The organism is Streptomyces lunaelactis (assembly GCF_003054555.1).
Classification (GTDB): domain Bacteria; phylum Actinomycetota; class Actinomycetes; order Streptomycetales; family Streptomycetaceae; genus Streptomyces; species Streptomyces lunaelactis.
This window is the reverse complement of sequence record NZ_CP026304.1, coordinates 3,251,092-3,363,287: the sequence shown is the minus strand read 5'-3', so window position 1 is coordinate 3,363,287 and position 112,196 is coordinate 3,251,092. Positions and strand designations below refer to the sequence as shown.

Sequence of the window (112,196 nt, the reverse complement as noted above, 5' to 3'; positions counted from 1 at the left end):
GTGACTGCCGCTCTAGGGTGGCGGACCATGAGCCCCGCGCTCGAGGCTCCGCGACTCCGCGGAGTCCCCAGGGAGTAGACGGAACGTCACCACGACGAGGCAGTGGCGCTTTTCGCGTGACTCCGGAGGGTGCCGGATTGGCTTTCCCGCCGCTGGTGGGGGCAGGATGCGTATTCGGGCGCGAGGGTCTGACAGCAGACCCGGGTCCGGGGACAGTCCGAGGGCCCTGGCAGCATCGGCTTCGATCTCACGCCTGACAAGCAAGAAGAACACGGGAGTAACAACATGAACCGCAGTGAGCTGGTGGCCGCCCTGGCCGACCGCGCCGAGGTGACCCGCAAGGACGCCGACGCTGTGCTGGCCGCTCTCGCCGAGACGGTCGGCGAAGTCGTCGCCAAGGGCGACGAGAAGGTCACCATCCCCGGCTTCCTGACCTTCGAGCGCACCCACCGTGCCGCTCGCACCGCTCGTAACCCGCAGACCGGCGACCCGATCCAGATCCCGGCCGGTTACAGCGTGAAGGTCTCCGCGGGCTCCAAGCTCAAGGAAGCCGCCAAGGGCAAGTAAGGCCCCGAGGCACAGGAAAGGGCGGCCACCCAGCAGGGTGGCCGCCCTTTCCTGTGCCGTACGGCCCGTACAGGGCCCTTCTGGGCCCGAGCCGGGGGCCGGCGCCCCAGACCCCCGTACGGCCTTCGGCCGTGTCCTCAAACGCCGGACGGGCTTGATTTCCCCGGTTGTCAGACCAGCGTGCGGCCCGGCAGTTCCACCTTCGCGCCGAGCTTCTCGAGCTTGTCCATGAAGTTCTCGTAGCCCCGGTTGATCAGGTCGATGCCGTGCACCCGCGACGTCCCCTGCGCCGCCAGCGCCGCGATCAGGTACGAGAAGCCGCCGCGCAGGTCCGGAATGACCAGGTCCGCGCCCTGGAGCTTCGTCGGGCCCGACACGACCGCCGAGTGCAGGAAGTTGCGCTGGCCGAAGCGGCAGTCCGAGCCGCCCAGGCACTCGCGGTAGAGCTGAATGTGCGCACCCATCTGGTTGAGCGCGGAGGTGAATCCCAGCCGTGACTCGTACACCGTCTCGTGGACGATGGACAGGCCCGCCGCCTGGGTCAGGGCCACCACCAGGGGCTGCTGCCAGTCGGTCTGGAAGCCGGGGTGCACGTCCGTCTCCAGGGCGATCGCGTTGAGCGAGCCGCCCGGGTGCCAGAAGCGGATGCCCTCGTCGTCGATCTCGAAGGCGCCGCCGACCTTCCGGTACGTGTTGAGGAACGTCATCATCGAGCGCTGCTGGGCGCCGCGCACATAGATGTTGCCCTCGGTCGCCAGCGCCGCCGACGCCCAGGAGGCCGCCTCCAGGCGGTCCGGGAGCGCCCGGTGGGTGTAGCCGCCGAGCTTGTCGACACCGGTGATCCGGATGGTCCGGTCGGTGTCCATGGAGATGATCGCGCCCATCTTCTGCAGTACGCAGATGAGGTCCTCGATCTCCGGCTCCACCGCGGCGTTCGAGAGCTCGGTGACGCCCTCGGCCAGTACGGCCGTCAGCAGCACCTGCTCCGTCGAGCCGACCGACGGGTACGGCAGCCTGATCTTGCAGCCGCGCAGCCGCTGCGGGGCCTCCAGATACTGGCCGTCCTCCCGCTTCTCGATCGTCGCGCCGAACTGGCGCAGCACCTCGAAGTGGAAGTCGATCGGCCGGCCGCCTATGTCGCAGCCGCCGAGACCCGGAATGAAGGCGTGGCCGAGCCGGTGCAGCAGAGGGCCGCAGAAGAGGATCGGGATGCGCGAGGAGCCCGCGTGCGCGTCGATGTCCGCGACGTTCGCGCTCTCGACGTGCGAGGGGTCCAGTATCAGCTCACCCGGCTCGTCGCCGGGGCGGACCGTCACTCCGTGCAGCTGCAACAGTCCGCGCACGACGCGCACATCACGGATGTCGGGCACGTTGCGCAGCCGGCTCGGCCCGCTGCCGAGCAGGGCGGCCACCATGGCCTTGGGCACGAGGTTCTTCGCGCCGCGGACGCGGATCTCGCCCTCCAGCGGGGTTCCGCCGTGGACAAGCAGTACATCGTCTGTGCCGGTCATGAATCTCGCGTTCCGGAGTGGTCGGACGGGGGGCCAGTGAAAAGGGTAAGGGGCGTACACCCCTGTCCCGTAAGGCCAAGGACGGTTCTAGGACGTAATGGATTCGGCACAGCACGCTCAGTCGCGAAATCTTGCGGAGTGTTACGGTCCGGATTTCCGGCGCCGGGCGCCTGTGGCGCATCCTGAGCTGCGCTCGCTCACACTCTGCCGCGCGCTCCCCGCGGAGGGCGAAGATGCGAGATCATGTCTCGCATGACCGAGGTGTCCTCGCTCACAGGGCGGCTGCTCGTCGCCTCACCCGCCCTGGCGGACCCGAACTTCGACCGGGCGGTGGTTCTGCTGCTCGACCACGACGACGAGGGTTCGCTCGGCGTGGTCATCAACCGGCCGACGCCGGTGGTCGTCGGCGACATCCTGGAGTCCTGGGCGGCCCTCGCGGGCGAGCCGGGCGTGGTCTTCCATGGCGGCCCGGTCTCCCTCGACTCCGCGCTCGGCGTCGCCGTGATACCCGGCGACGAGGGGCCGCTGGGCTGGCGGCGGGTGTACGGCGCGATCGGCCTGGTCGATCTGGAGACGCCGCCGGAGCTGCTGAGTGCGGCGCTCGGGTCCTTGCGGATCTTCGCCGGGTACGCCGGGTGGGGTCCGGGGCAGCTGGAGGACGAACTGAACGACGGCGCCTGGTACGTCGTCGAGTCGGAGCCCGGGGACGTGTCGTCGCCGCGGCCGGAGAGCCTGTGGCGTGCGGTGCTGCGGCGGCAGCGAAGCGAACTGGCGATGTTCGCGACGTACCCCGACGACCCGTCGCTGAACTGAGAGGCGCGGCTTTTCAGTACCCTGGCAGTTATGAGCACTCTTGAGCCCGAGCGCGGGACAGGCACGGGGACCCTCGTAGAGCCGATGCCGCAGGTGTCGCACGGCGACGGCGACCACGAGCGCTTCGCCCATTACGTCCAGAAGGACAAGATCATGGCGAGTGCCCTCGACGGCACTCCTGTGGTGGCACTGTGCGGGAAGGTCTGGGTGCCGGGGCGCGACCCCAAGAAGTACCCGGTCTGCCCGATGTGCAAGGAGATCTACGAGTCCATGGGCCCTGGTGGCGACAAGGACAAGGGCGGCAAGGACAAGAAGTAACTCTCTGGTTCTGACCGCTGGGGACGGCCCCCGGGGTGCGCGTGTGCGCACCCCGGGGGCCGTCTGCGTCTCCGCTCCCGTTGCACGGGGTGCGGCTGCCGGTCACGGATTGGTTGAGACCTCTTGTCCGGTTGTTTGCGCGGCTCTAGCCTCCTGCGTGTTGTGCAGAACGAAACGTCCGTTGCGCATGCTGCAACGCCTATTCGTAGGGGAACCACGCATGAAGTTCATCGCCCGAATTGCCGCCCCGGCCGGGGCACTTGTGCTGGCGGGCCTCACCGCCACCGCCTGCGCCCCCCAGACCTCCGACAACAGCGCCAGGACGGACGACAAGAGCGGCACCCTGCGCGTCTGGCTGTTCCAGGAGGTCAACAACAAGCCCAAGGAGCAGGTCGTCGACGCGGCCGTCGCCGCGTTCCGCAAGGGGCACAAGGACGCGAAGGTCGAAATCGAGTACATACCGGTCGAGACCCGCGCCCAGAAGATCAAGGCCGCGTTCAACGACCCCAAGAGCGCACCGGATCTGATCGAGTACGGCAACACCGACACCGCCGGATACGTCAAGGACGGGGGACTCGCCGACGTCGGCGCGGAGTTCACCGCCTGGGACGAGGCGAAGGACACCGACCCGACGGCCAGGCAGTCGGTCACGGTCGGCGGCAAGATCTACGGCGCTCCGCTCTTCGTCGGCGTACGCGCGCTGTACTACCGCACGGATGTCTTCAAGGAGCTGGGGATCGCGGCCCCCAAGACCCAGGACGAGCTGATCGCCACCGCGAAGAAGATCCACAAGGCGAAGCCCGGTCTGTACGGGCTCGCGGTGGGCGGCGCGTACACCTACGGCGCGATGCCGTTCATCTGGGCGCAGGGCGGCGAACTCGCGGAGGAGCGCGGCGGCTCGTACAAGGCGGCCATCAACAGCCCGGCCGCGCAGAAGGGCATCACGGCGTACACCTCGCTGTTCGGCAACGACAACTGCCCGGCCGCCAAGTGCGCCTCGATGGGCGGCAACGCGACGGTCACCGCTTTCGCCTCGGGCAAGGCGGCGATGGCGATCGGCGGCGACTTCAGCCACCAGGCGGTGGAGGCGGGCGCCGTGAAGGGCAAGTACTCGGTCGTGCCGCTGCCGGGCAGGGAGGCGGGCTCGATCGCGCCGGCCTTCGCGGGCGGCAACAACATCGGCGTACTGAAGAGCAGTTCGCACCGCACGCTGGCGGTGGACCTGATGAAGCAGTTCGCGGGAAAGGAGACCCAGCGCAAGCTGTTCGACGCGATGGGCTTCCTGCCGACGTACACGGATGTGCGGTCGGAGGTCGCGAAGAAGGAGCCGTTCGTCGATCCGTTCGTACGGACGCTGGGCGCGGGCGCGAAGTTCGTGCCGGCCTCGCCGGGCTGGGGCCAGATCGACGCGTCGCTGGTGCTGCCGACGATGTTCCAGGAGATCGTCAGCGGCAAGAAGGACGTGGCGGCGGCGTCGGATGACGCGGCCAGGAAGATGGACGCGGCGTTCGCTGCCGCGGGCTGAGCGCGATGACGAACGGTACGAACGCGGGGCGGGACGCGTCTGACGCCCACGGCGTCGGTGACGGGGCGGGCGGGTCCCCGGGGGACCCGATTGCCTCCACCGAGGCGTCCGCGCCCGCAGCGGCTGCGCCCGCCAAGGTGCCGAACGCCCGCAAGGCGACCGGGGCTTCGCCCGGGGCACCCGCGGCAGCCGCTCGCGGCATCCGGCGCGGGCCGGGGCGCGGGGGCTGGACCCCGTGGCTCTACCTCGCGCCCGCGCTCGTCGTGCTCGGTGGGCTCCTCGTCTACCCCATCTACCAGCTCGGCCTGATCTCCTTCCTCGAATACACCCAGGCCCAGGTCAGCGGCGGCGAACCGACCACCTTCCAGGGACTCGGCAACTACCGGACCCTCTTCGCCGACAGCCAGTTCTGGCAGGTGCTGCTCGCCACCCTGGTCTTCGCCGCCGCCTGCGTCGTCACCACGCTCGCCGTGGGCTGCGGGCTCGCCGTCCTGCTCACGCGCGTACGGGCGCTGCCACGGCTCGCCCTGATGCTCGCCGCGCTCGGCGCATGGGCGACCCCGGCCATCACCGGCTCCACCGTCTGGGTCTTCCTCTTCGACCCCGACTACGGACCGGTCAACCGCCTCCTGGGCCTCGGCGACTTCTCCTGGACGTACGGGCGCTACAGCGCCTTCGCGCTCGTGCTCCTCGAAGTCGTCTGGTGCTCGTTCCCGTTCGTCATGGTGACCGTCTACGCGGGCATCAAGGCGATCCCGTCGGAAGTCCTGGAGGCGGCCTCGCTCGACGGCGCGTCCCAGTGGCGGATCTGGCGCTCCGTCACCGCCCCGATGCTGCGCCCGATTCTCGTCGTCGTCACCATTCAGTCGATCATCTGGGACTTCAAGGTCTTCACGCAGATCTATGTGATGACGAACGGCGGAGGCATCGCCGGACAGAATCTCGTGCTCAATGTGTACGCCTATCAGAAGGCCTTCGCGTCCTCGCAGTACAGCCTGGGCTCGGCCATCGGCGTCGTGATGCTGCTGATTCTGCTCGCCGTCACCCTCGTATATCTGCGACTGCTGCGACGCCAGGGAGAAGAGCTGTGAGCCTGCCCCGGATCCACCGCATCCACCGCCCCTGGCGGCTCGCCGCCGAGGCATCCGCGCTCGTCATCGCGGTCGTCGTGGCCTTCCCGCTGTACTGGATGGTGCTCTCCGCCTTCAAGCCGGAGGGCGAGATCCAGTCCACCGAGGCGCACCCCTGGACGCTTTCCCCGTCCCTCGACTCCTTCCGGCGCGTCTTCGAACAGCAGGAATTCGGCCGCTATTTCCTCAACAGCCTGTTCGTCGCGGGCGTGGTCGTCATCGCCTCCGCGTTGATCGCCTTCCTGGCGGCGACCGCCGTGACCCGATTCCGCTTCACGTACCGCACCACCCTGCTGATCATGTTCCTGGTCGCGCAGATGGTGCCGATCGAGGCGCTGACGATCCCGCTGTTCTTCCTGATGCGGGACTTCGGCCAGCTGAACACCCTCGGCTCGCTGATCCTGCCGCACATCGCCTTCTCGTTGCCGTTCGCGATCTGGATGCTGCGGGGCTTTGTGAAGGCGGTCCCGGAGGCGCTGGAGGAGGCGGCGTACATCGACGGCGCGAGCCGCACGCGCTTCCTGTGGCAGATCCTCTTCCCGCTGGTGTTCCCGGGGCTTGTGGCGACGAGCGTCTTCTCGTTCATCTCGACGTGGAACGACTTCCTGTTCGCCAAGTCCTTCATCATCAGCGACACCTCGCAGTCGACGCTGCCGATGGCGCTGCTGGTCTTCTTCAAGCCGGACGAGAACGACTGGGGCGGGATCATGGCAGCATCCACCGTGATGACCGTGCCGGTGCTCGTCTTCTTCGTACTCGTACAGCGGCGTCTGGTCTCCGGACTGGGCGGCGCGGTGAAGGACTGACGTCATGACCTCTACGGGGACTTCCATGGATCTGATCCCGGCGCCGCGCGCAGTCGACGGCCCGTCCCGCAGCGGCTTCCTGCCGGACCGCGGCACCACGCTGTACGCGGGCCCGGGCACCGAGAGCACGGAGCGCTGGCTGCGCTCCACGCTCGGCGCCGCACTCGGCCTGCCGCTGGCGCCGGGCGAGGAGCGGGCCGAGAACTCGCTCACGCTGCTGATCGACAACACCCTGGAGCCCGAGGCGTATCGGCTGGGCGTGGTCCGGAGCCGGGGCGTCGAGATCCGGGGCGGCAGCGGCGCGGGCGTCTTCTGGGGCGCGCAGACGCTGCGTCAGCTGCTCGGCGCGGAAGCCTTCCGCAGCGCACCGGTCAGCCCCGAGAGGACGCACGGCATTCCCCACCAGGTCATCGAGGACGCACCCCGCTTCCCCTGGCGCGGCCTCATGCTCGACGTCTCGCGGCACTTCCTGCCCAAGGGCGACGTCCTGCGCTACCTGGACCTCCTCGCCGCCCACAAGCTCAACGTCTTCCACTTCCACCTCACCGACGACCAGGGCTGGCGCATCGAGATCAAGCGCTACCCCAGGCTCACGGACATCGGTGCATGGCGGGCACGCACCAAATACGGCCACCGCGCCTCCGAGCTCTGGGACGAGCGGCCGCACGGCGGTTACTACACCCAGGACGACATCCGCGAGATCGTCGCGTACGCCGCCGAGCGGCATATCACCGTCGTCCCCGAGATCGACATCCCGGGGCACTCGCAGGCCGCCATCGCCGCGTATCCGGAACTGGGCAATACCGATGTCGTCGACACGACAACCCTCTCCGTCTGGGACAACTGGGGCATCAACCCGAACGTACTCGCCCCCACTGACACCACCCTCCGCTTCTACGAGGGCGTCCTCGAGGAGCTCCTCGGCCTCTTCCCCTCGGCCTTCGTCCACATCGGCGGCGACGAGTGCCCGAAGGACCAGTGGAAGGCCTCCCCGGCCGCCCAGGCCCGTATCAAGGAACTCGGTCTCGCCGACGAGGACGAACTCCAGTCCTGGTTCATCCGCCACTTCGACACCTGGCTGTCCGGCCGCGGCCGCCGCCTCATCGGCTGGGACGAGATCCTTGAGGGCGGCCTCGCCCCCGGTGCCGCCGTCTCCTCCTGGCGTGGGTACGCCGGCGGCATCGCCGCCGCCGAGGCCGGACACGACGTCGTCATGTGCCCCGAGCAGCAGGTGTACTTGGACCACCGTCAGCACGGCGGCGCGGACGAACCGATGCCCATCGGCTACGTACGCACACTCGAGGACGTCTACCGCTTCGAGCCGGTGCCCCCGTCGCTGTCGCCGGAGGCCGCCGCGCACATCCTCGGCACCCAGGCCAACGTCTGGACCGAGGTGATGCAGGACCGGTCCCGCGTCGACTACCAGGTCTTCCCGCGGCTCGCCGCCTTCGCCGAAGTCGCCTGGTCCGCCCTGCCCGCCCCGGCCGAGCGCGACTTCGAGGACTTCGAGCGCCGAATGAACGCCCACTACGCGCGCCTTGACGCGCTCGGCGTCGGCTACCGGCCGCCCGGCGGCCCGTTGCCCTGGCAGAAGCGACCGGCCCCCGAAGGAATGACAGGAAGCATCGGACGCCCGATCGAGGGTGCGCCCCCAAACGTGTGAGCCGGTGGAAAGCCGTGTGCCTCCGGCCCGGGACCCTGGGACTGTGTAAGGCCTTATGGAAAAAGTCGTACAAGGATCCGCGAAGAGTGGCAATCCGCATGTGGCGGCGACGGTGTACGAAACCGGACCATCGTGACGAGCGGGTACGTCCGGGGCAGATGCTCCCTTCGCGGACCCTCTCGTCGGTCGGCCCGGAAGATGTGCCAGAGTTGCCACGTCCGGGCTGTGAGCACGTACGGTACCGCCAACACAGGCGGGACAGCCGGGACACCGGGAAGGGGCAGCTGGGTGACCACGCACGCACCGCAGGCGGCGCAGTCGGTGACGCTGCCGGCCTCGCTCGACGAGGCCGTGGCGGCACTCACCGCCATGCCCGCCGCCGTGCCCGTCGCCGGCGGTACGGACCTCATGGCCGCCGTCAACAAGGGCCAACTCCGCCCCGCGGGCCTCGTCGGCCTCGGCCGTATCAGCGAGATCCGCGGCTGGCGCTACCTGGACGGTCACGCGCTGCTCGGCGCCGGACTCACCCACGCCCGGATGGGACGGCCCGACTTCGCGGCCCTCATCCCCGCGCTGGCCGCCTCCGCGCGCGCAGCGGGCCCGCCCCAGATCCGTAACGCGGGCACGCTCGGCGGCAACATCGCCACCGCGGCCCCGACCGGCGACGCCCTGCCCGTACTGGCCGCCCTGGAGGCGGACCTGGTGATCGCGGGACCCGGCGGAGCCCGCCGCGAGATCCCCGTCTCCCACCTGCTGGCCGGCCGCGAGATGCTCGCCCCCGCCGAGCTCATCGGTTTCGTCCGCGTGCCCCTGCTGCACGCCCCCCAGGTCTTCCTGAAGGCGACCGGCCGGACCGGCCCCGGCCGCGCCACCGCGTCCGTCGCCGTCGTGCTCGACCCGGCTCGGCGCGGGGTGCGCTGCGCGGTGGGCGCGATAGCGCCGATGCCGCTGCGGCCGCTGGAGGCGGAGCGCTGGATCGCCTCGCTGATCGACTGGGACGGCGAGCGGGGGCTGGCGGCCGAGGCGCTGGCAGCCTTCGGCGAGTACGTCGCCGCGGCGTGCATCCCGGATCCGGCCCCGGCCGCGCAGGGCGAGGAGCCGCCCGCGCTGCCGCCCGCCGTACTGCATCTGCGGCGCACGGTCGCCGCGCTGGCCCGACGTGCACTGGGGAGGGCGCTGTCGTGAGCAATGAGGAGAACCCGCACGAGCTCCCGCCGGAGCACGGGGGCTGGCAGCCGATTCCCCAGGGCGGTGAGTACGACGCCGAGGCCACGGCCTTCCTGCAGCTGCCGCCCGAGGGCGCGCTGGACGCGGCACCGCTCGAGGCGCCCGGCCATGGCTACGTACCGCCGATGATCACGCCGCTGACGCCTGCCGCCGCGGATCCGGCGGCGACGGGCAGCTGGGCCATGCCCCATGCGGCCGTGCCGCAGGGGGAGGGGGCGCCGGGCGCGGTGCGATGGCCCGAGCCCGCGGAGACTTCCGACCCGCATGCCACAGGACAGTGGAACTTCGCCGCCGCCGAGCCGGTCGCGCAGCAGGCCGCCGAGCCGGTCCAGTCCGCCTCGGAGCTGACCGGCCGGTGGACGATCCCGGTGGCCGGCGGCGATCTGCCCGAGGAGTCGGGCGAGTTCACGACCTCGGCGCTGGCGGCCCAGTGGGGCGCCGCGACCGCGCAGACAACCCCGCGGTCGACGCTGCCGGGCGGGGCGCCCGCTCCATGGGCGCCGTCCCCCGACGCCCCGGCGACGCTCCCGGGCGGCGCGTCCGCGCCCTGGGCGACGGCACCGGAGCCCGCGGCCGTCGCGGAGGAGCCCGCGCCGGAGACGGCCGAGGGCGAGGCGGCCCCGGGCGACGTTCCCGAGGAAGAGGCCGCCGCCCCCACCTCCTCCACGGACAGCAATGAACACCCGCCCACCTCCTACGTCCTGCGGGTCAACGACACCGACCGCCCCGTCACCGACGCCTGGATCGGCGAATCCCTGCTCTACGTGCTGCGCGAGCGCCTCGGCCTCGCCGGCGCCAAGGACGGCTGCTCACAGGGCGAGTGCGGCGCGTGCAACGTCCAGGTCGACGGCCGTCTCGTCGCCTCCTGCCTGGTGCCGGCCGCGACCGCCGCGGGCTCCGAGGTCCGTACGGTCGAAGGCCTCGCCACCGACGGCGAACCCTCCGACGTCCAGCGCGCCCTGGCGGGCTGCGGAGCGGTCCAGTGCGGCTTCTGCATCCCCGGCATGGCCATGACCGTCCACGACCTCCTCGAGGGCAACCACGCCCCCACCGAGCTCGAGACCCGTCAGGCGCTGTGCGGCAACCTCTGCCGCTGCTCCGGCTACCGGGGCGTGCTCGACGCCGTACGCGAAGTGGTGGCCGAGCGCGGAGCGAGCGCCTCCGCCGCGGCGGAGGCGAGTGAGGAAGCCCGCATCCCGCACCAGGCGCCCCCCGGCGCAGGTAGTGTGCAGCACCACCCGCACGACGGAGGCATGGCGTGAGCAACGACGCGGCCACCACTGCCACACCCCGGACGGTCGACGGCCCCCAGCCGCAGCCCCCCGCCCACGGACTCGGCGCTTCCCTTCCGCCGGCCGACACCCGCGCCAAGACCGAGGGCACGTTCCCGTACGCCGCCGACCTGTGGGCCGAGGGCCTGCTGTGGGCGGCGATCCTGCGCTCCCCGCATCCGCACGCCCGTATCGGTTCGATCGACACATCGGCGGCCCTGGAGATGCCGGGCGTACGCGCGGTGGTCACCCATGAGGACATTCCGGGCGATTCGTCGTACGGAAGGCGTATCGCCGACCGTCCCGTCTTCGCCTCCGAACTCGTACGCCACCACGGCGAGGCGATCGCGGCGGTCGCGGCCGACCACCCCGACACGGCCCGCCTCGCGGCGGCGGCGATCGCCGTCGAGTACGAGGTGCTCGAACCGGTCACCGACCCCGAGAAGGCCTTCGCCGCCGACCCCCTCCACCCCGACGGCAACCTGATCCGTCACATCCCGCTGCGCTACGGCGACCCGGACGTGGCGGGCGAGGTCATCGTCGAGGGCCTCTACCGCATCGGCCGCCAGGACCCGGCCCCCATCGGCGCCGAGGCCGGCCTGGCCGTCCCGCGCCCGGACGGCGGCGTGGAGCTGTACGTCGCCTCCACCGACCCCCACACCGACCGCGATCTGGCGGCGGCGTGCTTCGGCCTGGAGCCGGACCGGGTCAAGGTCGTCGTCACCGGCGTCCCCGGCGCGACGGGCGACCGCGAGGACCCCGGCTTCCAGCTCCCGCTGGGCCTGCTGGCCCTGAAGACGGGCTGCCCGGTCAAGCTGACCGCGACCCGCGAGGAGTCCTTCCTCGGCCACGCCCACCGCCACCCGACACTCCTGCGCTACCGCCACCACGCGGACGCCGAGGGCCACCTGGTCAAGGTCGAGGCCCAGCTGCTGCTGGACGCGGGAGCGTACGCCGACGCGTCCTCGGAGTCGCTCGCGGCCGCGGTCGCCTTCGCCTGCGGCCCGTACGTGGTCCCGCACGCCTTCATCGAGGGCTGGGCGGTCCGTACGAACAACCCTCCCTCCGGCCATGTGCGCGGCGAGGGAGCGATGCAGGTGTGCGCGGCGTACGAGGCCCAAATGGACAAACTGGCCGTGAAGCTGGGCCTCGACCCCACCGAACTCCGCCTGCGCAACGCGCTGGCGACGGGCGACATCCTCCCCACGGGCCAGACGGTCACCTGCCCCGCACCCGTCGCGGAACTCCTGCGCGCGGTCCGGGACTTCCCGCTCCCTTCCCTCCCCAAGGACACCCCCGAGAACGACTGGCTGCTCCCCGGTGGCCCGGAGGGCGCGGGCGAGCCGGGAGCGATCCGCCGCGGCGTGGGCTACGCCCTGGGCATGGTCCACATGCTCGGCGCCGAAGGCGCCGACGAGGTCTCCACCGCGACGGTCAAGGTCCACGACGGAATCGCCACCGTCATCTGCGCGGCGGTGGAGACCGGCCAGGGCTTCACGACCCTCGCCCGCCAGATCGTCCAGGAGACGCTGGGCATCGAAGAGGTCCGCGTGGCCTCGGTCGACACGGACCAGCCCCCGGCGGGCCCGGCGGCCCACGGCCGCCACACCTGGGTCTCGGGCGGCGCGGTCGAACGCGCGGCGAAGATGGTGCGTACCCAGCTCCTGCAGCCTCTGGCCCACAAGTTCGGCATGTCCACGGAGCTGCTCCAGATCACCGACGGCAAGATCACGTCGTACGACGGGGTCCTCTCGACCACCGTCACGGAGGCGTTGGACGGCAAGGAACTCTGGGCCACGGCCCAGTGCCGCCCCCATCCGACCGAGCCCCTCGACGAGTCGGGCCAGGGCGATGCCTTCGTCGGCATGGCGTTCTGCGCGATCCGCGCGGTGGTGGACGTCGACATCGAACTCGGCTCGATCCGCGTGGTCGAAATGGCGGTGGCCCAGGACGTGGGCCGCGTCCTGAACCCGGCCCAGCTGGCCACCCGCATCGAGGCGGGCGTCACCCAGGGCGTCGGCACGGCCCTGACGGAGAACCTCCGCACGGCCCGCGGCCTGGTCCGCCACCCGGACCTGACGGGTTACGCACTCCCGACATCCTTGGACGCCCCGGACATTCGCATCGTGAAACTGGTGGAGGAACGGGACGTGGTGGCCCCCTTCGGAGCGAAGGCGGCAAGCGCGGCTCCGGTGGTGACGTCCCCGGCGGCGGTGGCCTCGGCGGTAAGGGCGGCAACGGGGCGGCCGATCAACCGCCTGCCGATCAGGCCGCAGGCGGCGGTCGCTCAGTAGACGGGCCCCGTGGGCCTGGGAACTCGGGAAACGGGGCCCGTGGGCCCGGCAGCTCCCGCCCGACGAAGCGGACGTGAGATCGACAATCCGTGTCGATCGCGCCGAGCCCGACATTCCGGATAGCTGTTGCCGGTGAGTGAATCCCCTCACTAGGTTTGACCGATGTGTGTCTGTCCGACGGCACGCACGGGGGGAGCCTTCATGGCGTGGGATGAGTGGGAGCAGCTCAAGAGTGCGGCGGCCGACCGGGAGTCGGCCGGGATGCAGCTGAACCAGGTGCCGGTGGACCCGGGCGGCGGTAGCCGCACCGGCCCGGGCCCGGGCGATCTGGTGATGAACCAGGACGACTTGGGGGCCGTCGGCCATCAGGCCTTCATCCTGCACGGCGACCTGAGCAAGGGCGCAGATCTCGCCGGCGCGGGGATGGACAAGCATGGCACGGGGTCCACGATGCAGGCGTCCAGCGAGCTCTCGACCCACAACTTCGCGCTCGGCTCGGCCCTGTCGACCACGCTGACCATGTGGGACAGCTCCCTGAAGACCCTGCTCCAGGCCTGTGCCCACATCTCGAACCATCTCGACTACACCAAGGCGTTGCACGCGAACGACGACGCCAAGATCGCGGCTTCGCTGAAGCACAGCGACGGCACTGCGGAGTCCTGGTCCAAGATCAACGAGTACTTCAAGTAGGCACGGGGGGAACAGCGGTGGGCAGCCTCGCTCTCACAGATGTCACCGAGGTCAATCTCGGCAAGCTGGGCACGGCTGTCGCGGACTGGAAGAAGACCGTCGACAACCTCAAGAAGCTGGCGCAGAAAGCCGAGGACGGCATGTACGCCAAGTCCGAGAGCGCGCGCTGGGAGGGTACGAACGCGACGGTTACCCGCGACTTCGTACGGAAGACGAAGAAGGAGTTCGCCGACGCGCACGCCCAGGCCAACAGCACATACCAGATCCTCGACGACGCCCACCAGGAGCTCGTCAAGATCCAGCAGAAGGTGAAGACCGCGATCGAGGTCGACGCGGCGACCATGGGCGTCCGGCTCGAGGACGCGGGCGGCGGGGCGGTCCGCTGGTTCTTCCCGCACATCCGGGGCGACAGCGACGAGCATACGCAGGCACAGCGAGACGCGGCACAGGCACTGGCCGACCGGGTTGCGGGCCTGATCGGGCACGCCATGGAGATCGACGCCTCGGTGGCGCGGGCGCTCGGGAAGACGCACGGGAACGATACGGGCAACTTCGGGCACAAGAACTACGAGTCGCTCGACGACGCGCAGGAAGAGCGCGCGAACGAGCTCGCGCAGAAGAGTCTGCGTATGTACAAGGAAGGCAAGGAGCTCTCGGAGGCCGAACTCAGGGAGCTCCAGACGCTCATCAAGTACAACGCCAAGGACCAGCCTTTCGCCGAGGCGCTGTACCGCGATCTCGGCCCTGAAGGAGCGCTCAGGTTCCAGGCTCAGCTCTCCCTCGACGGCACGGCCGACGGCGGTACGCAGCTCCAGCTCGCGCGAAGTATCCAGGACAGCATGGGAGTTGCCCTCGCTACCGCGCAGCCGAAGCTGGGCGACGAGTGGACCCAGGACCTGATGAAGCTCGGCCGGAGCAACCTCGACCTGCAGATGTCCGGAAACCTAATCGAACCCAAGGGCTACCAGGTCCTTGGCACGCTGCTCCGGCACGGCGAGTACAGCAAGGAGTTCCTGGACAAGGTCGGGAACGACATGATCGCGTACGAGCGGGAGATGGACGGGGGCGCCTGGTCGCGACCGGACGGCAGCTACACCGGGATGAAGGGCTTCGGTCTGAACGCGGACAAGGACGGGGGCGGGGGCTGGGACCCCCTCACCGGTCTGCTCGAGGCGTACGGCCACAACCCCGATGCCTCGACCGCCTTCCTCAGCGCGAATGTCGCCGGTCCCGGCGAGAGCATGACGAACCTCGATTACCTGATGGGCATGGGCTCCGACGGCAAGGGCGAGGGCGCCCGGACGTGGATCCCGGACGTGACCGCGCCGATCAACGCCGGCGAGGACAAGGTGTTCGGGAAGGACGCGCTCGGCCATGCGCTGGAGGCGGCGGTCACGGGAATGCCGTACGACCATGGTGACGTCGACAAACACCCGGAACACACCCCGGAGCGCCTGGAGATCATGGAGAAGGTGGTCAACTCCTTGGCGGGGGACCCCAAGCTCATGCACGACAGCATGGGGGACAGCATGGGGCGGATGGCGGGCGAGTACATGCCCGAGATAAACAACACGCTGCGGCAGAGCAACGAATTCGCAGAGTTGTACGGGAATCCGCACAACTTCAATGCTTTGTCGACGGTGGAGTTCCTGGATGTCGTCGGCAGAAACCCGGAGGGGTACGCCGAGGCGACCCTCGGGGCGGAGAACTATTCGGCGGGGCGTATGAACGAGCTGGTGAACCACTCGGACCAGTTCGCCGGCTCCGTGTCCGACAACCTGGGGCACGTCGCCTACGGAACGGGAACCATCGAGGGCATCCTGAGCGGTGCGCGGCACGATGAGATCGTCACCGGCGGGCAGTTGAGCGACCAGGACTACAACGATCAGCTGCAGAAGCGTGCCGACATGTTCAACTCGGTGTTCGGGTCGACGGTCGGGCTGGCCACCGAACGGGTTCCGATCGCCGGGGAAGTCATCAACGGTGTCACCGAGATGGTCGTCGGCGAGGTGGTCGAGAGCGCGCAGCGCAACACCTCCGCCGAGACGGCGCACACCGCCGGTGAAAGCTCGTTCAATGCCCGGCAGAACGCCCTCGACCAATCAAGTAATGGTCTGGCGGTAGCGGGGATTCCGGACGGCGCCGACCCCACGAACGTGCGTCGGATGGTGGACAACCAGACCGATGCAGGTATGGACCACGGCAAGGTACTTCACCGTGAGGCCAAGGACCACTACGAACGCAACCCTCCGGAGTAGCCGAGCATGTCGCCAAGAGGAATGTCCATGCGGGGGAAGGTCGTCTCCCTCGCCGCTGTGTTGGCCGTGGTGGCCGGAGGCCTCGGTGTGTGGCTTGCGGCGGGCGGCGGAAAGGCGGACTCGAAGCCGCTGAGCGCGCCGGCGAAGCCTTGCTGGGACGGTACGCCGAGTCGTGCGTCGTTGCAGAGGCTGCTCGGTCCGGGGACGAAACTGCTGCACGAGCAGACCGCATACCGAGCCGTCGAGGACCACTTCTCGAGCCATTGCGAGTACGAGGCCCTCGACGGCAAGGACCTGGGCACCGTCCTCAGTGTTGGTATCCGCTGGGAACAGGATCTACCCAAGGCCACCGACCCCCTGGGCGCCGATGCACGCCCCGGTGACAAGGCGACGGAGTTCGACGCCGGTGCGCGCGCGTACTACCTGCGGGCAACGAGCCGCGTGTACTTCGAGTGCCGACCCAACTATCCGGCAGGCACACCGGCGTACATGAAGCAGGACAAGTACGTGATGATCGATGTCCTGTCGCGGCCCATGGTCTCCGCCGGCCTGACCGCGAAGGAAGCCCGGAAGACCGGACTCGACATCGCTCTGCAGCTCGCGAACCGGGTCGCGGAACAGGCGGGTTGCACGAACGACACCAACCTTCCGACAGCAGCACCTGAAGTCGGCGAGGTGAACTGGCCCAACTTCAAGAGGAGTTGAGGTGCGAGGGTGTCGTGGCTGTGCTTCGGCGGCGGTGGTACTCGCGTTGGAAGATGGCCCAGGTGCTGTGTGACCCGCGCTGCCCGCCTTTCATCGGCGGCGTACCCGATACGGAGCAGGGCCTGCGCCCTGCCGGCTCAGAACACCGGCAGGGCGATCAGCGCGGCTCCGTCCATGACGAAGATGCGATTGCTGTCTCCCGTGATCCAGTGCAGGGCACGCCTGGTCAGGGGATACGTCCACACCTGCTTCTTGCTGTCCGCGTCAAAGGCCACCACCCCGCCGAGTCCGGTGTTGAGGTTGTCGACGCCCCACACGCTGCTGCCCTGGAGGACGACCGACACGCTGCCTGTCGTCACCCCGTGCCAAGCCTCGCTTCCGTCCTTGCCGTTGAGGCCCGAGATGTACGAACCCTGGGCGGCGTAGACAGTCGTCCCATGGACCGTTGAGGGACCCCAGGCGTTCACGTTGTCAAATGCGTCGGTACTGGTCTTCTTCCACAGCTCTTTGCCGTCGGCGATTCGGCGCGCGGTCCAGGTTCTGCCGTTGAGATACACCGTGCTTCCCGAGATCTTCGGAACAACCCTGAGGCCGTCGGCAGCGGACTGGGACGGGAGGTCCCACTTCTTGCGACCGTCGGCTGTGTCCACGGCGATGACATCGCCCGCCAATGTGGCTACCACCAGCACGCCTTGGGCCGCGGCGCCTCGTGGTCGCGCCTTTGGGCCGAGGTCGCCGGAGATCCGGGCCGTCCAGCGGACAGTGGCATCCGAGCGGCCGATGCTCCGCAGCCGGCCGCTCTTCGTGACGACATACACCGCTTCGTCGTCAGCCGCGAGGAGAGTGGTTGCCTCGGCTGCCGGGGCGGACCACTTGGGTTCACCGGTGGAGGCCACGAAGGTCACCAGCGATCCCTTGGTGTCGACGGCTGCGATCAGCGCGTCCGACAGCGAGCAGTACAGGGCTGCCGCATCGACGTCGGGCGCGGTCCAGCGGTGCTTTCCGTCCACGACACTGTGAGCGGCGAGGCCGCCTGCCCTGGCCCCGAAGACGACCACATCGCGTACCGGCAAGGGCGCGGGCGAGTCCTTGGCGAGAACCGGCATCGGCCCCCACAGGGGAGTGGGTGCCTCGCCGATGACGAAGTCACCCTTGTCCGCGGACAGAATGCGCGCATCAGGAGTCCTGACGGCAGGGGGAATGGCAAAGGGCCCCGGCTTCTGCCCTGTTTCCCGCTCTCGCAGCCACCATGCCGCTGAACCACCGCCGGCCGCGATCACGGCACCCCCGGTGGCTAGAGCGGTGATCAGGCGGCGCCGTGAGACTCGGCGAGGGTCCCCGTGCGCGGCCACCACCGTTGTCAGCTGGTGCACCGTGCGCTCGCGCTGCTTGATGTCGCCGGCCAGGGGGCCGTGGCGCCAGATGCGTTCCGCGCCTCTCGGCGGTGCGAAGGCCGCTGCGATCTGGCCGGGAGTGGGTCTGAGGGCGGGGTCCTTGGCGAGGCAGGGGGCGATGAGCTGTCGCAGGTGTTCGGGCAGGTGGCTCAGCCGGGGTTCGCCGTGGACGACTTCGTACTGCACGGCGGCGACATGGCCGCCGTCGTAGGCGCGCTGTCCGCTTGCCGCGTACGCCAGTAGTGCCCCCAGGGAGAACACGTCGGCGGGTGGACCGACGCGGTGGCCCATGACCTGCTCGGGGGCGCCGTAGCCGGGGGTGACGGGGACCTCGCCGGTGGTGGTGAGGGTGAGGCCGTGTTCCGGGCGGGCGATGCCGAAGTCGATGACGCGCGGGCCGTCCGACGTCAGGACGATGTTGGCGGGCTTGAGGTCACGGTGGACCAGCCCCGCCGTGTGGATGTCCGCCAGTGTGCGGGCGATCGCGGCGGCCAGGGCTCGTACGGTCGGGTCGTCGAAGGGCCCGTGGGCGTCGATGGCCTGGTCGAGCGTCGGTCCGGTGAGGAACTCGGTGGCGATCCACGGCCGTCCGCCCTCCGTGTGGGCGCCCAGGACGCGGGCAACACCCGTACTGGTGACGGCTTGGGCCATCTGCGCCTCACGGACGAAGCGCAGTGCGAGGTTCTGATCGTGGGCGAGTTCGGGTCTCAGAACCTTCACCGCTGCCGTGCGTCCGGAGTTGTCCTGGCCGAAGTACACCTTGCCCATACCGCCTTCGCCCAGCACACCCAGAAGGCGGTACGGGCCGAGCCGGAGCGGGTCACCGGTGCCGAGCGGATTCATGGGGAGGCTGCTTTCTCTGAAGTCACTGGAGGGGGTAGGCGGCGACGAACGCCTCGCCGACGGCGATGATCCGCCCGGCGGACGCGTGGGCGAAGAAGCGGTCTCCAGCGGCTTTGTAGGCCTGGGTGGCTGTGCCGGTGCGGATCTCGATCGCCCGGAGCTGGGCGGCGCTCCTGCTGTAGACGTACCGGGTACCGATCACGGGCGGGGTGGCGAGGTCTGCGCCGGCCCCTTTGCCGCCCTTCTCCGCCCACCGCAGTTTTCCGGTGGCGGCGTCGACGGCGACGACTCCGACGCCTTCCTCAACCGCGTACACCACGTTGTTCTTGACCATGGGCGGCCCGGTCCGGCCGGAACGGTCGTCGCCGGCATTCCATGCCTCGCCGCCGTCGCTCAGGCGCAGGGCACGCAGCGGTCCCGCACTGGGGAAGATGTACCGGTCGTCGACGGTCAGCCTGCCCTTGAGGGTGTCCGGCTCGGAGACGGCCAGCGGCTGGTCCCAGTGGAGCTTCCCGGTACGGGTGTCGCGGACCTGGATCCTGACCTTGCCGTCGTTGGTCTCCTGCATCAGCACGAGGCGGTTGCCGACAACCTGACCGGCCAGGAAGTGGAGCCGGGTCGACTTGTCGGGCCGTCGCGGCAGCGGCTGACGCCAGCGCTCCTTGCCCGCGCGGACGTCGACGGCAAGCAGGAACCATGACTGGTCACTGGTGAAGCCGGGATAGTCCTCCGAGCCCTTGCCCTGGCCGGCGGCGAGATAGAGGACACCATCAGCGACACACAGCAGTTGGTTCTCGTAGATGTCCTCGTTGAACTCCTTGAGCCGGGCAACGGGAGGTTCCAGATCTCCCGACGACGGGCCGGCAGCAGTGATGGCGAGGGGCTCGTTGTCACCCATGGGCGCCGTAGGAAAGTAGAGCTGCTTGCCGTCGGTGACGACCTCGTGGGTGCGGTTCTTGCCGAAGGGTTCCCACGTGACCTTGCCGCTCCGGGCATCGATGGCGCGCATGCTTCCCATACCGTCCGACACGGCCACCAGGTCACCCAGGATGAGGGGGGTGAGCGGCATGCCATGGAGGAGGACATCGGGGGAGAGCTGCACCTGCCACAACAGGTCCCACTTGGGCGCTGCTGAAGCGCTGGGCGTCTGACTCCCGTGCGTGGCCTTGCCGTTGCCCTCGCCACTGCCCTGTCGCCCGAGCCATGTCCAGGTTCCCGCCCCGGCGGCTGCCACGCCGAGTACGGACCCCCCGCCCACCGTCAGCAGTTTCCGGCGGGATATGGCGGGTGACACGGGGACCGTCGGCGGCTCTGGTGAGGTGTCCGCCGGTGGCGGCAGGCGGTAGGGGCGGACGCGCCAGACCTCGGCTGCTCGGCGGGCAATGTCGGTGAGCAGCGCTTGGGGGAGGTGGTGGGCGAAGCCCGTTGTGGAGGCGGACAGTTGGGCTGCGAGTTCCGTCGTGGTGGGACGGTCTGCCGGGGCCTTGCTGAGGCAGCGGGCGAGCAGTGCGGCCAGGGATGGGGAGGCGCCGGTGAGATCCGCGTCCGCGTAGCGCACGCGGTAGAGCAGGTCCGCCGGCTTGCCGGAGCCGAACGGGCCGTGGCCGGTGGCGGCGTAGGTGAGGACCCCGGCCAGGGCGAAGACGTCGCCCGCCGGGGTGTGTTCCTGGCCCGTCGCCTGCTCCGGTGACATGAAGGCCGGGGTGCCGGCGGCCGCGCCCGTGCGCGTCAGGCGGTCGTCGCCCATCGCTCGCGCGATGCCGAAGTCGATGACCTTGGGACCGTCCGCCGTGATCATGATGTTGGACGGTTTGAGGTCGCGGTGGACGACGTCGGAGTGGTGGAGCTGGCTCAGGGCGGCACACAGCAGGGCGCCCAGGGCACGTACCGCGGGCTCCGGGAGCGGTCCCGAGAGGGCGATCGCGTCGTCGAGGGGTGGGCCCAGGACGTACTGGGTTGCCAGCCACGGGGTTTGGGCGAGGGGGTCGGCGTCGAAGACCTGCGCGCCGTGGAGGGGGCCGATGACGCGGGCCGCGTCGACTTCGAGGCGGAAGCGGGTGCGGAAGGCGGGGTCGGTGGCGATGCGGGCGTGCATCGTCTTCAGCGCGACGGTGCGGCCAGGGGCCGAGCGGGCCAGGTAGACGGTGCCCATGCCGCCGCTGCCCAGGCGGGCGATGAGGCGGTAGACGCCCAGCTGGTGCGGGTCGTCGTGGGTGAGCGGGGAGAACATCAGCCGTCAGTCCCGGGAGGAAGGAGGGTGGGGAGTTCGGCGGCCAGGACCTGCGCCGACTGGCGGGCCAGCGCCGCGACCACCAGGGCGGGCAGGGGGAATGCGGCGGCGGTGTCCAGGACAGTGCCCTGAGGTGCTGTGCCGGGCGCGGACGACGTCAGGTCGCCGAGGACCTGGTGTGCCTGGGGACGCATGGCCGGGTCGCGGGCCAGGCAGGCGGTGATCAACTGCCGCAGGGAGGCGGGGAGTTCGTCGCGCTCGGGGACGGTGTGGCCGGTGCTCGCGTACGACAGGACCGCGCCCAGCGCGTAGACGTCGCCCAGCGGGCGGGGGCGGCCGCCCTGGGCCTGCTCCGGGGCCAGGCTGCCGGAGTCCAACCCCGCCAGACCGGCGCGCTGTTCACTGTCCGCCGCCGCGGAACGTACCGCCCCGAAACAGGTGAGCCGCGGGCCCTCGGCGCTCACCAGGACCGCGGCAGGGCACAGGCCCGCGTGCGTAACACCCTGGGCGTGGGCGGTGGCCAGCGTCTGCGCGAGGGCGGCGCCCAGAGAACGCACGACCGCCTCGGGCAACGGACCACCCTGAGCCTCGAGCACCGCGGGCAGCGGGAGTGCGGGAACGTACTGCGCCGCGTGCCAGGGGAAGCCCGCCGTGCCGCCGGCCTCCGTGACCGGCAGCAGCCCCGGTATCGACAGGCGACGGGCACCCTCCGCCTCCACCGCCCACCGCGCCGGATCGGCGCCGATCCGCGGGAGACAGGCGATGACCGTACGGTCGCCGTCGGCGCTGCGGGCGATGAGACGGCGTTCGGGAACCGTTGCAGCCGTGCCCTCCGCATCGAGCCGGGCCAGGGTGATGTAGGGCCCGATCTGCGGAGGGTCGTCCAGACGTAGGCGTTCCATGCGCAAATTTCCCCCGGTGTGTGCTGAGCGGCACGAGCCTACTCAAACGCCGGACCGGAGAAGGAGGGAGGTGGCCGAGGCCCGAGCGATGAGTTCCGGTGCCCGGACCGGTCTACCCCTCAGGACCGGCCGGACTGGCAGCCGCATGCGCGGCTCATCGCAGAGGAGAACCCCATGACGACAGCGCAGCCGCAGAAGATCACGACCTTCCTGTGGTTCGACAACCAGGCGGAAGAAGCCGCGCAGCACTACACGTCGATCTTCGGCGACTCCCGCGTGGTCAACGCAACCGCCATGTCCGTCACGTTCGAGCTCGCGGGGCAGCAGTTCATCGCGCTGAACGGCGGCCCGATGTTCACGTTCAACGAGGCCATCTCGCTCTTCGTGGACTGCACGTCCCAGGAAGAGGTCGACGAACTCTGGGCGAAGCTCAGCGACGGCGGGGAGGAAGGGTCGTGCGGCTGGCTGAAGGACAGGTTCGGGCTGTCGTGGCAGATCATCCCGAAGGTGCTGACCGATCTGCTGAGCGACCCCGACCCGGTCAAGTCCGAGCGGGTCATGAAGGCGATGCTCGGGATGAAGAAGATCGACGTCCAGGGACTGAAGGACGCCTACGAGCAGTGAGCGCGGCGCATCGAGGTTCTACGTGGACGGCCGTGACCGGAATCGGACCGGCGTAGCCCGCATTCGACTCACTGAGCCACGCCGCCTCCTCGTCTCGCATGGTGAGCAGCGGAGCCCCGTTGGCCGGCACAGGCGGAATCGGGACCAGGTCGCCGGCTACCCATCCCGGCGGGGGCAGCACTTCCGCAGTCGCACTTGCGGCCTCTTCTCAGGCAGAGAGACGAGGCCGCAAGTTTCTCGATGCGCAATCCGTCAGATCTACGGGTAGTAGATGTCTCCGTCGACCCAGTCACTGACGAGACCGTTATCCCCTACGATCCCCAGTTGCACCTTTACCCAGGCAGCTCCACCCGGGAAATTCGCAGGAGCAGTGAACTCAAATCCCTTGCTCGTTCCTGTTCCCCGTCCGCAAGCTGTGCGGGTCTCGTAGACGTCAGGTGCGGGGGTGGGGTCCGGGATGGTGAACGCTACCCTCACGCACCCTGTCGTGTTGGACTTCACCGTCCCGGTAATGAGTACAGACCGATTGTAGAATTCGATACTGCCGTTCGTGTAGCCGTGGGCAGCTGAGGACTCGCTGAAAGACTGCGGGGCCGCCGATGCTGTCCCTATGCCCAGCGCCGTGATAAATGCCGTGCATGCGGCTACCGTGCTCGCGCCTGCTGCCATCTTCTTCAAAGTCCACTCCTTTTTGATTTGCCTGCAAGTGCCCAACCTGATCTGCGCGAAAGCCCTTGTTGGCTTCACGGCAGTACTGGACGCTCACCTCTGTGCGCGAGTGCCTGCCCCCGCATCCCCTATTACCCGCAGAGGCCTGGAGGGTTCACGACGGGCATGCGGCCGTTGGTCCTGGGGTGGGAAGGGGCTGCCTCGCTGCTGGTCCACGGAGTTCCTGAGCGAGCCTCATGGGCCTCATAGGTTGGTCGTCCAGACCCAGACGGAAGACCACGAAGGGCGGTCCCACTCGGGACCGCCCTTTGTCTCCTGGCAGCTCAGCGCCATTGGCTACCGGAGGCCGTGACCGGAATCGAACCGGCGTAACTCGCTTTGCAGGCGAGCCCCTCAACCACTCGGGCACACGGCCGTGTGACTCCAATGACCCGACCGTAGGCGGGGCCGGGACCCCGCTCAAGGGTCCGGCCCGGGACGCAATGCGACTGCCATACGCCGTTCATGGTCGTACGACCAAGGGACCAGTCGCTGCCCGTCCAGCGACAGGGCTCATCCCGTTCCATGCCCCTTACTCTGGGGCGCATGACCGCCCTCGAACCACGTGACGCCGAGGTCACGCCGCCGACCGACGACCGAGACGATGACAGAGACAGTGACGTGGTGCCCGACGGACAGGGCGTCCTCGGCAAGGCGCATCGCGCGCTCAGCGTCGGCATCGTCTCCGTCGTCCTGCTGATCGCCTTCGAGGCGACGGCCGTCGGCACGGCGATGCCGGTCGCGGCGCGGGAGCTGCACGGCATTGAGCTGTACGCCTTCGCGTTCTCCGCGTACTTCACCACCAGCCTCTTCGCGATGGTGCTCTCCGGGCAGTGGGCCGATCGATACGGGCCGCTCCGGCCGCTCGCCACCGGGATAGCGGCCTTCGGCGCGGGTCTGCTGCTGTCCGGCACCGCGGGCACGATGTGGCTGTTCATCATCGGGCGGGCCGTGCAGGGGCTCGGCGGCGGGCTGGTGATCGTCGCGCTGTACGTGGTCGTCAGCCGTGCGTACCCGGAACGGCTGCGGCCGTCCATCATGGCCGCGTTCGCCGCGAGCTGGGTGATCCCCTCGGTCGTGGGGCCACTCGCGGCCGGGACGGTCACCGAACACCTCGGCTGGCGCTGGGTGTTCATCGGCATCCCGGCGCTCGTCGTCTTCCCGCTGGCGCTCGCGCTGCCGGCGATCCGGCGGATGGCGTCGGGTCCCGCCGATCCCGCCGCGCCGCCGCAGCCCTTCGACGGGCGCAGGATCCGGCTGGCCCTGGGCATCTCGCTGGGCGCCGGGCTGCTTCAGTACGCGGCCCAGGATCTGGGGTGGCTCTCGCTGCTCCCCGCCGCCGCGGGCGCGGCGCTGCTGGTGCCGACGGCGCTCGGGCTGCTGCCGCGGGGCACGTACCGGGCGGCGCGGGGGCTGCCGTCCGTCGTACTGCTGCGGGGGATCGCGGCCGGGTCCTTCATCGCGGCGGAGTCCTTCGTGCCGCTGATGCTCGTCACCCAGCGGGGGCTGTCCCCGACGATGGCCGGGCTGTCGCTGGCGGTCGGCGGGGCGACGTGGGCGCTGGGCTCGTACGTACAGTCCCGGCCGCGCCTGGAGGCGTACCGGGAAGGGCTCATGGTGACCGGGATGGTGATGGTCGCGGCGGCGATCGCGACCGCGCCGAGCGTGCTGATCCCGTCGGTGCCCGTGTGGATCGTCGGCGTCGCGTGGGGGGTTGGCTGCTTCGGCATGGGCATGGTCATCGCCTCGACGAGCGTGCTGCTGCTGAAGCTGTCGGCGCCGGGGGAGGCGGGCGCGAATTCGGCGGCGCTGCAGATCTCGGACGGGCTGTCGAACGTGCTGCTGCTGGCGGCGGGCGGTGCGGGGTTCGCCGCGCTGGGCGGGGGAGCGGTGGGGTGCGGTGCATGCGGCGGGTCGTCGGTGCGGCGGGTTCGCACCCGGGGCGTTCGCGGTGGTGTTCCTGCCGATGGCGGGGTGGCGCTGGTGGGGGCGTGGGTGGGGACGCGGCTACGGGCGGAGAGCGCGTCGTGATCGAGGTGGCCATGGGCAATCTCGAGGATGTGGGCCAGATCGCCCGGCGTTTGCGCGCCTTGCACGAAGCGGTGTGAGCTGAGTCGCACCCTGGGGGGAACCGGCGGTGTTCGAGCCGGGTCGCAACCGGGCCGCCGGTAGGGTGGCCCGGTTGTCATACCTGGACGAGCGTTGAACCGGAGACCGTGACTACTACCGCCCACTCCCACCACCTCTCGCCCGCGTTCCCCGGGCGTGCCCCCTGGGGTACCGCCGGCAAGTTGCGTGCCTGGCAGCAGGGCGCCATGGAGCGCTATCTCCAGGAGCAGCCGCGGGACTTCCTCGCCGTCGCCACACCCGGCGCCGGCAAGACCACCTTCGCGCTCACCCTCGCCTCCTGGCTGCTGCACCACCACGTCGTCCAGCAGGTGACCGTCGTCGCTCCCACCGAGCACCTCAAGAAGCAGTGGGCGGCCGCGGCGGCCCGCATAGGGATCAAGCTCGATCCGGAGTACAGCGCCGGACCGCTGAGCAAGGAGTACCACGGCGTCGCCGTGACGTACGCGGGTGTCGGCGTACGGCCCATGCTGCACCGCAACCGCTGCGAGCAGCGCAAGACCCTCGTCATCCTCGACGAGATCCACCACGCCGGTGACTCCAAGTCCTGGGGCGAGGCCTGCCTCGAGGCCTTCGACCCCGCCACCCGGCGGCTCGCGCTCACCGGTACGCCCTTCCGGTCCGACACCAACCCGATCCCCTTCGTCGCGTACGAAGAAGGCAATGACGGGATCCGCAGGTCCGCCGCCGACTACACCTACGGCTACGGCAATGCCCTCGGGGACGGCGTCGTCCGGCCCGTCATCTTCCTCAGCTACAGCGGCAACATGCGCTGGCGCACCAAGGCCGGCGACGAGATCGAGGCGCGCCTCGGCGAGCCGATGACCAAGGACGCCACCTCGCAGGCCTGGCGCACCGCCCTCGATCCGCGCGGCGACTGGATGCCGAATGTGCTGCGCGCCGCCGACCAGCGGCTGACGGAGGTGAGGAAGGGCATCCCGGACGCCGGCGGTCTGGTCATCGCCTCCGACCAGGACTCGGCCCGTGCGTACGCCAAGCTGATCCGCGAGATCACCGGAACCAAGGCGACGCTCGTGCTCTCCGACGAGGCCGCCGCCTCCAAGCGCATCGAGGAGTTCAGCGAGAACGAGGACCGCTGGATGGTCGCGGTCCGCATGGTGTCCGAGGGCGTCGACGTGCCGCGCCTGGCGGTGGGTGTGTACGCGACCACCATCTCGACGCCCCTCTTCTTCGCGCAGGCCGTCGGCCGTTTCGTACGGTCGCGCCGCCGCGGCGAGACCGCGTCCGTCTTCCTGCCGACCATCCCGAACCTCCTCGGCTTCGCGACCGAGATGGAGGTCGAGCGCGACCACGTGCTCGACAAGCCGAAGAAGGACGGGGAAGAGGACCCGTACGCCGAATCCGAGAAGGAGATGGCGGAGGCCGAGCGCGAGCAGGACGAGGACACCGGGGAGCAGGACATGCTCCCCTTCGAGGCCCTCGAATCCGACGCGGTGTTCGACCGGGTGCTGTACGACGGCGCCGAGTTCGGCATGCAGGCGCACCCGGGCAGCGAGGAGGAGCGGGACTACCTCGGCATCCCCGGGCTGCTCGAACCCGACCAGGTGCAGCTGCTGTTGCAGAAGCGGCAGGCGCGGCAGATCGCGCACAGCCGCAAGAGGCCGGACGAGGAAGCGGACCTGCTGGAGCTGCCGGCCGAGCGGCGGCCCGTCGTCTCCCACAAGGAGATGCTCGAACTGCGCAAGCAGCTGAACACGATGGTCGGCGCGTACGTCCACCAGAGCGGAAAGCCGCACGGGGTCATCCACACGGAGCTGCGGCGGGTGTGCGGGGGGCCGCCGAGCGCGGAGGCGACGGCCGGGCAGATCCGGGAGCGGATCAAGAAGGTTCAGGAGTGGGCCACGCGGATGCGCTGAGCCTGGCGGCGCGAGCCGTAGGCCGTAGGCGGTCTGCCGTAGGGACAATTCCTTGCGAATCCGTACGAAACGGGACCCGGGTGCGATCGTTGCGCTCGGGCTCCGGTCATTCCCGGAATGCAGGCCCAAATGTGGAGCAACCGGGCGCGTGGCCGGTGCAGGCGCCCGGATTGTGGACGAGGCCTTCCGCTGAGCGGACCAGTGTCGCTACTGTCCCCGCAATGTAAACGCCCCGTGGCAGCGCCGCCGCGGAGCGCAGCCGGTGTGCCATGGCCTGCCGGCGGCCTCTGGGTGTGTCGCCGATGGGACCGGTGTCGCAACTCCCGTCGGAGGACCGCCGTCACTCACCTCCGAAAGAGAGGGCGTCGTGACCGCGGAGACCTCCCAGACGCTCGACCGGGGACTGCGTGTCCTCAAACTGCTCGCCGACACCGACCACGGGCTGACCGTCACCGAGTTGTCCAACAAACTCGGCGTCAACCGCACCGTTGTCTACCGGCTGCTCGCCACGCTCGAGCAGCACGCCCTCGTCCGCCGTGACCTGGGCGGCCGCGCCCGGGTGGGGCTCGGCGTGCTGCGCCTGGGCCGCCAAGTGCACCCGCTGGTGCGGGAGGCCGCGATGCCGGCGCTGCGCTCGCTCGCGGAGGACATCGGGGCTACGGCCCATCTCACCCTCGTCGACGGGGCGGAGGCCCTCGCGGTCGCCGTCGTCGAGCCGACGTGGACGGACTATCACGTCGCCTACCGGGCCGGGTTCCGGCACCCGCTGGACCGGGGCGCGGCGGGCAAGGCGATCCTCGCCGCCCGCCAGAGCAGGCAGAACAAGCAGAACAAGCAGGGCAAGCAGGGCGGGCTCGACGAGCCCGGCTACACGCTCACCCACGGCGAACTGGAGGCGGGCGCGAGTGGCGCGGCCGCGGCGCTGGTCGGGGTGACCGGGATAGAGGGCAGCGTGGGCGTGGTGATGCTGGCGGACTCGGTGCCGGAGCGGGTGGGGCCGAGGGTGGTCGACGCGGCGCGCGAGGTGGCGGACGCGCTTCGCTGACGCGGGGCGCTTGAGGGGTGCGGGTCCCTTCCGGGTGCCCGCGGTCCGGGTGCCGGTGCGGTCTCTCCGGGTGAGCCCCGTGGCCGAGCGCGGGTCTGGGCCCCACCGACCCCGGCTCCGGGTGCCCCCTGGTCTGTCCCCGTACGTCAGATAGATTCGCACCGTGCTCTCCCGCCTCACGCGCCCCCGCGCCATTACCATCTGCGCCCTCCCCGTCGTCGCCCTCTTCGCCGTCGCCGGGTTCGCGCCGTTGCCGTACGCCGTCGCGCAGCCCGGCTCGACCGCGAACGTGCTGGGGGCCGACAAAGGCACTCCGGTCATCACCATCTCCGGTGCGCCCACCCGTACGCCCAAGGGTGAGCTGCGGATGACGACCATCGTGGCGACCGGGCCGTCCGCCGATGTCGACCTCGGCGATGTCCTCGACGCGTGGTTCAGGACGGACCGTGCGGTCCTGCCCCGCGACACCGTCTATCCGGCCGGCAAGTCCGACGAGGAGGTCGAGAAGCACAACCTCCAGGACATGGAGGAGTCGCAGGACGTCGCCACCCAGGCCGCTCTCGGCTTCCTCGACGAGGACCCGGCGAAGGTGAAGGTCAACCTCCGCCTCGCCGATATCGGCGGACCCAGCGCCGGGCTGTTCTTCGCGCTCGGCATCGTCGACAAGCTCGACGGCGACGGCGCGGGCGGCGATCTCACCGGCGGCCGCAACGTCGCCGGTACGGGCACGATCACCGCCGACGGCAAGGTCGGCGCGGTCGGCGGGGTGTCCCTGAAGACTCAGGCCGCCAAGCGCGACGGGGCGAGCGTGTTCCTCGTGCCCAAGGGCGAGTGCTCCGACGCGCAGGCCGAACTCCCCAAGGGGCTGCGGCTGATCCCCGTCACGACACTGAAGGACGCGGTGGATTCGCTTCGGGCGCTGGACAAGGGCGGGAAGGTTCCGGCCTGCTGACCTCCGTGGTCGGTTGCGTGGTGTTCATCTGCCGTCGTCAGTCCGGACTGCTCGATGAGGCAGCCGGCCGCGAGACCGCCGAGTACGGCGGCCGCGGCCCGCGTCCCCCTTCGCCCTCATGCGATGCGAGCGGCCCGCGCGGGCGGCTGCCGTATCAGGCGCAGGCCCAACTCGACGAGTTTCCAGCCCAGTTGTGTACGGAGGTCCTCGCGAGGCGGGCAGCTCCTGGCGGCTTCCTCCTGGAGCTCCGCGGCGCGGATCCCGTGCAGCAGCAGATGTACGTCGGCGTGCATGTCCGTCTGTCCCCTCAGTCGGTGGAGCGCGTCGGTCGGTTGAGCGCGTCAGTCGGTGGAGCGCGGGAAGGCGTGCAGATGCATACGGATCTGGGCGGTGTCCTCGGTCCTGGTATCCGGTGCCAAGTCCCGGTAGCTCTCGATGAGTTCGTGGATCTTCTCGTTGAGCTCGCCGGCCTGCGCGGGCGTCAGCCGCAGGGTCCAGTCGCTGAGGTCCGAGGTCCTGCGCCACTTCTCGGGCCACTCGCGTGCGGTGCCGAGCCAGGTGCCGACCTCCTGGGTGTGCATGGTCGCGACCTCGTGGATGAAGAGGTCCGCGGCCCCGCGCACCGCCGGGTCGGGGTCGCTGAACAGCGTGTCGCTGAAGCCCGTCCCCTCCACCGAGGACTTCCACCAGCGCTCGCGGCCCTTGCCCCGCTCGGGGTCGTCCTCGACGAAGCCGTGGGCGGCGAGCTGGCGCAGGTGGTAACTGGTGGCGCCGCTGGACTCGCCCAGCTTGTCCGCCAGTTGGGAGGCGGTGGCGGGCCCGTCGTGCCGCAGCGTGGTCAGCAGGCGCATCCGCAGCGGATGGGCGAGGCCGCGCAGGGAGCGTGGGTCGAGCGGGCGGTAGGTGTGCCGTTCGGATCCGGGGGAGGGCTCTGGCTCGGGCATGACGCAAAGATAGCCTTGCAAAGGAATAGTTGCAAGGGGTTCTTTGCAACTACTTCGCTGCAGCCACTTCTTTGGAGGCCCTAGCCCTACTCGATGAAGCCCTCCGCGGCCTGCTCCACCAGCGGAATGATCCGCAAGGGCACCGGGTTCTCCATGACGATCGCCGTGGAGGCCCGCACAATGCCATCAAAACCGACAACACGGTCGATCACCCGCTGGAGATCGGCGTTGGAACGGGCGACGAGACGGCAGAGCATGTCGCCGTGTCCGGTGGTGGTGTGCAGCTCCAGCACCTCGGGGACGCCTGCCAGATGGGCCCGTACGTCCGCCCCTTGTCCCTGCTTGATCTCCAGCGTGGCGAAGGCGGTCACGGGATAGCCGAGCGCCGCCGGGTCGACGTTCGGTCCGAAGCCGCGGATGACTCCATTGGACTGAAGCCGGTCCAGGCGCGCCTGGACAGTGCCGCGGGCCACACCGAGCCGGCGGGACGCCTCGAGCACCCCTATGCGCGGCTCGCGCGCCAGCAGCACGATGAGCCTGCCGTCCAGATGATCGATCGCCATTGTGTCTCCCGAATGGTCATCCTGTACAGATAGCCTCACCATCCTCCCTCTCCGCTGTGCAGATTGCCCAGTGGAATCGTGAACTATTGCGCATCTTGTGGATCGGCGGGAGCCTGCTCGTATGACTGAGACCATCGATCACAACCCGACCACCGCGCGAGAGGCCGACCCCTTCCCGGTCAAGGGAATGGACGCGGTCGTCTTCGCCGTCGGCAACGCCAAGCAGGCCGCGCACTACTACTCCACGGCCTTCGGCATGAAGCTGGTCGCCTACTCCGGACCGGAGAACGGCAACCGCGAGACCGCGAGTTACGTCATGGAGAACGGGGGCGCGCGCTTCGTCCTCACCTCCGTGATCAAGCAGGCCACCGACTGGGGCAGCTTCCTCGCCGAGCACGTCGCCGAGCACGGCGACGGCGTCGTCGACCTCGCCATCGAGGTGCCGGACGCGCGCGCCGCGTACGCCTACGCGGTGGAGCACGGCGCCCGCGGCATCACCGAGCCGTACGAGCTCAAGGACGAGCACGGCACGGTGGTGCTCGCCGCGATCGCCACGTACGGCAGGACCCGGCACACCCTGGTCGACCGCTCCGGCTACGACGGCCCGTACCTGCCGGGCTTCGTCGCCGCCGCCCCGATCGTCGAGCCGCCGGCCAAGCGCACCTTCCAGGCCATCGACCACTGCGTGGGCAATGTCGAGCTCGGGAAGATGAACGAGTGGGTGGCCTTCTACAACAAGGTCATGGGCTTCACGAACATGAAGGAGTTCGTGGGCGACGACATCGCGACCGAGTACAGCGCGCTGATGTCGAAGGTCGTCGCGGACGGCACGCTGAAGGTGAAGTTCCCGATCAACGAGCCGGCGATCGCGAAGAAGAAGTCGCAGATCGACGAGTACCTGGAGTTCTACGGCGGCGCGGGTGTCCAGCACATCGCGCTCGCCACGAACGACATCGTCGCGACGGTACGCGCCATGCGGGCGGCGGGAGTCGCGTTCCTGGACACCCCCGACTCGTACTACGACACGCTCGGCGAGTGGGCGGGCGAGACGCGGGTGCCCGTCGAGACGCTGCGCGAGCTGAAGATCCTGGTCGACCGTGACGAGGACGGCTATCTGCTGCAGATCTTCACCAAGCCGGTCCAGGACAGGCCGACGGTCTTCTTCGAGATGATCGAGCGGCACGGCTCGATGGGCTTCGGCAAGGGCAACTTCAAGGCGCTGTTCGAGGCGATCGAGCGCGAGCAGGAGAAGCGCGGCAATCTGTAATTGCGTCCTCAAGCCGGACGGGCTTGCTGTGCCCTCAAGTGCCGGGCGGGCCTGCTGTGCTGTGCCCTCAAGTGCCGGGCGGGCCAGGTAAGCCCGCCCGGCCGGGCGACCGCTTACGATCGGCGGCGTGTGCGCATACGTGATGGTCGCCGAGGACGACGAGAAGCAGGCCGAGCTGGTCCGCCGCTATCTGGAGCGGGAGGGCCACACCGTCACCGTCGTACGGGACGGAAGAGCGGCCATCGAGTCGGTCCGGCACCAGGCACCCGACCTGCTCGTCCTCGATGTGATGATGCCGCGGGCCGACGGACTGGACGTGCTGCGCGTGCTGCGGGCCGAGGCCCGGGAACTGCCGGTGCTGATGCTGACCGCCCGCAGTACGGAGGACGATCTGCTGCTGGGCCTGGATCTCGGCGCCGACGACTACATGACCAAGCCGTACAGCCCACGGGAGTTGATGGCCCGCGTGCGCACCCTGCTGCGTCGCACCAGACTGGGTCCGTCCGTCGAGCACGTCCTCGCGGTGGGCACGCTCGTCCTCGCCCCGGACCGGCACGAGGTGACCGTCGACGGCGGCCGCGTCGACTGCACGCCCGGCGAGTTCCGGATCCTCGCCGCGATGGCCGCCGAGCCCGACCGGGTCTTCACCCGGCAGCTGCTGCTGAAGGAACTCCACGACTTCGACCGCTACATCAGCAACCGCACCGTCGACGTGCACATCATGAACCTGCGCAAGAAGATCGAACCCGACCCGCGGCGGCCCGCCCGGCTGCTCACCGTCTTCGGCGTCGGCTACAAGCTGACCGATCCGGCGAAGAGTCCGTCGCGTGCGCCGTCGTAGGCAGGGGGCAGGCAAGCGGCTGCCGCTCCGCAAGAGCCTGCTCGGCCGGCTGCTGGCGGTGTCCGCACTGGTGGCCGTCTGCTCGGTCGCGGCCACCGCGTGGCTCGCCGTGCAGACCACCTCCGGCGCGATCAAGGAGGAGCAGGGGCAGAACCTCACCGACGACGCCAGGATCTACCAGACCCTGCTCGGATACGCGGCAACTCACCCCCGGTGGGAGGGAGTCGACAAGGCCGTACGCGAGCTGGCCGGGCAGACGGGCCGGCGGATCGCCCTGACCACCCAGCAGCGCGGGCCCATCGCCGACTCCGCCACCCAGGCCTCGGCGCCCGAACTGCCGTCCCTGGCCTCGGCGATCGTCGACCCGCTCGCCGCGGACAGCGCGCTCGCGCCCCCGAGTCGGCAGAGCGCGGATGCCACGGCGGACCGGATCGACCCGCGTGCCGTCGGCCCGTTCCGGCTGCCGGCGAAGGAACGCACCCGGCTGCGGCAGAGCGCGGTCCGGAGTGTGGACTGTCTGCGGGAGTACGGGATCAGCTCGGACATCGTCGTCGCCCCCAGCGGCCGTCCGCGCATCGAGGTCGTCGGCAACGACCCCGGCCGCATCGAGGGCACCCGGTGCTCCACCGACTCGCTCGACGAGCCCACCGCCACCGAGAAGAAGGCGCTGACCGCGCTCAGTAAGCTGGCCAACGCCTGCCTGAGCCGCCAGGGCCGCGACGCCGTGCAGCTGAATCTGGAGCTGTCCTGGACGAACACGCCTGCCCCGAGCGCCGCCCCGAGCACCCCGGGCGTGCGCGGCCCCAGTGACGACGACCGGGCCGTCGCGTCCTGCGTCGGCACCGCGCGCCGCGAACAGCTCAGCTCCTATGTCGCCTCGCCCGCACTGCTGTTCATCGGCGATCCCGACAGCGGGAGCGTTCCCGGCTTCGATCTCTCCCCGGCGAACACCGCCCGGATCGCGGGTGCCGCGGCCCTTGTCCTGGCGCTGACCGTCGGCGCGTCCGTACTCGCCGCCACCCGGCTCGTACGGCCGCTGCTCGCGCTCACCGGAGCGGCCCAGCGGATGAAGGACGGCGGGTACGCGGACCCCGCCCGGGTCCCGGTCACCGCGGACAACGAGATCGGGCGGCTGGCCGCCGCCTTCAACGACATGTCCGCGCACCGGGCCCGTCTGGAGGAGCAGCGCAAGGCGATGGTCAGCGACGTCGCCCATGAACTGCGCACCCCGCTCAGCAATATCCGCGGCTGGCTGGAGGCGGCGCAGGACGGCCTCGCCGACCCCGACCCCGCCTTCGTCTCCTCCCTGCTGGAAGAGGCGGTGCAGCTGCAGCACATCATCGACGACCTCCAGGACCTGGCGCAGGCGGACGCGGACGCGCTGCGGCTGCACCCCGAGCCGCTACGGATCGAGGAGCTGCTCGGCCAGGTCGCCGCGGCGCACCAGGCCCAGGCCGAAACGGCGGGCGTCACACTGACGGTGACCGGACCGGCCCCGGGCGCCGAGGTGCCCGAACTGAGCGCCGACCCGGTCCGGTTGCGGCAGGCGGTCGGCAATCTGGTGTCCAACGCGGTACGTCACACACCGCCCGGCGGCCGCGTGACCCTGCGCGCGTACGGCATCGATGCCGGGAGCGTCGGCATCGAGGTGGCCGACACGGGCAGCGGCATACCGGCCGAGGATCTTCCGCACGTCTTCGACCGCTTCTGGCGGGCCGAGAAGTCACGCAGCCGGCGCACGGGTGGCAGCGGTCTCGGTCTTGCGATCGTGCGCAAGCTGGCGGAGGCGCACGGGGGCACGGTGCACGTGGAGAGTACAGAGGGGCAGGGCTCGGTCTTCACGCTGCGACTGCCTCACGCTGCCGCGCTTCACGTGGCGGTTTCGGCCGGGGACCGGCCCTGATCCGATGACCACAGCGTTCTGACAGCTTCCTCACAACTTCACGCCAGCCTGTCGCCAAGTGCCAACAAGGCCGAGCTGGAATGGAGCCACCCCCATGTCCCACCGTCTGTCCCTGCGTGCCCTCGCCCTCGCCACCGTCGCGGCCGCCGCGGTGATCGTCCCGTCCGCGGCGGCCTTCGCCGACACCACGCCCCCGCCCTCGGCGCGGCCGACCGAGGACCCCGCGCCCTCGAAGGGCTCCGACACCGTCACCGCCCCGCAGGACCGAGGGCCTTCGGCGGCGCCGCGGGGCGGCGTGGCCGCGGGGGACAAGCCCGCCCCGGTACGCGGCTCCGCGCCGCGCGGTGGCGTCTCGGCGGGGGAGCGCCCAGCCGGTAGCGAGACCGGCAGCTCCACCACCGCCCTCGCCGGATCGGCCACCGCGCTCGCCCTGCTCGCGGGCGCGGGCACGATCGTGGTGCGCCGCCGCGCCAACCGCTGACCTCCTGTTCCTCCTTGGACGGCGTCGCTGCCCGGCGGCGCCGTCCCCGCACTGGAGACTCCATGTCCCGTACGCACCACCGGATACGGCGGACCGGCGCCCTCGGCCTGTTCCTCGTCCTGGCCGCCCTCGCCGGATGCTCGGCCGACGCCGTACCGACTCAACCGCGGGCCGCGCAGGCTCCGTCCACCGCACCGCCCCGCACCGTCGAGGTGAAGCCGGCGGACCCGGCGCATGTCGCCATCCCGTCGATCGGCGTGGCGAGTTCGCTGATGAAGCTCGGCCTCAACGGCGACGGCACGGTCGAAGTCCCGCCCGCAGACAAGGGCATGACCGCGGGCTGGTACACCGGCGGGACCGTCCCCGGCGAGCGCGGAGCGGCGGTGATCATCGGCCACAACGACACGCGCTTCGGCCGGGCGGTCTTCCACGACCTGAAGAAGATCGCCAAGGGCGCGGACATCGCGGTACGGACGGCACGGGGGTCGACGGCGCACTTCACGGTCACGGGCACGGAAACGGTCAGCAAGAACGCGTTCCCGACGGAGAAGGTCTACGGCAGGACGGACGAGCGCGCGCTGCGCCTCATCACCTGCGACGGTGGTTTCGACGCCGAGGGCCACCCGGTGGACAACCTCATCGTGTACGCGGTCCTGCGAGTTTAGGTTTGTGGCCCTGGCAGGTTGCCGGACCGGCAATCTCAAGCCCCGCCGGCGATTGAGGCGCGGGGGTCCGGGGGCGGAGCCCCTGCGGAAGGGGCGGGAGGGCACAGCCGCAGGCGCGCACCCGCACCCGCACCCCACCCGCACCCGCCTCAGTCCTGCCCCACCCCGACACCCCGGGGCCGTCGGCTGGCTGCTTCGCCGGGCTCACCGGGCTCGACTGGCTCGACGGCCCCGGCCCTCCTCCCGCTCCGCTCCGGCTTCTGTGGCGACTGCGTCTCGCCGGACGGCGTCGGCTGCGACACCCCGGCTCCTCCGCCGCCTCATCCCCACAACCGGCCCCGCCACCGCTCTCCATCCCCGTCACCTCTTTCGGCCCGCCCCCCTCCGGTTCCCCCAGCGCCGCCAGAGTCTCCCGCGCCACCCGAGCCAGCAGCGGTGAGAAGTACGGGTTGGTCCGCAGCGCCTCCTCGAGGTGCCGGCGGGCCGGGCCGTACTGCGCCAGGGACCGCTCGATCTCGCCCCGGTGGTACGCGAACAGCGCACTCCGCAGCCCCTGATCCGTCGCCCTCTTCGCGTACGGCAGCGCCTCCTTCGGCCTCCCCGCCCGGTACAGCGCCCAGCCCAGCGCGTCCGCGACGGACATGCTCCGGTGCTTCTTGTCCCACTCGCCCTTCAGCCGCCGCACCGCCGCCTCCGGGTCGCCGTGGTCCGCCTCGAAGAGGCCCAGCACCACCTGGCCGGAGCCATGGCCGGACCCACCAGCCCCGCCCCGCCGGCGCCCGCAACCGCTCGTACTGCGTCGCCGCATCCCCGTCCAGCCCCATCGACGCGTACAACTCACCTGCCTCCAGGGCGTATCCGGGCAGCGCCGCCTGCGTCAGCACCGCCTGGTAGTCGCGGAACGCCTCGTCCGTACGCCCCAGTGCCGCCAGCGCCCGCCCCCGCGCCGCCAGCGACGGATGGTGATCGGGCGCGAACCGCAGCGCCGCGTCGTAGTGGCCGGTCGCCTCCACCGGCTCGCCCCGCTCCCAGGCCAGCTCGCCCAGCCGGTACAGCGCGGCCGCCTTCTCCGCCGGGGCATCCGCCGTCGCGGCCGCGTTGTACGCCATCGCCGCCGCGTCCTCGCGCCAGCCCTTGTCCCGGAGGATCTGCGCCGCGCGCCCCATGGTCTGCGCGTCCTCGTGCAGCTCCTGGAGCTTGTCCATCGCCTTGCCCGCGGCCGCGTAGTCGCCGAGCCCGTTGCAGGCGTCGATCAGCGCCGGATACGCCGTCCACCGCTGCGGCCTCTGCTTCCGCGCGCTCTCGGCCGACGTACGGGCCGCCGCGTAGTCGCCCCGGGCGTTGGCCAGCGCCGCAAGACCCACCAGCGCGTCGACGTTCCCCTGCTCACCCGGAAACAGCTCCAGCGAGCGCCGCAGCGCGCTCTCCGCCCGCCGGTAGTACGCCGCGTCCGCCAGCCGCGTGCCCTGCTCCACATACGCCGACCCCAGCACCGCCCACGACTCCTCGTCGCGCGGGTGCGTACGCAGCCACATCTCCCGGTCGCCGATGAGCGCGGTCAGATCGGCGAGGGAGGCCGGGGCGCCCGCGCCCACCGCGGCCGCCGCCCGCGCCGCCGGTCCCGGGGCGGGCGGCGGGCTCTCGTCCCCCCAGCCGGGCGCGAGTGTGATCACCCCGGTCACCAGCGTCGCGCCGACCAGCGTGCTGATCGCGGCGTTCTTCACGAGTTCGCTCTTCATGGCGCTCACTGTGCGTCAGCAGACAGTCAATACGAAGAATGCGCCCGGCCCTGCGAAGCGGAAGGCGGACGGGTTCACACCGATGGCCCCTGGTGCGAGGCTGGGATCATGCTGCATCTCTCTGGGGGACAACCCCCGGACCCCCGGGATCTTCTCGACCGGCTGCGCGCCGGTCTGCCGTCCGAAGCGCTGATCACCGACCCGGACATCACGGCCTCGTACGGACGCGACATGGCCAGCTTCTGCGAAGCGGGCACCCCCGCCGTCGTCGTCCTGCCGCGCACCGTCGAACAGGTCCAGCACGTCATGCGCACGGCGACCGCGCTGCGCGTCCCCGTCGTCCCGCAGGGCGCCCGCACTGGTCTGTCCGGCGCCGCCAATGCCTCGGACGGCTGCATCGTGCTCTCCCTGACCAAGATGGACCGGATCCTGGAGATCAGCCCGGTCGACCGGATCGCGGTCGTCGAGCCGGGCGTCATCAACGCCGTGCTGTCCCGCGCGGTGAACGAGCACGGCCTGTACTACCCGCCGGACCCCTCCAGCTGGGAGACGTGCACCATCGGCGGGAACATCGGCACCGCCTCCGGCGGCCTGTGCTGCGTCAAGTACGGAGTGACCGCGGAGTACGTCCTCGGCCTCGACGTCGTCCTCGCCGACGGGCGCCTGATGAGCACCGGCCGCCGTACCGCCAAGGGCGTCGCCGGCTATGACCTCACCCGGCTCTTCGTGGGCTCCGAGGGCAGCCTCGGCATCGTTGTCAAGGCTGTGCTCGCGCTCAGGCCGCAGCCGCCGGCGCAGCTCGTCCTGGCCGCCGAGTTCGATTCCGCGGCCGCCGCCTGCGAGGCTGTCTGCGCGATCATGGAGCGCGGCCACACCCCTTCGCTCCTGGAGATCATGGACCGTACGACGGTGCGCGCCGTCAACGCCATGGCGAACATGGGGTTGCCCGACACCACCGAGGCACTGCTCCTGGCCGCCTTCGACACCCCCGACCCGGCAGCCGATCTGGCAGCCGTCGGCGCGCTGTGCAGCGAGGCCGGCGCCACCGAGGTCGTCCCCGCCGACACCGTCGCCGAGTCCGAACTCCTCCTCCAGGCAAGGAGGTTGTCGCTCACAGCGCTGGAGACCGTCAAGTCGGCCACGATGATCGACGATGTCTGCGTACCGCGCTCGAAGCTCGGCGCGATGATCGAGGGCACGGCCGCGATCGCCGAGAAGTACGGCCTCACCATCGGCGTCTGCGCGCACGCGGGCGACGGCAACACCCACCCCGTCGTCTGCTTCGACCACACCGACCCGGACGAGTCCCGCCGCGCCCGCGAGTCCTTCGACGAGATCATGGCCCTCGGCCTGGAGCTCGGCGGCACGATCACCGGCGAACACGGCGTCGGCGTGCTGAAGAAGGAGTGGCTGGCCCGGGAGCTCGGCCCGGTGGGCGTGGAGATGCAGCGCGGCATCAAACAGACGTTCGACCCGCTGGGTCTGCTCAACCCCGGCAAGCTCTTCTGACCGACGGCCGCGGTGGCCCGCCGGCGTCGAGGAGCCCGGCAGGATCCACAGGACAGGCCCCGGACCTTCGGCGTACGGCGAGGAGCCCCAGGTCTACGGCGAAAGCCCGATGCTTCGGACCCGGCTCCCCGCATAGCGTGAAAGGACAGGTCGATCCGTAACCGCCTCACGCTTCAGAGGAGGAGCCGTGCCCGCACGTCTTGACCACACCATCGTGCACAGCCGCGACCGCTTCGCCGGTGCCCGCTTTCTCGCCGAACTGATCGGGGAGCCGGACCCCAAGCCCTTCGGCCCTTTCGCGAGCCTGCCGCTGGCCGGCGGCGTCACCCTCGACTACCTCGATGTACGGGCCGGTATCACGCCCCAGCACCTGGCCTTCCTGGTCTCCGAGGACGAGTTCGACGAGATCTTCGGCCGGATCACCGAACGCGAACTCCCTTACTGGGCCGATCCGATGCACGACAAGCCGCAGCAGATCAACCACCACTTCGGAGGCCGCGGGGTGTACATAGACGACCCCGACGGGCACTCCATCGAATTCATCACCCATACCTACGTCACCGACTGACGCGCGTTCTCGCTCGCCGCCGTGTCCTGCGTGCCGATGACGGAGAGCAATTCCAGCTGGGCGGCGCCCTGGGTGCCGGGCGGGGCGGTGAACCACAGCAGGCGCTGGCGTCCGTCCTCGCTGAACAGGCTGTGGCAGTCCAGCCCGATGACGCCGAGTGCGCGGTGGACGAAGCGCAGGACGCAGTCAGGTTCGCCTGCCCGGGCGTCACCAGAGCTTGTCGATCTCCCCTGGATACAGCTCGACGCGGCTGTGGTGGAACGACGTCTGGGCCTGCCTGCCCTCCGCCGAGAAGAATGCGGCCATGGTGACCTTGTCGAAGCCGGGCTGGTCGCTGGGGAAGGGAGCCTGTGGTGTTCCCCCGATGAGTACAGCCCCACGAAGAAGGTGCCAGCCGGCGCTCTCATAGAACGCCAGAAGCGGGCGGTCGCAGGTGAAAATGCCCAGGTCCAGTCCCTGGGTGACCATCGTCTCCCGGGCCGCTGCCACCAGGCGCCGGCCGCACCCGCGACCACGAGCTTCCCGGCGCGTCACCACAGTGCTCAGCCCACCAGCGGCATAGCGCCGACCGGTGTGAACGATCTCCTTGGACAGGATGTCCAGCGCGGCCAGTACCGAACCCTCCTCCACCAGCAGCATCGACAACGGCCGCAGCACAGGATCGTGGGTGGGCGCATCGGCAGGGGTGACCGAGACACGCGCGGACGGCCACGCCTGCTCTTGGATCTCCCGCACCTGGATGCGCAACTCGGACGGAGTGGCTTCTTCGGGGAACGACAGGATCTGCACGCGCTGATTCTGTCCACGCTCCACGCGAGCGCAAGCGGTTTTCCTGGCGGCGGCGCGGATCGCCCTCGTGCGGCGTGTTTTCGACGCGGCGACGGCAGGAGAATGCGATGCAGGTGACCCGGGTGTACTGCCCGGCCGACCGGCGAGTCCGCCACGCTTCCGGCCACCTACGCCGGGGGCTCCTGGGCCCGGATGTTCGGGTACCGCACTGCGAGGGCCGCGATGTCGTCGTTGAGCCTTCCGCCGCTGTAGTGGAGCAGATCCCGGTGAAGCCGGTCGAGCAACTCGCGGGGCGGCTCCGGGCCCTGCCGCCGCATCCAGTCCGGCAGCGGGAAGAACTCACCGGTACGGTCCCGGGTCTCCGATACGCCGTCGGTGTAGAGCAGCAGCTGGTCGCCCGGGGCGAAGGCGACGGTGTCGACGCAGTAGTGGTCTCCGATGAGCGCTGCGAGGTTGAGAGGGGCTGATGGGGTGGTGGGCTCCAGGACGCGGATCTTTCCGCGGTGCGCGAGCAGCGGCGGGGGGTGCCCACAGTTGAGGAGTCTGACGTGGCCGCCGCCGTGCGGGATCTCGGCGATAAGAGCGGTGGCAAAGCTCTCCGGCAGGTCCTGGACGGGAAACGCAGTGCCGTGGCGGGTGATGCTGGTCTCCAGGCGATGGACGATGCCCCTGAGGTCGGGCTCTTCGTACGCGGCTTCCCTGAAGCAGCTGATCACCGCCGAGGCCACCCCCACTGCGGACAGGCCCTTGCCGCGTACGTCGCCGATGAGCAGCCGGACCCCGTACGGTGTGCCGGCCGCCTCATAGAAGTCGCCTCCGATCCGGGCCTGCTCCTGGGCCGCCAGATACAGCGACTCGATCTCGACGTCCTCGATGCGGCGCGGCAGGGGCCGCAGCAGCACCTCCTGGGCTGCGTCGGCGACGAGCCGGACGTGGAAGAGGGTCTCCTCGCGCTGGAGTCGGACATGGCTTGCGTATGCGGCCGCCAGGGTGACCGCGGCGATCGCGGCCACCGTGTATGGCGTCCCCAGGTCGGTGTAGACGAAGCTGAGGCCGATCATGACCATCAGGCAGAACGTCCCCAACAGGATCGTGGGGAGCACGGGCCACATCGCGGCGGCGAGGGCGGGTGCGGCGGGCAGGAGACGGCTGACGGCGATCTCCCTCGGTGTGGAGAACGCCAGGCCTGCGATGAGGATGGTAAGGATCACCGGTGACAACCGGGCAGCTTCCCACCGGCCGCTGTAGGGAGGACGACGGCGCCGCCGCCGCCCGAGTGTGATCACAAAATGCATAATATCGGGCGAAGCAGGCATCGGGCTCCGATGGAACCTGCACCTCATGCGCAGTGATCAGCCGCTTGAGCCGCGGATACGCGGTCCGCTCGGCCTAGCTGTCTCCGTCCCCTGACTCGTCCGAGGGCAACGGGTCGCGCAGCCACAGATCGTCGGCCGGGGTGGGCGTGAGCAGCTCGGCGAGGCCGTCGTCGATGCCGAGCTGCTCGGACTCAGAGCCCGGAGGGACCACCCGCAGCGTGCGCTCCAGCCAGGCGGAGACCACCGCGGCGGACGCCTCGATCAGCGCGTCGCCGTCGGGGGAGCTGAGTGCCATCAGGACCACGCTCCGGCCCTCGACCTTGGTGGGCCAGATCCGGACATCTCCGTGGCCGCACGGGCGGAAGACCCCTTCGACCAGCAGTTCGCGGGCGAAGGTCCACTTGACGGGGTTGTCGGAGCCGGTGTGAAAGGTGATGTGCACGGCGTACGGGTCGTCCGTGCGGTAGGTCAGCCGGGCCGGGACGGGGATGCTGCACTCGGGCGACAGCACCAGTTTGAGCTCGAGCTCGCGTTCCACCACGGTGTGCATGAGAGTGCTCTTCCTTCCTGTACGAGGCCTTGTGGGCGGGCCTTGCAGGGAGAGAGCGCGTTGTTCCGCGGCGATGACGCGACTTCCGGGAACAACTTTCTGTGATGGGCCGGTGACTGGAAAGTGGCCGTTACGGCAGGACCGGCCCGGTGGCGTACGAGGGTCTGATAGATGTGGTGCCTTGAAGTGAGGTCCTGTCCGGTCGATCAGGCCGGATCAGGCACCAGGGCACGCGAGCCCGGCAAGATCGGCTGGACAGGGCCTGAGGCCCTCGAGGAGATACGGGACCACGGTGATGAGCGCCCCCACCCCGGCAACCGGCGACGGCAGCCCCGCGCCCGGCTATTACCCGGATCCGTCCATTCCCGGATATGTCCGGTACTGGAACGGTGCATCCTGGGTGCCCGGTACGAGCCGTCCCGCGCCGCAGTCGGGCGAGGCGATGCCCACGGCGCCCGGCCCGGCGGCGCCGGCGACCACGACCACGCCCGCTCCGGTCGAGGAGACCGGTCCGGTCTTCTTCGACGAGGAGCAGATCGGCGACGAGCCGTCCCGCCCGGAGCCGGCCACCGCCTGGCAGGCCGACACCTCGCGCCAGAGGGGCTTCGGCGGCGAGCGAGACAACCGCGTCTCGTGGGGCGGCGGCCAGGATCCGCGTACGCCCGTCCAGGGCGGCGCCCCCGGGACGCCCGCGTCGGGCACCTCCGCATCGGGTGCGCCCGTCGATCCGCGCCGTCCGGCCGGGGCAAGCACGCCCGCCGACCCGACGGGTGGCGCCCTGCCGGGCGTCCGCTCGCTGGGCCCGGCGAACGCGGGCGAGCCTCCCGTGGACGGTACGGTCGCGATCCGCGCGCTGCGCCCCGGCGCGGGCAGGCACTCTGCCGGTGCGGGTGCCGGCAGCGCTGATCCCGCGTCTGATCCCGCGTCTGCGGCGCCCGCGGGCGAGATCCCCGCCCGCCGCAGGCCTCAGCCCCAGCCGCAACCGCCCGCCGAACCCACGGTCACCATCCGCGCGCAGCGCGCCCGCGGCGGCGCGCCCGCCGGGCAGGCCGAAGGCGCCATGGGGGTCCAGTCCCCGGCACCGGGCGCCCCCGCCGCGCCCGCACAGCCCCAGCCGCAGGTCCCCGCCCAGCCGCATCCCCAGCAGCAAGAGCCGCAGGCGCCCGCGCAGGCACAGGCGCCCGTCACCAACGGCCCCGGCGGCGGCTCCGCCTCCTGGGCGCAGCAGGTCCACCGGCTCGCCGGTTCGGGCGAGGCCGAGCCGGTCGTGCCCTGGAAGCCGCCGGTCAACGACCCGTTCCTGCAGGCCGCCCAGGCGCAGGCGGCGGCCCGTCCCGCATCGCTCGGCAAGCGGTTCGCCGCGCGGCTGATCGACACCGTGGTGCTCGGGGCGCTCGTCGGCGCCGTCGCCGTACCGGTCCTCTCCCGGGCGCGCGCCCACGTCGACGAGAAGATCGAGGCGGCGAAGCAGTCGGGTGAGACGGTCACCGTGTGGCTGGTCGACGGCACCACGGCCGGCCATCTCGGCATCATCCTCGGCGCGCTGCTGGTCCTGGGAGTGCTCTATGAGGCGCTGCCGACCGCCAAGTGGGGCCGTACGCTCGGTAAGAAGCTCTGCGGTATCTCGGTCTGGGGCATCGAGTCCCACGAGCCGCCGTCCTTCGGGGCGGCGCTGCGCCGCTGGCTGGTCTACTCGGTGCTCGGTATCCTCGCCATCGGCGTCCTCAATGTGCTCTGGTGCCTGTTCGACCGCCCGTGGCGGCAGTGCTGGCACGACAAGGCGGCGCACACCTTTGTGGCCGGCTGACACCTTGGTGACCGGCTGACAGATTTCCCGGAGGCCCGGGACGAGGGTTTCCCCCGAACGGCGCGCGAGCCGTTGCGGGGGCCCTCGGGGCGCGGTGCACTGCCCCCATGAGCAACGAACCGCCGCCGCCCGGCGAGCCGCCCGAGAACGACCCCTTCCGCAAGCAGCCGCCGGAGTCCACGCCGCCGTCGGACGGTCCTCAGCAGCCCCCGCAAGGCCCCCCGCAGGACGATCCGTACGGCTCCGGGCGGAGCGGCTCTCCCTACGGCTCGGGGCAGGGCGGCGGTTCGCCCTACGACGGCGGCGGTCAGCCCCCGCCGTACGACGCGGGCGGCTCCGGCGGCCCGTACGGCGGCGCGGACCCGCTCGCCGGGATGCCGCCGCTCGCGGACTTCGGCAAGCGGTTCCTGGCCCGCGTCATCGACGCGCTCATCATCTTTGTGCCGCTGATCCTGATCTCCCTGCTCGCCGGCGGCTGGGACGTCACGACGGACAACGGCGACGACTGGGACAGCTTCACCAACCAGGTGAACACCGGCAGGCAGTGGCTGTGGTCGCTGATCTCGCTCGTGGCGTACGTCGGCTACGACACCATCATGACCGCGCGGAACGGGCAGTCCGTCGGTAAGCGTCTGATGAAGATCCGGGTCGCGATGCTCAACGACGGGAGCGTGCCGGACAGCAGCTCCTCGCTGCTGCGCGCCGTGGTGCTCTGGGTGCCCGCGCTGGTCTGCTGCTTCTGTCTCTGGTGGATCGTCATCATCATCACGATCCTGGCGGACAAGCCGTACAAGCAGGGCCTGCACGACAAGGCGGGCAAGACCGTGGTGGTGTCAGCGGCGCAGTGAGTGCTCGCCGACCCTGGCCTCGGCCCCCACATGGGCGCGCGGCGTGGGCACCCGGGTGGTGAGACCGTCGGCGGATGCGGCGGCCGGAATACCGGCGGAGGCACGGTTCGTACGGACCGTGTGCGCCGCTTTCCTCGCTCCGCGCACGGTCCTGCTCATGGGCAGGGCGACCGCGACCAGCAGACCGAACGACATCGCGGCGACACCTATCGCGGCGACGGCGAAGCCGTTGGTGGTTCGGGTGAGGAGCAGCAGGGCGAGGGTCGAGCAGACGACGGTCGCCGAACCGTAGGCGAGCTGTGCGGCAGTCGGACGCGGCATGACGGTATCCGTCCTCGGGGCATCGGTCTGAGGGTGTCTCTCAACGCGGTCGCACTGTCAAAGGACTCTACGTCGGTGGATGCCCAGGAGGAACCGGTGGTAAGCGTGACCTTACCCACGGTGCCGGTGCATGGGGGGCGCACGGAGTCATTCGGGCTGCCAAGTGGCGGGTTCGATGCGCCCGTTGTCCGGTTTGTTCGTCGTCCGGATACCGGAACTGTCCTATCACATAGTGCAGTTGGTCCGTTCAAGTCAAGGACTGTCTTTTCTTCAGTAACTCCGGTCGAATGTCGTCACTTGTGACGCGCACACCGCGCGCGGACGACCCCACATCCGGTCCGCTGCGACGGGGTGCGGGGGAGGACATTCATCAAGTGACCAGTAAGCGACGGACGATCAGAGCGTCCGCGGTTCTCGTGGCTCTGGCCGCGAGCACCGCGTCGGCATCGGCGTTCACCAGCGCCCAGGCCGACAGTCCGAAGTCGTCGGATCCGGCGGCAGTGCAGCGCCATGACCCGGCGCCGCAGAAGGGGCATGTCGAGCACGACCTCGAAGGCCCCTTCAGCAAGGAGCAGGACGAACAGCGCCAGGCGGCGCTGGAGCAGGTCATAGCCGGGGACGCGACCGTGCAGCAGCGCGGCGCGTCCAAGGTCGTGAAGCTCGGCGACAAGAAGTACGTCGAGCTCGGCCGGGAGAAGACGGACAAGATCTTCACGATCCTGGTGGAGTTCGGCGACAAGGTCGACGACACCACCATGTTCGACCCCGACGGTCCGGAAGGCCCCGAGGCGCCCGTCAAGAAGTACGGCGGCACCCCGGGACCGCTGCACAACAAGATCGCCCAGCCCGACCGTAAGAACGACAACTCCACGGCCTGGCAGGCGGACTACAACCAGCAGCACTTCAAGGACCTGTACTTCGGCACCGGCAAGGACAAGACCGGTAAGCCGAAGGAGTCGCTGAAGACCTACTACGAGAAGACCTCATCGGGCCGTTACTCGGTCGACGGCGAGGTCTCCGACTGGGTCAAGGTCGACTACAACGAGGCCCGCTACGGCTCCAACTACTGCGGCGACAGCAACTGCGCCAACGTGTGGGACACGGTCAAGGACGGCGTCACCGCCTGGGCCGCCGACCAGAAGGCCAAGGGACGTACGGACGCGCAGATCAAGGCGGACCTGTCCAAGTACGACCTGTGGGACCGTTACGACTTCGACAACGACGGCAACTTCAACGAGTCGGACGGCTACGTCGACCACTTCCAGATCGTCCACGCGGGCGAGGACGAGTCGGCGGGCGGCGGTGCCGAGGGCACCAACGCCCTGTGGGCGCACCGCTGGTACGCGTACGGCACCGACGCCGGCAAGACCGGCCCGGCGAACAACAAGTCCGGCGGTACCCAGGTCGGCAACACCGGCATCTGGGTCGGCGACTACACCATGCAGCCCGAGAACGGCGGCCTCGGTGTCTTCGCCCACGAGTACGGCCACGACCTCGGTCTGCCCGACCACTACGACACCTCGGGCAAGGGCGAGAACTCGACCGGCTTCTGGACCCTGATGTCGGCCGGCTCCTGGCTCGGCACCGGCAAGGACTCCATCGGCGACCTGCCGGGCGACATGAACGCCTGGGACAAGCTGCAGCTGGGCTGGCTCAACTACACCAAGGCCAAGGCGGCGACGAAGTCCACCCACACGCTGGGTGTGTCGGCGTACAACACCAAGAAGCCGCAGGCGCTCGTCGTCGAGCTGCCGAAGAAGGCCGTCACCACGACTGTTGTGAAGCCCGCGGAGGGCTCCAAGCAGTGGTGGAGCGACATGGGTGACGACCTCAAGAACACCCTGTCCCGGCCGGTCGACCTGACCGGCAAGGCCAAGGCGTCCCTGGAGCTCTCGGGCTGGTGGGACATCGAGGAGAACTACGACTACCTCTACGCCGAGGTGTCGACGGACGGCGGCGCCAACTGGACGCCGGTGGACGGCACGGCCGACGGCAAGCCGATCACCCGCGACGCGGGCGACAAGCCGGCGCTGACGGGCGTCTCGGGCGCGTACAAGAAGCTGGCGTACTCGCTGGACGCGTACGCGGGCAAGAAGGTCGACGTCCGCTTCCGCTACCAGACGGACGGCGGCGCGGGCGGCAAGGGCTTCGCGGCGGACGGCCTGAGCGTGGTGGCGGACGGCACGGCGCTGTTCACCGACAACGCCGAGGGTGACGACGCGGGCTGGACCTCGAAGGGCTTCTCCCGCATCGGTGAGTCCTTCACCAAGGAGTACGAGCAGTACTACCTGGCCGAGAACCGTCAGTACGTGTCGTACGACAAGACCCTCAAGGCCGGTCCGTACAACTTCGGCTTCAAGGCGCCCAAGGACTCCTGGGTCGAGCACTACCCGTACCAGAACGGCCTGATGATCTGGCTCTGGGACACCTCCCAGAAGGACAACAACACCAGCGCCCACCCGGGCCAGGGTCTTGTCCTTCCGGTGGACGCTCACCCGAAGGCCCTGAAGTGGGCGGACGGCACGCTGATGCGGAACAAGATCCAGTCGTTCGACTCCACCTTCAGCCTGCGGCCGACCGATGGCTTCACGCTGCACAAGGCGGATGCCGGGTTCCGGATCAAGCCGCAGTCGGGCAACCCGGTCTTCGACGACCGCAAGGGTGTGTACTGGTTCGCGGAGAACCCGACCGCGGGTGTGAAGGTAACTGACACCAACACCAAGATCTCGATCGTGAAGGAGCCGCGAAGCGGCCAGACGATCACGGTCAAGGTCGGTCCGTCGACCAAGTAAGTGGCATTACTGCAGGTCAAAGCATGATCGGCCGTCGCCCTCTAGCGGGCGGCGGCCGATCGTGTTTAGGTGCGTCCTACGAGGTTCTTATTGACATGCCATCTCACGGGGGAGTGGTTCCGCATGCCCGGCGGAGGTTTCAGCAAGTTGCCGAACGGCAGCGTTGTGGTGGCGCTCAGCCTGCCCAGCCCCTACGGCGACGGCGGCACGGTGCGGTTCCTGGTCCACGCGGCGAACCGGGCGAGGGCGCTGACGAGGCTGCGGAATCTGGGCCTGCGGGCGGTGTATCTGCGGGGCAACGCGGAGCCGCCGACGCCGGACGAGATCACGGCGGTGCTGCACCATCCGGACGGCCTGCTGTGGCGTGCGACGCCGGAGGACCACCAGGAGCTCTGGCACCCGATACGGGCGCTGCTGAGCCCGGCACGCCCCCCGGGCGCGTCCTCGGTCGCCGGACGGGCCTGACTACACCACCGGCTTGCCGGTGAGCTCCACGCCCGCTCCGCGCAGCTCCTGCAGCGCCCTGTCCGTCGTATCCTCCGCGACCCCGGCCGTCAGTGCCAGCAGCACATTCGTCGTGAAGCCCTCCCGCACCGCGTCCAGCGCCGTCGCCCGCACGCAGTGGTCCGTCGCGATGCCGACCACGTCGACCTCCGTGACCTCCCGCGCCCGCAGCCACTGCGCCAGCGTCGTGCCGTTCTCGTCCGCGCCCTCGAAGCCGCTGTACGCGGCCGCGTACGCCCCCTTGTCGAAGACGGCGTCGATCGCGCCCGACGCGACCACCGGCGCGAAGTTCGGGTGGAAGCCCACCCCCTCCGTGCCGGCCACACAGTGGGGCGGCCAGCTGCGGACGTAGTCCGGGTGCTCCGAGAAGTGGTCGCCCGGCTCGATGTGGTGGTCGCGGGTGGCCACCACATGGCGGTAGACCGCCTGGGACTGGCCGATCAGGTCAGTGATCGCGGCAGCGACATCGGCACCCCCCGCCACCGCGAGGCTGCCGCCTTCGCAGAAGTCGTTCTGAACGTCCACGACGATCAAGGCGCGGTGCATGGCGGGTGTCCTTCGATGGGGGGAGATCGGCGGGCGCGGGCGACTGTACTGAGCCTAGAGACTCCGCCCCCCTTGCGGGAGGGGTCGAGGCCCTGTCCGGCCGATCCTGCCGGGCTCGATCGACCGGACAGGACCTGAGCCTCCGTTCACGCGTACTCCGTCGGCAGGACAGGCTCACCCTTGGACAGCTGCATCGCCGACATCGGCAGCCCCGCGAGTGCCGCGACGTGCCGCTCGCGTGCCGCGTCCAGGGGTTCACGGGCGACGATCTCGCCGCCCTTCACCAGCTCCACCTGCAGCTGCCGGTCCACCAGGTCGGACGGAACCGTGTCGAGCCCGATCACCTCGGCCTCGGCGACCCCGTACGCGTCCACCCGGCGCGCCGCCCACTTGCGCCCGCCCACCGAGGACTTCGCGCCCAGGGACTTCTTCGCCACCGGCAGCGGCGGGGCCTTCGGGTCGTCGGACTGTGCGCGCGCGACCAGCTTGTAGACCATCGAGCAGGTGGGGTGCCCGCTGCCGATGACGAGCTGCGTGCCCACCCCGTACGCGTCGACCGGAGCCGCCGCCAGCGAGGCGATCGCGTACTCGTCCAGATCGGAGGTCACCACGATCTTGGTGTTGACCGCGCCCAGCTCGTCCAGCTGCTGCCGCACCCGGTGCGCGACCAGCAGCAGGTCCCCGGAGTCGATGCGTACGGCCCCGAGCTCGGGGCCCGCGATCTCCACCGCGGTACGGACGGCCTCGGTCACGTCGTAGGTGTCGACGAGCAGCGTCGTACCCCGTCCGAGTGAGTCGACCTGCGCCTGGAAGGCGTCGCGCTCGCTGTCGTGGAGCAGGGTGAAGGCATGCGCGCTGGTGCCGACCGTCGGGATGGCGTAGCGGAACCCGGCCGCCAGGTCCGAGGTGGAGTTGAAGCCGCCGACGTACGCGGCGCGCGACGCCGCGACCGCGGAGAGCTCGTGCGTACGCCGCGCGCCCATCTCGATCAGCCTGCGCCCTCCCGCCGCCACGGACATCCGCGAGGCCGCCGCGGCGATCGCCGAGTCGTGGTTGAGGATCGACAGGATCACGGTCTCCAGCAGTACGCACTCGGCGAAGGTGCCCTCGACGCGCAGGATCGGCGAGCCGGGGAAGTACACCTCGCCCTCCGGGTAGCCCCAGATGTCGCCGCTGAAGCGGTAGGAGGCGAGCCACTCGAGCGTCGGCTCGTCGACGATCCGCTGTTCGCGCAGAAAGCCCAGCACGTCGGCGTCGAAGCGGAAGTTCTCGACGGCGTCCAGCACCCGTCCGGTGCCCGCCACGACGCCGTAGCGCCGCCCGTCGGGCAGCCGGCGGGTGAAGACCTCGAAGACGGAGCGGCGGTCGGCGGTGCCCGACTTCAGTGCCGCCTGGAGCATCGTGAGCTCGTACTGGTCGGTGAAGAGCGCTGTCGACGGCACATCCACCGGCAGCCCAAGGTCCGCAGCGTTCACGACGGTCAACCTCGCACATTCGTCTCTGGCCGCCGACCGGATCGGCCGGGGGTCCGGGGGTCGTCCCCCGGGAGATGCAGCATGGCAAGCAGGGTAGCGCACATCTCGTCAGAGTGACGAGATGTAAGCCCGTTTATGCGCTGCGCCCCCGTGGGTGGCAGCATGGGCCGGGTGAGTGTTGCTCCCACAGAGATCGAACGCCCCGAGTCGGCTGAGGAGACCTTCGCGGTACCCGAGCCGGATGTGCCTTGGGTGACGCTCGTCCACAACGATCCCGTCAATCTGATGAGCTACGTCACCTATGTCTTCCAGGCCTACTTCGGCTACTCCAAGGACAAGGCGCACAAGCTGATGCTCGACGTCCATCACAAGGGACGCGCGGTCGTCTCCAGCGGCAGCCGCGAGGAGATGGAGCGGGACGTGCAGGCCATGCACGGTTACGGGCTGTGGGCGACGCTCTCCCAGGACCGGTTCTGATGGCCGGTCACTTCGAGCCGGTACCCGGCGGCGGCGCGGCCGTCCCCCTCGACGAGGTCGAGATCGCGATCCTGCGCTCGCTCGCCGCACAGCTGCTCGAGCTCATCGGACCCGGTGACGAGCCGGTCGAGGGCGAGGACCCGCTGGCCGCGCTGTTCGCCGAGGGGCCCAGTGAGCCGCCCGCCGACCCGGCGCTCGCCCGGCTCTTCCCGGAGGCGTACGCCGGTCCCGACGCCGACGAGCAGGACGAGGAACTGCGGGCACTCTCCGCGGAGTTCAGGCGCTTCACCGAGACGGACCTGCGCTCCCGCAAGCGCGCGGACGCGATCGCGGTCGTCCGCAGCCTGGACTCGCTGACCGCGACCGGCGAGGGCGGCGCCGTACTCAAGCTCACCGCCGACGAGTCCCTGCACTGGCTCGGCGCACTCAACGACCTGCGCCTCACCATCGGCACCCGGCTCGAGGTCGGCGACGAGGACGAGAACGCCGAGCTCTACCGGCTGCCGGACTCCGACCCGCGCAAGCCGATGGTGATGGCGTATCTGTGGCTCGGCGCGCTGCAGGAGACGCTCGTCGACACCCTGATGTCCTGACGGCCGCCAACCCCTGGACGCCGTGCGTTGTTCGCTCAACGGACACTCAAATCCGGATAACGATCATGTCACCGCAGTCGACGACTTTGCGCTGCCGGGTGAGTTTTGTCCGCTTCTCCGTGTGGCGTGCGCCACAACTTTCCGAGTGGATCACTGTTGCAGCCGTGATAAATCTTCACGACCGCTCGGGGGACGCCACCCATGTCCCGAGGGCGCTTTGGCCGGCTGACCGCCGGTAGCACTCCATCCACATCCGGGGGGATCAGGACCTGGTCCGCAGTCGCGCGGCGTTGCCGCGGGCGCGGATCAGCATGGAGAAAGGGCGCATCACCATGACCTCACTGCAGGTCGACCAGCACGACGGCAATGAGGCCGCGGGGTCCGCGGCAGGCACGGACGAGGGCTACCAGCGCGGACTGGGCGCTCGTCAGATCCAGATGATCGCGATCGGCGGTGCCATCGGCACCGGCCTCTTCCTCGGCGCGGGCAAGGGCATCTCCAAGGCCGGCCCCAGCCTTATCCTGGCCTACGCCATCGCGGGCCTGGTCATCTTCTTCATCATGCGGGCCCTGGGCGAGCTGCTCATGTACCGCCCCGTCTCGGGTTCCTTCTCCGAGTACGCGCGTGAGCTCGTCGGTCCCTTCGCGGGCTTCGTCACCGGCTGGACGTACTGGCTCTTCTGGGTCGTCACCGGAATCACCGAAGTCACCGCGGCAGCCACGTACATGACGTACTGGTGGGACATCCCGCAATGGCTCTCCGCGCTGGTCTTCACGGTCATCCTGTACGGCGCGAACCTGATCTCCGTGAAGCTCTTCGGTGAGCTGGAGTTCTGGTTCTCGATGGTCAAGGTGACGGCCATCATCGGCATGATCCTCATCTGCGCCGGTGTGCTCACGATCGGCTTCTCCGACGCCGGTGACACGGCGTCCGTGACGCACCTGTGGGCAGACGGCGGCTTCTTCCCCAAGGGCATCGGCGGCACGCTGATGACCCTGCAGCTCGTGATGTTCGCCTTCCTCGCGGTCGAACTGGTCGGCGTCACGGCCGGCGAGTCCAAGGACCCGGAGAAGACGCTGCCCAAGGCCATCAACACCGTGCCGTGGCGTATCGCCGTCTTCTACGTCGGCGCGCTGATCATGATCCTGTCGGTGGTTCCCTGGACCCACTTCCAGCCGGGCGTCTCGCCGTTCGTCGCCGCCTTCGAGAAGATGGGCCTCGGCATCGGCGCCGCGATCGTGAACTTCGTCGTCCTCACGGCCGCGCTCTCGTCCTGCAACTCGGGTATGTACTCCACCGGCCGTATGCTGCGCGACCTGGCGCTCAACGGTCAGGGCCCGAAGGCCTTCACCAAGCTGACGAAGAACGGCCTGCCGCTGATCGGCACGTCCTTCTCCGCCGCGCTGATGCTGGTCGGCGTCTGGATCAACTACAAGGCTCCGGGCGAGGCGTTCAACTACGTCGTCTCCTTCGCGACCATCTCCGGCATGTGGGCCTGGATCATGATCCTGGTCTGCCAGATCAAGTTCCGGGCCAAGGCGGACCGCGGTGAGCTGCCGCAGTCCACCTTCAAGGCGCCCGGCGCCCCCTACACCAGCTGGTTCGCGCTGCTCTTCATCGTCATGGTCATCGTGATGATGGGCATCGACAAGGACGCGCGGGTCTCGCTGTACGTCGCGCCGCTGTGGGGCCTGCTCCTGGCCGTCTCCTACCTGGTGCTGAAGAAGCGCAACCCGCAGGGTGCGGCCTTCGTCAAGCGCTGAGCGTAAGGTCCACGTCCAGCATTCGGGCCGGTTCGTACCACTCCTCGGTACGGACCGGCCCTTCTGCTTATCCTGATCGGCATGCTGACCCTGACCCAGGCCCTGTTCGACCAGATCGTCGCGCACGCCCGCGCCGACCACCCCGACGAGGCCTGCGGCGTGGTCGCGGGCCCGGAGGGCAGCGGCCGCCCCGAGCGCTTCATCCCGATGCTGAACGCGGCCCGCTCGCCCACGTTCTACGAGTTCGACTCGGCGGATCTGTTCAAGCTCTACCGCGAGATGGACGACCGCGACGAAGAGCCGGTGATCATCTACCACTCGCACACCGCGACCGAGGCGTACCCCTCCCGTACGGACATCAGCTATGCGAATGAGCCGGGCGCCCACTACGTCCTGGTCTCCACCGCCGACACCGACGAGGCGGGCCCCTTCCAGTTCCGCTCGTTCCGCATCGTCGACGGCGAGATCACCGAGGAAGAGGTCAAGGTCGTCGAGGCATAGTCAACTGCTCGTCGCGAATCGACAGGCTTGCGTTACGCAACATCACTGGCGGTGATGCTGCGTCCGCGTCCAGCCACCTCGAGGTCCGGGGTGGCAGGGGCGCTCTCCGGCGGCGAACGCCAACGAGCCCTGGTGGCACGGGCGTTGGTCCAGAAGCCGACCCTTGTCGTCCTCGACGAACCATCTCGACATCCGCTACCAGCTCGAGATCCTCGGCCTGATCCGCGAGCTGGGGACGACGAATCTGCTCGCCCTGCACGACCTGAACCTCGCCGCGTACTACTGCGACCGGATCTACGTCCTGCGGGCCGGGCGGATCGTCGCCTCGGGCGCCCCGTGCGACGTCCTCACACCGGAGCTGCTCGCCGAGGTCTACGAGGTCAACGCCGAGGTCAGCACGCATCCGACGACCGGAGCGCCCTCGATCACCTACCTCCCGCGGACCGCATGCTGAGCACGGTACGTCCAGCATGCGAGATCACACTCCGGAACCCGGACGGGGAATCGATACGATGACCGCATGGTTCCCCATGACGTGAGCGACAAGACGCCGAGCACCGTGCTGCTCGTGGCGCGGCTGCACGTCGACCTGTGCCGCCTCGCAAGCGCGATGTGTACGGCGCGCGCCGCGTACTGACCCAGGCACCGGCCCCGGGCGCACCCACCGCACCACCCCCCGAGCGCGGGGGCCAGAGCCGCGCGCACACTGCCTTCCACTCCCCGATCAGGAGCCCACGTCATGGCCATCGAGGTCCGCATCCCGACCATCCTCCGCACCTACACCGACGGCGCCAAGGCCGTCGAGGGCAGCGGTGACACCGTTGCCGAGCTCTTCGCCGACCTCGAGACCCGTCACAACGGCATCCGGGAGCGCATCGTCGACGGCGACCAGCTGCGTCGCTTCGTGAACGTCTACCTCAACGACGAGGACGTCCGCTTCCTCGACGGCATCTCCACGAAGCTCGCCGACGGCGACAGCGTCACGATCCTCCCGGCCGTCGCAGGTGGAATGCGCTGATGCGTTACGACTCTCCGCTTGCGGCGGTGGGCAACACCCCGCTGGTCCGGCTCCCGCGGCTGTCGCCGTCTGACGACGTCCGGATCTGGGCGAAGCTCGAGGACCGCAACCCGACCGGCTCGATCAAGGACCGCCCGGCGCTCCACATGATCGAACAGGCGGAGAAGGACGGCCGCCTGACGCCGGGCTGCACGATCCTGGAACCGACGTCGGGCAACACCGGCATCTCGCTGGCCATGGCGGCGAAGCTCAAGGGCTACCGCATGGTGTGCGTGATGCCGGAGAACACCTCGCAGGAGCGGCGTCAGCTGCTGGCCATGTGGGGCGCGGAGATCATCCCGTCGCCGGCGGCGGGCGGCTCGAACACGGCCGTACGGGCCGCGAAGGAGCTGGCCGCCGAGAACCCTTCGTGGGTGATGCTCTACCAGTACGGCAACCCGGACAACGCGGGCGCGCACTACGCCACGACAGGCCCGGAGATCCTCGCGGACCTGCCCTCCGTCACCCACTTCGTGGCAGGCCTGGGCACGACGGGCACGCTGATGGGCGTCGGCCGCTACCTGCGCGAACACGTCCCGGGCATCCGCATCGTGGCCGCGGAGCCGCGCTACGACGACCTGGTCTACGGCCTCCGTAACCTGGACGAGGGCTTCGTCCCCGAGCTGTACGACGCCTCGGTCCTGACGTCCCGCTTCTCCGTGGGCTCGGCGGACGCGGTGACCCGTACCCGTGAACTGCTCCAGCAGGAGGGCATCTTCGCGGGCGTCTCCACGGGAGCGGCACTGCACGCGGCGATCGGCGTCGGCCAGAAGGCGGTCAAGGCGGGCGAACAGGCGGACATCGTGTTCGTGGTGGCGGACGGCGGCTGGAAGTACCTGTCGACGGGGGTCTACACGGCAGAAACGACAGAGGCGGCGATCGAAACGCTGCAGGGCCAGCTCTGGGCGTAGGCCTTGCGGCTCGGGCTCTCGGCCATCCGGGGGTAGCGGCGCACCGGGGCCCCGCAGGGCAGGCGGCTTCGCGCCGCGCCCCCCGGGAAGACCGGGCGTCCTCGCCGCGCGAGCTTGCCCGGCCGGGGGTGCGGACGCCTCCCCCGGCTCACGCCGCGAGGTGCCGGACCTGGTCCCACACCGTCGGGTCGAGCACTCCCACCCGGCGCCGGAACTCCCACAGCCCCACATCCCGCAGCTCATCCGTTTCCAGAAAGCTCGGCCTGCCCCGCGCATCGCCCACCGTGCCCGGCGGCAGGGAGATCACGCCCGGGCGCTCGTCGTGGTACTTGCTGGTGATCTTCGCGACCTGCACCGTCCCGCCCCGCACCGTCAACACCAGGCACGGCCTGTCCTTCGACCCGGGGCCGTCCTCGTACGGGACCTCCGCCCACCAGATCTCACCCGGCCGCGGCCGCCGCTCCGGCCCGCGCCGTGGGCCGGCCGGACGGCCCGGCGGCCTGACCGCCCACCCGGACGACGGCTGCCCGCCCCGCCGTCCATCACTGCGGTGACCAGCGCGATCACCACCACGGCGAGCACCGCGAGCCACCACGACGTGTCCATACCCCCAGACGCTACCGGCGCACACCCCGACGCGCCCCGGGCCCACCCCACGGGCGCGGCGCCGGCCCCACCCCACGGGCGCGGCGCCCCGAGTGCCTGCGGCTCGCCGGTGGAAACCACCCACCGGCAGCAACCGACAACGCCCCGGCCCAGCTCGACCGCATGACCGGGCACTGAGGAAACCACCCACCGGCCGCAACCGACAACGCCCCGGCCCAGCTCGACCGCATGACCGGGCACTGAGGAAACCACCCACCGGGCAGCAACCGACAACGCCCCGGCCCACCCCACCACAGGGCCCCGAGCCCCCGAACCGGTGACACCGCAGGTGAGTTCCCCCACAACGGACAGCCACCGAGGAGCGACCAGCCGTTTCGCGCCTTACGCTCAACAGACCGCACGACCCTCCCCCAGCCCTCCCCGTCAACGGAGGTTCAAGCTCCATGAAGCTCACCGTCGTCGGCTGCTCGGGGTCGTTTCCGTCCGCGGATTCGGCCTGCTCGAGCTACCTCGTAGAGGCCGACGGCTTCCGGCTGCTCCTCGACATGGGCAACGGTGCCCTCGGCGAGCTGCAGCGCCATGTCGGTCTCTACGACCTCGACGCCATCTTCCTCAGCCACCTCCACGCGGACCACTGCATCGACATGTGCGGGTACTTCGTCGCCCGCTACTACCGCCACGACGGCGGCCGCTGCGACGCCATCCCGGTCTACGGCCCCGAAGGCACCGAGCAGCGACTGACCACCGCCTACGCGGACACCCCCTCGCCCACCGCGATGCGCGAGGTCTTCGACTTCCACACGCTCAAGTCCGGCAGCTTCGACATCGGCCCGTTCTCCGTCCGTACGGAGCGGGTCTCCCACCCCGTCGAGGCGTACGGCATCCGTATCGAGCACGCGGGCAGGACGCTCACGTACTCCGGCGACTCCGGTGTCTCCGAGGCCCTGCACGAACTCGCCGACGGCACCGACCTGTTCCTGTGCGAGGCGTCCTTCACGCACGGCAAGGAGGACGTCCCGGACCTCCACCTCAACGGCCGCGAGGCCGGCGCCCACGCGCAGCGCGCGAACGTCGGGCGGCTTGTGCTGACCCATATCCCGCCGTGGACGGATCGCCAGCAGAACCTGGACGACGCCCGCGCGGTCTACGAAGGGCCGACCGGGATCGCCTTCCCGGGCGCGGTCTACGAGATCTAGGGTCTTAGGCCCTGGGGCCAGAGTCCAGGCACGCCGAAGCCCCTGCCCTTTCGTACGGAAAGGGCAGGGGCTTCGGTCTTGACCGGGTGAGGCCTGCGGGGCCTACTTCGCCTCGGCCTTCTGGAGCTCGGCGAGCTCCTCGTCGGACTCCCGGCCCGGCGTCGGAAGGTTGAACTTGGTGATCGCGAACCGGAAGACCACGTAGTAGACCGCCGCGAAACAGAGGCCGACCAGCGCCAGACCCCACGGGTTCGACGCGATGCCCAGGTTCAGGAAGAAGTCCACCGCACCGGCCGAGAAGCCGAAGCCGTCCTTCATTCCCAGCGCCCAGGTCAGGGCCATCGAGACACCGGTCAGCACCGCGTGGACCGCGTACAGCACCGGCGCGATGAACATGAACGTGAACTCGATCGGCTCGGTCACACCGGTGACGAACGAGGTGGCGGCGAGCGAGAACATCATGCCGCCGACGACCTTGCGGCGCTCCGGGCGGGCGCAGTGCACGATCGCGAGGCAGGCCGCCGGAAGGGCGAACATCATGATCGGGAAGAAGCCGGTCATGAACTGTCCGGCGCTCGGGTCGCCCTGGAGGAAGCGGGCGATGTCGCCGCTCTTGCCCTCGTAGGAACCGGCCTGGAACCACGGGAAGGAGTTGAGCAGGTGGTGCATGCCGATCGGGATCAGCGCGCGGTTGGCGATACCGAAGATGCCCGCGCCGACGGCGCCGGAACCGACGAGCCACTCACCGAAGTTGTGCAGAGCCGTGCCCAGGACCGGCCAGATCAGGCCGAAGATGATGCCGATGACCAGGCCCGCGAAGGCGGAGAGGATCGGGACGAGGCGGCGGCCGCCGAAGAAGCCCGCCCAGTCCGGCAGCTTGGTCCGGTAGAACCGCTGGTACAGCAGGGCGACGACTATGCCCATCACCACGCCGCCGAGGACACCGGCGTTGACCGGTGCCTCGTTCATGACGATCTTGCCGTCCACGACCGCGGCGACCTTCGGCAGGTTGCCGTCGGTGAACGTGGCCAGCACGTTCTTGAAGACCAGGTATCCGGCGACGGCCGCGAGCGCGGTCGAGCCGTCCGACTTCTTGGCGAAACCGATCGCGATACCGACGGCGAACAGCAGGGCCATGTTGGAGAGGATCGCGTCGCCGCCGGCCGCCATGTAACCGGCGAGCTTGGTGACGAAGGCCGGGAAGGACTCCCTGCCGAGCATGTCGGGCTGGCCGAAACGGACCAGGAGCGCGGCGGCGGGCAGCACCGCGACCGGCAGCATGAGGCTGCGGCCGATGCGCTGCATGACAGCCATCGCGCCGGCGCCCTTCTTCTTGTCCGCCGCGGGGGCGGCGCTTGCCGTGGACATCAACTTCCTCCAAGTGGGCAAGGCGCCGCCAGGGGCCAGTACACGGGGGAGGGCGGCGTCTCAAGGGGAACGCGGCGACTGCCGCGTGGTCTACACCACTCAGTGGTGTAGACCAGTTTTAGCACGGTGAGGGCGAGATAAGGAACCTCCGATTTCTGTGGCCTGGGCCATACTCCGAAATGCACGACATAAGGCCCCCGGACGACAGGTCCAGGGGCCTTATAAGTCATTACGGGAGGGCCGCAGGGGCCCGGAATCCCGCGGTTCTACTTGGTGATGTCCCGCTTCACCTCGGCTTCGACCTCCTCCGGTTCACGCCCCGGAGTCGGGATATCGAACTTCGTGATCGCGAACCGGAAGATCGCGTAATACATGACCGCGAAGCCGAGCCCGATCGGAATGATCAGCCAGGGCTTGGTCGCCAGGCCCCAGTTGATGACGTAGTCGATCAGGCCCGCCGAGAAGCTGAAGCCGTCATGGACGCCGAGCCCCCAGCTCACCGCCATCGACACACCCGTGAGCACCGCGTGAATCGCGAACAGCAGCGGGGCGACGAACAGGAACGAGTACTCGATCGGCTCGGTGATGCCGGTGACGAACGACGTCAGCGCCACCGAGAGCATCAGGCCCCCGACCTCCTTGCGGCGGTGTGGCTTGGCGCAGTGGGTGATGGCCAGCGCCGCGGCCGGGAGCGCGAACATCATGATCGGGAAGAAGCCCGTGGTGAACTGGCCCGCGTTCGGGTCGCCCGCCAGGAACATGGTGATGTCACCGTGCACGACGACGCCGTCCGGCTTGGTGTAGCTGCCGAACTGGAACCAGATGGGCACGTTCAGGAACTGGTGCAGACCGATGACCAGCAGGGCCCGGTTGGTGACACCGAAGATGCCCGCACCCCACGAGCCGAGGCCCACCAGCCAGTCGCTGAAGTTCTCCAGCGCGTCGCCGACCGGCGGCCAGACCCACAGGCACAGTGCGGCGAACGCGATGGCGACGAAGGACATGATGATCGGGACGAGCCGTCGGCCGTTGAAGAAGCCGAGCCAGTCCACCAGCTTGGTCCGGTGGTAGCGCTGCCAGAAGTAGGCGGTCAGCAGGCCGATGACGATGCCGCCGAAGACGCCCGGATTCTGGTACGTATTGGCCGCGACCGATCCGTCGGGCGCCTGGCAGCCCAGGGCCACCACGACTGCCCCGCCCACACAGTCCTCGGGGAACTGGCGCAGGACGTTGTAGTAGACCAGGAAGCCCACCACCGCCGCGAGCGCCGTGGAGCCGTCGGACTTCTTGGCCATGCCGATCGCGACGCCGACGCAGAACAGCATGGGCAGGCCGAGGTTGCCGTCCAGCAGCGCGCCGCCCGCGCCGGCCATCACCTTGGCGACGTTGTCCCAGCCGAGCCCCTCCGCGCCGAAGACATCGGGCTGGCCGAGCCGGTTGAGGATGCCGGCCGCCGGGAGGACGGCGATCGGCAACTGCAGGCTGCGGCCCATCTTCTGCAGTCCCTGGAACGCGCCCGCCCACCACTTCTGCTGCGGCGCGGCGGCGCTGTCGGAACTCATCGGCGTCCTCCCGGAACAGGCCTGGTTTGGCAGCTGCTTGCAGACTGGTGTAGACCAGTTGCCGTACGGCCCCGGCGCCCGGCCGCGAGACAGGGCTCTGGTGATCGTCATCATTCGGTACGAGGCGGTTACCCGCTCGCGAGGATGGGCCAACCGTGCGTTACCGTGACAAATCGGACCTACGGTGGGCCGAGGCAGCGCTCAGCGCTCTTGAGACGCAGGGAGAAAGACATGGCCAGCAAGGCTGAGAAGATCGTCGCCGGGCTCGGCGGAATCGAGAACATCGAAGAGATCGAGGGCTGCATCACCCGCCTCCGTACCGAAGTTGTGGACCCGAGCAAGGTCGACGAGGCTGCTCTCAAGGCCGCCGGCGCCCACGGTGTCGTGAAGATGGGCACCGCGATCCAGGTCGTCATCGGCACCGACGCCGACCCCATCGCCGCCGACATCGAAGACATGATGTGAACCTCTGAACCCCTGAGCCGCTGAGCTCGACCGCGAGGGGCCCGTTCCGCACCGGAACGGGCCCCTCGCCTGCGTGCGGCTAGGCTCATGCTCATGTCTCGAATCGACGGCCGCACGCCCGAACAGCTCCGCCCGGTCACCATCGAACGCGGATGGAGCAAGCACGCCGAGGGCTCCGTCCTCATCGCCTTCGGCGACACCAAGGTCTTCTGCACCGCCTCCGTCACCGAAGGCGTCCCGCGCTGGCGCAAGGGCAGCGGCGAAGGCTGGGTCACCGCCGAGTACTCGATGCTGCCCCGCTCCACCAACACCCGAGGCGACCGCGAATCCGTACGCGGCAAGATCGGCGGCCGCACCCACGAGATCAGCCGTCTCATCGGCCGCTCGCTCCGAGCCGTCATCGACTACAAGGCCCTCGGCGAGAACACCATCGTCCTCGACTGCGACGTCCTCCAGGCCGACGGCGGCACGCGTACCGCCGCGATCACCGGCGCGTACGTCGCCCTCGCCGACGCCGTCGGCTGGGCCCGGGGCAAGAAGCTCGTCAAGGCCGGCCGGCAGCCGCTCACCGGCACCGTCGCCGCCGTCAGCGTCGGCATCGTCGACGGCACCCCCCTCCTCGACCTCTGCTACGAGGAGGACGTACGCGCCGAGACCGACATGAACGTCGTCTGCACCGGCGACGGACGCTTCGTCGAAGTCCAGGGCACCGCCGAGGCCGAGCCCTTCGACCGCAAGGAGCTCAACGCGCTCCTGGACCTCGCGACCGGCGGCTGCGCCGACCTCGCCGCACTCCAGCGCGACGCTCTCGAGCGCTCGCTCCAAGGGTAAAGAAGCAACCAAGAACGCCCCGTCGGGCGTCGTTACACTCACGGGCGCGGGGGCCGAACCGCGCGCCCGTCCGTATCCCGGGAGGACCGTTCCATGTCTGCGCGCCGCCGCATAGCCCTCACGCTCGCCACCGCCGCTCTGGTCGTACCGATCACCGTCGGCTGCAGCGCCATCGACAAGGCCTTCGACTGCGTGGAGACCGCCGACGCGATCGCCACCAGCGTCGACAAGCTCCAGCAGGCGGTCTCGACCGCCGCCGACGACCCGACGCAGGCCCGCGAAGCGCTCGACGACATCGACAAGGAACTGAAGAGCCTCAGCGACAAGACCGACAACGCCGACCTGAGCAAGGCCGTCGACGACCTCAACGCCGGCGTCGACAACGTCCGCAAGTCGATCGAAGGCGGCGACAACACCCCGGACATCAAGCCCATCACCGACGCGGCGGGCGAAATCGGCAAGGTCTGCACGCCCGGATAATCGAGGGCATGACCCGTCTGATCCTCGCCACCCGCAACGCCGGGAAAGTCACCGAACTCAAGGCCATCCTCGCCGACGCGGGCCTGCCCCACGACCTCGTCGGCGCGGATGCCTACCCCGACATCCCCGACGTCAAGGAAACCGGCGTCACCTTCGCCGAGAACGCACTCCTCAAGGCCCACGCCCTCGCCCGGGCAACCGGCCTCCCGGCCGTCGCCGACGACTCCGGCCTCTGCGTCGACGTCCTCGGCGGCGCGCCCGGCATCTTCTCCGCACGCTGGGCAGGCACCCACGGCGACGACACCGCCAACCTGGAGCTGCTGCTCGCCCAGCTCCTCGACATCGACACCCCCCACCGGGGCGCCCACTTCGCCTGCGCGGCCGCACTCGCCCTCCCCGACGGCACGGAACGCGTCGTCGAAGGCCGCCTGCTGGGCACGCTGCGCCGCTCCCCGCACGGCACCGGCGGCTTCGGCTACGACCCGATCCTCCAGCCGGAGGGCGAGACGCGTACGTGCGCGGAGATGTCCCCGGCGGAGAAGAACGCGATCAGCCACCGGGGGAAGGCGTTCCGGGCGCTGGTCCCGGTGGTGCGGGAGCTGTTGGGCTGACCTACGCCGAAGGGCGCGGCACCGATGTGGTGCCGCGCCCCTCACAGGTGGGCCCGGTGGGACTTGAACCCACGACATACCGGATCTAAACCGGCATCCTCTTGCCAGCTGGGATACGGGCCCGCGCCGCTTACTCTACTGGGCGCCGGGTTGGGGCAGAGGAGTTGGAGGTTCACCCGCCGGTTGTCCCACCGGTCGCCGAGGAACGGCCCGCACCGCTTCGCGCGGTGCGGGCCGTCCCGAAACAGCGAGCCTCAGATGCTCAGGTCCTTGATGATCTTGGCGACATGGCCGGTCGCCTTCACGTTGTACATCGCATGCTCGACCTTGCCCTCCTCGTCCACCACGATCGTCGAGCGGATCACGCCCGTCACCGTCTTGCCGTACAGCTTCTTCTCGCCGAACGCGCCGTACGCCTCCAGCGTCTCCTTCGACGGGTCGCTGACCAGCGTCACCTTCAGGTGCTCCTTCTCGCGGAACTTCGCCAGCTTCTCCGGCTTGTCCGGCGAGACGCCGATGACGTCGTAGCCCGCTCCCGCCAGCAGGTCCAGGTTGTCCGTGAAATCGCAGGCCTGCTTGGTGCAGCCGGGCGTCAGGGCCGCCGGGTAGAAGTAGACGATCACCTTCCGGCCCTTGTGGGACGCGAGCGAGACCTCGTTGCCGTCCGCGTCGGGCAGGGTGAAGGCGGGGGCGGTGTCGCCGGGCTGGAGTCGCTCGCTCATGGTTCTCCTTGAGGGGACGTGAGGGTGTACGCCACCGAGCGTAATAGGGGTGCCGTGGGGTGCGGCGGCGGCCGAGCTGACAGACTGTCGGCGAAGGATTGCCGGAAACGACCACGGAGGCAGCGCGGTGTCGGATGCCAGGACCCCTGCGCAGATCGAGGCGGACATCGTCCGCCGGCGCGACCAGCTCGCCGAGATGCTCGACGAGATCGGGGTGCGGGTGCACCCGAAGACGGTCATCGGCGATGCCAGGGCGAAGTTCGTCTCGTCCGTGGATCACACCGCAGGGCGCGCCGTCGTTGCCGTGAACCGGACCGTGTCCGAAGTGAAGGCGCAGTTCGTCTCGGAGGACGGTGCGCCGCGCCTGGCGCGGCTGGTTCCGGTGGCGCTCGTGGCCGTGGGCCTGGTGGGGCTGCTCGCCTTCTCGGTGCGAAGGCGCCGTGGGTGACCCTCGGGCGTGCGGAGCGGTCCCGGGCAGGTAGGTTCGACGCGTGAGCGACAACACCCACGACGACAAGCTGCCCATCCGGATGCTGCACGACCGTGTGCTGGTGCGGACCGACATCCCTGAGGGTGAGCGGCGTTCCAGCGGCGGCATCGTCATTCCGGCGACCGCCGCGGTGGGCCGCCGGCTGGCCTGGGCCGGGGTGGTCGCGGTCGGGCAGAACGTACGGACGGTGGAGCCGGGGGACCGGGTGCTGTACGACCCCGAGGACCTTGCCGAGGTCGAGGTGCGCGGGGTGGCGTACGTACTGATGCGGGAGCGCGATCTGCACGCGGTCGCCGCGGACCGTTTCCAGGGCTCCGAGGACTCCACCGGGCTGTACTTGTAGGCGGTAGCGGCAGACGGTGCCGCAGGGCTGGTGAGAGGGCTGGTGGCGGATGTCACCAGCCTTTTCTGTGGCCCTTTGCGGCCCCTTTGCTATGTTCGGATGATCCCGACGAGACGCGTCGTACCGGGTACTGCAAAGACGACGCACCCCGCTGAAGTCCGCGTCTCGGAGGTGCCGTCATGGCCTGGGTTCTGCTTGTTGTCGCCGGTCTGCTCGAGGTCGGCTGGTCGATCGGGATGAAGTTCACCGACGGGTTCACCCGGCTGTGGCCGAGTGTGTTCACCGGGCTCGGGATCATCGCCAGCATGCTGTTGCTGTCGCACGCCGCCAGGACCCTGCCGATCGGTACGGCTTACGGCGTCTGGGTCGGCATCGGTGCGGCCGGTGCGGCGGTGGTCGGCATGCTGGTGCTCAATGAGCCCGCGACCGCAGCCCGGATCTTCTTCGTCGCGCTGCTGCTGGTCGCGGTGGTGGGGCTGAAGGCCACCTCGGGTCACTGAGGGGCACGACTGTCACTTCACTGGCGTCGGGGCGGGGTGCGGGTGGGTTTGCTGCCCGCGCCACCGTCCGCCGTGCCGCCGCCGGCGTCCGTGCCGCCGGTGGTTGATCCCCCGTCGGTCGTACCCCCGGTGTCCGTACCCCCGTCGGTGGTCCCGCCGTTCGTCTGGCCTCCGGTGTCGGTGCCGCCGTCCGTCTGACCGCCCGTGTCCGTGCCGCCGTCCGTCTGGCCGCCGGTCGGTCCCTGCGTCTGCCCCTGCGTCTGCCCCTGCGTGTCCGGCGGCTGTGACTGCGACGGCGACTCGGACGGCGCCTGCGACGGTGCTTCGAACGACTCGGACGGCTCCTCCGGCTCCACCGGAGGCGGCACGTCCTCAGCGCCCTCCTGCAGCTCCAGGTCGAACTCCTCGATGCCGGAGTCCTCGAGCGCGTCACCGGTGAACTGGCCCCAGATCTCCGCCGGCGCCCCGCCGCCGTTGATCCGTGGCAGCCCCAACGCCCCGTACAGCGGCTTCTGTACGCCCGTCACCGGGTCCTGGCCCATCACCGCGACCACCGTCGCCAGGTCCGGGGTATAGCCCGCGAACCAGGCGGCCTTGTCCTCCTCCGCGGTGCCGGTCTTGCCGGCCGCGGGGTGGCCCGCCGACCGGGCCGCGGTGCCGGTGCCGCCGTCGACCACGCTCTGCAGGATCGAGGTGGTCGTGTCGGCGGCCTCCCGGCTGACGGCCTGCTCGTTGGCCGCCTTGAGGATGCGTACGTCCTTGCCGTCCTTGCTGACCGACTCGACGAGCGTGTACGTGCCGTGCTTGCCGTGGTTGGCGAGGGTCGCGTACGCCTCCGTCATGTCGAGGACGCTGGCGGTGGCGGGGCCCAGCGCGATGGAGGGGGACGCGGTCAGGTCCGGGGTGCTCGCGGGGATTCCGAGGCCGATCGCGGTCTGCCTGACCCTGGCGGGTCCGACGTCCATGGCCATCTGCGCGTAGACCGCGTTGACGGACTTGTCGGTGGCGGTGCGGACGGCGATGGGGCCGTACGAGATGTCGTCCTCGTTCGCGGGGGAGTACGGCTTTCCGCTCCAGCCCTCGACCGTGCGCCTGTTGGTGCCGTCGTAGACGGTGTTGGGCGTGATGGTCCGGCCGTCCTGGGTGACGGAGTCGTTCTCGACGGCGGCGGTGAAGACGAACGGCTTGAAGGTGGAGCCGACTTGGTAGTCGCGGCGGGTCGCGTTGTTGACGTACTGCTTGGTGTAGTCGATGCCGCCGTACATGGCGACGACCTTGCCGTTGGCGGGGTTGATGGAGGCGCCGCCGACACGGACGTTGCGGTCGGCCTTGCGGTCCTCGTCCAGTTTGGACGTCACCTGGTCATTGACGGCCTCGGCGAAGGCGTCCTGCTTCTTGCGCTCCAGGGTGGTGGTGATCCGGTAGCCGCCGGTGGCCAGGGTGTTCTCGTCGATGATCCTGTTGCCGGTGAGGTAGTCCTCGACGGCCTGGACGATGTAGCCGCGCTGGCCCGACAGGCCGGTCGCGGGCTTCCCCGTCTGCGGTGCGGGGAACCTCATGGCCGCGCGGTCGGCGGGGCTGAGCCAGTTCTCCTTGACCATGCCGTCGAGTACGTAGTTCCAGCGGCCGAGCGCCGCGGCCTTGTTCTCCGGGTGCGTGGCGACGTCGTACGCGCTGGGGGCGTTGAGGAGCGAGGCGAGGTAGGCGCCCTCGGCGGTGTCGATGTCCTCGATGTCCTTGCCGTAGTACGCCTGGGCCGCGGCCTGGATGCCGTACGCGTTGCGCCCGAAGTAGCTGGTGTTGAGATAGCCCTCGAGGATGTCGCTCTTGCTCTCCTCGCGGCCGAGTTTGATCGCGATGAAGAACTCCTTGGTCTTGCGGGAGACGGTCTGCTCCTGGCCCAGGTAGTAGTTCTTGACGTACTGCTGGGTGATCGTGGAGCCGGACTGTCTGCCCTTGCCGGTCAGGGTGTTCCAGGCGGCGCGGACCATCGCCTGGGGGTCGACGGCGCGCTCGGAGTAGAACTCCCGGTCCTCGGCGGCGAGTACGGCGCGCTGCACTGTCAGCGGAATCTGTGCGAGCCGGACGTTCTCGCGGTTGACTTCGCCGTCGCGGGCGATCTGGCTGCCGTCCTTGTAGAGATAGACGTTGGACTGGGCGGTGGCGGCGGCGTTGGCGGGCGGGATGTCGACGAGCAGGTAGCCGGCGATGAAGCCGCCGATCAGCAGCAGCGCGACGAGCAGGAACGTACCGAGCACCATGCGCCAGGTGGGGATGGCGCGGCGCCAGCCGGTGCGCTGGGGGCGGGCCTTGCCGGCCTTCTTTTCCTGCTTCCCGGGCCCGGGTGCGGGCGGTCCGACGACGGTGGCGTCCCGGGGTGTCCAGCCCTGCTGCTGTGGCTCGTCGGTCATACCCACATACTGCCCTTTTGGGCCGGATATCCCTCGCAGCCCTCAGCCCGATAACCGCTCGCGGCGGCCGTCGGGGGTGGACTAGGGTCGTGCGCTTTGGTGCCTTCGGGCGGAGGGAGCCGACATGCGTCTGTACGTGGCCGTTGCGGCGGGTGGCTTCCGGCGCCATGCCACGTACCGGATGGCCACGGCGGCGGGGGTGTTCACGAACACCGTCTTCGGCTTCATCCTGGCGTACACCTATATGGCCCTCTGGGACCAGCGGCCCCACCTGGGCGGCTACGACATGGCCGAGGCGCTCGCCTATGTGTGGATCGGGCAGGCGCTGCTGGCCACCGCCGGGCTGATGGGCGGCGGCTTCGAGGAGGAGCTGATCGAGCGGATCAGGACGGGCGACATCGCGATTGATCTCTACCGGCCCGTCGACCTCCAACTGTGGTGGTTCTCGGCCAACTTGGGGCGGGCGGCGTTCCATCTGCTCGGGCGCGGCGTGGTGCCGATGGCGGTCGGCGCGCTCGTCTTCGACCTCGCGCTGCCGTCGAGTCTGCTCACCTGGCCGGCCTTCCTCCTGTCGGTGGCGCTGGGCGTGACCGTCAGTTTCGCGGTCTGGTACCTGGTGGCGCTGAGCGCGTTCTGGCTGATGGACGGGGCGGGTACGGCCCAGGTCGCGTGGCTCGCGGGGCTGTTCTTCTCCGGGATGCTGCTGCCGCTCACGGTCTTCCCCGGCGCGCTGGGCGAGGTCGCGCGGGCGCTGCCCTGGGCGTCGATGCTCCAGGTCCCGGCGGATGTCTTCCTGGAGAAGCGCACGGGGTGGGGGCTGGTGCAGGCGTACGCGTTCCAGTCCGGCTGGGCGGTGGCGCTGCTGGCCGCCGGGCGGGCGCTGCAGTCCGTCGCGACCCGCAGGGTGGTGGTGCAGGGTGGGTGAGTCCTGGCGGACGTACCGGATGATCGCGGCGATGTGGATCCGGTCGACGATGACGTACCGCTTCTCCTTCGCGATGAGCACCTTCAGCAACTTCACGGCGACGATCTTCGACTTCGTGGTCATCGTGCTGATGTTCAGTCAGGTGAACGGTCTGGGTGGCTTCTCCTTCGCCGAGGTGGCCTTCCTGTACGGCACCACCAGCACCTCCTTCGGGCTCGCGGACCTCGCGATGGGCCAGGTCAACCGGCTGGGGAAGCGGGTGCGGGACGGGACGCTCGACACGCTGCTGGTGCGGCCGGTGCCGGTGCTGGCGCAGTGTGCCGCGGACCGGTTCGCGCTGCGCCGCCTCGGGCGGATCACCCAGGGGCTGCTGATACTGATCTGGTCGCTGGTGATCCTCGATGTGGAATGGACCGCCGTGAAGGTGGCGCTGGTGCCGCTGATGGCGGTCTGCGGCGCGCTGATCTTCTCGGCGGTGATGGTGGCGGGGGCGTCGTTCCAGTTCTGGGCGCAGGACGCGTCGGAGGTGACCAACTCCTTTACGTACGGCGGCAATACGCTGCTGCAGTACCCGCCGACGATCTTCGCGCAGGACCTGGTGCGCGGGGTCGTCTACGTGGTGCCGCTGGCCTTCGTCAACTGGCTGCCCGCGCTGTATGTCCTGGGGCGCGACGCCCCCGCGGGCGTGCCCGGCTGGGTGGCGTTCCTGCCGCCGCTCGTCGCCGGGCTGTGCTGCGCGCTCGCCGCGCTCGCCTGGCGGGCGGGCCTTCGTTCGTACCGGAGCACAGGGAGCTGAGGCATGGACTTCATCGAGCTCGAGGGCGTCGAGAAGGTCTTCGACGTACGGCGGAAGGCGGGCCGGCTGCGCCGCGAGAAGCATCAGGTCCGGGCGGTCGACGGGATCAGCTTCAGCGTGCCGCGCGGAGAAATGGTCGGCTACATCGGCCCGAACGGCGCCGGGAAGTCGACCACCATCAAGATGCTGACGGGGATTCTGACCCCGAGCGGCGGACGGCTGCGGGTCGCGGGCATCGATCCGTCCCGGGAGCGTACGAGGCTGGCGCGGCGGATCGGGGTGGTCTTCGGGCAGCGCACGACGCTGTGGTGGGACCTGCCGCTGAAGGACTCGTACCGGCTGGTGCACCGGATGTACCGGATCCCCGACAAGCGGTTCCGCGAGAACCTGGACCGCTGTGTCGAACTGCTGGATCTGGCCGAGCTGTTGGACGTGCCGGTGCGGCAGCTCTCGCTCGGGCAGCGGATGCGCGGGGACATCGCGGCGGCGCTGCTCCACGATCCCGAGGTGCTGTATCTCGACGAGCCGACGATCGGGCTCGATGTGATCTCCAAGGCGAAGGTCCGGGACTTCCTGCGGGATCTGAACGCCGAGCGGGGCACGACGGTGCTGCTGACGACGCACGATCTGACCGATATCGAGCAGCTGTGCAAGCGTGTGATGGTCATCGACCACGGGCGGCTGATGTACGACGGGGCGCTGGCCGGACTGCACGAGGTGGGGGAGAGCGAGCGGACGCTGGTGGTCGACTTCGAGCGCGAACTGCCGCCGGTCGCACTGGACTCGGCACGGACGGTGAAGGTGGAGGGGCCGCGGCAGTGGCTGGCGTTCCCGGCGTCGGCGTCGGCGGCTCCGCTGGTGGCGGCGCTGGCGGCCCAGTACCCGCTGGTGGACCTGTCGGTCCGGGAGCCGGACATCGAAGCGGTGATCGCGAAGATGTACGCGGAGAGATCGGGCCTGTGAGGCGGGATTTGTCAGACACGGCCTAGGCTGCCGGGTATGACGAGCGAACTCCCTGAGATGCGTGCCTCCGACACCGAGCGTGAGCGAGTGGCCGAGCGGCTGCGTGACGCGGTGGCGGAGGGGCGGCTCGACATGGAGGAGTTCGAGCAGCGTCTGGACGCGGCCTACAAGGCCCGTACGCACGGCGAGTTGGAGCCGCTGGTCAGCGACCTTCCGGTGGGTGACCTGCCGGTGGCGGGCGCGTCGGCGCCGGTGGCGGCCACCGGGCCGGGCGGCTGGGCGAAGCGCGTCGGCGGTCCCGCGACCTCGAAGGGGGCGTTCGCCTTCTGGGGCGGGTTCGGCCGGAAGGGCACCTGGACGGTGGCCCGGAAGTTCACCACCTTCACCTTGATGGGCGGCGGCGAACTCGATCTGCGGGAGGCCCGTTTCGAGGACCGCGACACCGTGATCCGCTGCATCGCGATCATGGGCGGAGTCCATGTCGTCGTACCCCCCGAGCTGAACGTCGAGGTCAGGGGCATCGGCCTGATGGGCGGCTTCGGCCAGCAGGGCGAGAGTGTGGGGGAGCCGAACCCGGCGGCGCCGCGCGTGGTCGTCACAGGCTTCGCGATCATGGGCGGGGTGGGCGTGGAGCGCAAGCGCACCCGGGCGGAGAAGCAGCGGCTCAAGGCGGAGCGTGCGCAGCAGGCGGACAGGCTGACGAAGGGCGAGCGCAAGGAGCTCGGCTGAGCCCGGTAGTGTCCCGTCGGTCAAGTGTCTGTGTTCTGTGTTCCGGGTTCGACGGTACGACGGGGGCGGGATGTTGCCGCGGTGGGTCAAGGTCGGCGTGGTCGCCGCGGTCGTGCTGGCTGCCGTCGGCTATTGGGCGAAGCCGTACGCCGACGACTGGTGGCTGGCGCGCCAGGCGTGCGGCGGGGCGATGCCGGACGAGGCCGTCGACAAGCTGATACCGGGCGACCAGCACCTGGCCTCCGAATACGAGTACGTGAGCAAGGAGCTGGGCACCTACTCCTGCGCGCTCAGCTATGGCTCGCGGAAGGCCGGCCGCGGCGCCTGCTCGTGCGTACCTCGGCGGAGAGGGGCGTGATGAAGGCCCAACGCGACGCCTCCCTGCGGACCGCTGTGGCTCTGACCAACGAGGCCTCCAAGCAGCTCGGTTGCGGGGCCGAGCCGCTCAAGGCCCCGGCCCGTGCGCTGCCCGAGGAGCCGAAGCCGGTGAGCCTGTCCGCCGCCGCCGGCACCGCCTGCGGCTGGCTGGCCGGTGCGAAGCTGCCCAAGGGCACGAACTGGACGGTGGGCATCGCCGCCAACGACGCCGCGCCGTTGAGCCGTTGCGAGCTCCACCGCTACGGTGACGACGACGTGGCGATGTTCTTCAACGCCTCGTACGGGGACTGGAGCGAGGTCCCGTTCAAGGACGCCGCCGACGAGCGGGCGTCCTCGTCGACGGACGGCTCGGTGACCCTGCCCCTGCTGACCGCCGAGTGGGGCCGGGCCAAAGCCCGCTGCGACGCCGAGGCGGCCAACTTCGAGGCGGGTTCGCGCAATGAGGTGCCGGGCATCAAGGGGCCGCAACTGCGAGCGCTGCTCACGGCCTTCGCGCAGGACCAGGTGAAGCGGCACGGCTGCACGGACCTCGCCCTACCGGGCCGTGAACTCCCCGTACCCAAACGGTAGTTGAGGGCAGTCAGAGCGCTTCGAGCATCCCGTTGAGATACGACTCGTCGATCTCGACGCGCAGATCGGCGATCCGGCCCGCGGACACCTTGCGGTCCTTCCCCCACTGCTCCAGGACGGCGTACAGCTGGTGCCGGCCGTCCAGCTGGGCCTCCTGCTCCGCCTTGCCCTTCGCCGCGCGTCGCGTGATGTCGCCCATCGGAGGCGTACTGGTGACCGGCCCGGACGCGGCCGGGAACGTACCCCTGCTGTTCTCGTACACCGCCCGGTTGAAGGCGGCGGCATCGCGGATCGTGCCGCCCTGCGCGGCGTCGGCACGCCGCTGCACCAGTGAGCCGATGTTGCGCGCAGCCATGCCCAGATCGTGTTCGGCCCCGAGCTTGCCCGTGCTGTTCTTCTCGTCGCGCAGCGAGGGGACCGCGCCGTCGCGGTCCAGCCGCTCCAGGTAGTACGCGAAGTAGGCGCGGTAGGCGTCGTAAAGGACGGCGAAGGCCTCCGGATCGGCGGTGATCCTCCCGAGGACCCGCTCGAACGTCACGTCCGTGTCGTGAACATCGTCCTCGACGCTGAAGGCTGCCGTCGCGTCACGCGGATCCGGGAACTCCCCGGCCCACTCGCGGCTCTCCTCGAACGTACCGGCGGGCCGGGAGAACTTGCGCTTGTCGGGGATGCCGTACCAGGTGCGCTGTACGTCGATGATGTAGTCGGCGAGCAGGCGCGCGACGTACGGACTCATTCCGGCGGGCAGCGGCTCGCTGTCCTCGGAGAGCGCCGAGGCGGCAGCGTACGCGACGCGTGCCTGAGCCAGGGTGTGGGGCTTGCCCGCGCCGCCGGTCGCCCCGTTCAGGACGACCTTGCCGAGGATCGCGCCCTGCCCGTCGCAGGCGTGCAGATGCTCCTCGCTCAGCAGCTCGCTCATGACCTCGTACCGGGACAGATCGTCAGTGGGGTCGAGGGCTTTGGTGGCCGCCGCCGGATCGGCGGCGAGTGCCGCGGTCGCCGCCGGGACCTTCCAGCAGGGCTTCTCGTCGCCTTCACCCGTGAGTACCACCGCTGTTGTGGCCGCGGCCGCCACGATCACGACCGGCAGCCCGACGGCTATGACCCGACGCCGCCCGCCCCGCCTGAACCATTCGCGCATGCGCATCCGAGGAGGTTAGCGAGCGCCCGCCGTCACAGCCGCGCCGGGTCCACGGTCCTGCCCATCCGCGCGTAACCCGCGTCGCTGGGGTGGAGATGGTCCCCGGAGTCGTACATCGGCCGCAGCCGGGCGGGTGCGTACGGATCCCGCAGCGCCCGGTCGAAGTCGACGACCGCGTCGAAGATCCCGCCCGTACGGACGGCGGCGTTGACCTTGCCCCGCACGGCATCGAGGGCCGGGGTGCAGCGGTGGTGCCCGTCGCAGGGCAGCAGGGTCGTGCCGATCACGCGCAGTCCGCGCGCGTGTGCCCGGCGGGTGAGCTCGGTGAACCCGGCCGTGATCCGGTCGGCGCCGGTGCCCGGCTCCCGCAGCAGGTCGTTGATGCCGATCGCGACGATCACCGTCCTGACCCCGCTCTGCGCGAGCACATCGCGCTCGAAGCGGGCGAGCGTGCTGGGGCCCCGGCCGTCGGTGAGGAGACGGTTTCCGCTGATGCCCTGGTTGAGCACGCCGTAGCGTCCCCGCAGCCGGTCGGCGAGGACGTCCGGCCAGCGGCGGTTGGCGTCGGAGGTCGAGGTGACCCCGTCGGTGATCGAGTCGCCGATGGCGACGACCGCGCCGCGCGCGTCCCGGGTCAGCACATCGACGGCGGTGAGGTGGTGCCAGGCGCCGGTCCGCCGGGTGTACGCGTCCGGGCCGGGGTCCTGCGTACGGTCGCCGTCAGCGACGTACGAGGTCTGGCGCGCCTGCGGGTGGACGGTGACGAGCCCGCCGGGAGCGGCGGAGTGGACGGTGACCAGCACATCGCTGTCGTACGGGATCTCCAGCGCGACGGGATCACTGACGCGCTGCCCGCCGACCGCGACGGTGACGCCGCCCGCCCCGTGGAACGTCACCCGGCGCAGGGTGCCGGGAAGGGCCGCGGGGCCGTGGCCGGAGCGCAGGGCGATCGAGACCTGGTCGATGGTGAGGGGCCGGCTGCCGAGGAGGTTGGTGAGGGTGATCCGGGCGGCGGTGCCGCCGATGCTGGTGTGCACCACATTGCGTACGGAGCTGCCCGCGTGGTGTCCGCCGGCTCCGGACTCGGCTGTGGCCGCGGTTTTGGCCGGCGAGGCCTTCGCGGGGGCGGCGGACCAGGTGCCGACCCAGACCGCGGGCGCGGCGGTGGGCGTACGGGGCGGGGTGCCCGCCGCGGCACCGACTCCGAGGTATATCGCGCCGCATATGAGGGCAACGACGGCCGTGAGGGCAGCGAGTGTCGCGTACCCGCGGCGTTTGTTCATGAGCACATCATGCGACATGTCACGGGAACTCGATGTGCGTCCCGGGAGTACCTGAGATAGGGACAATGCGTACGGGGCGCGCGGACGGGTGGAGCGGATGGAACGTACAGAACGGGAACAGCTCGACGGCGGCGGGCCCGACAAGGACCCGGCGGCCGAGGACGGGCCGGGCAAGGACCGGGCAGCCGGGGCCCGCGCCCGCACGCCCCTCCCCTCCTTCGCGTACACCGACGCGGACGCGGAGAAGATGCGTGGCGTGCGCCGGATGAAGACGACGGCGACCGGCGCGCTCCTGCTGGTCGCCCTCATCTTCGTACTCGCCACCTGGGCGAAGAACTCGGGAGCGGGCCCCTGGGCCGGCTATGTCGCCGCCGCGGCGGAGGCGGGCATGGTGGGCGCCCTGGCCGACTGGTTCGCGGTCACCGCCCTCTTCCGCTACCCGCTCGGCCTGCCCATCCCGCACACCGCGATCATCCCGAACAAGAAGGACCAGCTCGGCACCACCCTCGGCTCCTTCGTCGGCGAGAACTTCCTCTCCGGCGACGTCGTACGCACCCGGCTGCACGCCCTCGGCATCGGCCGCCGCCTCGGCGCCTGGCTCGCGGAACCCGCCCACGCCGACCGGGTCACCGCCGAGCTCTCCACCGCCCTGCGCGGCGCGCTGGCCGTGCTGCGCGACTCCGACGTCCAGGCGGTCGTCGGCGAGGCGATCACGCGCCGCGCGGACAGCGCGGAGATCGCCCCGGGCGTCGGCAAGACCCTGGAGAAGGTCGTCGCCGACGGCGCCCACCACCGTGCCGTCGACCTGATCTGCGCCCGCGCCCACGACTGGCTCGTCCTGCACGCGGACTCGGTGCTGGACGCGGTCGAGGGCGGGGCGCCGGGCTGGACGCCGCGCTTCGTGGACAAGCGGGTCGGCGAACGCGTCTACAAGGAACTGCTGCGCTTCGTCACCGAGATGCGGGACATGCCCGAGCACCCGGCGCGCGGAGCGATCGACCGCTTCCTGACGGACTTCGCGGCCGACCTCCAGTCGGACACGGACACCCGGGACCGGGTGGAGCGTATGAAGTCGGAGCTGCTGTCCCGTTCCGAGGTGCAGGACGTGATCGCCTCGGCCTGGTCCTCCGTACGCGCCATGATCATCTCGGCGGCGGAGGACGACCGGAGCGAGCTGCGGCTGCGGGCCCGCGCCTCGCTGCTGTCGCTGGGCGCGCGGCTGGCGACGGACGGCCGGCTGCAGTCGAAGCTGGACGGCTGGGTGGAGGAGGCGGCGGTGTACGTGGTGACCACGTACCGCGCCGAGATCACCTCGCTGATCTCGGAGACGGTCGCGAGCTGGGACGCGGAGCACACATCGCGGAAGATCGAGGCGCACATCGGCCGCGATCTGCAGTTCATCCGGATCAACGGCACGGTGGTCGGCGCGCTGGCCGGCCTGCTGATCTACACGCTGGCGCACGCGCTGGGCGCGTGACCGCTTCCTGCCGTCGTACGGTCACGCGCCCAGCAACCAGGGGAGGTTGCCGTTGAATACGTGCGGCGGGACGGAAGTGTTCAGTGCGGCCGCGGATGACCGCCCACTATGCCCCTCCCGGCGCCGGCGCCGCCAGCACGGCGCGGGCGAGCGCGTCGACTCCGTCGTGGATGTGCTGCGGTGAGGTGCCGCTCGTGGCGAGGTGCTCGATGAGGTCGCTGCGTACGGCGGCCAGCAGGGCATGAGCGAGGTAGTCGGCGTCCCGCTCGCCGCGGACCTCGGCCAGCAGCGAGGCGAGCTGTGCGTGCCACAGCGCGTAGGCGTCGTTCAGGTACGGGCTGCCGCTGCCCGCGCTCTCCAGGGCGAGCATCAGTGGGCGGGTTTCGAGCTTCAGGCTCAGCAGTGCGTCGAGGAGGGCGAGGACGCGTTCGCCGGCCGGGGTGCCGGGGCCGAGCGGCGGGGGGCCCGCGACGACATCGGCCCTCAGCTGTTCGGTGCGCTGCTCGACGAGGGCCTTGACGAGTCCGACGCGGTCGCCGAAGCGGCGGAAGAGCGTGCCCTTGCCGACTCCGGCGGCCGCGGCGATGTCATCCATGGAGACGCGGTCGGGGTCGCCGCGCTCGGTGAACAGGCGTGCTGCGGCGGTCAGCACCGCCTCCCGGTTGCGGGCGGCGTCGGCTCGCTCCTTGCGTGCGGGCGGCATGGTTCCTCCTCGACCAGAAAATCGGACCGATGGTCCGCATATTGAATCCGGACCAACGGTCCGAATATTAGCGCGGGCCCTACCGACCGTAGGAGGAACACACCATGACGGACACCACGCCTTCCGGGTTCCGGCACGGACCGGAGCTCCTCCTGGCCAAGGACATTGAGGCACGGGCGGATCTGTGTGCCGCCGCCGCCGCGGCCGCGGCGTTCGCCACCGCCGGCCGGGTACGACCCCACACCCTGGGCCATGGGCGCATCGTCCTTCGCTGGGGGCTGCGCCGCAGCGTGGAGATCCCCCTCAGGGCTGTCCGGCGGGTCGAGGTTGCCGGTCGACACGACCACCGGCCGTCCTCGTCCGACCTCGTGGTGCCTGGACGGGAGGCGAGCGCCCTCGTGCTCCACTTGAAGGACTCGGTCCAAGTACCCGCCCGTATGGGGGCTTTGCGGCCTGTCACCACCATCGTGGTGCCGCTGTCCGACGCCGCGGCGGCCTGCCGGGTGTGGCCGACGGCCACCCCGCCCGCGAGGTCGTGACCGGCCTCGCCTCGGCCGTGACCAACTCACCGGCCGCCATTCCCGTTCCCCATGAGGCGCGTACGAGCCTGTGTGCCTCCGCGGGTAGGGTCGCCGACGAGCTCAGCGCGAGCTCAGTACTGAGGGGGGGTCCTCATGCGTATCCATGAAGGCCGCGGTACGGCCGTGGCCGCCGTGTTCCTGGCGGCGTTTCTTGTGTCCTGCTCCGCTTCCCCGGAGGCCGGGTCCGACCGGAAGCCCGCTGCGTCGGAGCAGCCAGCGAAGGTCGCGGACGCTGCGGACGGAGCGGAACCGGCCGCCGCGGAACCGGCCGCCGCGGAACCGGAGGCCCAGGAACCGCTGCCCACTCCCGTCGAGAAGGTCCGCGACGCGTTCGCCACCCTGCAGGCCACGTTGGGCGACACCTGCACCCCGGGGAACTGCGACTACTTCCTGGGCCGGGTGAACGACGAACTGACGGGCCTCGACGAGGCGATGAAGGCGGACCCGAAGGGCCCGGGCCACTTCAAGCAGCCGCTGGCGTGGATGAGCGCGCTCCAGGAGACGCTGGGCGACGACACGTCGACCGCGAACCTCGAGAAGCACCGGAGCGAGCTCATCGGCGTGCGCGACAAGATCAACACCTGGATGCAGGACCACCCGGACGACTACCGCTGACCGGACGACTACCGCCGACGCGAATACGCCGGCCGGGCGGCCCCGCTCGATCACTCGCAGCCGACGCCGTCCCCGTCGCGGTCGAGGTGCCGCCCGTAGCCGGGATCCCCGGCGTGAATGGGGGCGGCACCGGCGGCCCGTACGGCGGTGCAGTTCTCGTAGTACGTACTCCCGCCGCCGCCTCCGGTACTGCCCCCCGTGCTGCCGCCCGTGCTGCCTCCGGTGGAACCGCCGCTTCCGCCACCGTACGGCTCGCAGCCGACGCCGTCCCCGTCCCGGTCGAGATGCGGCCCGTACCCGGGATCCGTACGCCCGATCGGATCGGCGCCGACGGCCCGTACGGCGTCGCAGTTGGCGTACACGACCTTGGGCGGCGCGGGCTTCTTGGGCTTCACGGGGGTGGGCGTCGGCGTGGGCGCCGTCACGGTGATCCGTACGACGGCGGTTCCGCTCAGCGGCTCGGCCCCGGCTCCCGCCACATCCACTCGGTACGTGAACTCGTCGGTGCCCCCGTACCCGGCGGCGGACGTGTAGACGATGGTGGACCCGTCGACCTTCGCGGTGCCGTTCCCTGGCCGGGTCTCCACCGAGACCGTGAACTCACCGGCCTCCAGGGCGACTTCGACGTTGCCCGACGTGCCGTCCTTGAGCGTGACGGTGTCGTTGCCGAGCACCTTCACCACGACCGCCTTCGCGGCATCGGCGCTCGCCTCGTCGTCGACGAGCCCGAGCACCGGCTCGGGCGTGGCCTTCACCGGTGCGGCCGCCTTGGGCGCCGCGCTCGTCGTAGCCGCCTCGGACGTGCCGTCGTCGCTGGTCCCCCCGCACCCCACGAGCCCGACCGCCATCACTAACGCGCAGGCCGCCACCGCGCTGTTCGCGCGCGTACTACCTCTCCATGACATGTGCCCCCCAAAGATGGATGGTTCCGAACTGAGAAGCTGAGCATGGCATTCCGTTTGAGCTCACGGGGTGTGAATGTGGGGGAACATCGCGTGATTGTGATGAAAGTGTGCGTACTTTCCCTACGTCACTGCTGGGGCTGACGCTCTCGGGACGGCGAGGGCCTGTGCACCGACGCCCCTGTGGCTGCCCTGAGTTGGCGCACCGCCCTCGCTGGTGAGGGCCGCGACCCCGGACGTGATCGTGAACGCGGATTCCGGCGATCCCGGAATCCCGGTACAGGAACGGGACTTACTGCTCACCGATTCCGCAACACCGGTTAGCGGAACGGTTCGCCAGGGGCATGGCTTGCCCACGCGCACCTGCACCGACCCGATCGTCACGGCCCAGGACGGCCTCGCCACCTCAAGGCAGTTGGCCGCCCTCGGCCTGCCCACCTCGACCATCGCCGACCGCTGCACCCGCGGCGGCCCCTGGCAACGGTTACTCCCACGCGTGGTCCTGCTCCAGACGGGAGTCCCGAGCCCACGCCAGCGCTTACGCGCCGCGCTCCTGTACGCCGGCGAGGCCGCACTGCTCACGGGCACGGCGGCACTCGCGCTGTACGGGGTGCGGGCGGCGGCCCCGCTGACGCGGCTGGGCCCGGTGGACGTACTCGTACCGGGCACGCGCAACCCGCGCAGCCATGGCTACGTCCGCACCCATCGCACCCAAGTCCCTTGCCGCCGACTGCCGGTGGAGGGCCTGCCCTGCGCGCCGCTGACCCGAGCCACGGCTGACGCGATCCCGTATCTGACGGGCCAGGACGCGGTGACGGCGCTCCTCGCCGAGGTCGTCCAACGCGGCCGCTGCACCCTCGACGAGCTCACGACGGCGCTCCGCTCCACCCACCGCGCGAGCGACCCCCGGGTCGCGACGACGATCGATGCCCTGACGGCAGGAGTCCGCTCCGTCGCCGAGGCCCGCGCCCGCCGCATCCTTCGGGAGGCAGGCATCCCGGACCCCGTGTGGAACCGCGACCTGTACCTGCCGGACGGCACGTTCCTGGCCCGCCCCGACGCGTACTGGCCACACGCGGGAGTGGCCCTCGAAATCGACTCCCGCGAATGGCACTTGAGCCCGGGGGACTGGGAACGGACGATGACCCGCCGCAACCGGATGGCCCGGCATGGCGTGATCGTGCTCTCGGCGTCGCCGTCCCAACTCCGCGACAGCCCGGGAGACATCGCGACGGCGGTGCGCGGGGCGCTGGCGACGGGGGCGGCGAGGGTCGGGCCGGCGGTGCGCGTGGGCTCCCTTGGCTGAGCCGCGCCCGGCGCAGGGCTGCGACGAAGGCGGCCCAGGCAGCGTGTCCGCGAACCGGGGTAGCCCCGGTCTGTCCGCGACGGGGACCGCGGACAGCCGGGACTGGCGGGTTGCTCGATCGGTCACTCGATGGTGAGACGACCCGTGCGGAGGATGGCGTGATTGGCGAAGAGGGCGTCCAGGTGCAGCTCGCGGGTCAGGTCGGCAGTCCACTTGGCGTCGGGAAGATCGCGGTAGGTGGGTGCCTTGACGGCGCGGGCCCTGGTGCATTGGGTGAGGATCCATCGGGCCTGTGTCTGGCCCGGGGGCGGGTTGGTGAACATGCTCGCGGCCAGCCGCCACAGGTGGTCACCGGTCGAGCTGTCCGGGGCGACGACTGTGACGACGGCAATGTCTCCCAGGCCGCGGGAGTCGCTGGACTGTGTGGTGTACGCGACGGTCAGGCCCTCCAGGTGGAAGACCGTGAGGCGGCTGCGTGCGGAGAGCAGGGTGGCCACGGGAGGGTTTCCGTTCTGCGCTCGAGGGTGCGCGGCCCACTGGGGGGAGGCGGGCCACACGTGAGCATCGGGTCAGCAGCCGTCGCCGTCGCCGCAGCAAGACGGCGCGTTGCACTCCGCCGCGGTGCCCCACAGTTCGTGGTCGACGACGTAGCCCATCTCCTCGATCGCACGGACTGTGCGCTTGATGGCAACGCCGTCGCGTAGGCGTTGGCCCTTGAGCGGGTTGTGGTGCAGGAACGCGCCGAACCGGCGGTGGCAGAAGTCGGCGTACTCGTGGCTGTGCAGGATGAAGGCGTGCCAGCCGGGGTCGACTTTCCGCGACGGGGAGAGCGGCACGTCGGTGCGGTGCCCGGCCATGTCGATGAAGGCGAGGGCCTGGTCCATCACGCGCTCGGCCCGGGGTCGGTCCATGTCCTCCTCGAACTCGAGGAAGGTGACGAGCCGTTCGAAGAGCCCGGCGTCGACGAGTCGGCGACCCGTGGCCTGGTCTGTTGCGAGAGCGGTCATGCGGTACTCCTCGGGTGTGTGATGGGTTGCGGACAGCACGGGCCCGCGTACACCTCGATGTCGAGGACGTGGGCGCCGATCACGGGCGGTGCCGACGCTGCGTGCGCCGGTCGTCAGGGGCTGGTCGCACCAAACGCAGGCGCGGCCGGCGTACTGCTCCCAGGAGAGGTCTACGGCGGCGGGGAGCTCGCGCTCGGCGGATGTGGGGGCGGTCACTGGTCGGGCCTGCAACGGGGGCAGGTGCACGGCGGGAGCGCGAGCGAATCCGGGATGCGTTCGGGGTCGCCGTTCGGGACTGTCAGCCTTCGGATCTCCCGCCGTCGGCGTGAAGTCCCATGCAACCGGTACACCTTGATCGTCATCACGGGCGTCCCCCGTCGGGTCATCAGCAGCGAATGCTCTGAACGTAGGGAGACCGCGCGCGCACAAGCCAACAATGTGCACCAGTGTGCGTACATGCATCCGATGGTGAGATGTGGCTGTATCGCGCCCTTGACGGCCCGCACTCGGAGTTGGAGATTGGTGCACATCAGTGCACCAGCTACGCACCGGAGGCGGCCATGCCCTTAACGTTCATCGGAATCGACCCCGAGACGGGACAGAACGGTTCACCAACGGCGTGGGTGGACTCCGAAACACGGGACATCGTCGTGCAGAGCTACACCGCCGACGAGGAGACGCGCGCCGAGTGCGTACGAACCACGGCACTGGGACACGCGAAAGGCATCCCCGCCCACGAGACAGTGATCCGGATCCCCCTCCGGATGGTGCCGATGCTGAGGGAGGCGTGCGATGCCGCAGAGCGAGCCCAGCTTTAACGACCTCATGGAGGGTGCGCAGCACTCAGCCGTGCACCTGGAGATGCGTGACCTCTACGGCGTCGGAGACGAAGCTGACGACTTCGCCGAATGGAGGCGCACTGGGCTGCGGGATGCAGACCCGGAGTCGGCGTACTGGCGTCCCTGGGTCGATCTCATCTCCCGCGCAGTGGCCCGCGGAGTGACTGTTCGCCGGGCACGGGTCGTGGCCGAGCCCGTCACCGACTACATCCGGTACGAGCACGCCGGGACGACCGTTAACGTCCATGCCGGCGAGCAAGTTCGCTGGCTGTCAAGGCGGTACGCCTCAGACCTGCTCCTTCCTGGCAACGACCTGTGGATCTTCGACGGTACGACCGTGTTGTTCAATCACTTCACGGGCAACGGCGATTGGCAGGAGTCTGGGATGGAGCTGCGTACCGAGCCGGCCATTGCCAAGCAGTGCAGTGTCGCGTTCGATGCTGTCTGGCAGCGGGCCGTCCCGCACGAGCAGTACGAGATCCACTAACCGCACCGGACAGGCCAGCACATGCCCACCTCCCCTTCATCCTCGGCTCAGGCTGCTCGCGAGAATGTGGCGCGTCAGCTCCGAGAACTGAGGAAGGAAGCTGGGCTCACAGTGACCGAGCTGGCCGATCGATGCGGATGGCATCACGCGAAAACCTCACGGATCGAGAACGCGAAGACGCCGCCGTCACCCACGGACATTCGCCTGTGGTGCCGCACATGCGACGCGGTGAGCCAAGCCGCGGACCTGATTGCGGCATCACGTCATGCGGAGTCCATGTACACAGAGTGGCGGCGGCGGGTCCGCACGGGGCTCCGCCAACTCCAGGACAGCTATGTGCCCTTGTATAAATCGACACGACTGTTCCGCGTGTATTGCTCGACGCTGGTCCCGGGCCTGCTCCAGACGGAGGGGTACGCGCAGGCGCTGCTGAGCGCGAACGCCCGTTTCCACGACGTGCCGGACGATGCGGCAGAGGCTGCCACCGCACGCCTCGAACGATCCCAGGTCATCCATGAGCAAGGGCACCGGTTTGTCTTCCTCGTCGAAGAAGCCGCCCTGAACTATCAGTTGGGCGACGCCGACGCGATGGCCGCGCAGCTGGGCCATCTGCTGACCGCCGGGGCACTTCCGTCGGTGTCACTCGGCGTCATCCCTGCGTCCACGCCGGAGCGACGCCTGTGGGCGCAGGAGACGTTCAGCATGTACGACGACACCCTGGTCTCGGTGGAGCTCCTGTCGGCGCAGGTGAACGTCACACAGCCGAGCGAGATCGGCTTGTACCTGAAGGCGTTCGAGGAGCTGCGGACCATGGCTGTGTACGGACAAGCGGCACGGGCGCTGATAGTGACGGCTATCGATGCTCTGAACTGACCTCGGAGGCGCAAACAAGCACCTGCTACCCAAACCAGAAGCGCGCCCTCGGCCGCCCTGGGCCAACTCCGGGACAGCCTTGGGGAGATCACAGCAGCGCGAGCATGCCGTCAACCCGCCTGAAGCTCTTCCACAATCCACGCCGCCATCGGCGAATCCCCGCGCTCATGGTGCACATCCCGAAGGAGGAATGCGATGCCGTCGAACGTCCCGACTTTCGATGACCTACTGTCCAGCGCCAAGAGGTCGGCCGTTCACCTGGAGATGCGTGACATCTACTACAGCAATCCTCGCTTCGAGGCATGGCAGGAGGGCCACCGCGTCGACTGGAACGACCGCGACTCGTGGTGGCGCCCCTTCCACCAGAGCATCGCCGACGCCGTCGCCCGAGGGGTGACGGTCCGCCGAGCCCGCGTAATCTCCGAACCGGTGACCGAGTACATCCGCTGGGAGCACTACGTCACACACGCCAACGTGACCGCGGGCGAGCAGGTGCGCTGGGTGCCGCGGCGGCTCGCGTCGGATCTGCTGCTGCCGGGCAACGATTTCTGGGTGTTCGACGACACCACGGTGAGGATCCACCACTTCTCCGGCGGTGGCGACTTCATCCAGGATGAGTTCCTCGACGAACCGAGGCTTGTGGAGCTGTGCGCCTCCGGCTTTGAACGCGTGTGGGACCGAGCCATCCCACACGAGCAATTCGAGATCCACTAGGGCGAGCACGCCAGAACAGCCTTGCCTCCCACATCCCCGTCGTCCAGCGTGCAGGCCGTGCGCGAAGCGGTTGCCGCACCGCTGCGCGAGATCCGGCTGGACGCGGGGATTGGAAAAACGGGATCTCAACTGACCCCGCGCAGCGCAGGTGTGGCCGGCGTCCAATCGAAGGAAGGAGGGGGCGTCGGTGCCCCTAGCTGAGGCGTCCCTCGAGTAGGGCGCCCACGAATTCCCTCCAGGCGGCCGGTCGGAGCTCGATTCGCGCACCATGCGGAACCTTGGAGTCCCTGACGGCGACGTCCACCGCAGACGCGGCGACCTCGACGCACTCGGTGCCGCTTCCTCCGCTGTACGAAGACTTGATCCAGCGGACGTCTTCCTGATCCATCACAGCTCCTTGCAGACCCGATCCAGGAGCGCGGCTGACGCGTGGATGTCCAGCGCCTGCGCGCGCAGGTACTCGAATGCCAACTTATAGCGCTCCAGTTCCTGCGGCTTCTCCATGAATAGCCCGCCGCCGATGATGTCCACATATACGACGTCGAGTTCGGGGGCGGGTCCTCCGAGGATGACGAAGCTCCCCACCGCGGCGGCATGGGCACCGGCGGCGAACGGCAGGATCTGAACGGTCACTTGAGGCTCATCGGCCCGCGTCAGCAGGAGGCTCAGTTGGTCCCGCATCACGTCGCGCCCGCCGACCATGCGTCGGATAACGGCTTCGTCGATCACGGCCCAGATGTGCGGGGGCTCCTCTCGATCTAGAAGCTCCTGCCGCTTCATGCGGATGTCGACCATGTGCGCGATCTCTTGATCCGTGCATCGCATTTCGGATGCACGGTGCACTGCCTCTGCGTACGCGCGGGTCTGGAGCAGGCCAGGCACGTACATGCAGGCGTAGTGGTCCTCGCGTACGACCTCGTCTTCCAGAGTCAGCATGAGGTTCATCGACTCAGGGATCGGGTCAGCGAGCGATCGCCACCATCCTTGAATCTTGGCTCCCTTGGCCAATTCGACGAGTGTCTCGCGCTCCTGGTCCGACGCACCGTACTCCCGGCAAAGCGCGTCGACGGCAGGCCACTTGACGGCGCCTTCCTTCTTCTCGTAGCGGCTCAAGGTGGCTTTGGAGACGCCAACCAACGCCCCGGCTTCCTCCAGCGTGAGGCCCTTGCGCTCGCGCAGGCGGCGTAGATCGGCGCCAAGTTGGCGCCTGCGGGTGGTCGGTCCAACTGCCATGGTCAAGGCCCTTCGTGTCGTCTCCCGAGCGTGCATGCCTCAGCGCTGCGCGGACAAGACGGCGCACGCCAGGGGCGCACAGCCTTTCTCGCGCTCCCACAAGTAACCAATGAGAGTTCCATTTTGGAAGTTCCAATGTCACGCTTAAGGAGCAAGAGGCTACACAACGCAACGGCCGTGGTTCGCCGGAGGATGGGCAGAAATGAACGAGTACCGCTGTGACGTACCGCGCAAGGCCTGGGAGCTCCCCTTTCTGGCCGAGGCTCAAGAGATCGCCGGGCTACGGCGCGTGATGCGTCTCCACCTCAGCCGCTGGGGCCTGGCCAACTTGATTGATGCGGCTCAGCTCTGCGTGACCGAGCTGGTCGCCAACGTCGTCCGGCATGTTGGCCCGCAGACGCCCACGACGCTCGCAGTCTCGATGAACGGGACGAACCTCCGCATCGAAGTCCACGACCCTGACACGCAGGCGTTGCCCACACTCATGGCGGCGCGAAGTGACGATGAAGCCGGCCGTGGCGTGGCTCTTGTGGACGCTACTGCCGATCGGTGGGGCGTTGCGATGCGCGCCGACTCCAAGGTCACTTGGTGTGAACTGGCGACCGACCTGGAGTCCCCGAACGGGCACGCAGGCGGCGCTCGGAATGACGAAACTGAAGCGCTTCTGGCGCTCTATCAGATGTGCCGTTCTCCATACGTGTTGGGCAGTGGTCGGCGCGGGATGGCGATGATGGAGGAGGCGGCGATTGATCTGATCGCCGACCTCCTCCACTGGCTCAGCGCCCATGGGGGTGACGCTGACTGCGCGCTCGACGAGGCCCAGACGAGGTTCGAGGCATGCCTGTAAGGCCTGCCCGGTCTTGGGCTAGCTCGGGAGCTCGCGAGCCTCACGGGGCCAGACATCGATGGCGATCTTGGCGAGGTCCGCCTGGCGCTCCTCTATCCCCCGGATGCGCCAACGGCCCGCCGTGGAATCCCACAAACGGTCGATCCCAGTGTCCTGCGTGATCAGCAGCGAGGAAGCGCTGTACGCGTCAACCTTCTCAGGATGGGCCTTGTTTGACGCGGCTCGATTCTTCCGGCCGTGCAGCAGTGTCTGGTTGCCGAGCCTGTTGACCCAGGCTGGGTGGTCTTCGAGGCGGAGTTCCGCCTCGGGCGACTGGGGGTAGATGTGCTCGACGTGCACGGCGCTCGAGCTCGCCACGACGACATCGTCCACGCCTGCTTCGCGCCTTAGATGCTGCTCGATCTTAGTGAGCAGGTACCTGGCCTGAGTGCTCTTGGGTATGGGGGCTTGCTCGAAGTCAGACTGGAACGCCTCGTCGTCAGGTGTCCAGTCGATGATCTGCTGGACCGCCGCTGTCAGGTGCCCGCCGTTGTTCACCTGCTTGGCGAGGTCAAACAGCTTCTCCTCTAGGAGTGTGGACTCGCGGCGGCCAACGACCGTCCAGCGCACGTAGTAGCTGATTAGCGCACGCGTCACCGTGGCCATCTCGCTGTAGTCGGACCTTTCCGAAACGGCAAGTAGCAAGGGATAAGAGGCATCGGCGCCGAGGGCCTTAATCTCGTCCAGTAGATTGTCGAGAGTCTCTAGGCCCGTGCCCGAAGTGATCAACTCAAGATAGCGACCCGAGGCGTTTTGAAGCTCGGCTGCGAAGGTCCGTACTTCGTATCGTGGGGTCACCAACTCAAAACGTTGTGTCAGGTCGGCTCTGATGGTGGTGTAGAGGCTATGTGATCTGACGTCGCCGTGCCGGGCGACCCAGAAATGTCGTAGGAACTTCTCTATGTCCTCGCGTCGCTCGAAGCCGTCGAGCAGCGATCGCCATGCAGTGTTCACCCGATTCTTTTCGTCGTCATCTCTGCTCTTTTCCATAAGGAAATTCCGAACGAGGTCGACTGTAGACAGGTCCTTTCCGCGAGAATTGATGGTTTCGAATACCTCATTAGCGTCGCTGGAGGTAGGCGTCTGCACTTCGACGAATACCAAGCCCTTTACCAGGCAGTCTTTGAGTTCGTCAAGCCAGTCTAGGCGGTCGTCCTCCATTGGGATTCCGTCGAGCGCTGAAGCTATGTGTGAGTGGAAGAGTGCACTTGCGTCCTGTATGAGTTTATGTGAAGGGCGGGAAGGCTTTTCTGTGTTTGCAACTTTCCCCGTGGTCTCATTCCAGTCCTGAATGAAATCCCGGAAGAAGTCGCGATCGAACAGGGAGAGGGTCAAGAAGTGCTGTGGGCGGGAGTGGCGTCCATCCTTTCGGGCGATGTAGTCGCGTTGGATGTTGTTCGCCATCACCCGGGCTTCGGTGGATGCCATTTTGCCGAGGATGTCTCGAATGGCGGCGATGAGTATCGTGGAAGTGGTGAGGCGCTGCTGTCCATCCAGGAGTGAACGACTCGTCACCTTGTCGTCCGTGATGGTTACGATGGGGCCGATGAAGTATTCGGCCGATGCCTCGCTTCCGGTACGGCGAGCCTTCATGAACTTCTGGATGTCGGACCAGTACGTGTCTACCTCTCTCTTCCCCCATGCGTACTGCCGCTGGCTGTCATTGGGCACTTCTACGGGCGGATTGTTGGCTCCGATGAGTTGCCCAAGAGTCTGGCGGGCAGCGTGCTTGATGATCGCCATAGATTCCCCTCCCCGAGTTTTGGTAGACGATAGCGCCCGGTGTGCGTGCTCGAGCGAAACGGTTCAGTTGGTAGGCCGAGGCCATTGAGCGAATCGTCGCAAATCGCACCTTTCGTACTTGATCATCTGGTACTTGGAGGTAACCAGTCATCTCGTTGTCCCATGCGTGGCACCTGTGGGACTCAGGCGATTCGGCTGATAGTTTTGTCACTTGCTGGATGGGTTAGTGACACGGTGGAAAATGGGGAGGGGTTTTGGGGACGAGCCCGCATAGCCTGCACGGAATTCTTGTGAAGGTGTGCGAATCGGGGGCGCCGACGTTCCGCGAGGGATGGTCTGTGGCCCTCGATGCGGAGTGGGATTCAGGCGAGTTTGCTCGTCGGCATGCCGAGGTTTCCTCTCTGCTGTCAGAGACAATTGAGCAGATACAGGCACTGCCAGAGCGTTCCAGGGTTAGATTTTCGCGATACTATTCGCAATGGTGGTCAGCCATCGTGCAGCCGAACGCCGGTTGGGTGGACCCGGCACGTCCTGCGCGGGCGCTGATCAATCAAGAGATGCTCGACCATCTTGAGTCAGCGGCGGACCTAGTAGCGGAGGTTTTGTTCGGTACCAGTTCGGCTCCTCGAGGCGATAACCTTGAAGCGCTGAGTGAGAGTTGTAATTCGTGGCTTGCGATACTCGCTGAAACGCCAGATTCTGAGTTGCCTGCAGAGCTCAAGGGCCAGATAGTTCATCAGATCCATCACCTCGTCTGGCTCATAAGTAACGTAGAGCTCTTCGGCGTTGCTCGAGTGTCACGCGAGACGAGTAGCGTGATCGGCTCACTGGCTCAGGCTTCGACTGCCTTGGCCGGCGGTGACGCTGAGACAGGAGGGAAATGGAAGCGGGCACTTCTGGGATTTGTGGCGGCATCGGTCGTATTCACGACAGGCGCAACCCAACTGCAGACCGCGATCGAGGCAGGTTCGGGGGCAGTGAAAGGGATCACTCAGGTAGTGGACGCGGTCACGAACTCCGTGGAGTGATCCTGTATTTGGTCAAGCTCGACCCTTGAGGGTTCTGTACCTGACAACGGGACAGGGGAGCTAGCCTGCAGCAATTGCGGAGTAGGTCCACACATCGGCCGGGATCTCGTGCCGCAGCTCCCAGATGATGCCCATGGGCTTGCTGCCCTTGTGTTCCACGTACTCGGCGGGGCCCAGTAGCATCCACGGCTGAGGTCCGCCGATGTCCGTCTTCTTGAAACGGCGGACGAAGAGGAGGACGTGGGAGCCCTTTTCCTTGTGGGACTGATAGCGGACGCCGGTGGGGGAGGTCTCGGAGGTCTGGTTCTGGGACTCCCAGTGAAAGAGAACCTCGTTCATGGTGTAGTCCTTGTACCGGGTCTGCGGGGAGAAGTCCTTCTCGTCCTTCTCAAGCGTGATCAGCAGCGCATCGGTCTGGATGCTCTCGCACCACTTCACGCCTTCCCGGAAGTGGCCGGGCATGAAGCCACCGATGAACGACTGGCCCAGAGCCGGGAGGATCTCCTCGCGGCTGTACGAGGCGTGCACCGTGAGCGGGAGGCTGGCGAGGTCTTCAAGCAGGGGCACCGGGACGTGGTCTGCGTGGTCTAGGACGTGGGCTAGGACCTGGCGGAGCTCGTCGCGGAAGGCATGCTGCGGGCGGAGTGTGTCCAGGGCTTCTTGGTAGGTGGCGAAGCCCCCGAGGGGCCAGAGGGAGAAGTAGAGCATCCGCGTATACGCCTGTTCGCGCTCATCGAGGTCGTCGTAGGCCGGGGCCTCGTCCTCGAGGAATTTGGTGTACGCCGCTACCCGCTGTGGGTCGTCTACGTGGAGGAACGCCGAGACGCGCTTGAGAAGAGCCTCCTCGCCTTCCGGGGCACGGGAGTTGAGTAGTTTCGCGCGCCGGAGAAGGCCCGTCCAAGAGTTGCCGTTGCCCCGGTAGATCTCCTTAGGTGAGCGTCCGCTCTCCTTGAGGTAGGACGAGAGCCGTGGCTCGCCGTACTGGCCAACCTCACGGGCGAGCTGCGTGACATTGACGCTGATCTGACTGCGGATGTTGTCGATGATCAGCTCTTTGGCCTTGGACTCAAGGACGATCTGGCAGCCAGAAGGCAGCCGGGGGAAGTCTTGCTCAATGTTGGCGAGCAGACGGTTGCGCGTCAGATTTGTCAGAGATCGGAACTGCTCCTCGAAGCGGAACTCCTTGCGGTGCTGCCCGATGAAGTCCAGGACCGTGAGCACCGCCTTGCCCTCGCTCCTTCGCAGCCCGCGCCCCAGTTGCTGAAGAAAGACGGTGGCGCTGGACGTTGGGCGTAGGAGGAGCAGCGTGTCGACGTCTGGGATGTCCAGACCTTCATTGAAGAGGTCGACCGAGAAGATGACCTGCAACTCGCCGGCCTTTAGAGCATTGAGCGCCGTCTTGCGTTCCTCACGAGGCGTCTCACCCGACAGGGCGACAGCGTTGAGTCCGGCACGGCGGAAGAAGTCGGCCATGAAGTGAGCGTGCGCGACGGACACGCAGAACCCAAGAGCACGCATGGAGCCAGGGTCGGTAACCTTGTCCATGACCGCTTGCACGACAAGGCGAGCGCGGGCGTCGTTCCCTGTGAAGAGGTTGCTGAGCGCCGAGGCATCGTAAGAGCCGCGCTTCCAAGTGATCGCGGTCAAATCGGTGTTGTCGGTGACCCCGAAGTAGTGGAATGGGCTCAAGAGATCATTCTCAAGCGCCTCCCACAAGCGCATTTCAGCTGCGATTCGCCCGTCGAAGAACTCGTCCTGGACGTTGCGACCATCCATGCGTTCCGGCGTGGCTGTGAGACCGAGCAGCTCAACGGGAGCGAAGTGGTCGATGATCCGTCGGTAGGTGGGTGACACACCATGGTGGAACTCATCGATGACGACAACGTCGAAGTGGTCTGGAGCGAAGCGCTCCAGTGAGCGAGCGTTGAGGGACTGGACGCTGGCGAAGACGTGCGTCCACTCCTCGAGGACGACGCTGCTGTGCAACTCCTCGCCGAAATTGGCATCGACCAGCACGTCTTGGTACGTGCGAAGGGACTGCCGAAGGATCTCCTGGCGGTGAGCGACGAACAGCAGCCGCAGGTCCCGCCCGTACTTCTGTCGCAGGTGCTTGTAGTCGAGAGCGGCCATGACGGTCTTGCCAGTGCCCGTTGCGGCGACCAACAAGTTGCGGTGCCGATCGTGGATCGTGCGCTCAACCTCGAGCCGCTCCAGCATGTCGCGCTGGTGAGCGTACGGGCGAACCTCCAGCCCAGACAGGGTGATGTGACGTCCCTCGGGGGCGCTGGTACCGCCGCCCGCCAAATGAAGTGCTTCATCGAGCCGGGCGGAGTCTTGCGCCGGGTCGTAAAGCTCGAATGCAGACTCGCTCCAGTAGGAGTCGAAGGTCGCTTCAAACTTGCGCAACACATCGGGAGTGGCGATGGAGGAGAGGCGGACGTTCCACTCCAGGCCATCGAGGAGTGCGGCCTTTGACAGGTTCGAGCTCCCGACATACGCGGTGTCGTAGCCGCTGTTGCGCCGGAAAAGCCAAGCCTTCGCGTGGAGGCGTGTTGACCGCAGTTCGTAGTTGACCTTGACCTCGGCGTTGAACCTCTGGACCAGCCTGTCCAGCGCTCGTCGCTCGGTAGCACCGATGTACGTGGTCGTGATGACGCGAATGGGAACGCCTCGCGCGTGTGCCGATTCGAGGGACTGCTCGATGACGCGAAGCCCATGCCACTTCACGAAGGCACAGAGCAGGTCTACACGGTCCGCGGTCGCTAGCTCAGCACGCAATTCAAAGCCGAGGCTCGGATCCTCTGGGGAGTTGGTGATGAGCGCAGTCTCGGACAGGGGCGTCGCGGGTCGGATCGCGTACACGCCCTTCGCTTCCTGCTCTGCGATGGCGAGCAACTGACGTGGGCCGTCAGCGACCAGGTCCACCCACTCCCGCGCCCCCTCGATCGTGTTCATCGATTCCAGGATGTGGTTGGCCGCGTGAACCCGCTCCGCCGCAGGCAGCCTCTCCAGCACCCGTCTCATGGTTTCCGCGACGTGCCGTGCGATGACATGGGGCGACGACTCCGGTCCCACCTCGTCGTCGATGGCGTGCCAGCCGCTACCTGCACTGAGAATCTTGAGCTGGTTCTCAAGCCGCAAGGTGATCAGCTGCTCGTACAGCCCGGCGACCGGCTCATTGGCATCGACGGAACCCGTCATCGCGTTTCCCTCCCCGTTCAGACCCTCCTAGAGATATCAGGTGTCACTGACAGCAGCGTCAGATCTGCTCCGTACCGTGGCAGTCCCGGTACGCCGCCCCCGACCCGCACCAGCACCCCGCCCCCTTCGCCGGTGGCCATGCCGCCGCCCGGCCCCTTGCCGCCAGGACCGTCGCGTACTGCGGCAGCAGGTCCGCGTTCGAGGGGGCCGACTGTTCCGAGGCCGCGAAAGCCTCGTACGACGGGACCGTTGCCGTCACGATGCCCAGGTTCTCCGTGCCCGTCGACGACAGGTCCCGTAGCGAGGCCTCGATGTCCGTCAGGTGTGCCCTGTGCGTGGGGTATTCGGATTCCAACTCGGGGTACGCCGCGAGCAGTTCGTTCAGCTCGGGCTTCGGCCAGTGGAGGACCGCCACCGGGAACGGGCGGGAGAGCGCCGAGCGGTACGAGCCCAGTTCGGATCGCAGGAGGGCGATTTCCGCCTGGAGTTCGGCCGGGTTTTCCGAGCCGAGGGCCCACAGGCGCTTCGGGTCGTGGAGTTCGTCCAGGGAGATGTCCGCCGTGTGGGCCGTGTGGACCGTGTCGGCCAGTCCGTCCCACTCGTCGTGCGGCAGGCCCAGCAGGCGGCGTACGCGGTGGCGGCCCGTGAGGAGGGACTGGGTGGCGTACGGGACCTCGTCCTCTCCAGCGGGGAGGAGCAGGGTGACCGCCGTCGTGAACGAGTCGTGGGACGCCTCGAGCTCGTCGTGCGACTCCAGCGTCTCCGCGATGATCTCCCAGGGTGCGGCGTCGGCCGGGGCCGATGCGCGGATGCCGGCGATCAGGGCGCGGGCCTCCGCCTCGTGGCCGTACTCCCAGAGGTTGGCCGCCTGGAGAGCCTTGATCAGAAAGGGGTGCTCGGGGTCGGCCGCGAGCAGGCGGTCGTAGAGGGTGGAGGCACGCTCGCGGTCGCCCGCCAGCTCCAGGTGGGCCGCGGCCTGGAGGAGCAGTGGCTCATGGTCCTCGGGGTACTGCGCGGCGGTACGCAGCAGGCGCTCGGCTTCGGTGGTGTGATCGGCAGGCGTGTCGGGGCGCATGGTGGACACCGTACTGCTGTACGGGGGTTCAGAGGGATGAGCCGATTCTCACGAGTACCGCCGTGAGCGATCCCAGCCAGAGTGCCGTGCCCAGAGCCAGCGCGAAGAGCGCGTTCGAGCGGGCGGCCGGGGAGTCGAGCTGGGCGTGCTGCGGGTTGCCCGGGGTGTAGAGGACGCGGACCTGCGAGCCCTCGGGAAGCCGGTGCGGGGCGCCGGAGTTGTCGATCAGCGGGTGCTCGACCTCCGTGCCCTCGTCGGTCGTCCAGCGCACGACCGGATGCGCCGTGGAGTACGACGCCTCACGCGTGGCTATGTGGCTCGTCACCGTGCCCAGGGCGCTGCGGCCGGTGCTGCGTACGAGCTCCGCCAGGATGTAGTTCGTGCCTTGTACGGCGCAGATCGTCACGCCTGCGAGGAACGGTACGAGGGTCAGCAGCCAGAAGGGACTCATGGGGCGCCATCGTAGGAGGTCATGGGTCTGGTGAGTTGATGTGGGAGCCCCTATCGTGCCGCCGTGCGGGAGCGGCAGCGGGACCGGCGGCAGGAGCGGATACGGGTCGTGGCGCAGGGGCGCGCCGCGCGGCGGCGGGTGTCGCTCGCCCGTGGGCTGTGGACCGGTGCCGAGGTCACCGTCACCCTCGGCGTCGTCGTACTCCTCCTCGTCGTCCATCAGCTCTGGTGGACCAACCGGCAGGCCCGCGAAGGCGCGGGGCGTCAGGTGCAGGCCCTGGAGCGGGACTGGGGGCGGGGCCCACAGGGTCAGGCGCCCTCCCTTGCGCCGCCGCCACAGGAACCGGACGAGGCCGTGCAGGGCGAGACGGGCGGGACCGGCGAGACGCCGGACCGTGGGGAGGCCGAACGCCCCGGCCGCGCCACCGCCCCCCGCTGGGACCAGGCGTACGCCATCCTCCGCATCCCCCGGCTCGGCGTCGTCGCCCCCGTCGCCCAGGGGATCGGGAAGAGGGGAGTCCTCGACAAGGGGTATATCGGGCACTATCCGCAGACCGCCCAGCCCGGCCAGGCCGGGAACTTCGCCGTCGCCGGGCACCGCAATACCCACGGCGAGCCCTTCCGGTACATCAACCGGCTCAGGAGCGGGGACGAGGTACGGGTCGAGACGCGGGAGGCGGTCTACCTGTACGTCGTGGACAAGGGGCTGGCGCAGACCGCGCCCCGGGACACCGGAGTCATCGCGAACGTGCCGCGCAGCACCGTGAAACCCTCCGCCGGGTACAGCGAGCCCGGGTACTACCTCACCCTCACCACCTGCACCCCCGAGTACAGCTCCACGTACCGGCTTGTCGTGTGGGGGAAGCTGAAGTCCATGCGGCCGCGCTGAGGGTCCGCCCCGAGGCCGATGGTGCGTGGACGCCGATCGTGTATAACGGCTAAGGGTCTACAGGTTCGAATTCGGCGTGTGTGTGGGACACGTGCGTGAGGGAGGGGGAGCATGAACGGGCATCGTCCGACGCGGCTGCTCCGGCCCGCCGCGCTGCTGATCCTCCTCCTCGTCGAAGTCCTGCTGATCGACGGCGGCAGCCTCTCCGCCGCCGTCGCGCTCGCCGCGACCGCCACCGCTGCCGCCGGTTCCGCGCTCGTCGCCTGCGCCGTCATCAGCGCGCGCTGCGCCCCCGCCGTGCCGCGCACCCGGGTCCGCACCGCCATCCGCGACCGCGAGCAGCGCACCGCGTTCCTGCCGCAGCGCGATCCCGACGCGAAGGGCCGGACCCGGCCCCGAGCCCCCGGCCGTGCCCTCCTGACGGCCGCGTAGGGGCACCCTTTCGTTGAACCCCCTCGCGGGTCGTCATGCCGTCATGTCCTCATCCCGGCACGACGAGACCCTCGGAGGGCTCACCCATGTCCGTTTTCGCCAGCCTGGTCGCACACCTCGCCGACCTGCTCCAGCCGCTGTTCCACGCTTCCGCGACTGCCGCCGCGATCATCCTCTTCACCGCGCTCGTACGGCTCGCCGTCCATCCGCTCTCCCGGGCGGCCGCCCGTGGTCAGAAGGCCAAGGCCAGGCTCTCGCCGCAGATCGCCGAGCTGCGGAAGAAGCACGGCAAGAACCCGGACCGTATGCAGAAGGCGCTCATGGAGCTGCACGCGAAGGAGAAGGTCTCGCCGCTCTCGGGGTGCCTGCCGAGCCTGCTGCAGCTGCCGGCGTTCTTCCTGATGTACCACCTGTTCTCCAGCGGGCGGATCGGCGGCGAGCCGAACGAGCTGCTCAGCCACACGCTCTTCGCCGCGCCGCTCGGCGACCGCTGGAGCGACGCGCTCGCGCACGGCGGGGTCTTCGGCGGTGCGGGGCTCGTGTACATCGCGCTCTTCGCGATCGTCGCCGCGGTGGCGACCTTCAACTACCGGCGTACGAAGCTGCAGATGGCGGCCGCGCCGCTGCCGGATCAGGCGCCGGGCATGGGCGCGATGGCCGCGATGACCAAGGTCATGCCGCTGCTCTCCTTCGCCACGCTGCTCACCGTGGCGTGGGTGCCGCTGGCCGCCGCGCTCTACATCGTCACCAGCACCACCTGGACGGCCGTCGAGCGTGCCTTCCTCTACCGGGACATGCCGACGGCGGGCGCGCTTGCTACTGCCGCGTAAGAGTCCAGGTTGTGAACGGGGTCTTGCGGGGTGGTCCGATGTCTTGGAGGATCGGCCAATCCTCCGATCCTTCCGATGGCCGCTACCCATCGACCGGGCTCGTACTCGACAGGGGAAATACACCATGAAGCTGCTGCGTGTCGGCACTCCGGGCGCCGAGCGTCCGGCCCTGCTGGACCAGGACGGGACGACCCTGCGTGACCTGTCCGGCCTTGTCACGGACATCGACGGGGAGCTGCTCGCCGACGCGTCCGCCCTCGCCCTGATACGGGCCGCGGCGGACGCCGGCGAGCTGCCCGTACTGGACGCCGCAGGCGTACGGGTCGGGCCGCCGCTCGCCCGTATCGGCAAGGTCGTGTGCATCGGGCTGAACTACCACGACCACGCGGCCGAGACGGGCGCGGAGACCCCGGCCGAGCCGGTCGTCTTCTTCAAGGCGGCCGACACGGTCGTCGGCCCGTACGACACCGTGCTCGTACCGCGCCGCAGCCGGAAGACCGACTGGGAGGTCGAGCTCGCGATCGTGATCGGGCGTACGGCCCGCTATGTCGAGGACGACGAGGACCCGCTGTCGTACGTCGCGGGGTACGCGGTCTCGCACGACGTCTCGGAGCGCGAGTTCCAGATCGAGCGCGGCGGCACGTGGGACAAGGGCAAGAACTGCGAGACGTTCAACCCGCTGGGCCCGTGGCTGGTGACGGCGGACGAGGTGCCGGACCCGCAGGCGCTCTCGCTCAAGCTGTGGGTCAACGGCGAGCTCAAGCAGAACGGCACCACGGCGGACCAGATCTTCCCGGTGGCGGAGGTCGTGCGGTACGTCAGCCGGTTCATGACGCTGTACCCGGGCGATGTGATCAACACGGGTACGCCGGCGGGTGTGGCGCTGGGGCAGCCGGAGCCGAAGCCGTTCCTGCGGGCGGGGGATGTGGTGGAGCTGGAGATCGAGGGGCTGGGGAGGCAGCGCCAGGAGCTCAAGGACGCGTAGCCCGCCTGGTGGCGGGGGTGTTGGGGGTGCGGGTGCGGTGCGGGTGCGGTGCGGGTGCCGCTGCGCGGGGCCTGTTCCCCTGCCCGCCCCTTCCCGAAACTGGGGCGCGCCCCAGACCCCGTACGGCCTCCGGCCGTGTCCTCAATCGCCGGACGGGCCAAAAGGGCTCACGCCGCGATGAAGCGGTCCAGGGCCTCGACCACCATCGCGTGGTCCTCCGCCTGGGGCAGGCCCGAGACCGTGACCGAGCCGATCACGCCCGCACCCTCGACGTTGATCGGGAACGAGCCGCCGTGGGCCGCGTACGTGTCCGGGTCCAGGCGCGAGGACTCCTCGAACGTCCTGCCCTTCTCGCGGTGCCGCGTGCCGACCAGGAACGAGCTCTCGCCGTAGCGCTCGACGACGCGGCGCTTGCGGTCGATCCACGCGTCGTTGTCGGCGCTCGACCCCGGCAGCGCGCAGTGGAACAGCTGCTGGCCGCCGCGCCGGATGTCGATCGCGACCGGCGAACGGTGCTCGCGGGCCAGCTCGACCAGCAGGCTGCCGAGCAGCCACGCGTCCTCGTATGTGAACCGGCGCAGGGTCAGCCGGCGCTCCTGGGCGACCAGCTCGTCGACGGTGAGCGGTGCGGGTGCGGGCGTGGTCACTTGGAGACCTCCACGGTGACGCCCTCGCGGGCGGAGCGGCGCGCGGCCTCCAGGACGTCCAGGGCGGCCGCCGCCTCGTGGGCGGTGACGGGCGGGGCCGTACCCTCGCGCACGGCCGTCGCGATCGCCGCGTAGTACGCCGGGTAGTCGCCCGGCAGTGTCTCGACCGGGCGGCCGCCGCCGGTCAGCGGGGACTCTCCCGCGCCGACGCGGCCCCACAGCGACTCGGGCTCCTTGCCCCAGCGCTCGTCCCCGGACCCGGACGGGCGCTTGCCGTCGCGCAGGTCCGCCTCCTGCGGGTCCAGGCCGTGCTTCACGTAACCGGCCGTCGAGCCGAGCACCCGGAAGCGCGGGCCGAGCTGCGCGGTGGTGGCGCTCGCGTACAGGTGCGAGCGGACGCCGTTCGCATGCGTGAGCGCGATGAACGTGTCGTCGTCGGTCTCGGCGCCCGGCCGGCGGACATCGGCCTCGGCGTACACCCGTACGACCGGGCCGAAGAGGGTCAGCGCCTGGTCGACGACATGGCTGCCCAGGTCGTACAGCAGACCGCCGATCTCCTGCGGGTCGCCCGACTCGCGCCAGCCGCCCTTGAGCTGCGGGCGCCACCGCTCGAAGCGGGACTCGAAGCGCTGTACGTCACCGAGCTCACCGTCCGCGATCAGCTTCTGGAGGGTCAGGAAGTCGTTGTCCCAGCGGCGGTTCTGGAAGACGGAGAGCGGCAGGCCGCGCTCCTCGGCGAGGGCGGCGAGCTCACGCGCCTCGGCGGCGGTACCGGCGATGGGCTTGTCGACGACGACCGCGAGTCCGGCCCTGAGCGCGGCGGTGGCGATCGGGACATGGGTCTTGTTCGGCGAGGCGATCACGACCAGATCGAGCTCGTCGGCCCGCTCCCACAGCTCGTCGGGCGAGTCCGCGAAGCGTACGCCGGGGAATTCGGCGAGGGCCTGCTTCTGCCGCTCCGGGTTCGACGTGACGATCGTGTCGAGGGCGAGGCCCTCGGTCGCCACGATCAGCGGGGCGTGGAAGACGGAGCCCGCCAGGCCGTAGCCGACGAGTCCGACGCGGAGGGGGGTGCGGGTGGCGGTGCCAGTCATGACTCCACTTAAGCAACGGTGTTGCCAAAGTGCAAGCGCGGTGGACAATGGGGTCTGTGAACAGGAGCGTGAGGGGAAGTATGGGAGCTACCGGAGCTACGGAAGCCACGGGCGTCGCCGGAGCGTCGGGTGCGAACCTGCCGGCGCTGCGCGGCCGCAACGCCGCGCTGGTGCTGGATCTGCTGCGTACGGCGGGGGAGGGCGGCATCAGCCGCATGGAGCTCGCCGAGCGCACCGGGCTCACCCCGCAGGCGGTCAGCAAGATCACGGCCCGGCTGCGCGAGGAGGGCCTGGCGGAGGAGGCCGGCCGCCGCGCGTCCACGGGCGGCAGACCGGGCACGGTGCTGCGGCTGATCCCGTCGGCGGGCCACGCGGTGGGCGTGCACCTGGACCGGGACGAGCTGACGACGGTGCTGCTGGATCTGGCGGGTGCCGTCGTGGGCGCGCATACGGTTCCGCTGCACCTGGGGGTGGGGGCGCTGGCGGTGGTGGAGACGGTGGCGCGCGAGGTGGAGGCGCTGCTGGAGTCAGCACGCGTCCTCGGTGTCGGCGTGGCCATGCCCGGGCCCCTCGATCACCTCACCGGCATGCCCCAGCGCGTCACCGGGTTCCCGCAGTGGGAGGGGTTTCCCCTCCGGGACGCGCTCGCCGCGCGGCTCGGGCTGCCCGTGGTGGTCGACAAGGACACCAACGCCGCCGCCCTCGGGCTCGCCCTGCGCGGGCCCGGGGACTCCTTCGCGTATCTCCATGTCAGTACGGGGCTCGGCGCCGGGCTCGTCCTCGGCGGGGCCCTCTATCGCGGGGCGCGCACCGGAGCGGGGGAGTTCGGGCATCAGGTCATCCAGCTGGACGGGCCCGTGTGCAGCTGCGGGAAGCGCGGCTGTATCGAGGTGCTCTGCCTCGCCGCTGTCCGCCGCGGCGACCTCGACCGGGCCTCCCGCGTCCTTGGTACCGCCGCCGCGAACCTCGTCGCGCTGCTCGACATCGACCGCGTCCTGCTCGGCGGCCGTGTCATCGCCGCGGAGGCCGGGCCCTTCGTACGGGGAGTCGGTGAGCTCGTCGGCGTCCCCGTGGCCCTCGCCGAAGGCGGCGCGCACATCGTCGCGGGAGGCGCTGCGCAGCTGGTGCTCGCGCCCCTGTTCGGGCGGGCCGAGGCGTCACCCGCCGCACCGACAATAGGCTGATAGGGCGGAGTTGGCGGCTGTTCGGCCGTATGCGGACGTGGTGGGCGTGCGCTCCCACGCGGGCGTGGCAGGGTCTGGGTGCACGACCGGGTGATCCCCCGACGGTTCGTGAGCAGCCGAGCAGCAAAGGCCTCCCATGCGACTGCGCAATGCCCTCGCCGCCCTCGCCGTCGGTGTCGCCGCAGCCACGATCGCCCCTGCCGTGCTCACGGGTCCGGCGGCGACGGCCGCCGCCGCGACCGCCCGCGCCGCCGCCGACTCCCTCACGAGGCCCGCCGCCCGGCTCGCGGCCGAAGCCGCCGCAGGGACCGTGGCGGAAACCGGCGCCGCGCCCGCCCGGCCGGGGGTGGCCGCGTCCGTCACCGCCCCTGGACCCGACCGCGGACTCGGCCCCGGCCCCGTACGCCGTCCCGGTCCCGGGCAGCCCGGTGACCGCGCGCCCACCTGCGGCAAGGCCTCCGACCCGGACTTCCCCATCGACACTCGCCTGCACGGCGGCCCCACCGTGCACCACCCCGGCGGCGGCTTCCAGCAGTGGTCCGTCGACCTCGCCAACACCACCGGCGAGACCTGCCACAACATCCACCCGGTGATCATCTTCACCGGCCGCGACCGCGGTCTCACCGCTGACCGGATCACCCTGGAGTTCTACGACGACGAGGCGGCAGTGTGGCGGCCCGCCGACCTGGAGACGACCTCCGAGGACGAGGTCGCCGGCGTACTCGACGACGGCATCCCCGGCCTCGTCGTCCCGGCCAAGAAGTCGGTCACCGTCAAGGTCCGGCTCGCGCTCGCCCCGGACACCCCGCCCAACCAGGTCACGGTCAACGCCGCGATCGTGCAGCGGCAGGGCGACGACGGCGACTGGGTCGGGGAGTCCGGCGACTACCGCTTCGCCGTCCTCGACGACGACGGTTCCGGGGCCGGTGTCACCCTCGACGAACTCGCCACCACAGGCACCGGGTCCCTGCTCCGTCTCGGGGCGGCCCTCGGCGTCGTACTGCTCGGCGGCGGGGCCCTGGTGCTGACCGCCCGGCGGCTGCGCGCCTGGCGACGCTGATCGTTCACATCCGTCTGGGAGCATCCCCCGGTGGACTACCCGAACGACCAGGCGCCCGGCGCCCCTGTCCGCTCCGGCATTCCGGAGCACGGACGCATCCCGAAGTACTACGCCGTCAAGGCCCATATCTCCCTCCTGATCGAGGAGTTGGGCGAAGGAGGACTGCTGCCGACCGAGCGCGATCTCGCCGAACGGTACGAGGTCTCGCGCGAGACGGTGCGCCAGGCGCTGCGTGAGCTGCTGCTCGAAGGCCGGCTCCGCCGCCAGGGGCGGGGCACCGTCGTCGCCGGGCCCAAGCTGGAGCAGCCGCTCTCGCTCGCCAGCTACACCGAGGGCGTACGCCGCCAGGGGCGCAGGCCCGGCCGAAACCTGATCAGTCTCGACCGGTTCCCCTGCTCCGACGCGCTGGCCGCCGAGATCGGGGCGGCGCGCGGTGAGCCCGTGTGGCACATGGAGCGGGTGCTGCTCGCCGACGACGAGCGGGTCGGCCTGGAGAGTACGTACGTCTCCGTCGCCCGAGTGCCGCGCCTGGACAGCGACTTCGACCCCGACTCGTCCTTCTACGGCTATCTCCGTGAGCGGCTCGGGATCTCCTTCGGCGATGCGGACGAGCGGATCGAGACGGTGCTCGCGACGCCGCGCGAGGCGCTGCTGATCGGCGCCCCGCCGGCGCTGCCCATGCTGCTGATCCACCGCGTCTCGCGGGACACGGCGGGCAGGCCGCTGGAGCGGGTGCGCACGCTCTATCGCGGCGACCGCTTCAGCTTCACCACGCATCTGGGCAACGGGGGCTGAGCCCCGGACTCCGCATGGCGACTTCGCAGCGCGCTCTGGACGGATCGCTCAGATAACGAGAAGGTAACGGGTCTAGTCCAAGCTTGGGTGCCCGTTCACCGTCCCGTTGCTGTCCGGATTCATCCGGGTCACCAGTCCCCAGGAGCGTTGCCGTCGTGAGAGTCATCGTCGTAGGAGCCGGCGTGGTGGGAACCATGCACGCCTGGCACGCAGTGGAACGCGGCCACGAGGTCGTACAGATCGAGCGAGAGAGCGAGGCGCGCGGCGCGAGTCTGCGCAACTTCGGCCAGATATGGGTCAGCGGCCGGGCGGGCGGCGAGGAGCTCGACACCGCACTGCGCGCCCGCGAGCTGTGGGAGTCCATCGGGGAGCGCGTGCCCGGGCTCGGATTCCGGGCGATCGGCTCGCTCACTCCCGTACGGAACGACCTGGAACTGGCCGTCGCCGAGGCGGCCGTGGCCAGGCCGGACGCGGCGGCCCGCGGCTACAAGCTCGTCACAGCCGCCGAGGCGCGCCGGATCAACCCCGCCCTGCGCGGCACCTTCACCGCCGCGCTCTGGTGCGAACGGGACGCCGCCGTCGAACCGCGCCCCGCCCAACTCGCCCTCAAACAAGCCCTGTTGGCCTCCGGCCGGTACGCCTACCTCGGCGGGCGCGAGGTCCGCGAGGTGCTCGGTGCGGGATCCGTCCGCGACGACCACGGCGACATACACACCGGCGACGCCGTCGTCCTCTGCCCGGGCGCCACGCTCTCCGGTCTCGTCCGCGAGCTCGCCCCCGGCCTTCCCGTGCGCCGCGTCCGCCTCCAGATGATGCAGACCGACCCGCTCGGCGAGCCGCTCACCACCTCCGTCGCCGACGCGGACAGCTTCCGCTACTACCCGGCGTACGCGAGCGAGGCCCTGGACGCGCTCAACGCGGAACAGGCCCAGGCGCCGACCGCCGCCGCGCACAAGATGCAGCTGCTGATGGTGCAGCGCGGCGACGGCGGGCTGACCATCGGCGACACCCACGAGTACGAGCACCCCTTCGCCTTCGACACCGTCGAGGACCCGTACGAGCACGTCGCGGCCGTCGCCGAGTCCTTCCTCGGCCGGCCGCTGCCGAGAATCCGCCGCCGCTGGGCCGGGGTGTACGCGCAGTGCACCGACACCTCCCGCGTGGTGCACCGGCAGCAGGTACGGGACGGGGTGTGGCTGGTGACCGGGCCCGGGGGGCGCGGCATGACCTGCTCGCCCGCCATCGCCGAAACGACCGCGAACGAACTGGGCTGGTGAACACAGTGACGACCCGAACGAACCTTGTCGTACTGGACATGGCAGGCACGACCGTCGCCGACGGGGGCCTCGTCGAGCAGGCCTTCGCCGCGGCCGCGCAGCGCGTGGGCGCCGAGCCGGACGCGGTGCCCGGCATGCTCGACTACGTCCGCGCCACCATGGGCGAGTCCAAGATCTCCGTCTTCCGGCACCTCTTCGGCGCGGAGGCGAAGGCGCAGGCCGCGAACACCGCGTTCGAGGAGGCGTACGGGGAGCTGGTCGACGGCGGCCGCATCGCGCCGATTCCCGGCGCGCGGGAGGCCGTTGAGGAGCTGCGCGCCCAGGGCCGCACCGTCGTCCTGACCACCGGCTTCGCCCGTACCACGCAGGACGCGATCCTCGCCGCGCTCGGCTGGCAGGACCTGGTGGAACTCACGCTCTGCCCGGCGGACGCGGGTGGCCGGGGCCGGCCGTATCCCGACATGGTGCTGGCCGCGTTCCTGCGGACCGGCGCGGTGGACGGCGTCCAGCAGATCGCGGTCGCCGGGGACACCTCGTACGACATGCTCAGCGGCGTACGCTCCGGCGCGGGCATCGTCGCCGGTGTGCTCACCGGCGCGCACGACAAGCGGCAGCTCGAAACGCACGGCGCGACGCATGTGCTGGGCTCGGTCGCCGAGTTGCCGGGCCTGCTCGCGGGGGCGGACCGATGACGAGCGGCATCCGCTTCGACAGGGTGTCGGTCGCGTACGGCAAGAACGTCGTGCTCGACTCGCTCGACCTGACCGTCGAGCCGGGCGAGGTCATGGCGCTGCTGGGGCCGTCCGGTTCGGGGAAGACGACCGCGCTCCGGGCGGTCGCGGGCTTCGTGCAGCCGGTCGCGGGGCGGGTCCTCATCGGCGACCGGGACGTCACCGGGCTGCCGCCGCACCGGCGGGGCATCGGGATGGTCGTCCAGCAGTACGCGCTCTTCCCGCACATGCGGGTGTCGGAGAACGTGGCCTTCGGGCTGAAGGCGCAGAAGGCGCCGAGGCGCGAGATACCCGGCCGGGTGGCCGAGGCGCTCGAGATGACGGGCATGGCGGCGTACGCGGGGCGCTATCCGCGGGAGCTGTCCGGCGGCCAGCAGCAGCGCGTCGCGATTGCGCGGGCGCTGGCGATCCGGCCGGGGGTGCTCCTGCTCGACGAGCCGCTGTCCGCGCTGGACGCACAGCTCAGGTCCGGAATGCTCGCCGAACTGGCCCGGCTGCACAGGGAGTTGCCGGACGTCTCGATCCTGTACGTCACCCACGACCAGGTGGAGGCGCTGACGCTGGCGGACCGGATCGCGGTGATGGACAGGGCGCGGCTGCGGGACTGCGGGAGCCCGCAGGAGCTGTACCGGCGGCCGCGTACGGAGTTCACGGCGTCGTTCGTCGGCAACGCGAATCTGCTGCCGGTCACGGTGGGGTCGGGGGTGGGGTCGGGGGTGGTCTCCTTCGCCGGGACCGAACTCGAGGTTCCCACCGGGGAGGTTGCGCCGGGGGCCACAGCGACGCTGTGCGTACGCCCCCACCTGGTCGGCCTCGGGGACGGCCCGAACGCGCTGCGCGGCACGGTCGCGGAGGTCCAGTGGCGGGGCTCGACGCACCGGCTGTACGTGGACGTGGCCGGCCACCGCGTGAAGGCGGACGTCCGCGAACTGCGCGAGACCCCGGGGCTGGGCGACGAGGTGACGCTGCACTTCGCGGTGGAGGACGCGTTGCTGCTGCCGGCCGGTGCGGACGGTGGCGTTGTGGCGGAGGTGCCGGGTGTCTGACGGACCGCAGCCGCCCGCGGCCGGTGGTGGGCTGCGCCCGGCCCCGCCCGCGGCGCCCACCTCCGGCCGGGTGCCGCCCTTCGTATGGGCCCTGCCCCCCGTCGCCGTACTCGGGCTTCTCTTTCTCTATCCCCTCGCCCTCGTCGTGCAGCAGTCCTTCTCCCCCGACGAAGGCGGCACCTCCCTCGCCCCCTACTCCGACGTCTTCGCCTCCGACGCCTTCCGGGACGCCCTCACCACCACCGTCTGGCTCGCCGTCGGATCCACCGTCGGCTGTCTCGTACTCGGCTTCACCCTCGCGCTGATCATCGCCTTCGTCCCCTTCCCCGGCGGCAAGGCGGTCGCCAAGTTCATCGACGTATTCCTCTCCTTCCCCTCCTTCCTGATCACCCTCGCGCTGCTCTTCATCTACGGCACCGTCGGGATGGCCAACGGCGTATGGACCGACGTCACCGGCGTGGCCGAAGGACCGTTCCACTTCCTCACCACCCCCTGGGGCGTACTCCTGGCGGAGATCACCTACTTCACGCCCTTCGTGATGCGCCCCCTGCTCGCCGCCTTCTCGCAGCTGGACACCGCGCAGCTCGAAGTGGCCTCTTCCCTCGGGGCCGGGCCCGCCCGGATCGTCCGGCGGGTGATCCTGCCCGAGGCTCTCCCCGCTCTGGCCGCCGGCGGCAGTCTCGTCCTCGTCATGTGCCTCAACGAGTTCGGCATCGTCCTGTTCACCGGGGCCAAGGGCGTCACCACCCTGCCGATGCTCGTCTACAGCAAGGCGATCCTCGAGTCCGACTACCCGGCCGCCTGCGTCGTCGCCGTCGTCAACATCGCGATCTCCGTGGGTCTTTACAGCCTCTACCGAATGGTCAGCCGCCGTGTTGGTGCATAGCCGCAAGGGGAAGTGGGCCACCTGGGCGCTCTTCCTCGCCCTCTTCCTGCCGCTCTTCGCGCTGCCGCTCCTCGTCATCGTCGTCGCGTCGTTCTCGACGAACTGGTCCGGTGCGTTCCCCTCCGGACCGACCGCCGAGCACTACGGCGCCGCCGTCCGCGGAGAGTCCCTGCAGGCGCTGACCACCAGCCTTCTCACGGCCGTCGCAGCCAGCCTGCTCGCGCTCACCGTCGGCAGCTGGGCGGCGCTCGCGGCCGCCACGCTCAAAAAGCGCGGGCGCCGCGCACTCGACGCGCTGTTCGTGCTGCCCGTCGCCGTGCCCTCCGTCGTCGTCGGCCTCGCGATCCTCGTCGCGTTCTCCAAGCCGCCGATGCTCCTCAACGGCACCCGCTGGATCGTGATCCTCGCGCACACCGTTCTTGTCTCGGCGTTCGCCTACCAGTCGGTTGCCGCCGCCATCATCCGTCTCGACCCGATGTACGAACAGGCGGCGGCCAGCCTCGGCGCCCGACCCTCGTACGTCCTGTGGCGGGTGAGGCTCCCGCTCCTGCTGCCGTCGCTCAACGCGGCCGCCGGGCTCTGCTTCGCCCTGTCCATGGGCGAGTTGAGCGCCACGATGATGCTCTATCCGCCGGACTGGATGCCGCTGCCGGTGCTCATCTTCACCGCCACCGACCGCGGCTCGCTCTTCACCGGTTCCGCCGTCGCGGTCGTCCTGATGGCCACGACGCTGCTCGTCCTGCTCGCCGTCTCCCGTATCCGCACCAAAGCCTCTTACCGCTAGGAGCACACGACGTTATGCACAGCCACCTCAAGCCGATCGCCGCCGTCACCGGCAGCCTCGTCCTCGCCGCCTCCCTCACCGCCTGCGGCGGCTCCTCCGCCGCCTCCGACGAGAAGGTCGTCACCGTCTACAGCGCCGACGGCCTCAAGGGCGAGAACGGCGACGGCTGGTACGACCAGATCTTCAAGGACTTCGAGAAGGAGACCGGCATCAAGGTCAAGTACGTGGAGGGCGGCTCGGGCGAGATGGTGCAGCGCGCCGTCCGCGAGAAGTCCAACACGCAGGCCGATGTCATCGTCACCCTCCCGCCCTTCATCCAGCAGGCCGACTCCAAGGGGCTGCTCCAGGCGTACGAGCCCCAGGGCGCCGACAAGGTCAACGGCGCCGACAAGTCCGGTGACGGCAAGTGGACTTCGGTCGTCAACAACTACTTCGGGTTCATCTACAACAAGAAGGAGCTGACGGCCGCGCCCACCACCTGGGAGCAGCTCCTGGACCCGAAGTACAAGGACAAGCTGCAGTACTCCACGCCCGGCGTCGCGGGCGACGGCACCGCCGTCGTCATCAAGGCGATACACGACTTCGGCGGCAAGGAGCCGGCGATGGCGTATCTGAAGAAGCTCCAGGCCAACAACGTCGGCCCGTCCTCCTCCACCTCCAAGCTCGCGCCCAAGGTCGACAAGGGCGAGATCCTGGTCGCCAACGGCGACGTACAGATGAACTTCGCGCAGTCCAAGTCCATGCCGAACCTGGGCATCTGGTTCCCGGCGAAGGACGGCGGCAAGCCCACCACCTTCGCGCTGCCGTACGCCGCCGGCCTCGTCAACAAGGCCCCGCACAGCGAGAACGGCAGGAAGCTGCTCGACTTCATGCTCACCGAGAAGGCCCAGAAGCAGGTCAGCGCGGTCGGCGGCGGCTTCTCCGCGCGCAGCGACGTCAAGGCCACCGACGCCAACGCCATCGAGCTCGTCAAGCTGCTCGAGGGCGTCGAGATCTTCGAGCCGGACTGGCAGGAGATCGACAAGAACCTCGCGTCGTACGTCGACGCGTGGAAGTCCGCGACTGGCAGCTGAGAGTTCACCGCCGCCTTCTGTCCCTCCGCGGACTGTCGCGGAAGGATAACGGGTACAGACCAACGCCCCCGAGGAATCGGGGGCGTTGCTCTGCCCGCCGAGAACCCACCGAGATCCCGCCGACATCTCCACCGACACCTTCACCCACCTCTGACGGAGGAACCCGATGCCGATCAACGGCATATCCCGACGCTCCGTACTCGCCGCCGGCGCCGCGACCGCCGCGGTCGCCGCCACCGGCACCCTCGCCGCAGCCCCCGCCCACGCCGCCCCGACCCTGCCGAACGGCACCAGCAGCGACAAGGTGCTGGTCGTCGGCATGGACGGCCTGCGGTACGACAGAATCGACGCGGCGAAGGCACCGCACCTCAAGTCCCTGATGGCGAACGGGACATACGGCCTCTCCCTGCTGTACGCCAACCCGATGGCAGCCACCTCCTCCGGCCCCGGCTGGTCGACCATCTCCACCGGCGTCTGGCCCGACAAGCACGGCGTGAAGGACAACTCCTTCGCCGGCAAGAACTACGCCAAGTACCCAGGCTTCCTGGCCCGCCTCGCCCAGGTGCGCCCCGAGCTCTCGACCTACGCGGCCGTCGACTGGAAGCCCCTGGACGCACAGGACACGGTCACCCCCGGCGCCGACGCCAAGCTCGTCCTCGACGGCGACGCCCAGGGCTACCCGGCGCACGACGCCACCATCGCCACCGAGACCGAGGCGATCCTGCGCGACCAGAACCCGGACGTGCTCTTCGTCTACTTCGGCAACACCGACATCGTCGGCCACAACTCCGGTGCCGCCAGCCCCAAGTACCTCGACGCCATCGACGTACAGGACGGCTACCTGGGCCGGCTGCTCGCCGCCGTCAAGGCCCGTCCCTCGTACGCCTCCGAGCGCTGGACGGTCATCGTCGCCACCGACCACGGCCATGTCGACGCCGGCGGCCACGGCGGCAGCTCCATCGAGGAGCGGCGCACGTTCGTCCTCGCCCAGGGCCCCGGCATCGCGGCCGGCGCCCGCCCCGCCGACACCAGGCTCGTCGATGTCGCCGCCACCGTCTTCCACCAGCTCGGCATCGCCCCCGACCCCGCCTGGGGCCTGGACGGAAAGCCGGTCCAGCAGCGCTCCACCGACCCCTTCGACGCCCTCCAGCCGTCCCTGTCCGGCCGGGTCGACGAGACCGGCATCCCGGCCGGGATCCTCGGCTTCACCCACACCGCGCCCAGCGGCTGGTCCGTGATCAACAGCGCGATGGGCACCGGCGGTGTGACCGAGTGGCGCGGCTGGGCGTTCGCCACCGACGAGTTCTGGAGCCGCGCCCAGCGCGACCAGTCCCGTGAGCTCAACGTCCGCGCCCGCGGCGTCTTCGCGGTCGCCGACTCCGACGAGTGGGACGACAAGGCCAACTCGGGCGGCTACGACTCCACGCTGGTCACCCCGGCGTACAGCGTCAGCGGCAGGAGCAGGGTGACGCTGGACTTCACCACCTTCTACCGCCAGGAGGGCAGCCAGAGCGCCGAGGTCCTCGCCTCCTTCAACGGCGGCACGGCCACCGTCGTCAAGAGCTACACCACCGACGTGATCTCCCAGCCGCAGTCGCTGACCGTGAGCGTCCCGGCCGGGGCCTCCACCGTCAGCTTCCGCTTCCGCTACACGGGTTCCAACAACTGGTACTGGGTGATCGACGGGGTCAAGGTCATCGCATCGTGACTAGGCTGGGGGCGCCGCCACATCGCTGTCGCGGCGTCCCCAGCACACCGCGTACGGCAGGAGTCCGCCCCCATGGCAGAGCGCAAGCCGATCGAATCCTGGCTCACCGACATGGACGGTGTCCTCATTCACGAGGGCGTGCCTATCCCGGGCGCCGACGCTTTCATCAAGAAGCTGCGGGACACCGGCAAGCCCTTCCTGGTGCTCACCAACAACTCCATCTACACCGCGCGCGACCTGCACGCCCGGCTGGCCCGCATGGGCCTGGACGTGCCGGTCGAGAGCCTCTGGACCTCCGCCCTGGCCACCGCCAAGTTCCTGGACAACCAGCACCCCGGCGGCACCGCGTACGTCATCGGCGAGGCCGGTCTCACCACGGCCCTGCACGACATCGGGTACGTCCTCACGGACTCGGACCCTGATTTTGTGATCCTCGGCGAAACGCGAACTTACTCTTTCGAGGCGCTGACCAAGGCGATTCGGTTGATCAACGCGGGCGCGCGGTTCATCGCCACCAACCCCGATGAGACCGGCCCTTCGCCGGAGGGCGTGATGCCGGCCACGGGCTCGGTCGCCGCGCTGATCACCAAGGCCACAGGCAAGGAGCCGTATTTCGTCGGCAAGCCGAATCCGCTGATGATGCGGACCGGCCTGAATGCCATCGGTGCCCACTCGGAGACCTCAGCCATGATCGGCGACCGCATGGATACCGATGTCCTGGCCGGGCTTGAGGCTGGTATGGAAACGTTCCTTGTGCTCACAGGGTTGACGAGCAAGGCGGACATATCGCGCTACCCGTTCCGCCCGACCAACGTCGTGGACTCCATCGCGGACCTCGTCGAGCGCGTTTGATCGGCACCATCAACCGCCGAGACCCCCGCATCGACATTGCGGGGGTCTCAGACTTTCTGCACGCGTTTCCGCAGGTCAAGCCCAAACATGCTTGGTGCGTGCCAGGAGACCGTACGTACAGTTTCGAGCCCTAAGGCCGCGAAGCCGTCGACAAGTACCCGTTCCGGCCGTCCAAGGTGGTCAACTCGATCGCGGATCTCGTCGACCGTATTTGAGCAGGTCAGGTGGGTCACACAGTCCAGTGGGGCGACCGGCGGACCGTCCCTGCGGATGCGGAAACGTCCCGCGCGAGTGAATCTTTCGGTATCAGGAGGTTCACGATGCGTTCAAGGTTGATTGCTCTCCGTGCCGTAGGTGCGGCCGCCGTTCTGGTACTGGCGGCCCCCGCCGCGCAGGCCGCGTACGCCGCCGACTCGGTGGAGGTCACCGTCTTCCCGGACGGCGTCGCCCCCGGCGGGGACGTGGAGATCCAGGTCCAGGGCTGCAAAGGAACCACGGGAGCCGTCACGTCCCGGGCCTTCGTCGCACAAACGGAGCTCACGGTGCGCAGCAGCGGCCGTCACATGTCCGGCGAGACGACTGTGAGGACCGGCGTCACCATCGGGACGTACGAGGTGAGCGTCAGATGCGACGGCCGCGAGCACGCGGGAGCGGGCCGCATCAAGGTCGTCAAGCAGCAGCCGGACCATCAGCCGACGCCGGTCGCCCCGGTCCGTGCGGGCGGCGGCGGCACCGCGGCGCTCGCCGCGGCACGCGGCGAGGACCCGGCGGACGACGCCGGCCCCGGCACCCCGCACACCGTGATCGGCCTGGTCCTCGCGGGCGTCGCGGCGGTCGCTGTGGCCTTCCGCACCTCGCGGCGCCGCCGCACGGACGCCGACTGACATGTCCTCCGCCGAACGCCCGGCCGGCAGCGGCCGGCTGCTCACCGGGGTGGCCTGGGCGCTCCTGCTGCTCGGGCTGTGGCTCTGGGGCCGTGGGGTCGCCTCGGGCTCGGGCGGCAGCTCGGCCCCCACCACCGGAGACGTGGCGGCGGTCGGCCGCCCGCTCGGGATACCCCTGCCGCCTGCTCACGACCCGCTGGGTCCTGCCAGGCCGGACGAGGTGGACATCCCGTCGATAGGCATCACGGCCCCGGTGGTCCCGCGGGGCCTGGACGCCACGGGCGCGATCGACCCGCCCCCGTACGCGACGCCGCACACGGTCGGCTGGTACGACAGCGGTACGCAGCCGGGCGCCGTGGGCACGGCACTCCTGGTCGGCCATGTCGACACAGAGACAAAGCCCGCCGTCTTCTACGGTCTGAGCGCCGCCCGCCCCGGTGAGAAGGTCCGGGTGACCAGGGCCGACGGCACGGTCGCCGAATTCACCATCGACGACGTGCAGGTCTTCGGCCGGGACCGTTTCGATCCGCAGAAGGTCTACGGCCCGCGCAAGGACGGGCGCGCGGAGCTGCGGCTGATCACCTGCGGGGGCACCTTCGACCGCGCGACGCGCACGTACGACGCCAATGTGGTGGTCTCGGCGTATCTGACCGCGGTGGTGAAGAAGTAGGTGAAGTCCACAGTCCGGGAGGTCGGCAACCTGGCCCGGCCGACGACATGCTCCCCCCGGAGCCGCCGGCCGGGCCGGTCCTCTACCGCGGGTGCCCGGGCTGCGGGAGAAGCCCGGCGCCGGCACGGGAGGTCCTGGTTGGTCCGGTTGAGCTCCGGCCAGGAGCCGGGGCCGTTGCGCACACTCTAGAGCCGTGAACTGGTCCGGCCTAGAGGGAGGATGACGCCTTGTCGTGAAGCCGTCGCCCTCAGTTGCCGCATGGCCGGAACGCATTGTCCGGAACGCCTCGTTCGGAACGCCTCGTCCACCGAGCCGCCCCACCGGCCCCTGTCACAGCTCGTCCACACCGGCCCGGCAGACCTCGTGGACCTTCGCCGGGGTGTGCCACGATGGATTCGACCTGTCTTGTCCGGGAGATGCCAGTGGCGCGGACTCCGGCAAGCGCACCCAAGGGGGAGTGGATGTACGGCAGTTGGTTCGGCCGGTGTGCCCGAGTGGGAGCGGCCGCGGCGGGGGCGGTGCTGCTGTTGGCGGGCTGCTCCTCCGACGGCGACAAGGACGAGAAGCCGGCGGTGGGCCAGCAGCCCAAGGAGAAGGATCCGTACTGGGTCAATCCCGACGGGAACGCCGCCCGGCAGGTCGCCGCTTACCGCAAGGACGGTGACGACG

General features: G+C 69.5%; 110 protein-coding genes, 2 tRNA genes, 4 pseudogenes and 1 riboswitch (1 of these 117 running past the window's edge). Of the genes and pseudogenes, 79 read left to right on the top strand and 37 right to left on the bottom strand.

Features of this window, described 5'->3' with window-relative positions; translation table 11 throughout:
- Window positions 1-285 precede the first annotated feature (285 nt).
- Window positions 286-567 (top strand): HU family DNA-binding protein, encoded by a 282-nt coding sequence (locus SLUN_RS15170; protein ID WP_004571953.1) that lies wholly within the window; start codon window positions 286-288, stop codon window positions 565-567.
- A gap of 170 nt (window positions 568-737) precedes the next feature.
- Here SLUN_RS15170 and murA read toward each other — a convergent pair whose 3' ends face one another.
- A complete protein-coding gene (gene murA / locus SLUN_RS15165) occupies window positions 738-2,078 on the bottom strand; it encodes a UDP-N-acetylglucosamine 1-carboxyvinyltransferase (protein WP_108148991.1) in 1,341 nt (446 codons plus the stop codon).
- Window positions 2,079-2,330: 252 nt separating this feature from the next.
- On the opposite strand from murA, the gene SLUN_RS15160 reads away from it, so the two are divergent.
- The 12 genes from SLUN_RS15160 (at window position 2,331) to SLUN_RS41155 (ending at window position 16,778) form a co-directional block, all read left to right on the top strand.
- Window positions 2,331-2,891: a YqgE/AlgH family protein gene (locus SLUN_RS15160; RefSeq protein WP_108148990.1), complete on the top strand. Its 561-nt coding sequence runs from the start codon at window positions 2,331-2,333 to the stop codon at window positions 2,889-2,891.
- A 30-nt stretch (window positions 2,892-2,921) separates the two neighbouring features.
- Window positions 2,922-3,209 (top strand): DUF3039 domain-containing protein, encoded by a 288-nt coding sequence (locus SLUN_RS15155; RefSeq protein WP_170146580.1) that lies wholly within the window; start codon window positions 2,922-2,924, stop codon window positions 3,207-3,209.
- A 220-nt stretch (window positions 3,210-3,429) separates the two neighbouring features.
- On the top strand, window positions 3,430-4,734 hold the full coding sequence (locus SLUN_RS15145; protein ID WP_108148988.1) for an extracellular solute-binding protein: 1,305 nt from the start codon (window positions 3,430-3,432) through the stop codon (window positions 4,732-4,734).
- A 5-nt stretch (window positions 4,735-4,739) separates the two neighbouring features.
- Complete coding sequence (locus SLUN_RS15140; protein ID WP_257153731.1) at window positions 4,740-5,825, top strand: carbohydrate ABC transporter permease; 1,086 nt, start codon at window positions 4,740-4,742, stop codon at window positions 5,823-5,825.
- Complete coding sequence (locus SLUN_RS15135; RefSeq protein WP_371413911.1) at window positions 5,786-6,670, top strand: carbohydrate ABC transporter permease; 885 nt, start codon at window positions 5,786-5,788, stop codon at window positions 6,668-6,670. Before SLUN_RS15140 ends, SLUN_RS15135 begins: the two co-directional genes overlap by 40 nt.
- A gap of 4 nt (window positions 6,671-6,674) precedes the next feature.
- The gene (locus SLUN_RS15130) at window positions 6,675-8,333 is read left to right on the top strand and encodes a beta-N-acetylhexosaminidase (RefSeq protein WP_108148986.1); all 1,659 of its coding nucleotides are present in this window, start codon (window positions 6,675-6,677) and stop codon (window positions 8,331-8,333) included.
- A gap of 288 nt (window positions 8,334-8,621) precedes the next feature.
- Entirely contained in the window at window positions 8,622-9,518 is an 897-nt protein-coding gene (locus SLUN_RS15125; protein ID WP_108148985.1) for an FAD binding domain-containing protein, read from the top strand.
- On the top strand, window positions 9,515-10,822 hold the full coding sequence (locus SLUN_RS15120) for a (2Fe-2S)-binding protein (protein ID WP_108148984.1): 1,308 nt from the start codon (window positions 9,515-9,517) through the stop codon (window positions 10,820-10,822). The genes SLUN_RS15125 and SLUN_RS15120 overlap by 4 nt, the downstream gene beginning before the upstream one ends.
- Window positions 10,819-13,125: a xanthine dehydrogenase family protein molybdopterin-binding subunit gene (locus SLUN_RS15115; RefSeq protein ID WP_108148983.1), complete on the top strand. Its 2,307-nt coding sequence runs from the start codon at window positions 10,819-10,821 to the stop codon at window positions 13,123-13,125. The genes SLUN_RS15120 and SLUN_RS15115 overlap by 4 nt, the downstream gene beginning before the upstream one ends.
- A gap of 201 nt (window positions 13,126-13,326) precedes the next feature.
- Entirely contained in the window at window positions 13,327-13,815 is a 489-nt protein-coding gene (locus tag SLUN_RS15110) for a hypothetical protein (protein ID WP_108148982.1), read from the top strand.
- Window positions 13,816-13,832: 17 nt separating this feature from the next.
- The gene (locus SLUN_RS15105) at window positions 13,833-16,073 is read left to right on the top strand and encodes a DUF6571 family protein (protein WP_108148981.1); all 2,241 of its coding nucleotides are present in this window, start codon (window positions 13,833-13,835) and stop codon (window positions 16,071-16,073) included.
- Between the two features lie 27 nt (window positions 16,074-16,100).
- Window positions 16,101-16,778, top strand: a complete 678-nt coding sequence (locus SLUN_RS41155) for a hypothetical protein (protein ID WP_254710185.1) — start codon at window positions 16,101-16,103, stop codon at window positions 16,776-16,778.
- A 137-nt stretch (window positions 16,779-16,915) separates the two neighbouring features.
- On the opposite strand, the gene SLUN_RS15095 is transcribed toward SLUN_RS41155, so the two are convergent.
- The 3 genes from SLUN_RS15095 to SLUN_RS15085 are packed head-to-tail and all read right to left on the bottom strand — an operon-like array spanning window position 16,916 to window position 22,147.
- Window positions 16,916-19,015, bottom strand: coding sequence for a serine/threonine-protein kinase (locus SLUN_RS15095; RefSeq protein WP_108148980.1), 2,100 nt, complete (start codon window positions 19,013-19,015; stop codon window positions 16,916-16,918).
- 22 nt (window positions 19,016-19,037) lie between these two features.
- Window positions 19,038-21,245 carry a serine/threonine-protein kinase gene (locus SLUN_RS15090; RefSeq protein WP_108148979.1) on the bottom strand — a complete coding sequence of 736 codons (2,208 nt, stop codon included), beginning with the start codon at window positions 21,243-21,245 and terminating at the stop codon, window positions 19,038-19,040.
- Window positions 21,245-22,147, bottom strand: coding sequence for a protein kinase family protein (locus SLUN_RS15085; protein WP_108148978.1), 903 nt, complete (start codon window positions 22,145-22,147; stop codon window positions 21,245-21,247). The genes SLUN_RS15090 and SLUN_RS15085 overlap by 1 nt, the downstream gene beginning before the upstream one ends.
- A gap of 174 nt (window positions 22,148-22,321) precedes the next feature.
- Here SLUN_RS15085 and SLUN_RS15080 point away from each other — a divergent pair, with 174 nt between their 5' ends.
- Entirely contained in the window at window positions 22,322-22,771 is a 450-nt protein-coding gene (locus SLUN_RS15080; protein ID WP_108148977.1) for a VOC family protein, read from the top strand.
- A 258-nt stretch (window positions 22,772-23,029) separates the two neighbouring features.
- Here SLUN_RS15080 and SLUN_RS39450 read toward each other — a convergent pair whose 3' ends face one another.
- Window positions 23,030-23,449: a hypothetical protein gene (locus tag SLUN_RS39450; RefSeq protein ID WP_159100256.1), complete on the bottom strand. Its 420-nt coding sequence runs from the start codon at window positions 23,447-23,449 to the stop codon at window positions 23,030-23,032.
- Window positions 23,450-23,783: 334 nt separating this feature from the next.
- Window positions 23,784-23,855 (bottom strand) — tRNA-Cys (locus SLUN_RS15075).
- Between the two features lie 170 nt (window positions 23,856-24,025).
- Between SLUN_RS15075 and SLUN_RS15070 the strand changes: the two are divergent.
- From SLUN_RS15070 to SLUN_RS15055, 4 genes and pseudogenes are all read left to right on the top strand, one after another.
- Window positions 24,026-25,510: pseudogene (locus SLUN_RS15070) on the top strand (MFS transporter).
- Between the two features lie 185 nt (window positions 25,511-25,695).
- Window positions 25,696-27,483 (top strand): DEAD/DEAH box helicase, encoded by a 1,788-nt coding sequence (locus SLUN_RS15065; RefSeq protein ID WP_108148976.1) that lies wholly within the window; start codon window positions 25,696-25,698, stop codon window positions 27,481-27,483.
- A gap of 367 nt (window positions 27,484-27,850) precedes the next feature.
- Window positions 27,851-28,528 carry an IclR family transcriptional regulator gene (locus SLUN_RS15060; RefSeq protein ID WP_108148975.1) on the top strand — a complete coding sequence of 226 codons (678 nt, stop codon included), beginning with the start codon at window positions 27,851-27,853 and terminating at the stop codon, window positions 28,526-28,528.
- Window positions 28,529-28,691: 163 nt separating this feature from the next.
- Window positions 28,692-29,480: a YlbL family protein gene (locus SLUN_RS15055; protein ID WP_108148974.1), complete on the top strand. Its 789-nt coding sequence runs from the start codon at window positions 28,692-28,694 to the stop codon at window positions 29,478-29,480.
- Window positions 29,481-29,596: 116 nt separating this feature from the next.
- On the opposite strand, the gene SLUN_RS39975 is transcribed toward SLUN_RS15055, so the two are convergent.
- The 3 genes from SLUN_RS39975 to SLUN_RS15045 form a co-directional block, all read right to left on the bottom strand.
- Complete coding sequence (locus tag SLUN_RS39975; protein ID WP_170146579.1) at window positions 29,597-29,773, bottom strand: hypothetical protein; 177 nt, start codon at window positions 29,771-29,773, stop codon at window positions 29,597-29,599.
- A gap of 48 nt (window positions 29,774-29,821) precedes the next feature.
- Window positions 29,822-30,424, bottom strand: a complete 603-nt coding sequence (locus SLUN_RS15050) for an ArsR/SmtB family transcription factor (protein ID WP_108148973.1) — start codon at window positions 30,422-30,424, stop codon at window positions 29,822-29,824.
- 86 nt (window positions 30,425-30,510) lie between these two features.
- Window positions 30,511-30,987 carry an Lrp/AsnC family transcriptional regulator gene (locus tag SLUN_RS15045; RefSeq protein ID WP_108148972.1) on the bottom strand — a complete coding sequence of 159 codons (477 nt, stop codon included), beginning with the start codon at window positions 30,985-30,987 and terminating at the stop codon, window positions 30,511-30,513.
- Between the two features lie 121 nt (window positions 30,988-31,108).
- Between SLUN_RS15045 and hppD the strand changes: the two genes are divergently transcribed.
- The 5 genes from hppD (at window position 31,109) to SLUN_RS15020 (ending at window position 36,144) form a co-directional block, all read left to right on the top strand.
- Window positions 31,109-32,254, top strand: a complete 1,146-nt coding sequence (gene hppD, locus SLUN_RS15040; RefSeq protein ID WP_108148971.1) for a 4-hydroxyphenylpyruvate dioxygenase — start codon at window positions 31,109-31,111, stop codon at window positions 32,252-32,254.
- A 127-nt stretch (window positions 32,255-32,381) separates the two neighbouring features.
- Window positions 32,382-33,095 carry a response regulator transcription factor gene (locus SLUN_RS15035; RefSeq protein WP_257153730.1) on the top strand — a complete coding sequence of 238 codons (714 nt, stop codon included), beginning with the start codon at window positions 32,382-32,384 and terminating at the stop codon, window positions 33,093-33,095.
- Window positions 33,082-34,998 (top strand): sensor histidine kinase, encoded by a 1,917-nt coding sequence (locus SLUN_RS15030; protein ID WP_257153729.1) that lies wholly within the window; start codon window positions 33,082-33,084, stop codon window positions 34,996-34,998. The genes SLUN_RS15035 and SLUN_RS15030 overlap by 14 nt, the downstream gene beginning before the upstream one ends.
- Before the next feature lie 94 nt (window positions 34,999-35,092).
- On the top strand, window positions 35,093-35,479 hold the full coding sequence (locus SLUN_RS15025) for a hypothetical protein (protein WP_108148969.1): 387 nt from the start codon (window positions 35,093-35,095) through the stop codon (window positions 35,477-35,479).
- A gap of 62 nt (window positions 35,480-35,541) precedes the next feature.
- Complete coding sequence (locus SLUN_RS15020; protein ID WP_108148968.1) at window positions 35,542-36,144, top strand: class F sortase; 603 nt, start codon at window positions 35,542-35,544, stop codon at window positions 36,142-36,144.
- 320 nt (window positions 36,145-36,464) lie between these two features.
- Here the strand turns inward: SLUN_RS15020 and SLUN_RS15015 are convergent, their stop codons facing one another.
- A complete protein-coding gene (locus tag SLUN_RS15015; protein WP_179955291.1) occupies window positions 36,465-37,883 on the bottom strand; it encodes a tetratricopeptide repeat protein in 1,419 nt (472 codons plus the stop codon).
- A gap of 108 nt (window positions 37,884-37,991) precedes the next feature.
- On the opposite strand from SLUN_RS15015, the gene SLUN_RS15010 reads away from it, so the two are divergent.
- Together SLUN_RS15010 and SLUN_RS15005 are read left to right on the top strand one after the other, a co-directional pair.
- Window positions 37,992-39,392: an FAD-binding oxidoreductase gene (locus tag SLUN_RS15010; RefSeq protein ID WP_108148967.1), complete on the top strand. Its 1,401-nt coding sequence runs from the start codon at window positions 37,992-37,994 to the stop codon at window positions 39,390-39,392.
- A gap of 187 nt (window positions 39,393-39,579) precedes the next feature.
- Complete coding sequence (locus SLUN_RS15005; RefSeq protein ID WP_108148966.1) at window positions 39,580-39,960, top strand: VOC family protein; 381 nt, start codon at window positions 39,580-39,582, stop codon at window positions 39,958-39,960.
- Here the strand turns inward: SLUN_RS15005 and SLUN_RS41150 are convergent.
- The 4 genes and pseudogenes from SLUN_RS41150 to SLUN_RS14985 form a co-directional block, all read right to left on the bottom strand.
- Window positions 39,945-40,136 (bottom strand): annotated as a pseudogene (locus tag SLUN_RS41150) (transcriptional regulator); the annotation flags it as partial. The gene SLUN_RS15005 and the pseudogene SLUN_RS41150 sit on opposite strands and share 16 nt — an antisense overlap.
- 31 nt (window positions 40,137-40,167) lie before the next feature.
- Window positions 40,168-40,749 (bottom strand): GNAT family N-acetyltransferase, encoded by a 582-nt coding sequence (locus SLUN_RS14995; RefSeq protein WP_108154756.1) that lies wholly within the window; start codon window positions 40,747-40,749, stop codon window positions 40,168-40,170.
- Window positions 40,750-40,916: 167 nt separating this feature from the next.
- Window positions 40,917-42,035, bottom strand: coding sequence for a PP2C family protein-serine/threonine phosphatase (locus tag SLUN_RS14990; protein WP_371413830.1), 1,119 nt, complete (start codon window positions 42,033-42,035; stop codon window positions 40,917-40,919).
- Between the two features lie 103 nt (window positions 42,036-42,138).
- A complete protein-coding gene (locus SLUN_RS14985; RefSeq protein ID WP_108148964.1) occupies window positions 42,139-42,615 on the bottom strand; it encodes an SsgA family sporulation/cell division regulator in 477 nt (158 codons plus the stop codon).
- Between the two features lie 295 nt (window positions 42,616-42,910).
- Between SLUN_RS14985 and SLUN_RS14980 the strand changes: the two genes are divergently transcribed.
- Together SLUN_RS14980 and SLUN_RS14975 are read left to right on the top strand one after the other, a co-directional pair.
- Window positions 42,911-44,422 (top strand): RDD family protein, encoded by a 1,512-nt coding sequence (locus SLUN_RS14980; RefSeq protein ID WP_108148963.1) that lies wholly within the window; start codon window positions 42,911-42,913, stop codon window positions 44,420-44,422.
- A gap of 107 nt (window positions 44,423-44,529) precedes the next feature.
- Window positions 44,530-45,270 carry an RDD family protein gene (locus tag SLUN_RS14975; protein ID WP_108148962.1) on the top strand — a complete coding sequence of 247 codons (741 nt, stop codon included), beginning with the start codon at window positions 44,530-44,532 and terminating at the stop codon, window positions 45,268-45,270.
- Here the strand turns inward: SLUN_RS14975 and SLUN_RS14970 are convergent.
- Window positions 45,256-45,591 carry a hypothetical protein gene (locus SLUN_RS14970; RefSeq protein ID WP_108148961.1) on the bottom strand — a complete coding sequence of 112 codons (336 nt, stop codon included), beginning with the start codon at window positions 45,589-45,591 and terminating at the stop codon, window positions 45,256-45,258. The two genes, SLUN_RS14975 and SLUN_RS14970, sit on opposite strands and share 15 nt — an antisense overlap.
- Before the next feature lie 374 nt (window positions 45,592-45,965).
- Here SLUN_RS14970 and SLUN_RS14965 point away from each other — a divergent pair, with 374 nt between their 5' ends.
- Both SLUN_RS14965 and SLUN_RS14960 read left to right on the top strand, forming a co-directional pair.
- Window positions 45,966-48,383, top strand: coding sequence for an immune inhibitor A domain-containing protein (locus SLUN_RS14965; RefSeq protein WP_108148960.1), 2,418 nt, complete (start codon window positions 45,966-45,968; stop codon window positions 48,381-48,383).
- A gap of 123 nt (window positions 48,384-48,506) precedes the next feature.
- A complete protein-coding gene (locus SLUN_RS14960; RefSeq protein WP_108148959.1) occupies window positions 48,507-48,848 on the top strand; it encodes a hypothetical protein in 342 nt (113 codons plus the stop codon).
- On the opposite strand, the gene SLUN_RS14955 is transcribed toward SLUN_RS14960, so the two are convergent.
- A complete protein-coding gene (locus tag SLUN_RS14955) occupies window positions 48,849-49,433 on the bottom strand; it encodes an isochorismatase family protein (protein ID WP_108148958.1) in 585 nt (194 codons plus the stop codon). It abuts the gene before it with no gap.
- 146 nt (window positions 49,434-49,579) lie between these two features.
- The gene (locus SLUN_RS14950; protein WP_108154755.1) at window positions 49,580-50,908 is read right to left on the bottom strand and encodes a nicotinate phosphoribosyltransferase; all 1,329 of its coding nucleotides are present in this window, start codon (window positions 50,906-50,908) and stop codon (window positions 49,580-49,582) included.
- Between the two features lie 162 nt (window positions 50,909-51,070).
- Here SLUN_RS14950 and clpS point away from each other — a divergent pair, with 162 nt between their 5' ends.
- The 8 genes and pseudogenes from clpS to SLUN_RS14915 all read left to right on the top strand — a co-directional run bounded on the left by clpS (window position 51,071) and on the right by SLUN_RS14915 (window position 56,210).
- The gene (clpS, locus tag SLUN_RS14945; protein WP_108148957.1) at window positions 51,071-51,385 is read left to right on the top strand and encodes an ATP-dependent Clp protease adapter ClpS; all 315 of its coding nucleotides are present in this window, start codon (window positions 51,071-51,073) and stop codon (window positions 51,383-51,385) included.
- Window positions 51,385-51,978, top strand: coding sequence for a DUF2017 domain-containing protein (locus tag SLUN_RS14940; RefSeq protein WP_108148956.1), 594 nt, complete (start codon window positions 51,385-51,387; stop codon window positions 51,976-51,978). Before clpS ends, SLUN_RS14940 begins: the two co-directional genes overlap by 1 nt.
- 332 nt (window positions 51,979-52,310) lie before the next feature.
- A complete protein-coding gene (locus SLUN_RS14935) occupies window positions 52,311-53,741 on the top strand; it encodes an amino acid permease (RefSeq protein WP_108154754.1) in 1,431 nt (476 codons plus the stop codon).
- 81 nt (window positions 53,742-53,822) lie between these two features.
- On the top strand, window positions 53,823-54,242 hold the full coding sequence (locus tag SLUN_RS14930) for a M67 family metallopeptidase (RefSeq protein WP_108148955.1): 420 nt from the start codon (window positions 53,823-53,825) through the stop codon (window positions 54,240-54,242).
- A gap of 99 nt (window positions 54,243-54,341) precedes the next feature.
- Window positions 54,342-54,696 (top strand): annotated as a pseudogene (locus SLUN_RS14925) (ABC transporter ATP-binding protein); the annotation flags it as partial.
- A gap of 66 nt (window positions 54,697-54,762) precedes the next feature.
- Window positions 54,763-54,879, top strand: a complete 117-nt coding sequence (locus tag SLUN_RS42335; protein WP_348657113.1) for a putative leader peptide — start codon at window positions 54,763-54,765, stop codon at window positions 54,877-54,879.
- Window positions 54,880-54,981: 102 nt separating this feature from the next.
- Complete coding sequence (locus SLUN_RS14920) at window positions 54,982-55,260, top strand: MoaD/ThiS family protein (RefSeq protein WP_108148954.1); 279 nt, start codon at window positions 54,982-54,984, stop codon at window positions 55,258-55,260.
- Window positions 55,260-56,210 carry a PLP-dependent cysteine synthase family protein gene (locus tag SLUN_RS14915; protein WP_108148953.1) on the top strand — a complete coding sequence of 317 codons (951 nt, stop codon included), beginning with the start codon at window positions 55,260-55,262 and terminating at the stop codon, window positions 56,208-56,210. The genes SLUN_RS14920 and SLUN_RS14915 overlap by 1 nt, the downstream gene beginning before the upstream one ends.
- A 148-nt stretch (window positions 56,211-56,358) precedes the next feature.
- Here the strand turns inward: SLUN_RS14915 and SLUN_RS14910 are convergent.
- Window positions 56,359-56,816 (bottom strand): annotated as a pseudogene (locus SLUN_RS14910) (type II toxin-antitoxin system PemK/MazF family toxin).
- Between the two features lie 443 nt (window positions 56,817-57,259).
- Here SLUN_RS14910 and SLUN_RS14900 point away from each other — a divergent pair.
- Complete coding sequence (locus tag SLUN_RS14900) at window positions 57,260-58,012, top strand: MBL fold metallo-hydrolase (RefSeq protein WP_108148952.1); 753 nt, start codon at window positions 57,260-57,262, stop codon at window positions 58,010-58,012.
- 102 nt (window positions 58,013-58,114) lie between these two features.
- Here SLUN_RS14900 and SLUN_RS14895 read toward each other — a convergent pair whose 3' ends face one another.
- Window positions 58,115-59,380, bottom strand: coding sequence for a PTS transporter subunit EIIC (locus tag SLUN_RS14895; protein ID WP_108148951.1), 1,266 nt, complete (start codon window positions 59,378-59,380; stop codon window positions 58,115-58,117).
- Window positions 59,381-59,646: 266 nt separating this feature from the next.
- On the bottom strand, window positions 59,647-60,942 hold the full coding sequence (locus SLUN_RS14890) for a PTS transporter subunit EIIC (protein WP_108148950.1): 1,296 nt from the start codon (window positions 60,940-60,942) through the stop codon (window positions 59,647-59,649).
- Between the two features lie 231 nt (window positions 60,943-61,173).
- Between SLUN_RS14890 and SLUN_RS14885 the strand changes: the two genes are divergently transcribed.
- From SLUN_RS14885 to rdgB, 4 genes are all read left to right on the top strand, one after another.
- Complete coding sequence (locus SLUN_RS14885; protein WP_108148949.1) at window positions 61,174-61,407, top strand: PTS sugar transporter subunit IIB; 234 nt, start codon at window positions 61,174-61,176, stop codon at window positions 61,405-61,407.
- 93 nt (window positions 61,408-61,500) lie between these two features.
- Window positions 61,501-62,238, top strand: a complete 738-nt coding sequence (gene rph / locus SLUN_RS14880) for a ribonuclease PH (RefSeq protein WP_108154753.1) — start codon at window positions 61,501-61,503, stop codon at window positions 62,236-62,238.
- 93 nt (window positions 62,239-62,331) lie between these two features.
- A complete protein-coding gene (locus SLUN_RS14875) occupies window positions 62,332-62,718 on the top strand; it encodes a DUF8711 family protein (protein ID WP_108148948.1) in 387 nt (128 codons plus the stop codon).
- Between the two features lie 8 nt (window positions 62,719-62,726).
- The gene (gene rdgB / locus SLUN_RS14870; RefSeq protein WP_108148947.1) at window positions 62,727-63,329 is read left to right on the top strand and encodes an RdgB/HAM1 family non-canonical purine NTP pyrophosphatase; all 603 of its coding nucleotides are present in this window, start codon (window positions 62,727-62,729) and stop codon (window positions 63,327-63,329) included.
- Window positions 63,330-63,377: 48 nt separating this feature from the next.
- Here rdgB and SLUN_RS14865 read toward each other — a convergent pair.
- Window positions 63,378-63,452 (bottom strand) — tRNA-Leu (locus tag SLUN_RS14865).
- Between the two features lie 131 nt (window positions 63,453-63,583).
- Window positions 63,584-64,051 (bottom strand): thioredoxin-dependent thiol peroxidase, encoded by a 468-nt coding sequence (bcp, locus tag SLUN_RS14860; protein ID WP_108148946.1) that lies wholly within the window; start codon window positions 64,049-64,051, stop codon window positions 63,584-63,586.
- Window positions 64,052-64,178: 127 nt separating this feature from the next.
- Here bcp and SLUN_RS14855 point away from each other — a divergent pair, with 127 nt between their 5' ends.
- The 3 genes from SLUN_RS14855 (at window position 64,179) to SLUN_RS14845 (ending at window position 65,384) form a co-directional block, all read left to right on the top strand.
- Window positions 64,179-64,499, top strand: coding sequence for a DUF3618 domain-containing protein (locus tag SLUN_RS14855; RefSeq protein WP_108148945.1), 321 nt, complete (start codon window positions 64,179-64,181; stop codon window positions 64,497-64,499).
- An 82-nt stretch (window positions 64,500-64,581) separates the two neighbouring features.
- Window positions 64,582-64,884, top strand: coding sequence for a GroES family chaperonin (locus SLUN_RS14850; RefSeq protein WP_108154752.1), 303 nt, complete (start codon window positions 64,582-64,584; stop codon window positions 64,882-64,884).
- Window positions 64,885-64,972: 88 nt separating this feature from the next.
- Window positions 64,973-65,032: riboswitch (guanidine-III (ykkC-III) riboswitch) on the top strand.
- 31 nt (window positions 65,033-65,063) lie between these two features.
- Entirely contained in the window at window positions 65,064-65,384 is a 321-nt protein-coding gene (locus tag SLUN_RS14845) for a DMT family transporter (protein WP_108148944.1), read from the top strand.
- 17 nt (window positions 65,385-65,401) lie between these two features.
- Here the strand turns inward: SLUN_RS14845 and SLUN_RS14840 are convergent, their stop codons facing one another.
- Window positions 65,402-67,795 carry a transglycosylase domain-containing protein gene (locus SLUN_RS14840; protein WP_108148943.1) on the bottom strand — a complete coding sequence of 798 codons (2,394 nt, stop codon included), beginning with the start codon at window positions 67,793-67,795 and terminating at the stop codon, window positions 65,402-65,404.
- Window positions 67,796-67,919: 124 nt separating this feature from the next.
- Here SLUN_RS14840 and SLUN_RS14835 point away from each other — a divergent pair, with 124 nt between their 5' ends.
- The 6 genes from SLUN_RS14835 (at window position 67,920) to SLUN_RS14815 (ending at window position 72,156) form a co-directional block, all read left to right on the top strand.
- Window positions 67,920-68,720, top strand: coding sequence for an ABC transporter permease (locus SLUN_RS14835; protein WP_108148942.1), 801 nt, complete (start codon window positions 67,920-67,922; stop codon window positions 68,718-68,720).
- 19 nt (window positions 68,721-68,739) lie between these two features.
- The gene (locus SLUN_RS40325) at window positions 68,740-69,516 is read left to right on the top strand and encodes an ABC transporter permease (protein WP_175264653.1); all 777 of its coding nucleotides are present in this window, start codon (window positions 68,740-68,742) and stop codon (window positions 69,514-69,516) included.
- A 3-nt stretch (window positions 69,517-69,519) separates the two neighbouring features.
- Window positions 69,520-70,479, top strand: coding sequence for an ABC transporter ATP-binding protein (locus SLUN_RS40320; RefSeq protein WP_175313558.1), 960 nt, complete (start codon window positions 69,520-69,522; stop codon window positions 70,477-70,479).
- A gap of 36 nt (window positions 70,480-70,515) precedes the next feature.
- On the top strand, window positions 70,516-71,208 hold the full coding sequence (locus SLUN_RS14825) for a DUF1707 SHOCT-like domain-containing protein (RefSeq protein ID WP_108148941.1): 693 nt from the start codon (window positions 70,516-70,518) through the stop codon (window positions 71,206-71,208).
- A gap of 70 nt (window positions 71,209-71,278) precedes the next feature.
- On the top strand, window positions 71,279-71,566 hold the full coding sequence (locus tag SLUN_RS14820; RefSeq protein WP_108148940.1) for a hypothetical protein: 288 nt from the start codon (window positions 71,279-71,281) through the stop codon (window positions 71,564-71,566).
- Complete coding sequence (locus SLUN_RS14815; RefSeq protein WP_108148939.1) at window positions 71,566-72,156, top strand: hypothetical protein; 591 nt, start codon at window positions 71,566-71,568, stop codon at window positions 72,154-72,156. The genes SLUN_RS14820 and SLUN_RS14815 overlap by 1 nt, the downstream gene beginning before the upstream one ends.
- 10 nt (window positions 72,157-72,166) lie before the next feature.
- On the opposite strand, the gene SLUN_RS14810 is transcribed toward SLUN_RS14815, so the two are convergent.
- Both SLUN_RS14810 and SLUN_RS14805 read right to left on the bottom strand, forming a co-directional pair.
- Entirely contained in the window at window positions 72,167-73,303 is a 1,137-nt protein-coding gene (locus SLUN_RS14810; RefSeq protein WP_159100255.1) for a hypothetical protein, read from the bottom strand.
- Between the two features lie 26 nt (window positions 73,304-73,329).
- The gene (locus tag SLUN_RS14805; protein ID WP_108148937.1) at window positions 73,330-74,580 is read right to left on the bottom strand and encodes an SGNH/GDSL hydrolase family protein; all 1,251 of its coding nucleotides are present in this window, start codon (window positions 74,578-74,580) and stop codon (window positions 73,330-73,332) included.
- Between the two features lie 97 nt (window positions 74,581-74,677).
- Between SLUN_RS14805 and SLUN_RS14800 the strand changes: the two genes are divergently transcribed.
- Window positions 74,678-76,057, top strand: coding sequence for a DUF445 domain-containing protein (locus tag SLUN_RS14800; protein ID WP_108148936.1), 1,380 nt, complete (start codon window positions 74,678-74,680; stop codon window positions 76,055-76,057).
- 106 nt (window positions 76,058-76,163) lie between these two features.
- Here the strand turns inward: SLUN_RS14800 and SLUN_RS14795 are convergent, their stop codons facing one another.
- Window positions 76,164-76,760, bottom strand: a complete 597-nt coding sequence (locus SLUN_RS14795; protein ID WP_108148935.1) for a TetR/AcrR family transcriptional regulator — start codon at window positions 76,758-76,760, stop codon at window positions 76,164-76,166.
- Window positions 76,761-76,864: 104 nt separating this feature from the next.
- Here SLUN_RS14795 and SLUN_RS14790 point away from each other — a divergent pair, with 104 nt between their 5' ends.
- Entirely contained in the window at window positions 76,865-77,299 is a 435-nt protein-coding gene (locus SLUN_RS14790; RefSeq protein WP_108148934.1) for a hypothetical protein, read from the top strand.
- 135 nt (window positions 77,300-77,434) lie between these two features.
- On the top strand, window positions 77,435-77,956 hold the full coding sequence (locus tag SLUN_RS14785) for a hypothetical protein (protein WP_217505386.1): 522 nt from the start codon (window positions 77,435-77,437) through the stop codon (window positions 77,954-77,956).
- Window positions 77,957-78,006: 50 nt separating this feature from the next.
- On the opposite strand, the gene SLUN_RS14780 is transcribed toward SLUN_RS14785, so the two are convergent.
- A complete protein-coding gene (locus SLUN_RS14780) occupies window positions 78,007-78,789 on the bottom strand; it encodes an excalibur calcium-binding domain-containing protein (protein WP_257153727.1) in 783 nt (260 codons plus the stop codon).
- A gap of 418 nt (window positions 78,790-79,207) precedes the next feature.
- Here SLUN_RS14780 and SLUN_RS14775 point away from each other — a divergent pair, with 418 nt between their 5' ends.
- Window positions 79,208-80,164, top strand: coding sequence for a putative endonuclease domain-containing protein (locus SLUN_RS14775; RefSeq protein ID WP_108148932.1), 957 nt, complete (start codon window positions 79,208-79,210; stop codon window positions 80,162-80,164).
- A gap of 122 nt (window positions 80,165-80,286) precedes the next feature.
- On the opposite strand, the gene SLUN_RS14770 is transcribed toward SLUN_RS14775, so the two are convergent.
- Both SLUN_RS14770 and SLUN_RS14765 read right to left on the bottom strand, forming a co-directional pair.
- Complete coding sequence (locus SLUN_RS14770) at window positions 80,287-80,661, bottom strand: hypothetical protein (RefSeq protein WP_108148931.1); 375 nt, start codon at window positions 80,659-80,661, stop codon at window positions 80,287-80,289.
- A gap of 72 nt (window positions 80,662-80,733) precedes the next feature.
- Window positions 80,734-81,171, bottom strand: a complete 438-nt coding sequence (locus SLUN_RS14765) for a glycine-rich domain-containing protein (protein WP_254710038.1) — start codon at window positions 81,169-81,171, stop codon at window positions 80,734-80,736.
- 560 nt (window positions 81,172-81,731) lie between these two features.
- Here SLUN_RS14765 and SLUN_RS14760 point away from each other — a divergent pair.
- From SLUN_RS14760 to SLUN_RS14745, 4 genes are all read left to right on the top strand, one after another.
- Window positions 81,732-81,989, top strand: a complete 258-nt coding sequence (locus SLUN_RS14760) for a hypothetical protein (protein WP_108154749.1) — start codon at window positions 81,732-81,734, stop codon at window positions 81,987-81,989.
- The gene (locus SLUN_RS14755) at window positions 81,964-82,497 is read left to right on the top strand and encodes a DUF6879 family protein (protein ID WP_170146578.1); all 534 of its coding nucleotides are present in this window, start codon (window positions 81,964-81,966) and stop codon (window positions 82,495-82,497) included. The genes SLUN_RS14760 and SLUN_RS14755 overlap by 26 nt, the downstream gene beginning before the upstream one ends.
- 21 nt (window positions 82,498-82,518) lie before the next feature.
- Window positions 82,519-83,370, top strand: coding sequence for a helix-turn-helix domain-containing protein (locus SLUN_RS14750; protein WP_108148930.1), 852 nt, complete (start codon window positions 82,519-82,521; stop codon window positions 83,368-83,370).
- A 195-nt stretch (window positions 83,371-83,565) separates the two neighbouring features.
- Window positions 83,566-84,084: a DUF6879 family protein gene (locus SLUN_RS14745; RefSeq protein ID WP_108148929.1), complete on the top strand. Its 519-nt coding sequence runs from the start codon at window positions 83,566-83,568 to the stop codon at window positions 84,082-84,084.
- Between the two features lie 193 nt (window positions 84,085-84,277).
- Here the strand turns inward: SLUN_RS14745 and SLUN_RS14735 are convergent, their stop codons facing one another.
- Together SLUN_RS14735 and SLUN_RS14730 are read right to left on the bottom strand one after the other, a co-directional pair.
- The gene (locus SLUN_RS14735) at window positions 84,278-84,472 is read right to left on the bottom strand and encodes a DUF397 domain-containing protein (RefSeq protein WP_108148928.1); all 195 of its coding nucleotides are present in this window, start codon (window positions 84,470-84,472) and stop codon (window positions 84,278-84,280) included.
- Window positions 84,472-85,317 (bottom strand): helix-turn-helix domain-containing protein, encoded by an 846-nt coding sequence (locus SLUN_RS14730; RefSeq protein ID WP_108154747.1) that lies wholly within the window; start codon window positions 85,315-85,317, stop codon window positions 84,472-84,474. Before SLUN_RS14730 ends, SLUN_RS14735 begins: the two co-directional genes overlap by 1 nt.
- Before the next feature lie 202 nt (window positions 85,318-85,519).
- On the opposite strand from SLUN_RS14730, the gene SLUN_RS14725 reads away from it, so the two are divergent.
- Window positions 85,520-86,164, top strand: coding sequence for an ATP-binding protein (locus tag SLUN_RS14725; RefSeq protein WP_108148927.1), 645 nt, complete (start codon window positions 85,520-85,522; stop codon window positions 86,162-86,164).
- Between the two features lie 18 nt (window positions 86,165-86,182).
- Here SLUN_RS14725 and SLUN_RS14720 read toward each other — a convergent pair whose 3' ends face one another.
- A complete protein-coding gene (locus tag SLUN_RS14720; protein WP_108148926.1) occupies window positions 86,183-87,946 on the bottom strand; it encodes a DUF262 domain-containing protein in 1,764 nt (587 codons plus the stop codon).
- 338 nt (window positions 87,947-88,284) lie between these two features.
- Between SLUN_RS14720 and SLUN_RS39445 the strand changes: the two genes are divergently transcribed.
- Entirely contained in the window at window positions 88,285-88,974 is a 690-nt protein-coding gene (locus tag SLUN_RS39445; protein WP_159100254.1) for a hypothetical protein, read from the top strand.
- Between the two features lie 60 nt (window positions 88,975-89,034).
- On the opposite strand, the gene SLUN_RS14715 is transcribed toward SLUN_RS39445, so the two are convergent.
- The 3 genes from SLUN_RS14715 to SLUN_RS14705 are packed head-to-tail and all read right to left on the bottom strand — an operon-like array spanning window position 89,035 to window position 93,701.
- Window positions 89,035-92,175, bottom strand: a complete 3,141-nt coding sequence (locus SLUN_RS14715; protein WP_108148925.1) for a DEAD/DEAH box helicase — start codon at window positions 92,173-92,175, stop codon at window positions 89,035-89,037.
- Between the two features lie 58 nt (window positions 92,176-92,233).
- The gene (locus tag SLUN_RS14710; protein WP_108148924.1) at window positions 92,234-93,250 is read right to left on the bottom strand and encodes an SEC-C domain-containing protein; all 1,017 of its coding nucleotides are present in this window, start codon (window positions 93,248-93,250) and stop codon (window positions 92,234-92,236) included.
- A 28-nt stretch (window positions 93,251-93,278) separates the two neighbouring features.
- A complete protein-coding gene (locus tag SLUN_RS14705; protein ID WP_108148923.1) occupies window positions 93,279-93,701 on the bottom strand; it encodes a DUF3592 domain-containing protein in 423 nt (140 codons plus the stop codon).
- Window positions 93,702-93,764: 63 nt separating this feature from the next.
- Here SLUN_RS14705 and SLUN_RS14700 point away from each other — a divergent pair, with 63 nt between their 5' ends.
- From SLUN_RS14700 to SLUN_RS14685, 4 genes are all read left to right on the top strand, one after another.
- The gene (locus SLUN_RS14700; RefSeq protein ID WP_371413829.1) at window positions 93,765-94,589 is read left to right on the top strand and encodes a class E sortase; all 825 of its coding nucleotides are present in this window, start codon (window positions 93,765-93,767) and stop codon (window positions 94,587-94,589) included.
- Window positions 94,590-94,700: 111 nt separating this feature from the next.
- The gene (locus SLUN_RS14695) at window positions 94,701-95,021 is read left to right on the top strand and encodes a DUF6412 domain-containing protein (RefSeq protein ID WP_108148922.1); all 321 of its coding nucleotides are present in this window, start codon (window positions 94,701-94,703) and stop codon (window positions 95,019-95,021) included.
- 86 nt (window positions 95,022-95,107) lie between these two features.
- Entirely contained in the window at window positions 95,108-95,851 is a 744-nt protein-coding gene (locus SLUN_RS14690) for a YidC/Oxa1 family membrane protein insertase (RefSeq protein ID WP_108148921.1), read from the top strand.
- Between the two features lie 124 nt (window positions 95,852-95,975).
- Window positions 95,976-96,836, top strand: coding sequence for a fumarylacetoacetate hydrolase family protein (locus SLUN_RS14685; protein WP_108148920.1), 861 nt, complete (start codon window positions 95,976-95,978; stop codon window positions 96,834-96,836).
- A gap of 167 nt (window positions 96,837-97,003) precedes the next feature.
- Here the strand turns inward: SLUN_RS14685 and SLUN_RS14680 are convergent, their stop codons facing one another.
- The gene (locus tag SLUN_RS14680) at window positions 97,004-97,483 is read right to left on the bottom strand and encodes a heme-degrading domain-containing protein (RefSeq protein ID WP_108148919.1); all 480 of its coding nucleotides are present in this window, start codon (window positions 97,481-97,483) and stop codon (window positions 97,004-97,006) included.
- Window positions 97,480-98,577 carry a Gfo/Idh/MocA family oxidoreductase gene (locus SLUN_RS14675; RefSeq protein ID WP_108148918.1) on the bottom strand — a complete coding sequence of 366 codons (1,098 nt, stop codon included), beginning with the start codon at window positions 98,575-98,577 and terminating at the stop codon, window positions 97,480-97,482. Before SLUN_RS14675 ends, SLUN_RS14680 begins: the two co-directional genes overlap by 4 nt.
- A gap of 80 nt (window positions 98,578-98,657) precedes the next feature.
- Between SLUN_RS14675 and SLUN_RS14670 the strand changes: the two genes are divergently transcribed.
- From SLUN_RS14670 to SLUN_RS14605, 14 genes are all read left to right on the top strand, one after another.
- Entirely contained in the window at window positions 98,658-99,761 is a 1,104-nt protein-coding gene (locus SLUN_RS14670) for an ROK family transcriptional regulator (RefSeq protein WP_254710355.1), read from the top strand.
- A gap of 136 nt (window positions 99,762-99,897) precedes the next feature.
- Window positions 99,898-100,821: a hypothetical protein gene (locus SLUN_RS41135; protein WP_257153726.1), complete on the top strand. Its 924-nt coding sequence runs from the start codon at window positions 99,898-99,900 to the stop codon at window positions 100,819-100,821.
- A 30-nt stretch (window positions 100,822-100,851) separates the two neighbouring features.
- Window positions 100,852-101,616: a GntR family transcriptional regulator gene (locus tag SLUN_RS14660; protein ID WP_108148916.1), complete on the top strand. Its 765-nt coding sequence runs from the start codon at window positions 100,852-100,854 to the stop codon at window positions 101,614-101,616.
- Window positions 101,617-101,771: 155 nt separating this feature from the next.
- Window positions 101,772-102,893, top strand: coding sequence for a TIGR03364 family FAD-dependent oxidoreductase (locus SLUN_RS14655; protein WP_108148915.1), 1,122 nt, complete (start codon window positions 101,772-101,774; stop codon window positions 102,891-102,893).
- Entirely contained in the window at window positions 102,887-103,585 is a 699-nt protein-coding gene (locus SLUN_RS14650; RefSeq protein ID WP_257153918.1) for a phosphonatase-like hydrolase, read from the top strand. The genes SLUN_RS14655 and SLUN_RS14650 overlap by 7 nt, the downstream gene beginning before the upstream one ends.
- Complete coding sequence (locus tag SLUN_RS14645; protein ID WP_108148914.1) at window positions 103,582-104,670, top strand: ABC transporter ATP-binding protein; 1,089 nt, start codon at window positions 103,582-103,584, stop codon at window positions 104,668-104,670. Before SLUN_RS14650 ends, SLUN_RS14645 begins: the two co-directional genes overlap by 4 nt.
- Before the next feature lie 31 nt (window positions 104,671-104,701).
- Entirely contained in the window at window positions 104,702-105,556 is an 855-nt protein-coding gene (locus tag SLUN_RS14640) for a 2-aminoethylphosphonate ABC transporter permease subunit (protein ID WP_108154743.1), read from the top strand.
- Complete coding sequence (locus tag SLUN_RS14635; protein ID WP_108148913.1) at window positions 105,543-106,340, top strand: ABC transporter permease; 798 nt, start codon at window positions 105,543-105,545, stop codon at window positions 106,338-106,340. The genes SLUN_RS14640 and SLUN_RS14635 overlap by 14 nt, the downstream gene beginning before the upstream one ends.
- A gap of 14 nt (window positions 106,341-106,354) precedes the next feature.
- A complete protein-coding gene (locus tag SLUN_RS14630) occupies window positions 106,355-107,413 on the top strand; it encodes a 2-aminoethylphosphonate ABC transporter substrate-binding protein (protein ID WP_108148912.1) in 1,059 nt (352 codons plus the stop codon).
- Between the two features lie 166 nt (window positions 107,414-107,579).
- Window positions 107,580-109,121, top strand: a complete 1,542-nt coding sequence (locus SLUN_RS14625) for an alkaline phosphatase family protein (RefSeq protein WP_108148911.1) — start codon at window positions 107,580-107,582, stop codon at window positions 109,119-109,121.
- 72 nt (window positions 109,122-109,193) lie between these two features.
- Window positions 109,194-109,973 (top strand): HAD-IIA family hydrolase, encoded by a 780-nt coding sequence (locus tag SLUN_RS14620; protein ID WP_108148910.1) that lies wholly within the window; start codon window positions 109,194-109,196, stop codon window positions 109,971-109,973.
- A gap of 320 nt (window positions 109,974-110,293) precedes the next feature.
- Window positions 110,294-110,857, top strand: coding sequence for a hypothetical protein (locus tag SLUN_RS14615; protein WP_108148909.1), 564 nt, complete (start codon window positions 110,294-110,296; stop codon window positions 110,855-110,857).
- A gap of 1 nt (window position 110,858) precedes the next feature.
- Window positions 110,859-111,527, top strand: coding sequence for a class F sortase (locus SLUN_RS14610; RefSeq protein ID WP_108148908.1), 669 nt, complete (start codon window positions 110,859-110,861; stop codon window positions 111,525-111,527).
- A gap of 461 nt (window positions 111,528-111,988) precedes the next feature.
- Window positions 111,989-112,196, top strand: partial view of a glycoside hydrolase family 6 protein gene (locus SLUN_RS14605; RefSeq protein ID WP_108148907.1) — the 5' portion only. The gene runs 800 nt beyond the window's last position; only the first 208 of its 1,008 coding nucleotides appear in the window; its start codon is at window positions 111,989-111,991; the stop codon falls past the right edge of the window.

Bases quoted from the DNA above. Each gene is read 5' to 3' on its own strand.
- SLUN_RS15170 (WP_004571953.1), top strand. From the start codon at position 286: ATGAACCGCAGTGAGCTGGTGGCCGCCCTGGCCGACCGCGCCGAGGTG.
- murA (WP_108148991.1), bottom strand. From the start codon at position 2,078: ATGACCGGCACAGACGATGTACTGCTTGTCCACGGCGGAACCCCGCTG.
- SLUN_RS15160 (WP_108148990.1), top strand. From the start codon at position 2,331: ATGACCGAGGTGTCCTCGCTCACAGGGCGGCTGCTCGTCGCCTCACCC.
- SLUN_RS15155 (WP_170146580.1), top strand. From the start codon at position 2,922: ATGAGCACTCTTGAGCCCGAGCGCGGGACAGGCACGGGGACCCTCGTA.
- SLUN_RS15145 (WP_108148988.1), top strand. From the start codon at position 3,430: ATGAAGTTCATCGCCCGAATTGCCGCCCCGGCCGGGGCACTTGTGCTG.
- SLUN_RS15140 (WP_257153731.1), top strand. From the start codon at position 4,740: ATGACGAACGGTACGAACGCGGGGCGGGACGCGTCTGACGCCCACGGC.
- SLUN_RS15130 (WP_108148986.1), top strand. From the start codon at position 6,675: ATGACCTCTACGGGGACTTCCATGGATCTGATCCCGGCGCCGCGCGCA.
- SLUN_RS15110 (WP_108148982.1), top strand. From the start codon at position 13,327: ATGGCGTGGGATGAGTGGGAGCAGCTCAAGAGTGCGGCGGCCGACCGG.
- SLUN_RS41155 (WP_254710185.1), top strand. From the start codon at position 16,101: ATGCGGGGGAAGGTCGTCTCCCTCGCCGCTGTGTTGGCCGTGGTGGCC.
- SLUN_RS15095 (WP_108148980.1), bottom strand. From the start codon at position 19,015: ATGAATCCGCTCGGCACCGGTGACCCGCTCCGGCTCGGCCCGTACCGC.
- SLUN_RS15090 (WP_108148979.1), bottom strand. From the start codon at position 21,245: ATGTTCTCCCCGCTCACCCACGACGACCCGCACCAGCTGGGCGTCTAC.
- SLUN_RS15085 (WP_108148978.1), bottom strand. From the start codon at position 22,147: ATGGAACGCCTACGTCTGGACGACCCTCCGCAGATCGGGCCCTACATC.
- SLUN_RS15080 (WP_108148977.1), top strand. From the start codon at position 22,322: ATGACGACAGCGCAGCCGCAGAAGATCACGACCTTCCTGTGGTTCGAC.
- SLUN_RS39975 (WP_170146579.1), bottom strand. From the start codon at position 29,773: ATGCACGCCGACGTACATCTGCTGCTGCACGGGATCCGCGCCGCGGAG.
- SLUN_RS15050 (WP_108148973.1), bottom strand. From the start codon at position 30,424: ATGCCCGAGCCAGAGCCCTCCCCCGGATCCGAACGGCACACCTACCGC.
- SLUN_RS15045 (WP_108148972.1), bottom strand. From the start codon at position 30,987: ATGGCGATCGATCATCTGGACGGCAGGCTCATCGTGCTGCTGGCGCGC.
- hppD (WP_108148971.1), top strand. From the start codon at position 31,109: ATGACTGAGACCATCGATCACAACCCGACCACCGCGCGAGAGGCCGAC.
- SLUN_RS15025 (WP_108148969.1), top strand. From the start codon at position 35,093: ATGTCCCACCGTCTGTCCCTGCGTGCCCTCGCCCTCGCCACCGTCGCG.
- SLUN_RS15020 (WP_108148968.1), top strand. From the start codon at position 35,542: ATGTCCCGTACGCACCACCGGATACGGCGGACCGGCGCCCTCGGCCTG.
- SLUN_RS15015 (WP_179955291.1), bottom strand. From the start codon at position 37,883: ATGAAGAGCGAACTCGTGAAGAACGCCGCGATCAGCACGCTGGTCGGC.
- SLUN_RS15010 (WP_108148967.1), top strand. From the start codon at position 37,992: ATGCTGCATCTCTCTGGGGGACAACCCCCGGACCCCCGGGATCTTCTC.
- SLUN_RS14985 (WP_108148964.1), bottom strand. From the start codon at position 42,615: ATGCACACCGTGGTGGAACGCGAGCTCGAGCTCAAACTGGTGCTGTCG.
- SLUN_RS14980 (WP_108148963.1), top strand. From the start codon at position 42,911: ATGAGCGCCCCCACCCCGGCAACCGGCGACGGCAGCCCCGCGCCCGGC.
- SLUN_RS14975 (WP_108148962.1), top strand. From the start codon at position 44,530: ATGAGCAACGAACCGCCGCCGCCCGGCGAGCCGCCCGAGAACGACCCC.
- SLUN_RS14970 (WP_108148961.1), bottom strand. From the start codon at position 45,591: ATGCCGCGTCCGACTGCCGCACAGCTCGCCTACGGTTCGGCGACCGTC.
- SLUN_RS14960 (WP_108148959.1), top strand. From the start codon at position 48,507: ATGCCCGGCGGAGGTTTCAGCAAGTTGCCGAACGGCAGCGTTGTGGTG.
- SLUN_RS14955 (WP_108148958.1), bottom strand. From the start codon at position 49,433: ATGCACCGCGCCTTGATCGTCGTGGACGTTCAGAACGACTTCTGCGAA.
- clpS (WP_108148957.1), top strand. From the start codon at position 51,071: ATGGGCCGGGTGAGTGTTGCTCCCACAGAGATCGAACGCCCCGAGTCG.
- SLUN_RS14940 (WP_108148956.1), top strand. From the start codon at position 51,385: ATGGCCGGTCACTTCGAGCCGGTACCCGGCGGCGGCGCGGCCGTCCCC.
- SLUN_RS14935 (WP_108154754.1), top strand. From the start codon at position 52,311: ATGACCTCACTGCAGGTCGACCAGCACGACGGCAATGAGGCCGCGGGG.
- SLUN_RS14930 (WP_108148955.1), top strand. From the start codon at position 53,823: ATGCTGACCCTGACCCAGGCCCTGTTCGACCAGATCGTCGCGCACGCC.
- SLUN_RS42335 (WP_348657113.1), top strand. From the start codon at position 54,763: ATGGTTCCCCATGACGTGAGCGACAAGACGCCGAGCACCGTGCTGCTC.
- SLUN_RS14920 (WP_108148954.1), top strand. From the start codon at position 54,982: ATGGCCATCGAGGTCCGCATCCCGACCATCCTCCGCACCTACACCGAC.
- SLUN_RS14915 (WP_108148953.1), top strand. From the start codon at position 55,260: ATGCGTTACGACTCTCCGCTTGCGGCGGTGGGCAACACCCCGCTGGTC.
- SLUN_RS14900 (WP_108148952.1), top strand. From the start codon at position 57,260: ATGAAGCTCACCGTCGTCGGCTGCTCGGGGTCGTTTCCGTCCGCGGAT.
- SLUN_RS14895 (WP_108148951.1), bottom strand. From the start codon at position 59,380: ATGTCCACGGCAAGCGCCGCCCCCGCGGCGGACAAGAAGAAGGGCGCC.
- SLUN_RS14890 (WP_108148950.1), bottom strand. From the start codon at position 60,942: ATGAGTTCCGACAGCGCCGCCGCGCCGCAGCAGAAGTGGTGGGCGGGC.
- SLUN_RS14885 (WP_108148949.1), top strand. From the start codon at position 61,174: ATGGCCAGCAAGGCTGAGAAGATCGTCGCCGGGCTCGGCGGAATCGAG.
- rph (WP_108154753.1), top strand. From the start codon at position 61,501: ATGTCTCGAATCGACGGCCGCACGCCCGAACAGCTCCGCCCGGTCACC.
- SLUN_RS14875 (WP_108148948.1), top strand. From the start codon at position 62,332: ATGTCTGCGCGCCGCCGCATAGCCCTCACGCTCGCCACCGCCGCTCTG.
- rdgB (WP_108148947.1), top strand. From the start codon at position 62,727: ATGACCCGTCTGATCCTCGCCACCCGCAACGCCGGGAAAGTCACCGAA.
- bcp (WP_108148946.1), bottom strand. From the start codon at position 64,051: ATGAGCGAGCGACTCCAGCCCGGCGACACCGCCCCCGCCTTCACCCTG.
- SLUN_RS14850 (WP_108154752.1), top strand. From the start codon at position 64,582: ATGCTGCACGACCGTGTGCTGGTGCGGACCGACATCCCTGAGGGTGAG.
- SLUN_RS14845 (WP_108148944.1), top strand. From the start codon at position 65,064: ATGGCCTGGGTTCTGCTTGTTGTCGCCGGTCTGCTCGAGGTCGGCTGG.
- SLUN_RS14840 (WP_108148943.1), bottom strand. From the start codon at position 67,795: ATGACCGACGAGCCACAGCAGCAGGGCTGGACACCCCGGGACGCCACC.
- SLUN_RS14835 (WP_108148942.1), top strand. From the start codon at position 67,920: ATGCGTCTGTACGTGGCCGTTGCGGCGGGTGGCTTCCGGCGCCATGCC.
- SLUN_RS40325 (WP_175264653.1), top strand. From the start codon at position 68,740: ATGATCGCGGCGATGTGGATCCGGTCGACGATGACGTACCGCTTCTCC.
- SLUN_RS40320 (WP_175313558.1), top strand. From the start codon at position 69,520: ATGGACTTCATCGAGCTCGAGGGCGTCGAGAAGGTCTTCGACGTACGG.
- SLUN_RS14825 (WP_108148941.1), top strand. From the start codon at position 70,516: ATGACGAGCGAACTCCCTGAGATGCGTGCCTCCGACACCGAGCGTGAG.
- SLUN_RS14820 (WP_108148940.1), top strand. From the start codon at position 71,279: ATGTTGCCGCGGTGGGTCAAGGTCGGCGTGGTCGCCGCGGTCGTGCTG.
- SLUN_RS14815 (WP_108148939.1), top strand. From the start codon at position 71,566: ATGAAGGCCCAACGCGACGCCTCCCTGCGGACCGCTGTGGCTCTGACC.
- SLUN_RS14810 (WP_159100255.1), bottom strand. From the start codon at position 73,303: ATGCGCATGCGCGAATGGTTCAGGCGGGGCGGGCGGCGTCGGGTCATA.
- SLUN_RS14805 (WP_108148937.1), bottom strand. From the start codon at position 74,580: ATGAACAAACGCCGCGGGTACGCGACACTCGCTGCCCTCACGGCCGTC.
- SLUN_RS14800 (WP_108148936.1), top strand. From the start codon at position 74,678: ATGGAACGTACAGAACGGGAACAGCTCGACGGCGGCGGGCCCGACAAG.
- SLUN_RS14795 (WP_108148935.1), bottom strand. From the start codon at position 76,760: ATGCCGCCCGCACGCAAGGAGCGAGCCGACGCCGCCCGCAACCGGGAG.
- SLUN_RS14790 (WP_108148934.1), top strand. From the start codon at position 76,865: ATGACGGACACCACGCCTTCCGGGTTCCGGCACGGACCGGAGCTCCTC.
- SLUN_RS14785 (WP_217505386.1), top strand. From the start codon at position 77,435: ATGCGTATCCATGAAGGCCGCGGTACGGCCGTGGCCGCCGTGTTCCTG.
- SLUN_RS14765 (WP_254710038.1), bottom strand. From the start codon at position 81,171: ATGACCGCTCTCGCAACAGACCAGGCCACGGGTCGCCGACTCGTCGAC.
- SLUN_RS14760 (WP_108154749.1), top strand. From the start codon at position 81,732: ATGCCCTTAACGTTCATCGGAATCGACCCCGAGACGGGACAGAACGGT.
- SLUN_RS14755 (WP_170146578.1), top strand. From the start codon at position 81,964: ATGCCGCAGAGCGAGCCCAGCTTTAACGACCTCATGGAGGGTGCGCAG.
- SLUN_RS14750 (WP_108148930.1), top strand. From the start codon at position 82,519: ATGCCCACCTCCCCTTCATCCTCGGCTCAGGCTGCTCGCGAGAATGTG.
- SLUN_RS14745 (WP_108148929.1), top strand. From the start codon at position 83,566: ATGCCGTCGAACGTCCCGACTTTCGATGACCTACTGTCCAGCGCCAAG.
- SLUN_RS14735 (WP_108148928.1), bottom strand. From the start codon at position 84,472: ATGGATCAGGAAGACGTCCGCTGGATCAAGTCTTCGTACAGCGGAGGA.
- SLUN_RS14730 (WP_108154747.1), bottom strand. From the start codon at position 85,317: ATGGCAGTTGGACCGACCACCCGCAGGCGCCAACTTGGCGCCGATCTA.
- SLUN_RS14725 (WP_108148927.1), top strand. From the start codon at position 85,520: ATGAACGAGTACCGCTGTGACGTACCGCGCAAGGCCTGGGAGCTCCCC.
- SLUN_RS14720 (WP_108148926.1), bottom strand. From the start codon at position 87,946: ATGGCGATCATCAAGCACGCTGCCCGCCAGACTCTTGGGCAACTCATC.
- SLUN_RS14715 (WP_108148925.1), bottom strand. From the start codon at position 92,175: ATGACGGGTTCCGTCGATGCCAATGAGCCGGTCGCCGGGCTGTACGAG.
- SLUN_RS14710 (WP_108148924.1), bottom strand. From the start codon at position 93,250: ATGCGCCCCGACACGCCTGCCGATCACACCACCGAAGCCGAGCGCCTG.
- SLUN_RS14705 (WP_108148923.1), bottom strand. From the start codon at position 93,701: ATGAGTCCCTTCTGGCTGCTGACCCTCGTACCGTTCCTCGCAGGCGTG.
- SLUN_RS14695 (WP_108148922.1), top strand. From the start codon at position 94,701: ATGAACGGGCATCGTCCGACGCGGCTGCTCCGGCCCGCCGCGCTGCTG.
- SLUN_RS14690 (WP_108148921.1), top strand. From the start codon at position 95,108: ATGTCCGTTTTCGCCAGCCTGGTCGCACACCTCGCCGACCTGCTCCAG.
- SLUN_RS14685 (WP_108148920.1), top strand. From the start codon at position 95,976: ATGAAGCTGCTGCGTGTCGGCACTCCGGGCGCCGAGCGTCCGGCCCTG.
- SLUN_RS14675 (WP_108148918.1), bottom strand. From the start codon at position 98,577: ATGACTGGCACCGCCACCCGCACCCCCCTCCGCGTCGGACTCGTCGGC.
- SLUN_RS14670 (WP_254710355.1), top strand. From the start codon at position 98,658: ATGGGAGCTACCGGAGCTACGGAAGCCACGGGCGTCGCCGGAGCGTCG.
- SLUN_RS41135 (WP_257153726.1), top strand. From the start codon at position 99,898: ATGCGACTGCGCAATGCCCTCGCCGCCCTCGCCGTCGGTGTCGCCGCA.
- SLUN_RS14645 (WP_108148914.1), top strand. From the start codon at position 103,582: ATGACGAGCGGCATCCGCTTCGACAGGGTGTCGGTCGCGTACGGCAAG.
- SLUN_RS14630 (WP_108148912.1), top strand. From the start codon at position 106,355: ATGCACAGCCACCTCAAGCCGATCGCCGCCGTCACCGGCAGCCTCGTC.
- SLUN_RS14625 (WP_108148911.1), top strand. From the start codon at position 107,580: ATGCCGATCAACGGCATATCCCGACGCTCCGTACTCGCCGCCGGCGCC.
- SLUN_RS14620 (WP_108148910.1), top strand. From the start codon at position 109,194: ATGGCAGAGCGCAAGCCGATCGAATCCTGGCTCACCGACATGGACGGT.
- SLUN_RS14615 (WP_108148909.1), top strand. From the start codon at position 110,294: ATGCGTTCAAGGTTGATTGCTCTCCGTGCCGTAGGTGCGGCCGCCGTT.
- SLUN_RS14610 (WP_108148908.1), top strand. From the start codon at position 110,859: ATGTCCTCCGCCGAACGCCCGGCCGGCAGCGGCCGGCTGCTCACCGGG.